Origin of the sequence: Allokutzneria oryzae (assembly GCF_042429765.1) — a bacterium.
Classification (GTDB): Bacteria; Actinomycetota; Actinomycetes; order Mycobacteriales; family Pseudonocardiaceae; genus Allokutzneria; species Allokutzneria oryzae.
The window spans coordinates 352819-467462 of record NZ_JBHLZU010000027.1 but is presented as its reverse complement, the minus strand read 5'-3'; the positions used below and the strand labels follow the sequence as shown (position 1 = coordinate 467462).

Below are 114644 nucleotides of genomic sequence, written 5' to 3'. Positions count from 1 at the left end.
CCCCGGTGTTGATCAGGACGCCGTCGTCGCAGGGCCGCGGCAGCCCGTGCCCGGTGCACATCACGCCGACCGGCAGGTCGCGCACGTAGGCGAAGCGCACCGCGGCCGCCACGTCCTGCTCGGTGCGCGCGGTCACCGCGAACGCGGGCCGCTGGTGCATCGCGAGGTTCCAGGACCGGCAGTCCGCCTCATAACCCGGATCGCCGGGGATGCGCACGGCCCCGGTCAGACACATGCGCAGCAGGCCGAGTTCGATGCGCATCCTCGACCTCCTGGCTTCAGCCGCAGTCCTCACGCGATCCAGACTGCCGCCGACGCCCACCCCCGAGCATCGGGGAAACCCCCACATCCGCCGGGCAGGGTGCGGGGTGACCGCCCCATCACACGCCAGGTGACGTGCACGCCATGTAGTCCGTCCCGCACTCGAACCCGCAGACGGGAGTGCTCCCCTCCCCGAGCCATCGAGCCAACCCGCCCCCGCACCCCGTGCACACGCGAACCAGCGGGCGCGGTCGAGGTTTTCGCGTTTTTCCACCTAAATGCGTAAAAGAGCGCTCCCAAAACGCATCAAGACTACAAAACGCGACACGAGGGGCACGCGAGAGAGAGCGCCAGGGGGCGGCGGAGTGGTGCTACCACCTGCAGGACACGACCTAGCGCCTACCCTGCAAGTCGTCCCGATACCCCGAGCTGGCGCCGCCCCCGCACCCCGTGCACGCGCGGACCAGCTGACGCGGTTGAGGTTTTCGCGTTTTTCCACCTAAATGCGCAAAAGAGCGCTCCCAAAACGCATTAAGACTACAAAACGCGACACGAGGGGCACGCGGGAGAGGACGCCAGGGGGCGGTGGAGTGGTGTTACCACTTGCCGGGTGCGGCCTAGTCGCGGGCGCTGCGGGCGGCGAAGACCACGGCGGTCAGACCGGACCGGCTGGAGACGTTGAGCTTGTTGAAGATGCGCGAGACGTGCGCCTCGACGGTCTTGGGGCTGACGAACAGGTGCTCGGCGACCTGCTTGTTCGTCCGCCCCTGGCTGATCAGCTCGGCGACCTCGCGCTCCCTCGCGGTCAGCGCCATCAACCCGTCCTGCGCGGCGCCACCGCGCCGCCGCGGCATCTTCGCCCCGAGCTGCCGCTGCGCGGTGACCACGTCCTCGTGCAGCCGCTTGGCGCCCCGCGCGGCGAACAGGTCCTTCGCCGCCCCGAACTCCACCCGGGCCTCGTCGTGCTTGCCCAGCTCACCGAGCGCGATCCCGGCCACCAGCCGACACCGCCCCTCGTAGAGCCGCATGCCAACGCTCGCGCACAGCCGTGCGCCCTCCGCCGCCAGAGCGGCGGCTTCGTCGACGCGGTTCCTGGCGAGCAGCACCTGCGCGTGCGCCAGGTGCCGCATCCCCCACCGGCCGGGCAGGACCTCGCCGACCTGCGGGTCGATCCTGCGCGCCCACGCCTCAGCGGCGTCGATGTCGTCCAGGGCGAGCTCGATGCGAACCAGGATCTCCAGCACGGGAGGGCGCATGAGCACCGCGACCGAGGCCATGCTCTCGTCACCGATGGCGGCCATCATCCGCCTGCGCGCCTCGGCCGGTTCTCCCTTCACCAGCAGCGCCCACGCCGTGTAGTACCCGGCTGCGCGGCTGCGGCCGCTGGTCGCGGAGTCCTCTCCGCCCAGAGCCATCCTGCTGAAGCGCAGCGCCTCCTCGATGTCACCGCGCCACATCGCGACCGCGGACAGCGCGGTCCAGGCGATCAGGCACTGCTCCTCGTTGTCGGTGAGCATCGCGGCTTCCAGCGCGTCCTCCGCCGCGGCCTCACTCTCGTCGAGGGCGCCCTGCCAGGAGTGCGCCTCGGCGCTGGCGAGGATGACGGCCATGATCGAGTCACGGTGGGTGCTCTGCCGGGCGAGGTTCATCGCGCGGGTGTAGTGCCGGACAGAGTCGTCGATGCGCTCGACCCACATGACGGTCGTGATCGCGGAGACGACGAGGCTGAAGTGCCTGCCGATCTCCTCGTCGGAGGCGGCGTCGATCGCCGGGACCGCGGCCAGGACCTGGTCGACCAGCGGGGGCGTCGCCCGGCCAGGGGCGGTCGCCATGATCATCGCGGCGGCGACGGCGGAGTTGAGCCGGTCCACCAGGTCGGTGCCCGAGGAGAGCGCCAACGCGTCCTCCGCCCAGTGGCACGCCTCCGGCACGTCCCCCTCGGCGAGGTTGATGATGGCGATCTCCAGCAGCGCGCCCGCACGGCCGGAACGGTTGCCCTCCCCCGCGTTCTCCAGCTCACGCACGACCAGCGCGCGTGCCTCGTTGGCCCGCCCCAGCCCACGCTCCACTTTGGACAGACGAAGGACGATGTCCAGCCGCTGCTCGCTGTCCTTGGGCAGCAGGTCGAGCACCTCGTGCATGAGGTCTCTGCTGCGAGTGGTCTGACCGATCGCGGAGAACGCCGTGGCGAGGCTGGTCAGCATCTCGATGCGGTGCGCGTGGTGCGACCCCCCGATGGGCAGCAGCCGCAGCGCCGTCTGCAACCAGCCCGCCGCGGTGTCCGGTGCGGTGGAGAGCACGCTGCGGGCCGCGTCGGCGAGGACGCCCGCCGCGTCGTGGTCCCCGGGCTGCGCCGACCGTTCGAGGTGGTGCGCGTAGAGCAGGACGGGGCTGCGACGAGCTCGCAGCGCCTCGGCGGCCCGCCGGTGGGCGGCGAAGCGCCACACCGACTCCGTGTCCTGGTAGGTGACACTGCGCACGAGCGGATGGCGGAAACCGAACTGACTGCCACCAGCGGAGACCCGCACGACGTCCTGGCGGACCAGTTCGTCCAACGCGGCGACGGCGGTCGGCACGTCCAGCTCCGCGACCTCGGCGACCAGGTCCGGCGTGAACGGGTCGCCCAGCACCGCGGCCGCCCCCGCCGCCCTGCGAACGATGTCGGACAGGCGGTAGAGCTCCGAGCGCAACGCGGCGAGGACAGCAGGCGGCGCGCTGCCCTCGGTGAAGACGCCGGGCAGGTAACGCGCCTCGGTGGCGACCTCCGACAGCGCCTCCGCGTAGAACGGGTTGCCCCTGCTCGCCTCGAACAGCCCGGCCAGGCGCGGGTCGTCGGAGTCGATCTCCAGCAGGGCGGCGGTCTCGGCTCGGGTGAGCGGGGCGACCTCGACGACCTCGAAGTGCCACTGGGTGTTGGCCAGCAGCAGCGCGTTGGACAGCTGTGGGGCGAGCTGGCGCGGCCGGTAGGCGGCGGCGACGAGCACCCGGCCGCGCGGCGGGTGCCGGAGCAGGTGCTCCATCAGCTCGATGGACGCGCGGTCGGCCCAGTGCAGGTCGTCCAGGGCGAGCACCACGCTGCTGTCCTTGGCGAGGACGTCGAGCAGCTCCCGCATCGCGCGGTAGATCCGGAACCGCACCGAGGGCGACGAGGACTCCTGGTCCTGCGCCGGCGCGTGGTCGGCGAGCGAGGGGAACACGGCGGCGAGCTGGGCGACGTGCGCCCGGCCCAGCGCCTCCAGCTCTCCCGGCTGGAGGTCGGCGAGGTAGTCGTCGAGCGCGTCGACGAAGACCCCGAAGGGCAGGTCCCGCTCGAACTCGGCGGAGCGCCCGCTGACCACGGTCAGCCCGCGCATGGACGCGCGCCAGGTGAGGTCGGTCAGCAGCCGGCTCTTGCCGATGCCGGGGTCACCGGCGAGGAACAGGCCACCGCCCTCGCCCTCGGAGAGTCGGGTGATCGCGCGGGTGAGCGCGTCCTTCTCGGTCTCGCGTCCGACCAGCGGGCGCACCGCGCCGCCGACCCTCTTCTGCATTACGGCATCCACCCCTCGGGGCGCCCACGCCCCCGGGGCATGCTCGGAGAGCGCAGACCTGTACTCGCCTGCGTGCCAGCAATGATGCCGACCAGGGCAACTCCTCACCAATCCGGACGTTCACCTGCATGGACGCGTGGTGATCGCCGTCACCGCACGCGGGGTTCCCGTTCACCGGGCCGGACGACCTTACTCATGCCGCTTGGCCGCGGGCCGATCGGCGTAGGTCACGACCGACCAAAAATACGGGACCGCCGGCCGCACGCGGAAACGGACCACGACCGCGATCCCAGCAAACTCCTGAACGTGCCCACCTTCCGCAGGTGCCGGACGGGGCGGAACCACGGGCACCCGCGGCCACGTCACAGGAGCGCCTCACCGCACACGAACGGAGCATCGACCAGTGGCGATCGCTTTCGGTGATGCCCCGACTGCGGCACGTGACGTGCTACGCAGTAACGAAATGAGGGGTTTCCCCGATGCTCCGCCACCTGGGTGAGCGGCAGATTGCCTTCCGCAGCCGGAAGCCCACATGAAGGGGGCCAAACAGGTGACCATGATCGTCGCGTCCGCCGATCAGCCCACGCGCCGCACGGGCCGTCCCTCCTTCGTCGCGCTGGCCGAACGCGTCCTCGCCGAGCGCGGGGAGCAGGACCGGACCGTCCACCTGGGCGAGCAGTGGTGCTCCATCACGCCACCGGGGACCCGGATTCGCAGGCAAGGCTGGAAACTCCACCTCTCCGCGACGGTGACGCACTCCGAGCGCGTCCTCGAACGCGCGGTGCGGGTGCTCGCGGAGCACCGGGCCGCCTTCAAGTTCGCCGTGTCGCGCACGGTGCTGCGCGACCTCAACGGACCGCGCTGCACCCGAAGCGGCGCGGGCAAGTTCATCACCGTCTACCCCGAGGACGACGCGCAGCTGCGGGTGCTCGCCCAGCGGCTCGACCGCGCGACGGCGGGTCTGTGCGGACCGCGCATCCTCTCCGACCGCCCCTACCGCGCCGGCAGCCTGGTGCACTGCCGTTACGGCTGCTTCCTGGCGAACCCGACGCTGAGCGCAGACGGGGACTATCGGGACATGCTGCTCACTCCGGACGGCGGCACGGTGGAGGACCGTCGCGATCCGTGGTTCACCGTGCCGTCCTGGACCACGTGGCCGTTCCCGGAGTCGCGGAAAGCTTTGGTGGGCAAGAAGTCCGACTCGGCCGGCGTGCTGCTCGGCGACCGTTTCCTTGCGGTGGAGGCGATCCGGCACGCCAACAAGGGCGGCGTGTACCGCGCGGTCGACACCGAGACCGGTGAGACCGTTGTGGTCAAGCAGGCCCGCGCGCACGTCGGTGACGACGGAGCGGGCGGCGACGTCCGGGACATCCAGCGGCACGAGGCCGCGATGCTGCGCCGGTTCGAGCCGCTCGGCGTGACTCCCCGGTTCGTCGCGGAGTTCTCCCAGGACGGCGACGACTTCCTCGCTCAGCAGCTGATCGAGGGGCAGTCGCTGCGCCGGTGGCTCGCCGGGTCCGACGGGCCGGGCCTCGCCTGGCAACGGCTGGTCACGGTGGCGAAGGACCTGATGGCGCTGCTGGCCAAGGTGCACGCGGACGGACTGGTCCTCGGGGACCTGACGCCGGGCAACGTGGTGGTGCGGCCGGACGGCGGGCTGACGCTGATCGACATGGAGCTGGCCGCCGAGCAGGGCGCGACGATGTCCGCGTCCGGAACGCCCGGCTACGCCCCGCACGAGCAGTTCGCCGGGATGCCGAGGACCACCGCCGCCGACCGGTACGCGCTCGGCTCGGTGCTGGTGTTCCTGGCGACCGGCGCCGAACCAGTCCACAGTGGACAGATGGCGGAGCGGATCGCCCAGCGCAAGCGCTGGCTGGACCTGGTCTGCTCGGAACACGCGGTGCTGAGCCGTCTTCGCCCGCTGGTCGACGGCCTTCAGGATGCGGATCCGGACCGGCGGTGGACCCTGACCAGGGCCGGGCGGTTCCTCGACGCGCTGCCGGTGCGCCGCGAGGCCGTTGCGCGCTCCCCGCGCAGCGGTGACATCCCGGAGGTCGACACGGTGGTCTCCGACGGCCTCGACCACCTGATCTCCGCCATGCGGCCGGGAAACAGCCATCTTTGGTCCACTGTGGACTCCAGGCAGGACGTCTGCGCGGTGTCCTGCGGCGCGGCGGGCGGACTCGGCACGGTGGTCGCCGCCGCCGAGGCGACCGGGGACGCGGAGGTTCGCGAGGCCGTCCGGACGGGATCGGCCTGGCTGCTGGAGAAGATGCGCGCCGAGCCGTTGACCGCTCCCGGGCTGCTTCAGGGACGGGCCGGGGCGGTCATGGTGCTGCACCGAGCCGGTGTGGTGCTCGACGACGCCGGGCTGGCCGACGAGGCGCTGGGGTGGGCGCACCGGTTGCCGACGCGCTGGCCGAACCTCGACCTCGCCAGCGGGATCGCCGGTGCGGGTCTGGCGATGTGCGCGCTGACCGTCGCCTCGGGCGACCCCGGGCTGCTCGGCCGGATCGAGGCGGTCGCCGAGCACCTCGCGCACGAGGCGCGGCTGGACGACCACGGCCTGACCTGGGCGCCGTCAGCGGCATTCGCCGCGCGGTCCCAGGGCGGCTCCGCGTACGGGCTGGCGCACGGCACGGCCGGGATCGGGGCCTTCCTGCTCTCCGCGGCGGCGACGCTGGGCCGGGGCGACCTCCTGGAGCTGGCCGGGATCGCGGGCCGCGCCATGGCGAGCACCGCGGTGCAGGACGGCTCCGGGGTGCGCTGGCCCGAGCACACCGGCACGACCGCGCGAGCGGCCGACTCCTGGGCGGCGGGTACGGCCGGGATCGGCTCGTTCCTGGTCCGGTTGTGGCGCGCGACCGGGGAGCACACCTGGCTGGAGCTGGCCGAGCGGGCGGCGCTGTCGGTGTGGCAACGCCGCTGGGTGCCCACCCCGTCCTCGGCGCACGGGCTCGCGGGCGGCGGCGAGTTCCTGCTGGACCTGCACGAGGCCACCGGCGAGCGGCGATATCAGTTGTGGGCCGAGCGGATCGGCCAGATCATCAGCAGTCACGCCTACCAGAGGGACGGCCGGTGGCTCGTTCCGGGTGCGGGCTGGCGGCGTGACGACTTCTCACACGGCACCGGAGCCGCCGGGACGCTCGGCTTCCTGGTGCGGCTGCGACACGGGATCGGGGCCCCGTGGTCACCGCCGAGCGGACGTCCGCTCACCGCGGGTGCGCGTGCCTGCGAGCGGACCAGCTTCGTATGACACCGAGATAGGGAGAAGCACCATGGAACCGAACACCGACATCTCACGCCTCCAAGCGCTGCCAGAGACCGAGCCCGAGCCCGAGCACACCGGCCCCGGTGATCCGAACGTCGTTCGCCCGTACACGCAGCAGACGCTGCACATCGGCGACCGGGAGACGGACCTGGACGAGGAGTTCGTCGCGGAGTTCGGCGACGGCAAGACGGCCGAGGAGGCCGGAAAGGCCGCCAAGGCCTGACGGAGCGCCCGGCTCGGGGGCGGGCGGAGGGGATCCGCCAACGGGGAGCCGGGAACCTGATGGCCTCGGGGGGTGCGCGGGGGCTCGGGCGTTTCGCCCGGGCCCCCGCGCCCATGTCCACCGGGCACCGGTGGCGGAGTGGGTCAGGACAGGTCGGCCAGAGCCGTGGAGATCGCGCGGTGGAAGGTCGGGTAGGCGTAGATCATCGACTGGAGCCGCTCGACCGGGACCTCGCCGTGCACCGCGACGGCCAGGGCACCGAGGATCTCGCCGCCCGCCGGTCCCATCGCGGTCGCGCCGACGAGGACGCCGCGGTCGGCGTCCTCGACGACCTTGATCAGGCCCTCGTTGCCCGGTCCGTGGATCCAGCCCCTGCTGGAGGCGGACAGCTCGGTGCGGCCGGTGCGGACCGTGATGCCGCGCTCGCGTGCCTGCGCCTCGGTGATGCCCACCGCGCCGACCTCGGGGTCGGTGAAGGTCACCCTGGGCATCGCCCGGTAGTCGGCGGGCGGGCCGTCCTGGCCGAGCACGTCCCTGATCACCACGTCGGCCTGGTACATCGAGGTGTGGGTGAACGCGCCCTTGCCGGTGATGTCGCCGACCGCCCACACGCCGTCGGTGACCCGCAACCGCTCGTCGACATCGAGGGACCGCGCCCGCTCGTCGAGTCCGAGCGCGCCGACGCCCAGCCCGGCGAGGTCGGTGCGCCGTCCGGTGGCGACCAGCAGCTTGTCCGCGCCCACCGTGGAGCCGTCGAGATCGAGGACGAAGCCGTCCTTGTCGTTGTGCCGGACACCCGTCACCTTGGCGCCGGTGCGCACGGCCACGCCCTCGGTCTCCAGGACCTTGGCCAGCAGCTCGCCCGCCTCCGGCTCTTCCAGGGCCAGCAGCCTGGGGTGCGCCTCGACCACCGTGACCTCGACGCCGAAGCGGGCGAAGACCTGGGCGAACTCCACGCCGATCGCGCCGCCGCCGAGGATCGCCACCGAGGACGGCAGCAGCTCCAGCGCGACGGCGTCCCGGTTGGTCCAGTACGGGGTGCCCGCGAGGCCGGGGATGGGCGGCACGACGGGCTCGGTGCCGGTGTTCACCACGATGGCGCGCCGCGCGGTCAGCCGGTGCTCCGCGCCGTCCGGGCCGGTGACCAGCACCTCGTTCTTCCCGGTGAGCGTGGCCCGGCCCCGCAGGAAGGTGCCGCCGGTGTCGGTGAACCTGCGCACCGCGACCTTGTCGTCCCAGTTGTCGGTGGCCTGCTCGCGGATGCGCCGGGCCACCTCCCGCCAGTCGGCCTGCACCGAGGACTCCCCGGCCAGCCCGGGCACCCGTCTGCCCTCGGCGATCAGGCCGGCCGCCCGGACCATCATCTTCGTCGGCACGCAGCCGAAGTACGGGCACTCACCGCCGACCAGGCGCTGGTCCACGCCGACGACGCTCAGCCCGGCCTCGGCCAGCCTGCCCGCGACGTGCTCGCCACCCGGTCCCATCCCGATCACCACGACGTCGACCTGTTCGGCCGTCATCCCTCGCGCCTCCTCCGCATGCCCCGTGCCAGGACTCGTTGCCCTGCGAGCCCGTTCAAGCCTCCCGCAGACGCGCCGCCAAGCGCCGCTCCCACGCTAAGCCGGTCCCGGCGTTCCCGCTGGAGGGCGCGCCGCCATCGTTGCCGACAGTGTCGGGATGCGGTCGCCAATGGGGTGTGGTAATTGCCTGTGCGAAACTTTGGGATCGTTGATGCGAACTCGGCTAAACGCGAATCGAACGACTCGATAAATGCTGGGTACCAAGCACATGACCCGCGTTAATTTACGGTTACGGGGAATAGCGACACTCACTCGGCAGATGCCCACGACTCGGCTACCCGTCCCGAAGTTGATCACTGAGCGTGAGCCGGTGGTCGCATGAGTGGTCACGGTCACATCTCGATCGTGGCCCCCGCCTAACGCCTCGCGCGTCCTCAACGATGAGCAGAACGCGCCCCGAGGGACCGGGCGGAGCGCTTCCGGGCACTCCTGGTGTGAAAACCCCCGGTCGAGGGAATCAGGGGACTCCGGCGGAGGCCGAAGTTATGGGGTGACAGCCGCCGCCATACGGGACCGCACCGCTTGAGTCCCGCTTGAGAACGACTCAACTTCTGCTTGAGCCGACCTCAAGATGCTGTATCGCCCGTTGCACCAATTCGTTTTATGCAGATAGCTTCCCGCCTCGATTCAGCCATTCGGGTTGGACCTCGCATGTCCGCTCGAACTGCCAGGTGTGTTGATCGACGGAGGCTCAATGGTCGCGGAAACGGTTGGGCGCGAGCTGATCATCGGGGTGTCCCCCTTCGGTGAGCCCAACGCCCGCCTTGTCGCCGCGCTGTGCCGCGCCGGCGCGATCGGGGTCCTCGACCTCGGTCCCGGTGACCGGCGCGCGCGACGCGCTCTCGACCTGGCCACCCGCTGGACTCCCGGCACCTTCGGCGTCCGGGTCGCCCCTGGCTGCGTCCTCCGGCCGCGGGATCTGCCCACCCGCGTCGACACCGTGGTGCTGGGCGTCGGGTCGCCGTGGAGCCCCGCCGAGGCCGCCTTCGCCGAGGGCGTGCGGGTGCTGGCCGAGGTGACCTCGCCCGAGCAGGCCCGCGCCGCCGTGGCTGCGGGTGCGCACGGCCTGATCGCCCGGGGCCACGAGGCCGGTGGGCGGGTCGGCGAGCTCAGCTCCTTCGTCCTGCTGCAGAAGCTCGTCGCCGAGCTCGACGTGCCGGTGTGGGTCAACGGCGGCGTCGGGCCGCACACCGCGACCGCGGCGGTCATCGGCGGCGCGGCCGGTGTCGTCCTGGACAGCCAGCTCGCCCTGCTCGCCGAGTCCGACCTCCCCGAGGAGGTCACCGCCGCCGTCGCCACCATGGACGGCTCCGAGACCGTGCTGGTGGGCGGTCACCGCGTGCTGCTGCGCCGCGGCCCCGGCGCCCCGGCGACCGCGGACCTGACCGAGGACGAGGTCGCGGCCCGGCTCGGCGGGCGGGACCTGCGCGAGCAGCTGCTGCCGGTCGGCCAGGACGGCTTCCTCGCCAAGCAGTTCGCCGACCGCTTCCGCACCGCCGCCGACTGCGTGCGCGGGCTGCGCGAGGGCGTGCTGGAGTCGCTGCGCTCCGACAGCGCCGCCGACGCGCTCCGGCCTGGTGCCCCGCTGGCCGCCGCGCTCGGTGTCGAGCTGCCGATCGCGCAGGGCCCGATGACCCGCGTCAGCGACCAGGCCGCCTTCGCCAAGGCCGTCGCCGACGGCGGCGCGATGCCGTTCCTCGCGCTGGCCCTCGCGGGGGCGTCACAGACCCGCGCGCTGCTGGAGGAGACCCGCGAGCTGCTCGGTGAGCGCCCGTGGGGTGTCGGCGTGCTCGGCTTCGCCCCGGAGGACGTGCGCGCCGCGCAGCTGGAGATCATCCGGGAGATCAAGCCCGCCTGCGCGATCATCGCCGGTGGCCGTCCCGCCCAGGCGTCGGCGCTGGAAGAGGTCGGCATCGCCGCGCTGCTGCACGTGCCCTCCCCCGGGCTGCTCAAGCAGTTCCTGGACGCGGGCGCGCGCCGGTTCATCTTCGAGGGCTCCGAGTGCGGTGGCCACGTCGGCCCGAGGTCGAGCTTCCCGTTGTGGGAAGCCCAGATCTCGGTGCTGCTCGACCACCTGTCCACCAAGGACGGTTCGGGCATCCAGGTGTTCTTCGCCGGTGGCGTCCACGACGAGCGCTCCGCCGCGATGGTCACGGCCATGGCCACGCCGCTGACCGAGCGCGGTGTCGCCGTCGGTGTGCTGATGGGCACCGCGTACCTGTTCACCGAGGAGGCCGTGGCCGCGGGCGCCGTGCAGCCCGCCTTCCAGCGGCAGGTGATCGCCGCCGAGCGCACCGAGCTGCTGGAGACCGCGCCCGGCCACGCCACCCGCTGCGTCACCTCGCCGTTCGCCGAGGAGTTCCTGGCGATCAAGGAGGAGCTGCGCACCACCGGCGTCCCGGACCGCGAGGCGTGGGAGAAGCTGGAGCAGCTCAACGTCGGCCGCCTGCGCATCGCCAGCAAGGGCGTCACCCGCGACGGTGACGCGCTGGTCGAGGTCGCCGAGGCCGAGCAGCTCTCCGACGGCATGTTCATGGCCGGTCAGGTCGCCGTGCTGCGCTCCGCCGTCACCACGGTCGCCGAGCTGCACGCGTCGGTCAGCGCGGACGCCGCCGCCTTCCTGACCACCCGGCTCGACGAGCTGTCCGCGTTCAGCGGGCGGGAGCGGGCCGAGGCCGAGGCCCCGGAGCCGCTGGACGTGGCGATCGTGGGCATGGCGTGCATGTTCCCCGGCGCCGCCGACCTGCCGACCTACTGGGCCAACGTGCTCGGCGGCCTGGACTCGGTCACCGAGGTGCCGCTGAGCCGGTGGGACCACCAGACCTACTACTCGCCGGAGGCGGTGGGCCGCACCGCGGGGGAGAAGACCCCGTCGAAGTGGGGCGGCTTCCTGCCGGAGATCCCCTTCGACCCGCTCAGCTACGGCATTCCCCCGGCCTCGCTGGCCGCCATCGAGCCGGTGCAGCTGCTCGCGCTCGAAGCCGCTCAGCGCTCGCTGGCCGACGCGGGCTACGCCGACCGGGCCTTCGACCGCTCCCGCACCGGCGTGGTGTTCGGCGCCGAGGCGGGCAGCGACCTGTCCAACGCCGCGTCGCTGCGCGCGGTGCTGCCCTCCTACGTCGGCGAGATCCCGAAGGCGCTGGACGAGCAGCTGCCCAAGCTGACCGAGGACTCCTTCCCGGGCATGCTGGCCAACGTCATCTCGGGCCGCATCGCCAACCGCTTGGACCTCGGCGGCGCGAACTACACCGTGGACGCCGCGTGCGCGTCCTCCTTGGCCGCGTTGGACGTGGCGTGCAAGGAGCTCGTCAGCGGCACGGCGGACATGATGCTGTGCGGCGGCGCGGACCTGCACAACGGCATCAACGACTACCTGCTGTTCTCGTCGGTGCACGCGCTCTCGCCCACCGGGCAGTGCCGCACCTTCGACGGCAGCGCGGACGGCATCGCGCTCGGTGAGGGCGTCGCGTGCGTCGCGCTGAAGCGCCTCGCCGACGCCGAGCGCGACGGTGACCGGATCTACGGCGTGATCAAGGGCGTCGGCGCGGCCAGTGACGGCAAGTCGCTCGGGCTCACCGCCCCGCGCCCGGAGGGGCAGCGCAACGCGCTGGAGCGGGCCTACGCCAACGCGCGGATCTCCCCCGCCGAGGTCGGCCTGGTCGAGGCGCACGGCACCGGGACCGTCGTCGGTGACCGCACCGAGCTGAGCACGCTGACGAAGATGTTCGTCGAGCACGGCGCACAGCCCGCGGGCTGCACGGTCGGCTCGGTGAAGTCGCAGATCGGCCACACCAAGTGCGCCGCGGGTCTTGCCGGTCTGATCAAGGCAGCACTCGCGCTGCACACCGGGGTCAAGCCGCCGACGCTGCACGTGTCCGACCCGAACGCCGCGTGGCAGCCGGACAGCAGCCCGTTCACCTTCACCTCCACCGCGCTGCCGTGGGCCGCCGAGCCCGCCGAGCGCGTGGCCGGTGTGAGCGCGTTCGGCTTCGGTGGCACCAACTTCCACGTGGTGCTGCGCGGCTACGACGGCGGACCGGCTCCTCGTCACGCGGGCGACGCGTGGCCCGCGGAGCTGTTCACCTTCCGCGGCGTGGACGTGAAGGCCGCGGCCAAGCACGTCGAGCAAACCCTGGAACTGTTGCGGGTCAACGACTCCAGCGGTCGGCCGTGGCGGTTGCGGGACATCGCCCGCACCGTGGCCCGCCGCTCCGACGCGCGCACCGAGCCGGTCCAGATCGCCGTGGTCGCCACCGGCCTCGACGACCTGGCGCAGCTGCTGCGCAGCGCACTCGCCGGGGAGACCCCGCGCGGTGTGCACCTGGCCTCGGTCTCCCCCGATGCGGGCGGGAAGCTCGCCTTCCTGTTCCCGGGCCAGGGCAGCCAGAAGCCGGGCATGCTGGCCGACCTGTTCGTCGCCTTCCCCGAGGTGCACCACCTGCTGCACGAGGGCCGCAAGTGGGCCTCGACGATCTTCCCGCCCGCCGCCTTCGACGAGCAGCGGGCCAAGGAGCAGGACGCTCGGCTGCGGGACACCCGGGTCGCGCAGCCCGCGCTGGGTGTCGCGGGCCTGGCCGTGCACGAGCTGCTCAGCCGCTTGGACGTGCGGCCGGACATGGTCGCGGGGCACAGCTACGGCGAGCTGGTCGCGCTGTCCGCGGCCGGGGCCATGGACCCCGCGACGCTGCTGGCGCTGAGCGAGGCGCGCGCGGACTCGATCCTGGGCGCCGCCGGGGACGACCCGGGCGCGATGGCCGCGGTGAAGGCGGGCATCGAGCGGGTCACCGAGGTGCTGACCGGGGCGGGGCTGGCTGACACGATCGTCGCCGCCAACCACAACGCCCCCGACCAGCTGGTGATCTCCGGGCCGACCGCCGCGATCGACGAGGCGGTGGCGGCGCTCAAGGCGGCCAAGCTCGGCCCGAAGAAGCTGAACGTGGCGTGCGCCTTCCACAGCCCGCTGGTCAGCGGTGCCACCGAGACCTTCGCGGCCGTGCTCGCCGGCGCCGACGTGCGCGCGCCGGAGCTGCCGGTGTACGCGAACCGGACCGCCGCGACCTACGGTTCCGACGTCCGGGCCGAGCTGGCCGCGCAGGTCGGCGCCCCGGTCCGGTTCGTCGAGCAGATCGAGGCCATGTACGCCGACGGCGCGCGGATCTTCGTCGAAGCCGGTCCCGGCAAGGTGCTCACGAACCTGGTGAAGTCGATCCTGGGCGATCGGCCGCACCTGACCGTGGCCTGCGAAGGCCGCCCTGGGCACGGGCTGGCGGGACTGCTGAACGCGGTCGCCACGCTCGCGGTCGCCGGTGTCGGCGTGCGCACCGGCTGGCTGTTCGCCGGCCGCGACGCCAAGGACCTCACCAACGCCAAGCCGCCGAAGCGCGCGGGCTGGACCATCGACGGTCACGTCGTGCGCACCGCTTCCGGCGACTTCCTGCCCAACGGCCTCGCGCCCGCCCGACGTGTGGAGATCAGCACCATGACGACCCCAGGCGGCTCCGCCCCGCAGCCAGGCACGAACCGCGACGCGCTGGTCAACGAGTTCCTCCAGGCCAGCCGCGAGATGGTGCAGGCGCAGCGCGACGTGCTGCTGACCTACCTCGGCTCCGCGCCGGAGGTGCAGTACGCGGTCGCCCCGGTCGCGCCCGTTCAGCAGTACTCGGCGCCCGCGCCGGCTTCCGTCCCCGCTGTCGTGGAAGCCGCACCGGCACCGGCGGCGCCCGCCCCGACGCAGTCCACTGTGGACGTTCTGGGCACGGTGCTGGAGATCATCAGCGAGCGCACCGGCTACCCGCTGGACATGATCGAGCCCGACCTCGACCTCGAAGCCGACCTCTCCATCGACTCCATCAAGCGCACCGAGATCGCGGGCGAACTCGCCTCCCGCATCGGCGCGACGGACGCCGAACTGGCCGACGACCAGCTGGAGGAACTGGCCAAGGCACGCACCGCACAGGCCATCTCCGACTGGCTGAGCAGCCGCGTCGGCTCCACCGCCCCGGCACCCGCCGCTACCGCGGCCCCGGCCGCCACCGGCACGGCGCTGTCCGAGGCCGACGTCCTGGCCACGGTGCTGGAGATCATCAGCGAGCGCACCGGCTACCCGCTGGACATGATCGAGCCCGACCTCGACCTCGAAGCCGACCTCTCCATCGACTCCATCAAGCGCACCGAGATCGCGGGCGAACTCGCCTCCCGCATCGGCGCGACGGACGCCGAACTGGCCGACGACCAGCTGGAAGAGCTGGCCAAGGCCCGCACCGCACAGGCGATCACCTCGTGGCTGACCAGCCGCGACGACGCCCCCGCCGCGACCCCGACCGCCACCCCGGCCGCCGCCGTCGCGGAGCCGGCGAACCCGGGCATCGCGCCGAAGCGCCTCGTGCTCGCGCCGACCGCACTGTCCACTGTGCCCATTTCAGAGGCCGGGAAGGCGCTGGGCGACAGCACCTTCCTGCTCTTCGGCACCGGCGAGGTGAGCGCCGTGCTGGCCACCCTGCTCCGCCAGCACGGCGCCACCGTGTCCACTTCGGACGCTCCTCGCCCGCTCACCGAGGCCGACGGCAAGGTGGACGGCGTGCTGCACCTCGACGGGTGGGAGGCCACCGACGAGCCGGTGCTGCCGGAGACCTTCCCGGCGTTCAAGTCCGCGCTCGTGAGCGGCCTGCGCTGGCTCGTCTCGGTCAGCCCCACCGGTGGCGGCGCGGCCGTGCCTGAGCTGCCCCACGGCCGCAACGCCGGCCTGCGCGGCTTCTACCGCACCGTGCAGCGCGAGTACCCCGACACCGTCGCCCGCCTGGTCGAGGTGGACCACACCGCCGAGGCGGCCGTGGTCGCGGAGCTGGTGCTCGCCGAGCTGCTGTCCACTGAGGACGCTCCGGTGGTGCTCGCCGCCCCGGGCTCCCGGCACGGGCTGGTGATGAGCGAGCTGCCGCTGACCCTGGGCAGCACGGGCGCGGGCCCTGCCGGTGACGGGGCGGCCGAGGCGCAGGCCATCGGGCTGGACCGCGACTCCGTGGTGCTGCTGATCGGTGGGGCGCGCGGGATCACGGCCCAGTTCGCCGCGACGCTGGCCTCGGCGAGCGGCTGCCGCATCGAGCTGGTCGGGCGCACCGCGGCAGCGACCGAGGACGAGGACCCCAAGACCGCCGCGGCCACCGACAAGACCGCGCTGCGCAAGGCGCTGATCGAGCTGGGCCACCGCTCCCCCGCCGAGATCGAGAAGCTGAGCAGGAAGATCCTGGCGCAGCGCGAGGTCACCGCGACCGTGGAGCAGCTGCGCGAGCTGGGCAGCCAGGTCCGTTACCACAGCCTGGACGTCCGCGACCACGACGCGCTGCGCCAGCTGGTCAAGGAGATCCACACCGAGCACGGCCGCATCGACGGTGTCGTCTACGCGGCGGGTGTGATCGAGGACAAGCTGTTGGCGGAGAAGGACGTCGAGTCCTTCCAGCGGGTGTTCACCACCAAGGTCGGCGGCGCCCGCGCGCTGCTGGCCGCGCTGGAGGAGCTGCCGGTCGGACCGCGCTTCGTGACCCTGTTCGGCAGCATCGCCGCCGTGCTGGGCAACCGGGGCCAGTCGGACTACTCCTCGGCCAACGACGCCCTCGAGGCGATCGGCGCCGCGTGGGCCACCCGCACCGGCAACCGCGCCGTGACCGTCCACTGGGGACCGTGGGCGCCGAGCGCGCAGCACGGCGGCATGGTGACCGTGGAGCTCCAGCAGGAGTACGGCCGCCGAGGCATCTCCCTGATCGACCCGGAGGAGGGCACCATGTCCCTCCTGCGCGAGCTGGCCTTCGGCGCTCCCGACCTCCGCGCCGTCGTCTACACCGCTTCCGGTTGGTGACGCGGGTTGACGGCGAAGCGGAGGAGGTGAGCGAGTGAGCATCGCCATTGTCGGGATGTCCGTGCTGCTGCCGGGCGCTCCGGACCTGGAGAGCTACTGGCGCAACCTGGTCGACGGCGTCGACTCGATCACCGAGGTGCCGGAAGGCCGGTGGGACGCCGAGTACTACCGCCCGTCGGCGAGCAGCGGCAAGGCGGACGAGATCTACTGCCGCCGCGGCGGTTTCGTCGACGCCTTCGCCGAGGTGGACCCGACGCGGTTCGGCATCATGCCGAACTCCGTCGCGGGCACGGAGCCGGACCAGCTGATCGCGTTGCGGGTGGCGGCCTCCGCCATCGCCGACGCCGGTGGCGACGCCAAGCTTCCCGCCAGGGACCGGATCGGCGTCGTGCTCGGCAGGGGCGGCTACCTCACCCCCGGCCTGGTCCGGCTGGACCAGCGCGTGCGCACCGCGCACCAGCTCGTCCGCACGCTCGCCGAGCTGATGCCGGACCTGCCCGCCGAGCAGCTGGAGTCGGTGCGCGCCGCGTTCACCGAGCAGCTCGGCCCGCACCAGCCGGAGGCCGCGATCGGCCTGGTGCCCAACCTCGCGGCCTCCCGCATCGCCAACCGGCTCGACCTGCGCGGCCCGGCGTACACGGTGGACGCCGCGTGCGCCTCGTCGTTGATCGCGGTGGACCAGGCGGTCACCGAGCTGCTGGCCGGGCGTTGCGACGTGATGCTCGCCGGCGGTGTGCACCACTGCCACGACATCACGTTCTGGAGCGTCTTCTCGCAGCTGCGCGCGCTGTCCACGAGCCAGAACATCCGCCCGTTCAGCAAGAACGCCGACGGCATCCTGATCGGCGAGGGCACCGGCGTCGTGGTGCTCAAGCGCCTCGAGGACGCCGAGCGCGACGGGGACCGGGTCTACGCGGTCATCCGCGGCACCGGCGTCGCCAGCGACGGCAAGGCGGCCAGCCTGTTCAACCCCGAGCCGGACGGCCAGGTGCTCGCGCTGCGGCGGGCGTGGGCCGCCGCCGGGCTCGACCCGACCGCGCCGGACGCCATCGGCATGCTGGAGGCGCACGGCACCGCCACGCCCGCCGGTGACGCCGCCGAGCTGGACACGCTGCGCCGGATCTTCGGTCCGTCGACCGACGACGAGGACGCCCCGGTGATCGGCTCGGTGAAGTCGATGATCGGCCACACCATGCCCGCCGCCGGGATCGCCGGTCTGGTCAAGGCCGCGCTCGCCGTGCACCGCGGCGTGCTGCTGCCGACGCTGCACTGCGAGGAGCCGCACCCCGCGCTCGCCGAGACCCGGTTCCGCCCCATCTCCACCGCGCGCCCGTGGGAGACCGAGCAGGGCGCCCCGCGTCGCGCCGCCGTCAACGCCTTCGGCTTCGGCGGGATCAACGCGCACGTGGTCATCGAGCAGGGCCCGGCCACTACGTCCACTGTGGACTCCCACGTCGTGGTCAGCGAACCGGAGCAGGTGCTGCGGCTGAGCGCGTCCTCTCCCGCGGAGATGGCGAAGCTCCTCGAAGCCGATGACGCCGAGCTGCGCGCGATGTCCTTCGTCGAGGGATCGCCGTTGGACACCCGCCTCGGCATCGTCGGCCCGACCCCGCGCAAGCTCACGCTCGCCCGCAAGGTCGCGGCGAAGGCGGTGTCCTGGCGCGGCCGCAACGACGTGTGGTTCAGCCCGTCGCCGCTGCTGGGCGCGCCCAACGCGAAGATCGCCTTCGTCTTCCCCGGGCTCGAAGCCGACTTCGAGCCGCGCATGGATGACGTCGTCGCGCACTTCGGCCTGCCGAAGCGCGCGCTGTCCGGTGACACCGTTGGCGCGCATGGCGAAGCCGTGTTCAGCATGGGCCGGATGCTCGACACCGTGTTGCGCCGCAGCGGGATCACCCCGGACGGCGTCGCCGGGCACAGCGTCGGCGAGTGGACCGCGATGGTGGCGGCGGGCATCTACTCCGATGCCGAGATCGACAGCTTCCTGCACACCTACGACCCGGACGCGCTGAAGGTGCCCGGGGTGGCCTTCGCCGCACTGGGCTGCGGTGTCGAGCGGATCGCCGACGCGCTCGCCGCACGGCCGGGCCTCGTTCTCTCCCACGACAACGCGCCCAACCAGTGCATGGTGTGCGGGCCGGTGGACGAGGTGGAGGACCTGGTCCGCGAGATGCGCGGGCGCAACGTGCTCGGCCAGCTCCTGCCGTTCCAGTCCGGGTTCCACACGCCGATGCTGGAGCCCTTCCTCGGCCCGATCCGCACCTCGGTCACCGAGCTGACGTTCCACCGGGCGAGCCTGCCGATCTGGTCGGCGACCACGGCTTCGCCTTATCCGGGCGAGGAGTCCGCGATCCGCGAGCTGTTCGTCCGGCACCTGCTGGAGCCCGTCCGGTTCCGCCAGATGATCGAGACGATGTACGCCGACGGCTACCGGGTCTTCGTCCAGGCGGGCACCGGCCAGCTGGCCTCGCTGATCAGCGACACGCTGCGCGGCCAGGAACACCTCGCCGTGGTGGGCAACTCGGCCAACCGCGGCGGCATGGAGCAGCTGCGCCGCGTCGCCACCTCGTTGTGGGTGGAGGGCGGCACGCCGACCCCGGACCTCCTCGGCCGGCCCCGGAACGCCTCCCCCGAGCCGAAGCGCGCGAGCAGGCCGCCGATGCGCCTGGACCTCACCGGTTCCCTGGTCTCCCTCAACGGCACCGTCCCGCCGATCAGCAGGCCCGCCGCCCCCGCTGTGGAGGCGGGTGCCCTCGGCAAGCTGTCCGACCGGTTCCCCCTCGCGGCGCAACTGGAAGGGCTGCTGCGCGAGACCGCGGACACCGCAGCCGCGGTCATCGGCGCGGCCTCGTCCGCCCCCGTCGTGGCCCGGCCCCGCACGGTCGCGCCGCAGCAGCCGCGTGAGCTGCACGAGAAGCTGGCGGTCAACACCACGGCGATGCCGTACCTGTTGGACCACTGCTTCTTCCGGCAGCGGGCGGACTGGCCGGACGAGACCGACCGGTGGCCCATCGTGCCCGCGACCACGCTCGTCCAGCACATGATCGACGCCGCCGAGCGCAGTGCCCCCGGTCAGCGCGCGGTCGCGCTGCACGACGTGAAGTTCACCCGGTGGATGGTCTCCGCGCCGGGCATCGAGGTCGAGCTGAAGGTCGTTCCCGTTGCGCCACAACGGGTCGAGGTCTCCATCACCGGCTACTGCCAGGCGGTCGTCGAGCTGGCGCCGCAGTACCCGGCGCAGTCCCCGCCCGTGTGGCCGCCGGTGGCGGGCGAGGAGGTCCCCGAGCTGCTGGGCGAGGAGCTCTACACCAAGCGCTGGATGTTCCACGGCCCGCTGTTCCAGGGTGTGACCGAGCTGTCCGGCGTCAGCGGCAAGCACGTGCGCGGCACCATCACCACGCCGCCCGCGCCCGGCGCGCTGCTGGACAACGTCGGCCAGATCCTCGGCTACTGGATCATGTCGCGGTTCACCGAGAAGAAGGTCGTCTTCCCGGTGGGCATGCGCTCGATCCGGTTCTTCGGGCCGCACCCGGAGGCCGGTGTGCCGCTGGAGTGCGTCATCCGCATCCGCGAGGTCACCGACACGCTGCTGGAAGCCGACATGCAGCTGCTGCGTGACGGAAAGCCGTGGGCGCACATCGAGAGCTGGGTCGACCGGCGCTTCGACAGCAACCCCCGTACCGAACCGGTCGAGCGGTTCCCCGAGGTGAACACGATCTCGGAGCGGCAGGACGGCGGCTGGTACCTGCTGCACGAGCTGTGGCCGGACCTCGCCTCCCGCGACCTGATCATGCGCAACCACCTCTCCGCCGTGGAGCGGGACGCCTACGAGGCGCGCTCGCCCCGGACCCGGCGGCAGTGGCTGCTCGGCAGGATCGTGGCCAAGGACGCCGTGCGCCGGGAGCTGTGGGCCGCCGGTGGCGAGCCGTTGTTCCCCGGCGAGGTCCGGGTGGACAACGAGCCCAGCGGCAGGCCGTTCGTCACCGGACGGCACGGCGCGGAGTTCACCGACACCGACGTCTCGATCGCGCACTGCCGCGAGGTCGGCGTCGCCATCACCCGCCCGGTCGCCGGGCGGGAGGTCCCGGGCATCCCGGGCATCGGCATCGACGTGGAGGAGGTCGCCGAGCGCGACGAGCCCACCGTCGCCTACGCACTGTCCACAGTGGAACTCGATCTGCTCGACGCGCTCGTCGCGTCCACGGGCGAGCCGAGGGCGCTGTGGTTCACCCGGTTCTTCACCGCCAAGGAGGCAGTCTCCAAGGCGGAGGGGACCGGGCTGCAAGGAGCACCGAGGAACTTCGTCGTCGAGCAGGCCACCGGCGTCCGGCTCGTCGTCAGCGTCGGCGATCGGCGCTACCTGGTGCACAGCACCGCGGCGAGCAACGCCGAAGGACTACCGGAACGGCACTACGTAGTGGCCTGGACGACGGGCCTCGCGCACGAGGAGGAAACCAAGTGACGACGACCCCTGATCAGTCGGCACCTGCGCAGTCGGCCGTTGTGCTCGCGGACATCAGCGAGATGCTGCGCGAGGTGCTCGGCGAGTACGGCATGGACGACGCGGTGATCGAGATGAGCACCAAGTTCCACGACGACCTGGAGCTGGAGAGCATCGACCTGGTCGCGTTGTCCGGCCAGCTGGAGCAGCACTACGGCGGCCGGGTCAACTTCGCCGAGTTCATCGCCGACCTGGAGCTGGACGAGATCATCGAGCTCACCGTCGGACGGCTCGTCGACTACGTGGTCGCCTGCCTCGGCGCGAACACCCCGGTCGGGGGGAACTGACCCATGGCGATGATCGACGCGAACGGCATCCGGCTGCACGTGCAGCGCATGCCCGCCAAGAACACCGAAGGCCCGCTCGCGGGTGCGAGCATCGGCAGAGCCGCCGGCCGCGCGCCGACCGTGGTGTTCATCCACGGCCTCGGCACCGACAGCCTGGCGAGCTTCTACTTCACCCTCGCCGCCCCGGTCTCGGCCGCGGGCATGGAGGTGCTCGCCTTCGACCTGCGCGGGCACGGCCGCAGCTCCAGACCGGAGACCGGCTACCGGGTCAGCGACTTCGTCGGCGACCTGCACGCGATGCTCGACGAGATGGACGTGCGCGGCCCGGTGCACCTGGTGGGCAACAGCTTCGGCGGCACCGTGGCGTTCAGCTACGCCGTCGCGCACCCCGAGCGGGTGGCCAGCATCGTGATGATCGAGTCCGAGCCCGCGACCCCGGCGTGGTCGGAGAAGCTCGGCGGGCTGCTCGGCCGCGCGGCGGAGCAGCTGCGCTACGAGGAGGCCTTCGCCTGGATCACCGAGAACCAGGGCGCGCACACCTCGCGGCTGGCCAAGGCGGCCAGCAACGCGTTGTGCAACACCAGCATGGCCGTGGACATCCCCTCCGGTCCGGTGCACTCCGCCGAGGAGATCTCCTCGGTCACCTGCCCGGTGCTGGCGATCTTCGGCAGCGAGTCCGACCTCGCGGTGCAGGCGCAGCTGATGGAGGACCGCCTGGAGCGCTGCCGTTCCGTGGTCGTCGGCGGGCACGAGCACTCGGTGCTGGTCGAGGCGCCCAAGACCGTCCGCGACCTGTTACTGCCCTGGGTCGCCGAGCACGAGCAGGGTCGTGTCCTGGAGGGCACCCCCGCGTGACGTCGTCTCCGGCCACTGTTGTCTCGGAGGATTGTGCTAGATGAGCCGTTTCCTGTTCGTCGTGCCACCGCTGGTCGGCCACACCAACCCGACGGTCGGTGTGGCCGCACGGCTCGTCGAACGCGGCCACGAGGTGGCGTGGGCGGGACTTGAGGAGTTCCTCCGCCACCTCGTCGGCCCGCAGGCCACGGTGTTCCACTGCGATGGCCCCACTCTAGGGCCGGAGGGCGCGCACCGCCCGCCGGAGATGCGGGGGCCCGCCGCGCTGAAGTTCCTCTGGGAGAACTTCCTCGCTCCCCTGGCCCGCGGCATGGTTCCCGGTGTGCGCGCGGCCTGCGAGCGGTTCCGCCCGGACGTGCTCGTGGTCGACCAGCAGGCCGTGGCAGGCGGCATCGTCGCGAACTCGCTCGGCCTGCCGTGGGCGACCTCCGCGACCACCTCGGCGGAGTTCACCGACCCCCTCGCGGGCATGCCGAAGGTCGAGGAGTGGCTGCGGGATGTGTTGCGCGGCTTGCAGAAGGAGTTCGGTGACCCGCTGGAGCAGGTGGACCTGCGCTTCTCACCGCACCTCACCCTGGCGTTCACCACTCGCGCCCTGATCGGCGAGACCGGCCACGAGCACGTGCGCTTCGTCGGCCCGTCCATCGCGCCCCGGCCGGAGTCCGAGGACTTCCCCTACTCCACTTTGGACGATGCACGGGCCAAGGTGCTGCTGACGCTCGGGACCGCCAACACCGACGCCGGTGAACGGTTCCTGCGCGAGGCCGTCACGGCGCTGACCAGCCGCGCCGACCGGATCCAGGCGGTCATCGCCGACCCGGCGGGCGTGCTGACCGAACACCCCGGGGCCGGCGCGGTCGTCGCCCCCCGGATTCCCGTGCTGCGACTGCTCGACCGGCTCGACGCGGTGATCTGCCACGCCGGGCACAACACGGTCTGCGAGACGCTCTCGCACGGCCTCCCCCTGGTGGTCGCGCCGATCCGCGACGACCAGCCGATCGTCGCCCAGCAGGTCGTCGACTGCGGCGCGGGTGTCCGGTTGCGCTTCAACCGGGCCAACGCGGAGCAGATCGGCAAGGCCGTCGACACCGTTCTGTCCGAAGTGGACTACCGAGCGGCGGCCCAACGGGTGCAGGAATCCTTCCGCGCGGCCGGTGGGGCGGCGAGCGCGGCGAAGCACCTTGAGCTCCTGGCGCAGGACGCCACCGCCACCGCACTCGCGGGCACAGGAGGGACCAAACCGTGACCGCAGGAAAGTCTTCGCGCCGCCGTACCGGCAAGTGGGTACGGCGCGCAGTACAGGCCGGGCTCGTCGCGGGGCTCGTGCTCGACACCGCGCAGCTGCGCCGCAGGCTGGCGGGCCTGCGCACCCTGCCGGACCGCCCGGAACCCGGCCAGGACCGCTTCCGCGTCCTTGAGGCCGAGGACGTCAGGGTGGACCGGGCGACCCTGGCCGCGGCCCGCGCGCACGCCCAGGCCGAGGGACTGTCCACTTTGGACCTGGTCCCGCGCGACCTCCCGGTCGCCCAGGCTCTGGACCTGCTGCGCGCTGTCGACCCGGCCACCTACCGCACCGACCGCCAGGCCCCCGGCCGCGGTGCCCTGCACGCGACGCTCGCCGACGACGGCGTGCTGCGCGCGGCGGGCATCCCCACGGACCGGGGCAACCCGAGCGCTCCGGAGCTCGCCGAGGCCATCGCGCAGCTGAAGCTGCACGCGCCGGGCGGCACGGACCTCGTCGTGGCGCCGAGGCTCACCAGCGCGCCGGACGTGGCGGCCAAGGACCCCGAGGTGCTGGCGTCGATGCACGGCGACAACACCATGGGCGCGCTGCTGCCGCAGATCGCCTGGCTGGCGGCGCTCGCCGCGAGCAGCCTGTTCAATCCGGCGTGGGCGATCGCGGCGGTGGGCGCCTGGTCCGCGCAACCGCTGGTCGTCTTCTACGGCAGCAAGAACATGCGCCCGGCCGACCTGCTGTCCTACAGCGCGACGCGCGCGGCGAAAGAGCCCAAGCGCCTGTTCGCCGCGCTCGCCGCGGCCCAGTCCCGCACCGTCGAGCGCGTGGACCCGGTCGAGGAGCGCCGCGCGGGCTACCAGGCGGAGCTCGCCAAGGGCATCGAGCGCTTCTTCGGCCCGCGCCGCACCGACTGCCCGTGGTGCGCGTCGACCCGCCTCGAAGTCCGGCTGCGCACGCGCGACCTGTTCCAGCGCAAGCCCGGCAAGTTCGTGCTGGACCGCTGCCGCGACTGCGGCCACATCTTCCAGAACCCGCAGCTCACCCCGGCGGGCCTGGACTTCTACTACCGCGACTTCTACGACGGCATGGGCGAGAAGAAGCTCGACTCGCTGTTCAAGGCGCGCGGGGTGATGTACCGCCCGCGCGCGGAGTCGCTGAAGCGGTTCGCGCAGCCGGAGTCCTGGCTCGACGTGGGCACCGGCCACGGCCACTTCTGCAACGCGGCCCGCGAGGTGTGGCCGCAGACCACCTTCGACGGCCTGGACATCACCGACGGCATCAAGCTGGCCGAGCACCGCGGCTGGATCGACCGCGGCTACCGCGGCAGCTTCGTGGACCTGGCGCCGACGATGGCAGCCGCCTACGACGTGGTCAGCATGTTCCACTACCTGGAGCACAGCACGAACCCGAGGCTGGAGCTGGAAGCGGCGCAGACCGCGCTGCGGCCAGGCGGCCACCTGGTGATCGAGGTGCCGGACCCGGAGGCCCGCTGGGCGCACCTGCTCGGCAAGTGGTGGGTGCCGTGGCTCCAGCCGCAGCACCTGCACTTCGTCTCGATCGGCAACCTGCGCCGCCAGCTGGAGAAGATGGGCTTCACGGTGGTCCTCGAGCAGCGCGCCGAGGCCCACGAGCCCATCGACCTGCTGTCGGCGGCATGGACCCGGCTGAGCAACTTCGCGGCCGGCGGCGAGGACCTCCCGTGGTACCGCGCCAAGCCGGAACCCGCCCGCAAGGCGATCCGCGCGGCCACACTGGCGGCGGGCTCCCCCGTCCTCCTCGCGGCCACCCTCGCCGACGGAGCCCTCCGTCCGGTCGCCGAACGCCTCGGCCTCACCAACGCCTACCGCCTCATCGCACGCAAGGCCTGACACCCCGGACGTGACCCACAAGATCGGGTAATCGGGTCACCGCTGGTGAATGCCGATATCTCCGGGTATGCGCAGTCGGAGATGGTTCAAGGCGGGGCGGCTCCTTCCCCTGGTGGCGCTGCTGGTGACGGTGCTCGACGCGCTCGCGAAGCGGCGCAGGCTGGCCGCGCTGCCGGTGCTCCCGGTGGTGCCGCGGCAGCGGACGGCACGGTCCGAAGTGGACGGCTCAGTGGCGCCGATGCGGCTGGTGCGCGCCGAGGGCGTCGAGGTGGACCAGGTCACCGAGAGCGGCGCGCGTGCACTTGCCGAGCGCGAGGGGCTCTCGGTGGTGAACCTGGTTCCCCGGGACCTGCCGACGGCGCAGGCGCTCGACCTGTTGCACGACATCGACCCGCGCACGTACCGCCAGGACCGGCAGGCGAAGGGGCACGGCGGCGGGCACGCGGTGCTCGCCGAGGAGCGCCTGCTCGGTGCGGTCGGCCTCGCGCGGCGGGGCGTGCCCAGCGCGGTGGAGCTGGCGCGGGCGGAGAAGGAGCTCAAGCCGCACGCGGCCGCTCGGACGCAGGTGGTTCTCGCGCCCAGGTTGTGGTCATCGCCCTCGGTGCTCGCGCAGGACGCCGAGGTGTTGCGGGTGCGGCACGGCATGCAGCTCAACCCCGACCTCGCCACCGCGCTGACCATTCCCGGGCTGATCGTCGCAAGTGGACTGTTCAGCCCCGGCCTCGCGTTCGCCGCACTGGCCGCGTGGTCGGCGCACCCGGTGATGGTGTTCGCGGGCAACAAGAACCTCAAGCCAGCCGACCTGTGGGCCTACAGCCTCCAGCGGCTCGTCCGCGAGCCGAGGCGGCTGGTGGCCGCGCTGCGCGCCGACGCCGCGCACAAGGCCAACGGTGTCGATCCCGTCGAGCAGCGCCGCGCCCAGTACCGGGCCGACCTGGAAGGCGGGCTGGAGAGGTTCTTCGAACGCGAGCGGACCGACTGCCCGTGGTGCGGCGGAGGCGAGCTGAAGGTGCGGCTGCGCTCCGGGGACCTGAACCAGGGCAAGCCCGGCGAGTTCCGGGTGGACGAGTGCCTCGCGTGCGGCCACGTCTTCACCAACCCGCAGCCGACCGCCGAGGGGCTGGGCTTCTACTACCGCGACGCCTACGACGGCCTGAACGAGGACATGATCCAGGGCATCTTCGCCACCCGGCGCGGGTACTTCCAGCCGCAGGCGGAGACGGTGCGGCCCTACGTCACCCCGAGGACGTGGCTGGACGTGGGCACCGGGCACGGGCACTTCTGCAACGCCGCGAAGGAGATCTGGCCGCAGACCAGCTTCCACGGTCTGGACATGAGCGAGGGCGTCCCGATCGCCGAGCGCCGGGGGTGGATCGACCGGGGCTACCGGGGCATGTTCGTCGACCTCGCGCCGAGCATGCCGGACCGCTACGACGTGGTCAGCATGTTCCACTACCTGGAACACGCCAAGGACCCGCACCAGGAGCTGGAGGCGGCGACGAAGGTGCTGCGCCCCGGCGGGTACCTGCTGATCGACGTGCCCGATCCCGCCTGCCGCTGGGCCGGGCTGCTCGGCAAGTGGTGGTCGATCTGGCTCCAGCCGCAGCACCTGCACTTCTTCCCCGTGGAGAACCTGCGGAAGCGGCTGACCGAGCTGGGCTACACCGTGGTGCTCGAACAGCACGCCGAGGCGCACCAGCCCGCTGACCTGCTCACCTCGGCGTGGATGGCGGTCAGGGCGGTGGCCCCCGAGCGGGACGTGCCGTGGCGACCCGAACCGCCGTCGACGCTGCGACGGGTGGCACGGGGGGTGACCTTCGCCGCGGGCACGCCGCTGATGGCAGCCGGAGCGCTCGTGGACACCGCGCTGAGCGGCGTCGCGGAGAAGTACGGCCTGTGCAACTCCTACCGGCTGCTGGCCAGGAAAGACTGAGCGTCCTTTCCCCCGCCCCCGGCGCGACCGGGGGCGGGGAGCACCGCGTCTAGGGTGTGGATCACCGACACCGGCTCAGCAGGGAGGTGATCGTGGGCGACACCCGCCAGCGGCTCGTCGACGGCACGATCGAGACGATCCGCGCTCAGGGCATCGCCGCGGTCTCGGCCCGCGCCATCGCGGCCACCGCCGGGGTCAACCAGGCCCTGGTCTTCTACCACTTCGGCAGTGTCGACGACCTGCTCGCGCAGGCGTGCCAGGTGACGACCGAGTGCCAGGTGGCGCTCTTCCGCGAGCGCTTCGCCGAGGTGGACTCCTTCGCCGGGCTGCTGGCACTGGGCAGGCAGCTGCACGAGGAGGAGAGCGCGCAGGGCAACGTCACGGTGCTCGCGCAGATGCTCGCAGGGGCCCAGCGCGACGCGAAGCTGGCCGCCGCGACCGGGAGCGCCGTCCGGCTGTGGGTCACCGAGATCGAGCACACCCTGCGCCGCCTGCTCGCGGGCTCACCGCTGGCCGACGTGCTCGACCCCGCGGACCTGGCGCCGACCGTGGCCGCCGCGTTCGTCGGGATGGAGCTGTTCGAGCCCGTGGACCCGGAGGCGACCGGGTCGGCCCTCGCCGCGCTCGACCAGCTCGCGAAGATCGTCGAGGCGCTCGACGAGCTCGGTCCCCTCGCGCGCCGCCTGGTGCGCGCGAAGCTGCGCAACACCACCAAGAAGGAGCGCGCATGAGCGACGTCACCGCCTTCGGCCGGTCCGGCTGGTCCTGGCTCAACCCGCCCGCCGAGTGGTCCACAGTGGACGGACTTGAGGTGACGACGAAGGACGACAGCGACTTCTGGCGCACCACGCACTACGACTTCGTCCGCGACACCGGGCACGCGCTGCTGCGACCGGTGACCGGGGACTTCGCGCTGCGGCTGGCCTTCACCGGCGCCTACGCCGAGCAGTACGACCAGGCGGGCGCGCTGCTGCGGGTCGACGAGCGGACCTGGATCAAGACCGGGATCGAGTTCGTCGACGGCGAGCACTTCCTCAGCGCCGTGGTGACCAGGGACTTCTCCGACTGGTCGGTGGTGCCGATCCCCGGGCTGGACGGCCCGGTGTCCCTGGTGGTGGACCGCACCGGCGACACGGTGACCATCCGCTACGGCGTCGGCGAGGCGGCGCCGGAGACGATGCTGCGGCTGGCCTACCTGCCGCCGGGCGGCGAGGTGCTGGTCGGGCCGATGTGCGCCTCCCCGCAGGGCAGGGGCTTCCCGACCCGGTTCCACCACTTCGAGGTCACCACCCGACCTGCTGGATAGTCCGGCCCCTTCCCGGGTACCCGATGTCCTCTGTGGATCGGGGAGGTGCGCGATGGCCATCGGCACGGCGGCGGAGACCGCACGCGCGACGACCGTCCATGACGTGCTCGTCACCTCCTCGTTGCGGCGCCTGGTCATCATGAGCGCGCTCGGCATCCTGTTCCTGGTCACCGGTCACGAACCCTTCGGAGCCGCCGCCGCGCACGTCGCCGCACTCGGGCTGGCGATCAGCATGGTCATCCGCCCGCCGCGCGCGGACCGGCTGCGGGCGCGGCGGGAGCGCAAGCCGTGGCGGGTGGTCGTGCCCAGGTGGATCTGTTCCGGCCGCGACCGCCAGACGCACGCCCCGATCCTGCGCTACCACCGGCACGAGCGAGGTTGACCTCCGCGGCCCGGGGTAACCGACAGCGTCAGGGAAGGGAGCTGACGATGTCGAAGACTGCGAACGCGGAGCCGACGACAGGCGAACTGGTCGCGCAGTTGTCCGAGCAGGTGTCCCGCCTGGTCAAGGACGAGATGAGGCTCGCCCAGGCGGAGTTGAAGGAGAAGGGTAAACGGGCGGGAATCGGTGCCGGCGCCTTGGGGGCCAGCGGTGTTCTCGCCTTGTACGGGCTCGCCGCACTGATAGCCGGGCTCGTGTTGTTGCTGGCGCTTGGCCTGGCTCCCTGGCTGTCGGCGGTCATCGTCGGCGCGGGCTTGCTGCTCATTGCGGGAGTTCTCGCCCTGATCGGCAAGAGGCAGGTCGCCAAGGCTGTCCCCCCAGTGCCGGAACACGCGATGGCCAACGTCCGCGAGGACATCGCCACGCTGAAGGAGGGCGCGGCACGATGACCACCAAGAAGATCAACGACGCCGCGGAAACCAAGCAGGACAAGGACAACCTCGACGCTGACGAACTACGCGACGACATCCTGCACACTCGCGCGAAGCTGGCGGGCACAGTGGATGCCTTGTCCTACAAGCTCGACGTGAAGAACCGCGCGAGGGAGAAGGTACAGCTCGCTGTCGGGCAGGTCGTCGAATGGGCACGCACCCTCAACGGCAGACGCGCGGCCGCGATAGCGGCAGGAGTGGTCGCGGGCGTGCTGGCGCTGTGGTTGATGAGACGGAAGAAATGACCAAAGAAGAGCAGGGCCCCGCCATGTGCGGGGCCCTGCTCTTCTTTGCTAGGCAACAGCTGCTTCCAGCTCTCGGAGAGCCTTCTCCACGGCCGCCACGACCACCGGGTGCCCGAGCGGCAACGGAGCCCCGGCCTCGTTGCGGACGTCCTCGCTGTCCGCGACGACGCGCACCGGAACCGGAAGCTGGTCGAGCGACCGCCCATCGGTCATCGGATCCACCAGCAGCACGGAGCGCACGACGTCGGAGTGCAGCGCGGAGACGTGGAGCGCTGCCTCCGCCGCGCTTCCGTTCGCGAGCACGTACACGCGCTCGGCGTCCTGCGGCACGAAGGCGAAGGCATCACCGCGCTGCTCAAGGAAAACCGGCATCCGCACCCAACCGACGCGGGCGCGGTCGAGCAGCGGCTCCCAGGTCGGCGGCAGATCCCCGCGCTTGGCCTCACCCTCGGCGTCGAGCACGAGCAGCGCGGGTTCCCCGCACCTGCCCTCGAACACCACGGGCGGCCCCTGCGCGCGCGGGGAGCGCCGACGCGACAACTTCATGTGCGCCTCCTCCGACTCGACCACAGCTCCTCGCCGGATACCCGTTGACGGCGCGGTTATCCCTGCTCTGCGACCCAGGCGGCCACGACATCCGCCAGCACCGACAGCGGCAGCGACCCGCCACCGAGCACCAGGTCGTGGAACCCGCGGATGTCGAAGCGGTCGCCGAGCTCGCGTTCGGCCTCGGCGCGCAACCGCTGGATCTCCAGGCGCCCCACCATGTACGCCAGCGCCTGCCCCGGGTAGGAGATGTAGCGGTCGGTCTCGGAGGAGATCTCCACCAACGGCATCGGGGTGTTCTCGACCAGGTAGTCCACCGTCTGCTGACGACTCCACCCGAGCGCGTGCAAGCCGGTGTCGACCACCAGCCGCGCCGCCCGCATCGAGTCCATCGACAGCATGCCGAGCCGGGCGACGTCGTCGGAGTACAGCCCCATCTCCTCGGCGAGCCGCTCCGTGTAGAGGCCCCACCCCTCCGCGAAGGCGGTCACCACGCTGACCCGGCGCAGCATCGGCAGGTCGGTCAGCTGCTGGGAGACGGTCAGCTGGAAGTGGTGGCCCGGCACCGCCTCGTGGTAGGCCAGCGCCTCGCACGCGAACCGGAACCGCTCGGTCGCCTCGTAGGTGTTGAGGAAGTAGGTGCCCGGCCGCGAGCCGTCCAGCGACGGCCACATGTAGTAGGCGGCGGGAGCGGCGGGCGCCTCGGCGGCGGGCACCGCCAGCACCTGGCACGGCGTCTCCGGCAGGTGGCCGAACCACTGGGGTGCCGCGGCCTCCGCCTTCGCCACCGCGGCCTCGGCGGCGGCGATCATCTCCTCGCCGTCCCGCCACCGCAGCGCGGGATCGGTGCGCATCCGCCCGAAGATCTCCGCGAGGTCGGTGGTCCCCCACAGCCGCGAGCCGATCTCCTTGTACTCCTCGGCCAGCTCGGCGATCAGGTCCAGGCCGATGCGGTGCAGCTCGCGCGGCTCGTGGTCGGTGGTGGTGTGGACCCTGGCGAGCTTGGCGTAGCGGCTCTCGCCGTCGGGCAGCCAGCACAGGCCGGGCCGGTCCTCGGGGCGGCCGTGCGGGAGCACCTGCTCGGCCAGCAACCGGCGGTACTCGGCGTACGCGGGCCGGACCTGCTCGGTGAGCACCCGGTCGAGCTCGGGCAGGAACTCCTCGTCGCTGACCGGGCGGCGCAGCACGTCGCCCTCCGGGTCGGCGAGGTAGCGGTCGAGGTAGTCGATCGCGCCCCGGGTCAGGTGCGCGACCGGCAGCAGCCCGTCGGCGACGGCCAGGAGGTTGCGCTGCCCGAGCTCGTCGAGCACGCGCGGGATCTCCGCGAGCCGGGCCAGGTAGGCCCTGGTCTGCTCCGGCGTCTGGCAGACCACCATCGGCAGCGTGTTCAGCAGGTCCGCGTACGGCGCGACGAAGTCGTCGGTGACGGTGAAGTCGTCGGTGCGGACGTCGATCTGGTCCAGCGCCGACTCCGCGCTCTGCACGATGACCGCCCTGGTCACCGCGTCCTCGGCGCCGAGCTCGTCGGCGGGCAGCGCCCTGGCCCTCGCGGCGATGTCGGTGTAGCGGGCGGCGAACCGCTCGCGCACCTCGTCGGTGTGGCCGCCGAGCAGGTGGTCCCGCTCCCGGAGACCGGTGACCGTCGCGAAGACCGGGTTGTGGTCGCACATCACCTCGAACAGCTCGTCGGCGAGCTGGGCGACAGCGGACATCCGCACCCCCAAAGATTTGTTGTTCTGTCGGCATCCTACGGGCCTCGGCGCCGCGGCGGCAGGGTGCGGAGCGCACCCCGGCGACCGGGCACCTCGGGCACTGCCTACGCTGTTCGGGTCCCACCCGCGTCTGCACCTGGGGAGCCATGCCGTTCCTGGCCACGTCACCGCCCGAGGCCAACGGTGACCCGAGCCCCTCGGTCACCGAGCGCACGATCGCGCTCCCGAGATGGCTCCGGGTGCTCACCCCGGTCGTCCTGGTGCTCTGCCTCGCGGCGCACGCGGTCACGGTCCTCATCTGGACCGGCCACCAGATCATGATCGATGTGCTGGTCTACAGCGCGGGCGGCGACCTGGTGCTCGACGGGCGCCCGCTCTACGCGGGACCGGTGCTCAACGCGTTGGAGTTCACCTACACCCCGTTCGCGGCGCTGATCTTCACCCCGCTCGCGCTGTTCTCCGGCGGCGTGCTGAAGATCCTCTCGACGCTGGCCAACCTGGCACTGCTGGTCGCCGCGATCTGGATCTCGCTGCGCCGCCTGGGCTACCGCGCCAACCGCGACCTCGTGCTGCTCACCGCGCTGCTGACCGGCCCGCTGTTCTGGCTGGAGGCGGTGCGCACGACCTTCTGGCTCGGCCAGATCAACCTGCTGCTGCTGGTGATCCTGCTGTGGGACCTGACGAGCAGGGCGAGCAACCGCTGGAAGGGCGTCGGGGTCGGCATCGCAGCGGGCATCAAGCTGACCCCGGCGATCTTCATCGTCTACCTGCTGGTCACCCGCAGGTTCCGGGCGGCGGGCGTGGCGACGGCGAGCTTCCTCGGCACGGTCGGCGTCGGCTTCCTGCTCATCCCCTCGGACGCGGTCAAGTACTGGACCGGCACCTTCTTCACCTCCGGCCGGGTCGGCCCGACCATCTGGCCGAGCAACCAGTCGGTGCGCGGCATGCTGGCCAGGTTCTTCGGCACCAACGAGCCGCCGACGATCCTGTGGCTGCTCATCGCCGGGGTGCTCGGCCTCGCCGGGCTCGCGGTCGCGGCGTGGGCCGCCCGCCTCGGCAACGAGCTGCTCGGCGTCACCATGTGCGGGCTGACCGGCACGATGGTCTCGCCGTTCTCCTGGTGCCACCACTGGGTCTGGTTCGTGCCGCTGCTGGTGTTCCTGCTGCACGCCGCCCTGACCCGGCGCTCGCGCACGGCGGTCGCGCTGATCGCGGCGGTGTACCTGCTCGGCTTCGCGTGGCTGGTGAAGGTGCACACACCCACGCCGCCGTACACCCCGCCGCCGGACAGCGGCCTGTTCCTCTGGAACGCCCCGGAGTGGCTGGAGCCGCTGAGCCGCAACGTGTACCTGCTGGCATTCGTGCTCGCACTGGGCTATGCGGCCCAGTACCTGCGTCGCGTGCCGACACAGAATTTGTGATCTCCGTCACAACTTTGTGATCGCGCCACCACTTTTGCCGTGAGACACTGCTGACTTGTGTGATTTCCCCACAAGCAGCGCTTACTGCGCGTGATGTTCTCACCCACGCTTGGCCTAGTCATTGATTCTCTTCAGCGACAACAGGAGCACGAACCCGCACACATGCGCTACTCTGTGCGTATGAGTGTTGCGCTGGAGGATGTGCTGGCCCGTGCGGGGCTCCGCGTCACCGCCACCGAGTTCCTCTCGCTCGTCGAGGACGAGGCGCGCAAGCTGGCACCGCCGCATCCGGACCCCGCGGCCTACTTCTCCAGCGACCAGCGCGCGGCATTGGCCGAGGTGGGGGCCGATCTGAGCCCCCGAGCCGATGACGAACCCGACCCCAGGGCCAAGGCGGTCGCGGCCCAGGCCGTGCTGCGCGACTCCGCCCTGTCCGTGGCCGACGCGGCGCGCTGCCTGGACGTCGACACCAGCCGCGTCCGGCACCGGGTGAGCGCGGGCCGGTTGACGGGATGGAAGGATCGGGGTGGCTGGCGCCTGCCGGCATGGCAGTTCACCGACACCGGCGTGCTGCCGGGACTGGAGGTCGTCCTGACCTCGATCCCGGCCGACCAGCCGCCGCTGGTGGTGGCCGCCTTCATGACGACGCTCCAGGAGGACCTGATGCTCGGCGACCGCCCCGCAACGCCTCGGGACTGGCTGCTCGCCGGCGGGGACCCGCACCGGGTCGCCCAGCTCGCCTCGGTTCTGGGGACCCCGGCCTGACGTCACCTCATGTGAGGCGTCCCAGGACCGAGACGACAGGACACGAATGGCACGGCTCCCCCAGCCGCCCTCCGCAGCCGCCCTGCAGGCCCTGCTGCGCCGCACCGAAGACGTGGTGGCGGTGCACCGGGCCACTCGCCTGGTAAGGATCTTCGCCGCCGGTGGTACCCACCCCCAGCGCTGGAACTCCTTCCGTTACGCGGGGCCGCTGCCGCACGCGCGGTTCGACCCACACCCGCCCGCCGTCGGCGGCGTCTACCAGGAGACGCACGAGAACGGCGTCCTCTACTTCGGCCTGTCCGTGCGGACCAGCGTGGCCGAGGTCTTCCAGGCCACCTCCACGGTGGACCGCCGCACCCGCAGTCCGCACCTGGTGGTCATGCGGCCCCGGCGCACCCTGCGCCTGCTCGACCTGGCCGGGCTCTGGCCGACCAGAGCGGGCGCGTCGCAGGCGATGAGCAGCGGCCCGAAGAACCGCACCCAGGCGTGGGCCAGGGTGATCCGGGCGGCGTACCCGGAGCTGGACGGGCTCTGGTACCGCTCGTCGATGGACTCCGGCAACCCCGCGATCTGCCTGTGGGACCCGCCGGGCGGCAGCGGCATGCCGACGACGCCCGACGTGCTGCTGCCCCTGGACCACCCCGGCCTCGACCTGCCGCTGGGCCGGATCTGCCAGGAGCTGAACTACACGCTGTTGGGGTGACCGACGCGCAGCCGCACGGAGTACCTGCGCTCCGGCAGCCGCGCGCCGTTGAGCTCGAAGTCCTTGCGCACGTCGTCGTCCTGCCAGCCCTGGGAGCGGTAGAAGTTGCGGGCGAGCACGTTCTCGTCGAGGACCCACAGCACGGCCTTGTCGAACCCGCTCTCGGCGAGATGGCGCAGTGCGGCGCGATGCACCACGCCGCCGGCGCCGGTGCCCCACAGGTCGGGATCGGCGTAGATCGCGTAGAGCTCACCAGTGGGTTCGGGGTAGTCCTCGTCATCATCGGGCCGGGCGGCGCCGACCCCCGCGTAGGCGCCGATCCTGCCGGTGTCGTCCACCGCGACGAAGACCGAGGACGGTGCGGGGGCGGAGATCCAGCGTTCCCAGCCGGGCACGCGCTGTTCGGGGTTCATCGAGTTGAGGAAGGCGTCGTCGACGATTCCGCGGTACGCCCTCCGCCAGGAGTTCACGTTGATACGGGCGATCTCGGCCGCATCCGCGACGGCCGCCTGACGCACTGTCCACATCATGGTGGGAAGGGTGCGCCAAGCGGCCGCAAACAGCGAGTCGATTTTTCCGCGGTCCCACCACTCGGTTGGAGCTACCCCAGGTGCCTGCCCCACCACTCCAGCACCGCGTCGAAGCGCTGCTTGCGATGCAGTGGCTGGCCGCTGCGGGTGAGCTCGTGGCCCTCACCCGGGAAGAGCAGGAACTCGGCATCGACACCGTTGCGACGCAACGCGACGAACTGCCGCTGGGCCTGTTCGATCGGGCAGCGCCAGTCCTCCTCCGAGTGCACGACCGCGAACGGGATCGTCACCTTGTCGGCGTGGTAGAGCGGGCTCTGCCGCCGCTGCGCCTCGGGATCGGCGCCGCAGTACGCCTCGGCGAAGTACCAGCCGATGTCGGAGGAGCCGGTGAACGAGTCCCACGCGTTGACAGCGCGCTCGCTCCACGCGCCCTTGAACCGCTCGCCGTGGTGCGCGGCCAGCCAGCTCGCCATGAAACCGCCGTAGGAGCCGCCCATCACCCCGACCCGGTCGGCATCGCAGTCGGCGCGCTCCAGCGCGGCGTCCAGCAGCGCCATCACGTCGTCGGCGTCCACGGTGCCCATGGCACCGATGATCGCGCGGCCGTGCTTCTCGCCGTATCCGGCGGAACCGCGGGGGTTGGGCAGCACGACGGCGTACCCGGCCGCGGCGTAGACCTGGGCCTCGTCGAAGAAACCCCAGCCGTAGTAACGGAAAGGCCCGCCGTGGACGTTGAGCAGCACCGGGTGCGGCCCTTCGCCCTCCGGCAGCACGAGCCACCCGTGCACCGGGTAGCCGTCGGGGGCGGTGCCGGTGATCTCCACCGTCTCGCGCAGTCCCGCCGCACGCAGGTCGGCGGCGAAGTCGGTGCGCACCACCGGATTCTCCGCCTCAAGGGTGACGACCTCCCCCGGACTGTCCACAGTGGATACAACGGCGGCGATGCGGTCACCGTCGGCTGCGAAGGCGTTGACCGAGCCGCGCTCGCCGAGCAGCGGCTTGAGCTCGTCCAGCGTCGCGGCCTCGGCCCCGTCCGGCACCAGCCGCAGCTCGTTCGCGCCCCGCACCCGCACCACGACGAGTACGCCGCCCGCGACCGGGATCGGGGCGCCGGAGCCGGACTCGCAGTCGACCGTCTCGGCGTCGGTGAGCCTGCGCCCGGTGGTGGGCTCGCCACCGATGCGCAGCGGCGCGCGGAACAGGCCGGTGTTGCGGGCGACCGCGTGGACGCCCTCGAAGTCGAAGCCGTAGTAGAGGACGTCACCGTCGGGCAGCACGACCGGCGACTCGACCGCGCCACAGCTGCGCACGACGAGCGCGAGCTCCCCGCTGCCGTCAGCCGGGATCGAGTACAGGTCGTTGTGCAGCGTGTCCCAGCTGTCCAGGTCCCGGTCGGCGACGACTAAGAGGTGCGTGCCGTCCTGGGTCCACGCGGGCGAGGCGACGTCGACGGTGCCGTCGGTGAGCTGAACCGGCTCGGCGTCGAAGTCCAGCGCGTCGACCACGAACAGCCTGGTCCTGCGGTCGCTGGTGAACCCGACGTTGTCGATGCGGTAACGGAAGCCGGTGATGCGCCGCGGCGCCTCCTGCGCGGCGCTGACGCCCGCCGCGCTGCCGTAGCGGCCCTCGTCGGGGACCTTCGCCACGAAGGCGATGCGCCGAGAGTCCGGAGCCCACACCGGCACGTCCGCGCCGAGCGGCAGCTCGGCGACCAGCCGGGCCTCACCACCCGTGGTCGGCATCACGTGCAGCTGCGGCTTGCCACCGGCTCCCGCGACGCGCAGGAAGGCCACCCAGGCGCCGTCCGGGGAGACGCGGGGCGCGGAGTCCCGCTCACCGAAGGTCAGCCGCTGGGGCGCCTCAGGGGTGTCGGTGAGGGGGATGCGCCACAGTGCCGCGCGATAGGTGTTGGCCGCGAGGTCCAGTCGCGACACGTCGGTCAGGAGCAGATCCCCGTGCAGGGCCAACGTTCCGGGAGTGTGCAGCAGCGCAAGGTCATCCGGTCGCATGAACTCGGACCGTACCGGACTATTAGCAAGGCGTACGAAAAAAATCCGCCATCGTTGTACACCTCTCTACAGCAGCAGCGTGGCCAGCGACTGGGCCGCATGGCGTACCACGGGGGCGAAGGACTCGATCTGCTCACGGGTCACCAGGAAGGCGACCGTGGACACGCTGACCCCGCCGACCGGGCGGCCCGAGGGGTCCAGCAACGGCGCGGCGACGCAGCGGATCGTGGGCTCGTTCTCCTCGTCGTCCACGGCGTAGCCACGCCGCCGGACCTCGGCGAGCTCGGTGTCGAGCCGGTCGCGCTCGGTGATCGTGGCGGGGGTCCGCGCGGTCAGCTCGCCATGGCCGAGGACCTCGTCGAGCTCCTCCTGTCCGAGGTGCGCCAGCACGCACTTGCCGATCGCCGTGCTGTGCAGCGGCAGCCACATGCCCACTCGGGAGGACATCCGGAACGGTTGATCAGCTTCGACCTTGTGGGTGTAGACCGCCCGGTCTCCCGCGCGCAGTGCCAGGTGCACCGTATGGCCGACTTGACGCTGCAACTCGGCGAGCACCTGTTCGACCCCGCGGTCGTCGTCCCCGGCGACCTGGGCAGCCATCGCGCGCAGCCGCGGCCCCGGTGCGTACCGCCCACCGCCGTGACTGTGCACGAAGCCGCGCTCGGCGAAGGTGCCGAGGATGCGGTGCGCGCTGGGCTTGGGCACCCCGGCCGTCGCGGCGATGACGGCGAGCCGGTGCGGACCGCCCGGGGCGGACACGGCCTCCAGCACGCTCAACGCCTTCTCCACGGCGTTCCCGGCGGACGACGAACGACCGTTGCCCCCGGTCTCCGCTGCCATGACCAACTCCTCGCCGCGCTGGTGTGCGACAGACAATTCAAGCAGCGAGGACTTCGTTCCACAACGTGGAACAATTCGGGCATATTCCCCCGGACTGTCCCCAGTCGGCCGATCAGGACGAGTCGGACAGCGGTCGATCACTGAAGTGGGATCAGCTGCCGCGGGGAGGTGCCGGATGACCCAGTTCACCGAGCGCGAGTTCGCCGCCGTGCTGCACGGTCCGCGCGATGTCCGGCTGGAGGAGGTGGACCGGCCACGCCCCGGTCCTGGCCAGGTCCTCGTCCAGATCGAGCGGGTCGGCCTGTGCGGCTCGGATCTGCACTACTACGTCGACGGGCACAACGGCCCCACCGTCCTGGACACTCCGACGGTGCTGGGCCACGAGGCCTCGGGCATCGTCGTGGGGGTCGGCGACGGCACTCCCCCGAAGCTGCTGGGCCGCCAGGTGGCGCTCGAACCGGCGACCTCGTGCGGGGTGTGCGTGATCTGCCGGGGCGGCCGCTCCAACCTCTGCCCGAGCGGCACCTGCCTCGGCTCGCCGCCGACCAACGGCGCCCTGCGCGAGCACGTGGTGATCGAGCACCGCCTCGCCCACCCCCTGCCAGAACGGCTCAACCCCGAGGAGGGCGTGCTGATCGAGCCGCTCGCGGTGGGGTGCTGGGCGGTGCACCGCGCGCGGGTGGCGACGGGACACCGGGTCCTGGTGACCGGGGCCGGCCCGATCGGCCTGCTCACCGCGAAAGCGGCGCTGGCCGCGGGCGCGGTCGAGGTGACCGTCGCCGACGTGCACCCGCACCGCCTGGAGCTGGCCCGCCGCCTGCACCCGGGCCCGGTGGTGGACCTGAGCACCGACGAGCTCCCGCGCACGGGCTTCGACCGCATGCTGGAGTGCTCCGGCGCCCCGTCCGCCCTGGAGGCCGTGGAGACCCTCAAGCCCGGCGGGGTGATCGCGCTCGTCGGCGTCCCGCAACGCCGGTCCGTGGCGCCGCTGGGGTACGTGCAGCGGTGGGAGGTCGACCTGGTCGGTTGCTTCCGCTACGGGCCCGCGGCCTTCCGCAGCGCGATCGGCTGGTCGGGCACCGGCCGGGTCCGGCTGTCCGGGCTGGTCACGGCGCGGTTCTCCCTGGCGCACACCGGAGAGGCGATCGAGACGGCACTCACCGACCGCACCCAGCTGAAGGTCGTCGTCCAGCCCAACGCCGCCTGAGCACGAGAAAGGGCCGGTGCGGACACCTCGTCCGCACCGGCCCTTTCCGCTCACCCGTGCACACGTGGACCAGCTGGCGTGGTCGGGTTTTCGCGTTTTGTCACCTAATTGCGCAAAAGAGCGCTCCCATTTCGCGTTAAGGCTACAAAACGCGAAATGAGGGGCACGCACGCGCCTAGTCGAGCTGCTTGACCGCGGCCGGGTCCCTGCGGACCTTGATCAGGCTGGCGATCGTGGTGATCAGCAGGACCCCGACGATGACCGACAGCGAGAGCTCGATGCCGATGTGCGGCACGTCCAGCGGCTCGCCGCCGTTGATGAACGGCAGGCTGTTCTTGGCCAGCGCCTCCAGGATCAGCTTCACGCCGATGAAGCCGAGGATCACCGAGAGGCCGATGGAGAGGTAGACGAGCTTGTTGAGCAGCCCGCCGATGAGGAAGTACAGCTGCCGCAGGCCCATCAGCGCGAAGGCGTTGGCGGTGAAGACCAGATAGGTCTCCTGGGTGAGACCGAAGATCGCCGGGATCGAGTCGAGTGCGAAGAGCAGGTCGGTGGAGCCGATGGCCACCATCACCACGAACATCGGGGTGACCCAGCGCTTGCCGTCGATGCGCACGAAGGACTTGGCATCGTGGTAGTCCTTGGTGACCGGGAGGACCTTGCGCACCGTGCGCAGCAGCGCGTTCTCCTTGAACTCCTCGTCGTCGTGCCCGCTGAAGGCCAGCTTCCAGCCGGTGTAGATCAGGAACGCGCCGAAGATGAAGAAGACCCAGGTGAAGCGCTCGATGAGCTGGGCGCCGAGCGCGATGAAGATGCCGCGCATCACCAGCGCCATCAGGATGCCGATCAGCAGCACCTTGTGCTGGTGGATCGCGGGCACCGAGAAGGTCGACATGATGATGACGAAGATGAAGAGATTGTCGATCGACAGCGAGTACTCGGTGATATAGCCGGCGAAGAACTCACCCGCGAACTGCCATCCGGAAAAGAACCAGATTCCGAGCCCGAAGAGAACGGCGATGGCGACGTAGAAGACCACCCATCTGGACGCTTCGCCGATCGTCACCTCGTGCGGCTTTCGATCGACGATCACCAGATCGATCGCGATCAGCGCCAGCAGACCGACGATCGTCGCGATCCACAGCCAGACGGGGACGTTCACCATTCACCTCCGGTTCACAGGCATGCGCCATTGACCGGAGGTCTCTTCCGCCGGCTGTCCAGCCGACCGACGGCACCGGGAGCGGAAGTGCCTCCGTGATGACGATGCCGTCGCGAAGGAATACTCCCCTCCAACAACGGAGCAAGATTCTCATGCCGGACCACCTCGGCACCAGCCGGGGTGAGCGGACACACGCTGCCGTTCCCCACTCCGGCTGGGACGATGCGTTGCCATGATCCTGGAAGTCGCCGAGATCCTTGTCCAACCGGGACAGGAGGAGGAGTTCGAAGCCGCCCACCGCGGCGCGGTCGAGCACCTGCTCGGTAGCCCCGGATGCCGCTCCGCTCGCTTGACCAGGGGCGTTGAGAATCCGAGCCGGTTCGTGCTGTTCGTGGAGTGGGACAGCCTCGCCGCGCACACCGAGGACTTCCGCTCCTCGCCCGCTTTCACTCGTTGGAGGGACGGGATCGCCCCGTTCCTGGACGGGGCACCCCGCGTGGAGCACTTCGTCCCCGCCGGCGGGTGAGCCACGGGCCGCCCCCTGACAAAAGTCATGGTGGGACTTCGGTCACGACCGTGCGACGATCCGTGCGTGATCGTCACGATCGCTGAGATCACCATCCGTCCCGGCGACGAAGACGCGTTCATCGCCGCCTATCGCGAGGCGTCCAGGTATATCGCCGACTCGCCTGGCTGCCGGGCGTTGCGACTCGTTCGCGGCATCGAGTCGCCGAACCGTTTTCTGCTGTTGTCCGAGTGGGTCTCACTCGAATCTCACATCGAAGGCTTCTACGGCTCGGACGGTTTCCTGTCCTGGCGCGCGGGCGTCTGCGAATACTTCGCCGAACCGCCGTGCGTCGAACACACCGTTGACCTGCGGGACTGACCGCGAGCGCACTGTGCGTGCCGTGAACGGCACGGTGCGTTGGTCCCGGACCCATATCAATTCCACGGTCCGTGACGCCCCGTTCACCGGAGTTCGCATAACGTCGCGTCCGTGCCCGCGCTGCGCTCCCGAAACCGGGCGTTGACCCTGCTCGCCCTCGTCGTGCTCCTGGTCTGCGCCGGGGTCGTCCTGTGGTCGAACACCCCGGCGACGCCCCCGCCCATCGCCACCCGTGCCGTGCTGCTCGACGTCGTCGACGGTCCACAACGGACGGAACAGGTCCAGATCGACGCCACGCTGTACCTCCCCGAGACCACCCCGGCCCCCGCGGTGGTCGTCGCCCACGGGTTCGGCGGCAACAAGAACTCCGTGACCACCGAGGCCACCGAGCTGGCCCGCAGGGGCTTCGTGGTCCTCGCCTACTCCGCGCGGGGTTTCGGCCGGTCCACCGGCCAGATCGCGCTGAACTCCAGGGACTACGAGGTCGCCGACGCCGAGCAGCTGGTCAGCTGGCTCTCCCGGCAGCCGGAGGTGGCGCTCGATGCGCCGGGCGACCCGAAGGTCGGGGTCACCGGCGGCTCCTACGGCGGTGCGCTGTCGCTGATGCTGGCCGGGGTTGACCGGCGGGTGGACGCGATCGCCCCGGTGATCACCTGGAACGACCTCTCCCAGGCGCTGCTGCCCAACGCCGCGAGCCAGGACGGCGCGGCCGCCGCGACCCCGGCAGGCGGCGGCTCCGGGGGCAACGGCGTGTTCAAGCGCGCCTGGGCCGGCATGTTCTTCTCCTCGGGTCTGGGCCCCGCGAGCACCTCCGGCGACGGCGGTGGCCCCGAGGCACCGGAGCCCGGCGTGCCCGACCAGAGCAGGCCGACGGGGGCGGACACCTCCCTGGCCACGCCACCGGGGAGCGAGCGCGGGGTGCCCGGCTTCGGCGCGCCCGGCCAGGGGCCCGCGACGTGCGGCCGGTTCCTGCCGGAGGTCTGCGCCGCCTACACCGAGGTGGCCACCACGGGCCGGGCCAGCCAGCAGACCATCGACCTGCTGCGGCGGTCGTCGCCGGTCAGCGTCGCCGACCGGATCAAGGTGCCCTCGCTGATCGTGCAGGGCGAGCGGGACACGCTCTTCGGGCTCGACCAGTCCGACGCCAACGCCAGGCAGATCGCCGGGGCGGGCGGCAAGGTCAAGACCATCTGGTACGCGGGCGGCCACGACGGCGGCTCGCCGGGCCCGCTGCTGCGCGGGCAGATCGCCGACTGGTTCTCCTTCCACCTCGCGGGCACGGGCGAGGACCCGGGCACCGGCTTCTCCTACGCCGTCCAGGGCGCGTTCCGCAGCAACGGCACGGCGTCCGTGCGCGAGGTGGTCGCCCCCGGCTACCCCGGCCTGCACGGGCAGAACGCGGTGCAGCGGGAGCGGTTCGCGCTGACCGGCCCGGCGCAGCCGGTGATCAACCCGGCCGGGGGCAACCCGGCGGCGGTGAGCGGCTTCCCCGGCCTGTCCGGGCGGATCGGTGGCGGCTCCTCCGCGCTGGGCACCGGGCTGGCCATCGACATCCCCGGCCAGTCGGCGAGCTTCGCGACGCAGCCGCTGGAGCAGCAGGTGCTCCTCGCGGGCTCGGCGAGCGTGCGGCTGAAGGTGCGCTCGGTGCCGGGGCAGCCGGGCAACGGCGAGGCGGTGCTGTTCGGCAAGCTCTACGACGTCGGCCCGGACGGGCGGCGAACCCTGGCCGGTGGCGCCGTCGCGCCGGTGCGGGTGACCGGCCTGGCGCTCGACGGGTCACCGGTCGAGGTGACCGTCGCGCTGCCCGGTGTGGTCCGGCCGGTCGAGGCGGGACACCGGTTGCAGGTCGTCTTCGCCACCACCGACCAGTCCTTCGCGGGCGCGAGCGAACCCGCGACGCACCTGGTGGAGCTCGCCGAGCCCACGTTGTCGGTTCCGGTGGTGCCGGGCTCGCGCAGCACCAGCCCGGTGCCCACCGGCGCGCTGCTGGGCATCGGCGGGGTGCTGGCGGTGGCCGTGGTCGCCGCCATCGTCGCGCGCTTGCGCAGGCGGCACGCCGACGACGTCGATGAGTCCCTTGTGGACACTCCGCTGGTGATCAGCGGGCTGCGCAAGGAGTACAAGGGCGGGCTCACCGCGGTGGACGGGCTGTCCTTCACCGTGGCGCGCGGCCAGGTGCTCGGGCTGCTCGGCCCCAACGGCGCGGGCAAGACCACCACGCTGCGCATGCTGATGGGCCTGGTCCAGCCGACCGACGGGGAGATCAGGGTCTTCGGCCACCGGGTCCGGAGCGGGGCTCCGGTGCTGTCGCGGATCGGGTCCTTCGTGGAGGGCTCGGGCTTCCTGCCGCACCTGTCCGGCACCGCGAACCTGCGGCTGTACTGGGCGGCGACCGGCAGGCCCGCCGAGGAGGCGCGTTTCGACGAGGCACTGGAGATCGCCGGGCTCGGCAAGGCGGTGCGGCGCCGGGTCGGCACGTACAGCCAGGGCATGCGGCAGCGGCTGGCCATCGCCCAGGCCATGCTGGGGCTGCCGGACCTGCTGGTGCTCGACGAGCCCGCCAACGGGCTGGACCCGCCGCAGATCCACCAGATGCGCGACGTGCTGCGGCGCTACGCGGCGACCGGCCGGACCGTGGTGGTCTCCAGCCACCTGCTGGCCGAGGTCGAGCAGACGTGCAGCCACGTCGTGGTGATGCACCGGGGCAGGCTGGTCGCCGCCGGTGAGGTCGCCGAGATCGTCGCGGGTGGCGGCGCGGCCTCCTTCCGGGTGGACCGGCCGAGCACCGCGGTGAACGCGCTGCGTGCGCTGGAGGGCGTGACCTCGGTGACCGCGGAGGGCGACGTGGTCTCGGCGGAGCTGGGCGGGCTGCCCCGCGCGGTCGCGGTCGCGGCGCTGGTGCGGGCGGATGTCGCGGTGGAGCAGGCGGGGCCGCGGCGGCGGCTTGAAGACGCCTTCCTTCAGCTGGTCGGTGAGGAGTCGGTGCAGTGAGCGAGCAGGTCAGCGAACGGATCGTGGCCGAGGAGCCCGCGGAGCCCGCTCCGGCGCGCAGGCCCGAGGCACGCGCGGACGGCGCGACCGCCGGTTACCGGAAGCGGCGCACGTTGCCGTTGCGGGTCGAGCTGGCCCGGCAGTTCGGCAGGCGGCGCACCCAGGTGACGCTGGGCCTGCTCGCGGTGCTGCCGGTGGTGCTGCTGCTGGCCTTCGAGCTGGGGGCCAGCGGCAACGCGCGGCGGCAGGGCGGCCTCGTGGACCTCGCTACGGCGAGCGGGCAGAACTTCGTCACCTTCGCGCTGTTCGCCTCGGCGAACTTCCTGCTGGTGGTGGTCGTGGCGTTGTTCTTCGGCGACACCGTGGCCAGCGAGGCGTCCTGGTCGAGCCTGAAGTACCTGCTGGCGATCCCGGTGCCCCGAGGCCGGTTGCTGCGGCAGAAGGCGCTGGTCTCGGGGCTGCTGTCCGCGCTGGGCCTGCTCGTCCTGCCCGCGATGTCGTTGCTGGTCGGGCTGATCTGGTACGGCGCGGGGGACATGGTGACCCCGACCGGGGAGTCGGTTCCGCTCGCCGACGGCCTCGTCGCGCTGGCACTGGCGCTGTGCTACATCGCGGTGCACCTGTTCTGGGTCGCGGGGCTGGCGCTGCTGCTGTCGGTGTCCACCGACGCCCCGCTGAGCGCGGTGGGCGGCGCCGCACTGGTGTCGATCGTGTCGCAGATCCTGGACCAGATCACCGATCTCGGTTCCCTGCGCGAGTTCCTGCCGACGCACTACGCGTACGCGTGGTCGGACCTGCTGAGCACGGACATCGACTGGTCGAACATGGCCAGCGGCGCGTTCGCCTCGCTGGCCTACGGAACCCTGTTCGTGCTGCTGGCCGCGCGGCGCTTCGCTCACAAGGACATCACCAGCTAGCACCGCACCCGCGAGTCCCCGCGTGGCGGCACCGGGTCGTCCGGCCGCCTCGCGGGGTCGCGGGACGAACCGCGGAGCCGCCCTAGAACCAGAGCAGCCCCACCGCTCCGCTCGGCAGCAGCACGGCGGCTGCGATCACGAGGAGCGGGAAGGCGATGGCGGCGACGATGCGTCCGGGGCTGACCCCGTCGCGACGCGGCTCACCGGTCATCGCCAGCACGATCACGATCGCCACGGTGATCGCCAGGAAGGTGATCAACCGGTCGGCGAAGGCGTTGGCGGGGGCCGCGAGGGAAGCGGTGACGGGGGCTGCTGCGGAGGCGAGAGTACCCATGCCCCCAGCATGGCACCCCCGGCTCCCCCAAGGTCAACTCCTCCCCGGCAGCCGCAGGAGGCTCCGCGCGGGTGACCGGGAATCCGCCCACGCCCCCGCACCGCATTGACGCACCCAAGCAAATGCCGAAATAATGGAAATAGGGGGATCCCGAAAACGTGCGAAAGCCACCCTCGCCCACCTCTTCCACGTCGTCGCGCTTTTGCCACCGTGGCAATCAATAACGCGTTGGAGTGATTCCCCGGACCGGACCCCGGTCGACGCCCTTTTTCGTCAGTGCCCCGCGTCACGATTGCGCCGAAATCGTCCACGACGCAGGAGGGCACACATGACCGATCCCGATCCGACGCTGCGCGGGCAGGAACTGGGCGAGGAGCTGCGCAGGCTGCGCGTGGCCGCCGGCCTGACCCTGGCGGAGGCCGGGGAGCGGATCGACGCGTCCAGCAGCAAGCTCAGCAGGATCGAGTCCGGCAAGCGCTACGCGCGGCTGGAGGACGTCGCCGCCCTGCTGGCCCTCTACGACGTCACCGGGGAGCGCCGCGGCAGGCTGCTGGCGCTGGCCCGCGAGACCGGCCGCAGGGGCTGGTGGCAGCCCTACCACCCCGACCACGACGAACGGCTGCGCACGCTGCTGAAACTGGAGTCCGAGGCGTGCGGCATCGTGGACTTCCAGGCCACCCACGTGCCGGACCTGCTGCAGACCACCGAGTACGCGCGGGCGCTGCTCACCGAGAGCGACATGCTCACCGACCAGGAGATCCGCCAGCTGGTGACCACGCGCAAGCGACGGCGGGCGCGGCTGCGCCACGAGGGCTCGCCCACCCTGCTGGCGATCACCACGGAGCCGGCGCTGCGCTACACCGTCGGCGGCGTGCCGGTGCAGCGCAGGCAGCTCGACCACCTGCTGAGGATGTCCACGCGGCGCGGGATAACCCTGCTCGTGGTGCCGAACTCCGGACGCGCGAACGTGGGCTGGACGGGTTCCTTCTCCATGTTCGCGCGCACCCGGCCGCCCTCGGTGATATTCGTCGACCACCTCACGTCGAAACTGTTCCTGGAGGACGACAGCGATATCCAGACCTACGAACGCGCGATCGACCGGCTGATCGGCGCCGCGCTCGACACCGGTGAATCCGCAGCGCTCATTGCGCGGGTGGCACGCGAATTGTCCTGAGCACGGGCGGGGTCACTGCACACAGAACTCGTCGCCCTCCGGAGCCAGCAGCACGACCCACCGCTCACCGTGCCTCTGCGCCGCCTCGCCTTCGGGAACTCGCTGGAGGAACAAGCGCGGACCGCGCCCAGTTCTCCCGGCCGTCGCGGCCGACAGGGAACCTGTCCTCCGCGTACCCCAACGCCAAGGCTCAGAACTGGCCGAGCGCCCGCGGAGCCGCCGCGTCGAAGGACACCTGAACGCTGATCGCCACGGGCCGGGACACCACACCGGACCCCTGACGGTTACCGGTCGATCATGGTCGGCGACCGCCTGTCTAGGATCTTGGGCTTCCCTGCCGACTTCCCCAACGGAGGAGACAGACATGGCAACCCCCGTCCACTTCGAGATCCACGCCGGCGACCCCGCCCGGGCGCAGGCGTTCTACACGGCGGTGCTCGACTGGAAGTTCAGCCAGTTCGGCGAGATGCCGTACTGGGGGATCGAGACCGGAGAGGACGCCACCATCAACGGCGGTCTGCTGCCGCGCACCGGCGACGCCCCGGCCGACGGCCAGACCGCGAACTCCTTCGTGCTCACCGTGCTGGTCGAGGACTGCCAGGCCACCGTGGACGCCGCTGTCGCCAACGGCGGCTCGGTCGCGGTGCCGAAGACCGCGGTGCCCGGCATCGGCTGGACCGCCTACATCAAGGACACCGAGGGCAACGTCTTCGGCGCGATGCAGCACGACCCCGCCGCCGCCTGACACGGCGCGGACCGCTCAACAGCCCCGCCGGGCCGGTCGGCGCGACACCGACCGGCCCCACCGGCGCCGTAGACCCTGCGGCGGTGCCATTGGACGCCCGCGGCAGTGCCTACCTGGCGCCTGCGGCAGAGCTACCTGGCGCCTGCGACAGTGTTATTTGACGCCTGCGGCGTCCATGCCGCGCAGCTCCTTCTTCAGGTCGTGGATCTCATCGCGCAGCCGCCCGGCCAGCTCGAACTGCAGCTCCCGCGCCGCGTTCATCATCTGGTCGGTCAGCTGCTGCACCAGATCCGCGAGCTCGGCCCTGGCCATCGTCTTGACGTCGCGGTCGCCGAGCACGCCCGCGGTGGTGCGGCCGCCGCTGCCCGGCTCGCCCGCGGGCTTCTTGCCGCGTGAGGCGTTGCGGCCGGAACCGCCGACCGCCACCTGGTCGGTGTCCTCCGCCTCCGCGTAGACCACGTCGAGGATGTCGGCGATCTTCTTCCGCAGCGGCTTCGGGTCGATGCCCTGCTCGGTGTTGTAGGCGATCTGCTTCGCCCGCCTCCGGTTGGTCTCGTCGATGGCGTACTGCATCGAGTCGGTGATCTTGTCCGCGTACATGTGCACCTGACCGGAGACATTGCGCGCCGCGCGGCCGATGGTCTGGATGAGGCTGGTTCCCGAACGCAGGAAGCCCTCCTTGTCAGCGTCCAAAATGGACACCAGGGAGACCTCGGGCAGGTCGAGTCCCTCACGCAGCAGGTTGATGCCGATCAGCACGTCGTACTCGCCGAGCCGCAGCTGGCGCAGCAGCTCCACCCGGCGCAGCGTGTCCACCTCGGAGTGCAGGTAGCGCACCCGGATGCCCAGCTCCAGCAGGTAGTCGGTGAGGTCCTCGGCCATCTTCTTGGTCAACGTGGTTACCAGGACGCGCTCGTCGCGCTCCGCGCGGACGCGGATCTCGTGCACCAGGTCGTCGATCTGCCCCTCGGTCGGCTTGATCACCACTTCCGGGTCGACGAGACCGGTGGGCCGGATGACCTGCTCGACGAACTCGCCGCCGGCCTGGCCCATCTCGTACGAACCCGGCGTCGCGGACAGGTAGACCGTCTGACCGATGCGGTCGGTGAACTCCTCCCAGGTCAGCGGCCGGTTGTCCAGCGCGCTCGGCAACCGGAACCCGTGGTCGACCAGGGTCCGCTTGCGGGAGGCGTCGCCCTCGTACATGCCGCCGACCTGCGGCACCGTCACGTGCGACTCGTCGATGACGAGCAGGAAGTCCTCGGGGAAGTAGTCGAGCAGCGTCGCGGGCGCGGTGCCCGCCTCACGGCCGTCGATGTGCCGCGAGTAGTTCTCGATGCCCGAGCAGAAGCCGACCTGGCGCATCATCTCGATGTCGTAGTTGGTGCGCATCCGCAGCCGCTGCGCCTCCAGCAGCTTGCCCTGCTTCTCCATCTTCGCCAGCGTCGCTTCGAGCTCCTGCTCGATGTCCCGGATCGCCCGCTCCAGCCGCTCCGGACCGGCCACGTAGTGGGTCGCTGGGAAGATCCGCAGCTCCTCGACCTCCCTGACGACGTCACCGGTCAACGGGTGCAGGTAGTACAGCCGCTCGATCTCGTCGCCGAAGAACTCCACGCGCACGGCCAGTTCCTCGTAGGCCGGGATCACCTCGACCGTGTCGCCCCGCACGCGGAAGGTGCCGCGCGCGAAGGCGATGTCGTTGCGGGTGTACTGCACATCGACCAGGGCGCGCAGCAGCGTCTCGCGCTCGACCTCCTGGCCGACCTTCAACGACACCGAGCGGTCCAGGTACTCCTGCGGCGTGCCGAGACCGTAGATGCAGGACACCGAGGCGACGACGATCGTGTCCCTCCGGGTGAGCAGGCTCATCGTCGCGGAGTGGCGCAGTCGCTCCACCTCGGCGTTGGTCGAGGAGTCCTTCTCGATGTAGGTGTCGGTCTGCGGGACGTACGCCTCGGGTTGGTAGTAGTCGTAGTAGCTGACGAAGTACTCGACCGCGTTGTTCGGGAAGAGCTCGCGCAGCTCGTTGGCCAGCTGGGCGGCCAGGGTCTTGTTCGGCGCCATCACCAGGGTGGGCCGTTGCAGCCGCTCCACCAGCCACGCGGTGGTCGCGGACTTGCCGGTGCCGGTGGCGCCGAGCAGCACGACGTCCGGCTCGCCCGCCCTGATCCGGCGTTCGAGCTCGTCGATGGCCGCGGGCTGGTCACCCGCGGGCTGGTAGTCGCTGACCACCTCGAAGCGGCCCGACGTGCGTGGGATCTCCCCCACCGGGCGGTGTTCGGAGATCGGGCCGGTCGAGGGGTAGTAGTGCGGTTCCTGTGCCACGCCGTCGAGGGTATGCCGGACCCCCGACAATCGCCGGTTCCGCCGGTCAGCAGTCGCAGCCGCAGCAGTCGCACCCGTCGCAGCACTTGGTGCAGCAGCAGTCCGAACAGCCGCAGTCCCCGCAGTCGCAGTTCGAGCACCACGCCTCGCGCGGCTCGCGCGACCAGGGGCCCGGGTAGGGATCACGGCAGCAGATCTGGCCGGTGCAGAACATGAAGGCCGCGACCCCGCAGCCCGCGGCCCAGTTGCGGCGCGGCTTCTCCGGAGCCTGCTGCTCCTCCGGGGCCGCGTGCCGGGCGAAGGTGCGCGTCACCGCGGCCTCCAGCTCGTGCACGAGCAAGGCGTGCGCGAGGCGCTGGTCGGTGAACTCGACCTCCTTCAGCGCCAGCCGCACGCCGAGGACCGCGTCGTCGCAGAGCCGCCTGGCCTCCTCCAGGTCCGTTCCCGTTGCCAGCAAAGGGTTCCACGAGCCCGATGCGCGGTCAGCCGCCAGGTCCTCCACCGCGTCGAGCAGGTGCGCCACGCGGCCGAAGAGGCGCCCGGCCTCGGCGAGCGCGTCGGCGTTGCCGGGGCGGCCGACCAGGACAGCGGTGTGGGAGAAGGCGGCGGCGGTCGCGGTCTCAGTGGGCTCGGTGGCCAGCAGCGGCGAGTCGCCGGAGCCGATGCCGCGCTCCAGATCTCCTTGGCGCAGCACGGCTTCGGTGAGCACGGCGGTGTCGAAGCCCAGGCTCTCGCCGGTGCGCGCGCCCTGCCGGGCCCAGCGGGTGGCGACGCGGCGGCCGACCCCGGCGAGCCGCCGGTTGGCGAAGGCCCCGTCCCCGTCCTCGGCGTGGTCGCGGACCTTGGCCGAGGCCAGCACCAGGGAGACGGCCGCGGCGAGCTGGGCGCCGGAGCCGATGCTGATCTGCGCGGGCAGCATCGCGCGCAGCGGACAGGGGCCGGCCTTGCGGCGCGCGGTCTTCGCCGACTGCGCCTCGACCAATACGGAGATCACCAGGCCGTCGTAGTTGGTCACCACGCGGGCGAACTGGCCGTGCTGGTCGCGCAGCGCGTGGCAGAGCCCGCACAGGTGCGCCAGCCATGCCTCGCGCAGCTGCTGGTTCAGCCGGTTGCGGCAGGGCCGGATGATGCCGAACATGAATCCCCCTTGGATCCGGCCTCCCCGGGCCGAGCCGCAAGATCGTACGACGCGACCAGGCGTGTGAACCGCCTGGACGAATCACTTTTCCGTCGCGATCGTGGAGTGCGTGACGCTCAGCGCCGCCCACCAGGGCCCAGACCACATCCACCCGCCCAAGGTGGAGGTGTTCGATGTCGACGCCGGGACGAACACCGACCCCAAGGGGTTCGTGCGCCAGGTCGACGAGTACCGGACCGAGCCCTTCGGGCTGTACATGGCGCGGCCGACGCCCGGCCATCCGCGCCTGGCCTACTTCCGGAGCTGGCTGCTGCCCGATCTCGGGCTGCGCGTGGGCCGCTGGTCGTGGCACCCGGGCTGCGAGGAGAGCTTCGACTATTACCTCGATGTAGTGAATATCAGCCGCGTCGGAAACGTCTGGCGGACGAAGGACCTCTATCTCGATCTTCTGGTGACCACCGGTTCCGCGATCGAGGTGCTCGACATCGACGAGCTGCTGACCGCGCTCGGCTCCGGCCTGATCGCCGCCGAGGAGGCCGAGCGAGCACTCGCGGTGACGCACAGCACCGTCGACGGAGTCAGCCGGAACGGCTATGACCTGGAGAAATGGCTCACCGAACGCGGTATCGCCCTGTCGTGGAAACCGTGACCGTGCGTGAGGGCCGCCAGGCGTGACCCGGCGATCGGCGTGGGCGAGCCGTGACAAGTGGCGTAGCCGGATCGATACCCAGGCACTGACCAGACGTGATGTAACAAATCGACCCAGGCGGTAACGCCCCGCGCCGTCCCCGCTACTCTCCGATTTGTGAGCGCGGTCATCACACCGCAGCTGGTCGACGTGGTTGACACGTTTACCTCGGTGCGAAACTACTCGTCAGGAACTGCCCGGCAGCTGACTACGTGCCGGGTCGAGCAGTGGGGTCTCCGGACGGAGTGCCCCACCCCAGAGGATCCGTTCTCCGAGTGCGAGGTCACCTGGCTGTTGCCGGACCTCGGGCTGCGGTTGACGTACCACCGGCCGAGATCACGGCACGCCCGCAGCGCGCCGAGCGTGCTGACCGCGGTGCGCGTCCAGCGGGACACCCGCTCCTGGCGCACCACGGACCTGCTGCTCGGGCTCGCTGTGCCCGGCGGGACCACGGCGCGGATCGTGCGCTCCGAGGAGTTCGCCGCGGCCGTCGCGGGCCGCGTCCTGCGGGCGCCGGACGCCGACCTCGCGCTGCGGATCGTGCACCGGACGCTGGAGGAGATCAGCTACCAGCGCCACGACATCAGCAGCTGGCTGTCGTCGATGGGCATCTACGAGGCCTGGCCCCCGCTGTAGCGACCGGACGCGCCGACCGGGTCACCGGACGCGGTCGGCGTGGCTGTCGGCCCACTCGACGGCACGCGCCAGGGCCGCGGTCATCCACGGTGACTTGGCCTCGGCGTAGCGGGTGGCCCCGGAGTCCTGCGCGAACCGGGGAGCGAGGTCCCGCTTGAGCGCCGCATACGCCGCGACCTCGTCAGGGTGCGCACGCATCCAGTCGCGGAAGACCAGGGCGTAGCGCCACGCGGGCCACTCACGGACGCGGACGTGCAGGTTGACCGGGCGGCCGGGGTCGGCGGAGCAGTGCACCCGCTTGCGCCACAGCTCCGGATCGGGGTGCGAGGGCATGACCGTGTCGGTCAGCGGCTCCGGATAGCGCGGGAACCCCGCCTCGGCGAGCACGTGCGCCAGCTTGTCGGCCTCCTCCAGGGACTCGACCCCGACCTGGAGGTCGATCACGTCCTTGGCCGCTAGGCCGGGGATCGAGGTCGAGCCGATGTGCTCCACCGGCTTGCCGCCGGTGGCGGTCTCGATCCGCTTGACCAACCGCGCGGCCTGCGCGGGCCAGGACGGGTCGTGGTCGACGACCGCGGGAGCGCCGACGCGGTGCACCCGCTGCTCCCGCAGGTTCTTCTCGAAGGGCACCAGTCGCCCGGCCCACAGTCTGTCCACTTCGGACAGAACGGCGTCCCTCGGGCCGCTGTTGTCAAGCCACACGTCGGCGGTGGCCCTGCGCTGCTCGTCACTGGCCTGCGAGGCGATCCGCGAGCGGGCGTCGGTCTCCGGCATGCCGCGCGCGGAGACCAGCCGCCGTACCCGCTCCTCCACCGGCGCGTCCACGACCAGCACCAGGTGGTAGGCCGGGGCCATGCCGTTCTCCACCAGAAGCGGCACGTCGTGCACGACGACCGACTCCGGCGGCGCCGCCGCCATCATCTCGCCGGTGCGGGCGGCGACCCGGGGGTGCACGATCCCGTTGAGCGTGCGGCGGGCGGCGTCGTCGGTGAAGACGATCCCGGCGAGCGCGGCGCGGTCCAGCGAGCCGTCCGGCGCGAGGACCCCTTCGCCGAAGGACTCCACGATCTCGCGCAGCCCGTCCGTTCCGGGCGCGACGACCTCCCTGGCCAGCAGGTCGGAGTCGATCACCACCGCGCCGTGCTCGGCGAGCCGCGCCGACACCGTCGACTTGCCGGACCCGATCCCACCCGTCAGCCCCACACGCAACATGAACGGGATTGTCTCAGCTGCGTTCGGCCTTGTGCGCGTGGTTCCCGACCGGGCGGCCCAGCCTGGCGGTCTCCTCCTCGTAGCGGTCGATGAAGCCGCCCATCGCCTTGCGCATGACGAGGTCGGCGACGTGGCTGGTGATCAGGCTGCGCGCCCAGTAGGCGACCGCGACCGAACCGGGCACGTAGACCCGCCGCGACCGGCGCTCGATGCCGCGCACCACCGCGCGGGCGCAGTCGGTGACCTCGGTCGTGGAGTTGGCGGGCCAGGGCAGCCGGGACCGCATCCTGGCGAAGCTGGGCAGCTCCGCGTCGGCGTCGCGGACCATGTCGGTGTTGATCCAGCCGAAGTGCGCGGAGCCGACGGTCACGCCGAGGTGAGCGACCTCGTTGCGCAGCGAGCACGTCATCGCGTCCACCCCGGCCTTGCTCGCCGCGTAGGCCGCCATGCCCGCAACGGGCGTGAACGAGGCGAGCGAGGCGATGGTCAGCACGTGCCCCCGGCTGGCGATGATCCACGGAAGTGCCGCGCGCACCGTGTTGAAGACGCCGTTCACGTTGACGTCGATGGTCCGCGCGAAGTCGGCGGGCTCGGTGGTGCGCACCGTGCCGTAGTTGACGATGCCCGCGTTGGCGACCACGACGTCGAGCCTGCCGAAGCTGGCAACCGTGGCGTCAACGGCGGTGCGCAGCGACACGGGATCGGTGACGTCGACGGGATGCCACAGGTGTCCCGGGCCGAGCTCGTCGGTGAGGGCCGCGAGGCGCTCCGGCTCCAGCCCGACCACCGCGACCCGGGTTCCCCGTGCGGCGAGTGCCCTCGCGGTCGCCGCGCCGATGCCCCTGGCGGCTCCGGTGATCAGCGCGGTCCTCATCGGGCGGCCGCCGCCAGCTCGGAGCGCACCGCGAGCGGACGGACCAGCGCACGGTAGGAGTCGGGGTCGAACTTCCTGGTGGCCATGCGAAGAGTGAAGCTGAAGCTCGGCCACAACGCGATGTTTCGGCCCTGCTCGTCCAGGTACCAGCTGGAGCAGCCGCCGCGCGACCACACCGTCCGCCGCATCCGGCGCTGGATGCGCTTGTTGAAGCGGATTTGCGGCTCCCGCAACGGTTCCACGGCCGTGACGTCGGTGCGGCGCAGGTGGTCCACGGCGTCGAGCACGTAGGCGAGCTGGCTTTCGATGATGAACACCATCGAGGTGTGCCCGAGACCGGTGTTCGGGCCGATGAGCATGAACAGGTTGGGGAACCCGGCGATCGTGGTGCCGCGGTACGCGCCGGGATCGTCCTGCCACCGCCCCGTCAGGGACGCGCCCTCGCCGTTGAAGATCCGCCTGCCGATCGGGAAGTCGGTGGCGTGGAAGCCGGTGCCGAAGATCAGGGTGTCCACGGGGCGCTCGGTGCCGTCAGCGGTGACGATGGAGCTCGGCCGGATCTCGGCGATGCCGTCGGTGACCAGCTCGACGTTCGGCTTGGTCAGCGTCGGGTACCAGTCGCTGGTGACCACGACCCGCTTGCAGCCGAAGGCGTAGTTCGGGGTCAGCTTCTCCCGCAGCACCGGGTCCTCGACCTGCCGCCGGAGGTTGCGCAACGAGACCTTGCGCGCAACGCCCAGGATCTTGGGCTGCACGGTGAACCCCAGCGCGAAGCTCTCCCGGCCCCAGTAGACGGCGTAGCGCGCCAAGCGTTGCACGGCGGGTAAGCGCCCGTAGAGCCACCGCTCGATCCTGCTGACCTTGCGGTCCCACCTCGGCATCGTCCAGTGCGCCGTCCGCTGGAACACGTGCAGCTTCGCCGTCTTGGGCTGGATCTTCGGCACGAACTGCACGGCGGAGGAGCCGGTGCCGATCACCGCGACGTTCTTGCCGGTGAGGTCGTGCTCGTGGTTCCACCGCGCGGAGTGGAACATCACGCCCTCGAAGGACTCCAGTCCGGGGATCTCCGGGATCGACGGCTCGGACAGCGGCCCGGCGCCGAGGATGAGGATGTCGCCGGTGAACTCCCCGCGCGCGGTGCGGACGTGCCAGCGCAGCTCTTCCGGGTCCCAGCGCGACTCCAGCATCTCGTGGCCGAAGCGGCAGCGCGGGTAGATGTCGTTGTCGCGGGCGAAGCGGCGCAGGTACTCCAGGATCTCCGGCTGCGAGGAGAAGGACCGGGACCAGTCGCTGTTCTGCGCGAAGGAGAAGGAGTAGAGCAGCGAGGGCACGTCGCAGGCCGCGCCGGGATAGGTGTTGTCGCGCCAGGTCCCGCCCACGTCGTCGGCCCGCTCCAGCAACAGCACGTCGGTGACGCCGCGCTGCCGGAGCCGGTAGGCGGCACCCAGCCCGGAGAAGCCGGTACCGATGATCAACACGTGCGCGTGCTCGGTCATGTCCCGCACCCTCCGCCGCTTACTGAGTAGTACTCAACAACACGGTAGGGTGACTGTTGAGAGGAAGTCAATAGTGGCGACGGGTCCTTACACTGGGCCCATGTCGTCGATCACCGAGCCCGTACCCGGGCGCACCCGCGGCCGGATGACCCGGGACGCGCGCAGGGCCCAGCTGCTGGAGCTGGCCACGGAGCTGATCATCGAACGCGGCGTCGACGGCTTCTCCACCAACGAGCTGGCCAGGCGCGCGGGCATCTCCAACCCTCTGCTGTTCCACTACTTCCCCACCAGGGGCGACATCGTGCTGGAGGTGGTCAGCGCGACCATCGAGGACCTGGTGGAGCGCGTCCGCCCGGACCCGGCGCTCTCCCCGATCGACCAGCTGACCGAGGGCCTGCGCAGCTACGTGACCTACGTGGAGCGCACCCGCAACGGCTACCTGTCCCTGGTGCGCGGGGCCGCGGCGGCCGACGAGGACCTGCGGGCGGTGGTGGACTCCAGCCGGACCCGCATCGCCCAGTACTTCGCCGACAGCCTGGGTGCGGCGGGGATCGAGGTCGACGCCGCGCTGTCCCTGCTGGTGCGCGGCGCGGTCGCGTTCGTGGAGGAGATCGCCTTGCACTGGGTGGAGAGTCCCCAGCTCGGCCGAGAGGACCTGGTCGAGCTGCTGCGCCAGTCCCTCCTGCGCGCGCTGCCCTTCTCCCCCGAACAGCTCGAAGCCCTCACCGGCTGAGAACCCCGGGCCGGCGGGTCAGGGCAGGAAGCTGCGGTCCGGCAGGCCTTCGGGAAAGCGTTCCAACGCGTCACCGCTGCGGGAGGCGAGCTCTTCGAGGGCTGCGATCTCCTGCCGGGTCGCGATGTGCCGCACGGCCCAGTAGATGCCGATCGCGCCGATCGGTTCGGGCCGCAGGATGGGCGCCATCAGCAGACTGCGCACGAAGGTGGGTCTGTAAGCCGCCTGCGGGACCCGTTCATCGACGCGGATGTCGGGAATGGCCACGGTTTCGCGGTGCCGCATCGCCCATCCGCTGATGCACTTGGCCGCCGGGAACCGTTGCCCCTTCCACAACGGGCTCATGGCGTCCTCGTCGGCGTAGTAGCACCTGTCGCCGTCCAGCAGCACAACGGTCGCACCATGTGCCCGCAACCGGGCCCGTGCCGTGGTGCGCACGATCCGGTAGACGTCTTCCAGCGACTGGACCTGCTCGAAGATCTCTAAAGAGGGCGTCATACCGTGACCGTAACGAGCCCTCCCGCACCCGGTCATAGGCCGAACAGGTCGGCTTCCGTTACTCCGGATGCCGTGTCGGCGGCGACGTGTGCCGAGCAGACGAAGGGCCCCGCACCACGGGAAGTGGTGCGGGGCCCTCGTCGTGAAGCTGGGGTACCGGTCCGATCAGGTGATCAGGACTGGCCGCCGGAGAGCTTCTCGCGCAGAGCCGCGAGCTGCTCGTCGCTGGCCAGCGAGCCGGAGGACTCGCCGCCCGAGGAGTAGTTGCCACCCGACGCGGCGCCACCGGCGGAGCCGGCACCCGCGGCCGCGGCCTCGGCGCCACCGCCCGCAGCGGCCTCCGCCTCGGCCTCGGAGGCCTTGACGACCTGCTTGATGTGGGCGTCGTAGCGCTGGCGGGCCTCGGCGTACTGCCGCTCCCACTCCTCACGCTGCTTGTCGTAGCCCTCGAGCCAGTCCTGGGTCTCCGGGTCGAAGCCCTCGGGGTAGATGTAGTTGCCCTCGGCGTCGTACTCGGCGGCCATGCCGTACTGGGTCGGGTCGAACTCCGAGTCCGCGGTGAAGCCCTCGTTGGCCTGCTTCAGCGACAGCGAGATGCGGCGACGGTCCAGGTCGATGTCGATGACCTTGACCATGACCTCGTCGCCGACCTGGACGACCTGCTCCGGGATCTCGACGTGGCGCTCGGCCAGCTCGGAGATGTGGACCAGGCCCTCGATGCCCTCGTCCACGCGGACGAACGCACCGAACGGAACCAGCTTGGTGACCTTGCCCGGCACGATCTGGCCGATCGCGTGGGTGCGGGCGAACTGACGCCACGGGTCTTCCTGCGTCGCCTTGAGCGAGAGCGACACGCGCTCGCGCTCCATGTCGACGTCGAGGACCTCGACGGTGACCTCCTGGCCGACCTCGACGACCTCGCTCGGGTGGTCGATGTGCTTCCAGGACAGCTCGGAGACGTGCACCAGGCCGTCGACGCCACCCAGGTCCACGAAGGCACCGAAGTTGACGATGGAGGACACGACGCCCTTGCGGACCTGGCCCTTCTGCAGCTGGTTGAGGAACTCGCTGCGGACCTCGGACTGGGTCTGCTCCAGCCAGGCGCGGCGGGACAGGACCACGTTGTTGCGGTTCTTGTCCAGCTCGATGATCTTCGCCTCGAGCTCGCGGCCGACGTAGGGCTGCAGGTCGCGGACGCGGCGCATCTCCACCAGCGAGGCGGGAAGGAAGCCACGGAGGCCGATGTCCAGGATGAGCCCACCCTTGACGACCTCGATGACAGTGCCCTTGACGGGCTCGTCCTTCTCCTTGAGGGCCTCGATCGTGCCCCAGGCGCGCTCGTACTGGGCGCGCTTCTTGGACAGGATCAGGCGGCCTTCCTTGTCCTCCTTCTGGAGAACCAGGGCCTCGACGTGGTCACCGACTGAGACGACCTCGGCCGGGTCGACGTCGTGCTTGATCGACAGCTCGCGCGAGGGGATGACGCCCTCGGTCTTGTAGCCGATGTCGAGCAGCACCTCGTCACGGTCGACCTTGACGATGGTGCCCTCGACGATGTCGCCATCGTTGAAGTACTTGATGGTCTTGTCGATGGCGGCGAGGAAGTCCTCTTCCGTCCCGATGTCGTTGACCGCGACCTGGGTCTTGGCAGGCGCGGGACCGGTGTAGGAAGGGATGGTGACGGTGTCGGTGGACATTAGGTGGGGTGCTCCGGTACGGATAGGTGTAGTTGGCCTCTGCACGTTCTTTCGCTGCGGGCTTTGTCTAGCCGGCGCAAGTCATAGTGCTACAAGGCCAACAACGAGCGACGAGCGCCCCCTGTTCCGAGCTTCTGCTTCGTGAGAGAGATGCCGGTAGCAGGCAGCGCGCACCCACCGCGCGACCGGTATCGTACGCGCCTGCTCGACAGCCGGGCAAACCGGTTACCCCGATCTCGCCCCATTAGGAGCAGTGTGTCCGACCAGCACCAGCACGCCAGCGCGGAACGGGCCCTGGGAACCATCGGGATCGTCAAACGCGCGGCCGGGGTGGTGGAGTCGCGGCTGGCGAGTATGGCCTGGTGGGACGCGGACGCCGACGACTACCGCGCCGAGCACGGGGCGTTCCTGGGCGACGCGGACTTCGTGTGGTGCCCGGAGCGGCTGCGTGAGGCGGATGCCCACCTCCTTGGAGACGTCGCCGGGCTGGACGTGCTGGAGCTCGGGTGCGGCATGGCCGCCTGCGCCCGCTGGCTGGCCGCGCAGGGCGCGCGCGCGACCGCGCTGGACGTCTCGGCGGGGATGCTGCGGCACGCGGCGCGGGACAACGCCACGACGGGCATCCACGTGCCGCTGGTTCAGGCCAGCGGCGACGCGCTGCCGTTCGCCGCGGAGTCCTTCGACATCGTCTGCTCCGCGTTCGGCGGCGTGCCCTTCGTCGCGGACGTGGGCCTGCTGATGCGCGAGGTCGCCAGGACGCTGCGGCCGGGCGGCCGCTGGGTGTTCGCGGTGACCCACCCGATGCGCTGGTGCTTCCCGGACGACCCCGGCCCCGACGGGCTGACGGTGATCCAGTCCTACTTCGACCGCTCCCCCTACGTGGAGGTCGACGAGCTCGGCAGGGCGACCTACGTGGAGCACCACCGCACCCTCGGCGACTTCGTGCGCGCGATCACCGGCGCGGGCATGGCGCTGAAGGACATGGTGGAGCCGGAGTGGCCGGACGGGCTCACCGCGACCTGGGGCCAGTGGAGCCCGCTGCGCGGCGCGCTGTTCCCCGGCACCGCCATCTTCCTGTGCGAGAAGCTGTAGGGCATGGCGCACGGCGAGGACGCGGACCTGCTGGCTGCCCAGCGGAGCAGGTTCGCGGCGCTGGACCCCGCGCTGCCCGCGGCCGCTCCCCTGCCGAGCTCCTCGCACGACACCCGGGTGGAGGCGCTGACCGCCGCGCTGCCGGACGGCCGCCGGGTCACGGGCGGCCTGGTGCACGCTTCCCACCCGGCGGGCTCGGCGCACCGGCTGTGGTCGGCCGCCGAGGTCTGGGAGCTGCTGCCGCTCGTCGGTGACACCGGGGGCGCGGGCATGGACGCGCTGCTGCGGGTGTGGGCGGAGCGGATGCGGGCGATCGGCCCGCCGACGACGGACTCCGCGTGCCTGGTCAGCTGGCCGAGCCGGGACGCCGAGGCGACGAGGGCGCTGCTCGACCACGGGTTCGCGCCGCTGACCACGCTCGCGGTGCGGCGCGCGGCCCCTCAGCCGGTGCCGAGGGTGGAGCCGCTGGTGGTGCGGCGGGCGCGGACGGCGGACATGGACGCGATGCTCCAGCTGACGCTCGCGGAGCTGCGGTACTCGGCGCTGGTCGGCGCCGCGTCGTTGCGGGAGAACGCCGTGCCGCTCAAGCGGGACGCGCTCCGCAAGCGACTGCTCGACGGCGACCCGGTGTGGGTGGCCGAGCGGGACGGGATGACCTTGGGGCTCGCCGACTGCGCGTGGACACCGGTGACCGAGGGCAGCTGGGCGGGAAGCCGGTTGCGGCCGGGGCGTTGGGGCTACATCAACTGCGCGTCGGTGCTGCCGGGCGCGCGGGGCAACGGCATCGGGCGGCGGCTGATGGACGTGGTGCACGCGGAGTTCGCGCGGGCGGGCGCGTTCGGGACCTACCTCTACTACAACCCGCCGAACCCGCTGTCGTCGGTGTTCTGGCCACGCCAGGGGTATCGTCCACTGTGGACTCTCTGGGAGGCGCGCCCGGCGACGGCGCTGCGCTGAGACCCACCTCACCCGTCCTGGTGACCGTTTCGCGTAGTCCGGACGGAGATCACAACCGATCGAGTTGCCCCGACCGACCCCGCGCGCCACTATTTGAACTGACCAGTCAGTTCAAGCAGGAGGCGTTCGTGGAGATCCAGGCCAAGGCGGTGGGCGTCACCGGCCCGCACGGACCGCTGCTGCGCCCCACCTCGCTGCGGGTCGCCCCCGGTCAGGTCGCCCTGGTCACCGGCGAGCCGGGCGCCGGGCACACGGTGCTCGCGCTGACCCTCGCCGGGCGGATGCGACCGCACGAGGGCGCGGTCCTGCTCGACGGTCGCACGAACGAGTCGGGACTGCGCGCCGGAGTCGCCGTGGTCGACGCCCCTGGCGTGACCGAGCCGGAGGGCTCCCTGCGGCTGCGCGACGTCATCGGTGAGGAGCTGGCCATGGCGGGCGCGCCCGCGAACCGCAGGGCCGTGCGCGAGTGGCTTGCCGAGCGCGGCTGCGAGCAGCACGCCGACTCGCGCTTCGAGACCGTGCCGTCGACCGCGCGGACCCGGCTGCTCGTGGAGTCCGCGGCCACGCGGCCCGGGGTCGGAGTGCTCGTCATGGACTGCCCCGACCGGCACACCGACGATCCGCACGCGTGGTGGGCGCTGGCCCGGCAGCAGGCCGAACTCGGCCTCGCCGTCGTCGCGTTGTGCACCGAGACGTCCTCGCGGCTGCTGGGGATACCCGCCGCACGGCTCGGCAGCCAGGAGCAACCACCCCCGTTGGCCGTGCACGTCCGGCACGGCAAGCACGAAGCTCAGGAGATGGCACAGTGACCCCGTTCCGCCTCGCCGCGAACGAGCTGCGACGGTTGACCTCGGGGAAGCTCCCCCGGCTCGCCGTGCTGGCGATCACCCTGGTCCCCCTGCTCTACGGGGCGCTCTACCTCTACGCGAACTGGGACCCGTACGGGAAGCTCAGCGAGGTGCCCGCCGCGCTCGTGGTCGAGGACACCGGCGCGACGCGGTCGGACGGCACCGAGCTGAAGGCCGGGCAGAAGATCGCCGACAAGCTCGACGACTCGGGCACGTTCGCGTGGACCAAGACCGACTCGAAGGACGCCGACGCGGGCGTGCGCGACGGTCGGTACACCTTCTCGATCACGCTGCCGTCGGACTTCTCGCAGGCGCTGCTGTCCCCCGCCGAGTACAAGCCGCGGCAGGGCATCATCGTGATGACCACCAACGACGCCAACAACTACCTGGTCAGCACCATCGCGGACAAGGTGGTCGGCGAGGTGCGGCGCGCGGTGTCCTCCGAGGTCGGCACCGAGGCCGCCGACAAGCTGCTGGTGGGTTTCTCCACGATGCGGGAGAAGACGCAGCAGGCCGCCGAGGGCGCCGGCAAGCTCGCCGACGGGTCGGCGAAGGTGCGCGACGGTGTCGGCACCGCGCGGGAGAAGATCAACGAGCTCGGCACGGGCCTGACCAAGCTCGCCGACGGCGCGCAGAAGCTCAACGACGGGGTGGGCAAGCTCTCCACCGGGCTCGGCGAGCTGCGCACGAAGACCGCGGAGCTGCCCACGAAGTCCAAGCAGCTCGCCGACGGCGCGAAGCAGGTGGCCGAGGGCAACAAGCAGCTGGCGGACAAGGGCGAGGCGGTCGCGGACGGCGCACAGCACCTGATCGACACCCTCGACGGCAAGCGCGACGACCTCGCCAAGAAGCTGCGGGCGCTCGGGCTGCCCGAGGACCAGGTGCAGAAGGTGCTCGGGCTGGTCAACGAGGCAGGCAAGCCGCTGCACCAGGCCAACGACAAGGTGCAGGGCCTGTCCGGGCAGCTGCGGACGCTGGCCAACGGCGCCAAGCAGGTCTCCGACGGCGCGGCCACGCTCGCCGCGCAGACCCCTCAGCTGAGCTCGGGGATCAAGCAGCTCGCCGACGGCGCCGGGCAGCTGGCGGACAAGACCCCCGAGCTGCGCGACGGGCTGAAGAAGGCCAGCAGCGGCTCCGGGCAGCTCTACGACGGCACGAAGCAGCTCTCCGACGGCGCGGTCCAGGTCGCCGACGGCAACAAGGAGCTGGCGACCAAGCTCAACGACGGTGTGGAGACCATCCCCGACCTCGACGAGCAGACCCGCAAGGACACCGCGAAGACCATCGGCGACCCGATCTCGGTGCGCGCCATCGGGGAGAACAAGGCGGGCAGCTACGGTGCCGGTCTCGCCCCGTTCTTCCTCGGCCTGGCCAGCTGGATCGGCGCGTTCGTGCTGTTCCTGTTGGTGCGCCCGCTCTCCCGCAGGGCACTGACCTCCGGTGCCGCGCCCTGGCGGGTCGCGGTCGGCGGCTGGCTGCCCGCAGCGCTGCTCGGCAGCATCCAGGTGTCCCTGCTGTTCCTCGTGGTGACGACCGCGATCGGGGTCAGCCCGGCGAACCCGTTGGGCACGCTCGGGTTCATGGTGCTGACGTCGCTGGCGTTCACCTCGGTGCTGCACGGCCTGAACGCGCTGCTCGGACCGAGCGGGAAGTTCGTCGCGCTGGTGCTGCTGGTGCTCCAGCTGACCACGGCGGGCGGCACGTTCCCGTGGCAGACGACGCCGGAGCCGCTGCACGTGCTGCACCTGGTGCTCCCACTGTCCTATGTGGTCGATGGGCTGCGGCACCTGATCTACGGCGGCGGCTGGGCCAACATGGGCACCGACATCGGGGTGTTGGCTGGCTATCTGGCGATCGGCTTGCTGTTGTCGGTGGTGGCCGCGTACAAGCAGAAGGTGTGGACACCCAACCGCCTCAAGCCGGAACTCGTGCTGTGACCCCCCGCCCCGCGCGCACCGCGCTGACCAAGCAGAAGCTCTTCGACGCCGCGCTCCGGCTGCTCGGCGAGCGCGGGGCCGCCGAGGTGACCGTGGACGAGATCGCCGCGGCGGCCGGGGTGGCCAAGGGCACCGTCTACTACAACTTCGGCAGCAAGGACGCGTTGATCGACGCGTTGCTGCGGCACGGCGTGGACCTGCTCGCCCAGCGGCTCCGGCCGGACGGCGACGACAACGCGGTGGAGCACCTGGTGGGCGCGTCGCTGGAGTTCTTCCGCGACTACCCCGCCTTCGGCCAGCTGCTGGTGAGCGAGATGTGGCGCAGCCCTGGGCAGTGGCACGGCACGCTGAGCCTGCTGCGGGACGACATCGTGGCCATCTTCAAGGAGGTCGTGCAGCGTTCCGCCGACGCCGGGAAGCTGCCGGAGGGCGTGCAGGCGGGAACCGCGTCGGCCGCCCTGTTCGGCACGCTGCTGGTCGTGGCCCTGGACTGGCAGGTCTTCCAGCCGGACCGGAGCCTCGACCAGGTGCGCGACTCGGTGATGTTGCTCGTGCGCGGGGTCATTCCCGCCGCGTGACCCACTCCGCAACGCGGCACGGAACGTGGTCGCGCTCGGCTGCGCTCTCGTCGGGTGCCGCCCAGCCCCGCCGCCCCTCACTTCGCGTTTTGTAGGCTTGATGCGAAATGGGAGCGCTCCATCCCGCATCAAGGTGACAAAACGCGAAAACCCGGTCACGCCAGCCAGCCGACGCGCACACGTTGCGAGCACGGGGACGGCTCGACGCCTAGGGGCCCCGAGGCGTCGAGCCGACTTGCAGGACAGGCGCTAGCCGCCGCCCGTGACGACGCCACACGACACGAAGGTCGTGGCAACCGCTTGATCGGCCGCTGTCAGGACATGCACGAGCTGCGACCACAATGGACAGTGCTGCCGCTCGCCGCCGCGTTCCGCGAACATGGTTTCGCTGACATCGCCGTCCACGCCTCGGAGCCCGGCAGCGGCGTCATGGCGCGCTGAGGCAGGCCTCCAGAGCGACGAGCTGGGACTCGGTGCCCTGCCGCCGCCACTCCGGCTCCTCGTGGCCGTCAAGGTAGGCGCCCTGTTCGGTGAGGACCAGCCGCGCGCCCCGCTCCGTCGGCTCGAACTGCACGGAGGTCAGCGACGCCGTCGCGACGGTCTTTCCCGCGCGCAGCACGGAGCTGTAGACGATGCGGCTGCCGGTGACGATCTCGCGGTAGACGGTCTCGAAGCTCAGTTCGACGCCGTCACGGACCCCACGAGCCGTCTCCGCGCCACCTTCCCGGAAGTCGAGCTCGTGCTCGGAGCCTGGACCGGCGAACCACCGGGCCTTGCTCGCCGGGTCGGCCCACAGGGCGAAGACCTTGGCGGGCGGGGCCGAGTAGTCGCGCTCCAGCGTGAAGGTCGCGTGTTTGATCATGGTTTGCTCCTCAGTCCTCGGACGGTTGTTCAGCCAGCAGCTCGCCGAGCCGGTCCAGATGGCCCTCCCAGGCGGTGCGCTGCCGGGTGGTCCACTCCTCGACCAGCCGCAGCCCCTGCGGCTGGAGGGCGCAGGTGCGAACCCGGCCCACCTTCTCCGTGCGCACCAGCCCGCAGGCTTCGAGCACCCGCAGGTGCTGCATGACGGCCTGCAACGACATGGAGCGCGACGCGGCCAGCTCGCTCACCGAGGCGGGGCCCCGGACGAGCCGCTCGACCATGTCGCGTCGCGTGCCGTCGGCCAGCGCCTGGAAGAGCCGGTCCAACCCGGCCTGATGGTCAAGCATGCACTTGAGTATTGACAGGAGCACGCCAACAGTCAAGTAGCTGCTTGAGTATTCGTGCGGAAAAATCCCCTCCCAGCTGGGACGGCAGCTGGGAGGGGATCGTCGGTCGGCCCGGACTACCGGCCCGGCCAGCTGCTCGGGGCGTCGGCCCAGCCCGCGTTGCCCGCGGTGCTCAGGATCTCGATCTTCGAGCTCTTCTGGCCGGTGCTGACGGCCGTGCCGTTGCCCAGCGACACCACCACGTGGCCGTACGTGGAGTTCATGTACATGAAGACCAGGGCGCCTGCGGGCGCGTTGCCCGACTTGAGCCGCCCGTTGGACTTCTGCCAGTTGTAGTGCGACTTCGCCGAGGCGAACCGGCCGCTGGTGCCGTACGCCAGCTCGACGAACAGCTCGCAGTAGTGGTGGTACTGGCTCTTGCCGACCATCGACTTCGCCCAGGACACCGCGCGGGCGGCGGCCGGGTGGGCTGCGGCGATGGCGTCGAGCTCGGCCGCGGAGACAGCCTGGCCCGCTGGGGCGGCCGTTGCCGCGGGTGCGGCGACGCCGACGGTCGCGAGGGTGAGCGCGCAGGCGGTGCCGAGCTTGGCGAAAGCAGACAGACGCATCACAAACCTCCGTTGTGAATGGGGGCAGGGGACCCGCTTCCGAAGATCCGACAAGCCGCTTGTCTCCCGCTGGTCCCGAATCGTCCGCATTGCCCCTTGAGCCCTCGTTGCCGCAGGTCAGAGGCTTTGAGCATTCGGTTGTTCGAAGGCGACTGGAGCTGGCGACCGGGCTGCGGTGAAGATTGGGGCCACGACGAGGGGAGGCGCTGAGATGGAATTCCGGCTCCTCGGCCCGCTCGAAGTGGTGGCCAACAACGAGATCGTGCGCATTCCCGCCGCCAAGCACCGCGCCCTGCTCGCCGCGTTGTTGTTGCGCGCCAACCAGGTCGTGCCCTCGACCGAGCTGATCACGCAGCTGTGGGGCGAGAACCCGCCGTCGAGCGCGCGCACCACCCTGCAGGGCTACGTGCTGCGGCTGCGGCGCTCGCTCGGCCCGCTGATCGTGACCCGCAACTCCGGCTACCTCATCGAGATCGATGAGGAGTCCCTTGACCTGCACCGGTTCGAGCGGCTCGTGGAGCGCTCGCGCACGGCCGAGCACAACGGCGAGATCGCCGAGGCGGCCGAGCTGCTGCGCTCCGCGCTCGCACTCTGGCGCGGCCCCGCGCTGGCCGACGTCGGCTCGGACTGGATGCACCGCGTCGAGGCGCCGCGCCTCGCGGAGCTGCGCGGCCGGACCCTGCACCGCAGGGCCGAGCTCGACCTGCGGCTGGGCCGGCACGCCGAGGTCGTCGGCGAGCTGACCGTGCTGGTGGCGGAGAACCCGCTCGACGAGGGGTTCAGCGCGCAGCTGATGCTCGCGCTGCACCGGTGCGGGCGTCGCGCCGAGGCGCTGGAGGTCTACCGGCAGGCGCGCCGGATGCTCGTCGAGGAGCTCGGCGTTGAGCCGGGAACCCAGCTGCGCCAACGAGAGCAGGAGGTGCTGCGCGCCGATCCGGAGCCGGTTCGGCGCCGCCCGGTCGAGACCCAGCGGGCGCCCCACGTGCTGCCGCCGGACATCGCGGACTTCATCGGCCGCGCCGAGGTGGTCGAGTCGCTGCGCGCCGCCCTGTCACCGGCGGAGGGCACGTGCAGCAAGGTGGTCACCGTGGTCGGCATGGCAGGAGTAGGCAAGACCGCGCTCGCCGTGCACGTGGCGCACTCGCTGCGCGAGCAGTTCCCCGACGGCCAGCTCTTCGCGCGGCTGCGCACCGCGAGCGGTCCGGCCAGCCCCGCCGAGGTGCTCGGCCGGTTCCTGCGTCTGCTGGGCATGCTCGGCAGCCACCTGCCCGACGACGTCGAGCAGCTGTCCGAGCTGTTCCGCGACCGGCTCTCCGGCCGCCGGGTGCTGCTGGTGCTCGACGACGCGGTCGACGCGGCCCAGGTGCGGCCGCTGCTGCCCGGCGACGGCGGCTGCGTGGTGCTGGTGACCGGGCGCAACCGGCTCACCGGCATGACCGGCCGCTCGGTCGACCTCGACGTGCTGACCGAGGAGCAGGCGATCGAGCTGCTCGGCGAGATCACCGGCGTTGACCGGATCTCCGCGGAGCCGGAGGCCGCGCGGGTGCTGGTGCGGCGGTGCGGGCTGCTGCCGCTCGCGCTGCGCATCGCGGCGGCCAGGCTCCGCTCGCGTCCACAAAGGACGGTCTCGTGGCTGGCGGAGGAGCTGGCCGACGAGCGCAGGCGGCTGGACCGGCTGGCCACCGGGGACCTCGCGGTGCGCGCCAGCATCGGGCTCAGCGAACAGGGGCTGGACTCCGAGCGCAGGCGGGCGCTGCGGTTGCTGAGCGCGGTGAAGGTGCCGCACTACCCGTCCTGGCTGAGCGCGGCGGTGTTGGACCGCTCCCCCAGGGAGACCGAGCAGATCATCGACGACCTGCTGGACGCGCAGCTGCTGGAGGACGCCAGGGGCGCGGGCGGGACGGCCCGGGTCCGGTTCCACGAGCTGGTGCGGATCTACGCGGAGGAACAGCGCGAGGACCCGCGGGAGCCGGTGCTGGAGCGGGCGCTGTCCGCCGTGGTGCACGCGGCCGAGGAGGTCAGCGACCGGCTGCCCAGCCGCGCCTGGAACGCCGGTGTGACGACGGAGAAGCCCTCGGTCGGCCTGGACTGGTTCACCGCGGAGCAGCCGGTCCTGGTCGGCGCCGTGCGGCAGGCGGCAACGGTGGGCGACGCCGAGTCGGCGTGGCGGGTGACCGCGGCGATGACCGGCTACCTCGACCTGCGCGGCGACTGGGACGACTGGCAGCGCACCCACTGCTGGGCGCTGTCGGTGTGCCGGGCCACCGGTGACTGGTACGGCGCGGCCAGGATGTCCTACGGGCTCGGGCTGCTCGCGGCGGCACGGGATCGCTACCCGCAGGCCATGCGGTGGTTCGCGCGGGCGTTGGGGACGTGGCGGCCGTTGGGCGCCCGCACCGAGCAGGCGTACGCGTGGATCGGGCTCGGCGACAACCACCACCAGCTCAGCGATCTCCGCAACGCGGCGCGGTGTTTCCGCAGGGCCGCGGTCATGTTCGAGGAGACCGGCGACGAACGCGGGCTGGCGTGGGTGCGGATGAGCATGGCGTTGGTGCACCGCGACCGAGGCGAACGCGAGCTGACGCTGGAGTCGCTGCTGCGCACGATCGAGGACTTCGACCGCCTCGGCGACTGGTACTCCGCGACCGAGGCGCGGTTCTTCCTCGCCTTGACCTACAACCGTTGGGAGGAGCCGGAAGCGGCCCGGCGCTACGCAGAGCCCGCGTTGGCGGCGTTCGCCGAGATGGGCGCGCGGCTGAAGGAGCTGCGCTGCCAGCGGCTGCTGGGACACGTGCTGTCGTCCTCCGGTGACGCGGCTGCCGCGCGACCGCTGCTGGAGGAGTGCGTGCGGACCTTCCGCGAGCAGGGCGACACGTTCAGCGAGGCCATCAGCCTGTGGAGCCTTGGCGAGCTGATCCGCAGGCACGACCGGCCTGCCGACGCGGTGGAGACGCTGACCAAGGCGTGCGCCCTGTTCACCAAGGCCGGGGTCCGCACCTGGCGGATGCGGGCGGCGGCGAGCCTGGACGCCGCGTTGCGCGGGGTCTGAGACACGACGAAGCGCCCCCGGGACGTGCCCGGGGGCGCTTCGGTTTCCTGCTGCCGGGCCGGGAATCCCCCGCCAACCCCGTGCGGGGGCCCGGCCGCGCGCCGGTCAGCCGGGCAGACCCGGACGGCCGACGCCGGTCTCGAACTGGAAGAGCTCGCCGGTGGCGCGCCACATCTCGCAGCGGTTCATCCAGGTCTTGCTGTAGGAGATCTGCCTGCCGCGGTAGGTGCCGACGGCCGTGGTGGTGACCGGGTTGTAGTCGTCGGTGCAGGCGCCCTTGCGGTAGTTCATCGCGGGGATCTCGCCCTGCACCTCGCGCAGCCGGTCGCAGGCCTGGTGGGTGCGGGAGTGCGTGCCGCCGAGCGGCTCGCAGGCCAGCAGCGCGGTGTGCCCGGCGGGCAGCGCGCGCTCCCCGGTGGCGACCGTGAGGACCAGCGCGATCGGCCCGGCGCCCTGCACCCCCGACGTGCCCGCTGCCGCGGGAACCGCGAGCACACCCGCCAGCGCCGCGCTCGCCAGCACGGCCTTGACGGCCAAACGACCCGACCTCATCCGTGGACCTCCTCGTTCACCGGCGCCGAGCGCCGGCTCTCCGCCACCTGCCGGGGATATCCGATCACGGTCGAAGGGACGTACTTGACCATGTCCGAGGAGTCCACCGCATCGTGGGAGAAGGAGAACCCGGTCGATGGCGCCGGCCTCACACAGCGTTGATCATGAATCCGGGACGCGCCCGGCAAGCGCCTGAAGCGGCCCCCGGATCCCCGCACCGACCTGTCGCTGTCCGTGCGGGGCGTCCGGGCCGAGCAACGGCACCGGACGCCCCCGGCCAGCGGGCGCCTAGTGTGCCGCGTCGTCCCAGGACCGGCCGTAGCCGACCGAGACCTCCAGCGGGACGGACAGCTCGTACGCGCCGCCCATCTCGGCCCGGACCAGCTTCTCGACCTGTTCGTGCTCGCCGTCCGCGATCTCCAGCACGAGCTCGTCGTGCACCTGCAGCAGCACCCGGGAACGCAGCTCGGCGGAGGTCAGCGCCCTCTGCACGCCGAGCATCGCGACCTTGATGATGTCCGCGGCACTGCCCTGGATCGGGGCGTTGAGCGCCATCCGCTCGGCCATCTCGCGGCGCTGCCGGTTGTCGCTGTTGAGGTCGGGCAGGTACCGGCGGCGGCCGAGGATGGTCTCGGTGTAGCCGTCCTTGCGCGCCTGCTCCACGATGCGGTGCAGGTAGTCGCGGACGCCGCCGAAGCGCGAGAAGTACGCCTCCATCTGCGCCCGCGCCTCCTCGGCGGAGATCTTGAGCTGCTGCGCCAACCCGTAGGCGGACAACCCGTAGGCCAGGCCGTAGGACATCGCCTTGACCCGGCGGCGCAGCTCGCCGTTGACCTCCTCCACCGGCACGTCGAACGCCTTGGACGCCACGTAGGTGTGCAGGTCCTCGCCGGTGTTGAAGGCCTCGACGAGGCCCTCGTCGCCGGAGAGGTGCGCCATGATCCGCATCTCGATCTGGCTGTAGTCGGCGGTCATCAGCTCCGCGTAGCCGGAGCCGACCACGAACGCCTGCCGGATGGTGCGGCCGTCGTCGGTGCGGATCGGGATGTTCTGCAGGTTCGGGTCGGTCGAGGACAGCCGCCCGGTCGCCGCGATGGTCTGGTTGAACGTGGTGTGGATCCGGCCGTCGGGGGCGACGGACTTGAGCAGCCCCTCGACGGTCACCTTGAGCCGGGTGGCGTCGCGGTGGGCGAGCAGGTGCGCCAGGAACGGGTGCTGGGTGTCCTCGTAGAGCTTCTGCAGCGCCTCGGCGTCGGTGGTGTAGCCGGTCTTGGTGCGCTTGGTCTTGGGCATGTTGAGCTCGTCGAAGAGCACCACCTGGAGCTGCTTGGGCGAGCCCAGGTTGATCTCCTTGCCGATCTCGGCGTAGGCGTCCTGCGCGGCCTGCTTGACCTTCGCGGCGAAGGCGGCCTCCAGCTCCGTGAGCCGGTCGTGGTCGACGGCGATGCCCGCGGCCTCCAGCCGCGCCAGCTCGATCAGCAGCGGCAGCTCCAGCTCGGCGAGCAGCTTGGCGCCTCCGAACCGGACGAGCTCGGCGTCCAGCGCGTCGGCCAGCTCGGCGACCGCGCGGGCCCGCAGGATCTCCGCGGTCGCGGTCCGCTCGGCGTCCTCGTCCTCTGTGGACAGCAGCGAGAGCTGGCCGTCACCGCCGTCCTCCTCGACGCGCAGCTCGCGCTGGAGGTAGCGCAGCACCAGGTCACCGAGCTCGAAGGACCGCTGCCCCGGCCGCACCAGGTACGCGGCCAGCGCGGTGTCGGTGGTCAGCCCGGCCAGGGTCCAGCCGCGGTCCCGGATGGCGTGCAGCCCGCCCTTGACGTCGTGCGCGGCCTTGGGCACCGAGGCGTCGGCCAGCCACGCGGCCAGCGCGCGCTCGTCGTCCTCGGTCAGCGTCGCCGAGGCGAGGTAGCCGCCCTCGCCCCGCGCCCCGGCCAGCGCGAGCCCTTCGAGGTCGCCACTGCCCCTGCCCCAGGTCCCCCGCAGCGCCAGGCCGATCCGCTCGCCGCCGCGGGCGTGGCTGTCCAGCCAGGCCGCGACGGAACCGGGCTCGATCAGCCCGCCGGTGACCTCGAACCCGTCCTCGGCCTCCGGCTCGCTGGTGGACAGCGTGGCGAACAGCCGCTCGCGCAGGACGCGGAACTCCAGCTCGTCGAAGAGCTTGTGCACCCCGTCGCGGTCCCAGTCCCGCGCGGCCAGGTCGGCGACGCCGACGGGCAGCTCGACGTCGCGGACGAGCTCGGTGAGCTGGCGGTTGAGCAGCACGGAGGACAGGTTGTCGCGCAGCGCCTGGCCCGCCTTGCCCTTGACCTCGTCCGCGCGGTCGACCAGGGCTGCGAGCGAGCCGAACTCGGTGATCCACTTGACGATCGTCTTCGGCCCGACGCCGGGGATGTTCGGCAGGTTGTCCGAGGGGTCCCCGCGCAGCGCGGCGAAGTCGGCGTACTGGTCGGGCCGCACACCGTACTTCTCGGCCACCGCGGGCGGGGTGAGCCGCGCCAGCTCCGAGACGCCCTTGACCGGGTACAGCACGGTGATCTTGTCGTTGACCAGCTGGAGCGCGTCGCGGTCACCGGTGCAGATGAAGACCTCCAAGCCCTGCCCCTCGGCCTGGGTGGCGAGGGTGGCGATGAGGTCGTCGGCCTCGTAGCCCTCCTTCTCCAGCGTGGTCACCCCGAGCACGCCGAGCACGTCCTTGATCAGGCCGACCTGGCCGCGGAACTCGTCCGGAGTGGACTCGCGGTTGGCCTTGTACTCGGGGAACTGCTCGGTGCGGAACGTCCGGCGCGAGACGTCGAAGGCGACCGCGATGTGGCCCGGCGCCTCGTCGCGCAACAGGTTGATCAGCATCGAGGTGAAGCCGTAGACCGCGTTGGTGGTCTGCCCGGTACCGGTCTGGAAGTTCTCCTTCGGCAGGGCGTAGAAGGCGCGGTAGGCCATCGAGTGGCCATCGATGAGCAGCAGCTTGCGGTCTCCGGGAGCACTCACGCCGGCGAGTTTAGGCGGCCCCACCGACACTCCGATCGGGCTATACCTCGCTGAAGCTCAGCCTGAGCACCACCGCCCCGTCCTTGCCGTCCCCCGAGGCGAAGACGATCTGGTTGCGGCCGCCGTCGTTCGCGGGACTGCTGATGCTGCCGAGCTCCCCGCCGCCGATCGCCCCGCCCAAGGAGCTCGACCCGCCTCGGCCCATGGCGACGAAGAGGCTGAAGCCCGTGTCGGTCACGTCGGTGACCGTGAGGGAGACGAGCCCGGTCGCGGTGGCGTCGAACCGGATCCGGTCACCCTTCTTGACGATGACCTCGCAGGTGCCCTTCGCGCACGCCTTCAGGTTGGTGCCGTCGGTGGCGCTCAACGGTCCCGCCGGGGGCGTGTACGGGGGCCGGGTGGTCGTCGTCGGCCGCGGCGGAACCGTCGTTGTCGTGCTCGCCGCAGTGGCCTGGGCGGGCGGCGGCGCGGCGACGGGCTCCCGGCCACAGGACACGCCGAACAGGGCCACAGCGGCGATGAGAAGGACACGCACGGTAGTCATGGTCGGACCGTATGACCGGCCGTCGGGACCGGTCCCGGTCCATGTGCTTGGTTGTGGGATGAGAAGCGCGGACAGCTCAATTCCGAACCCAGCGGGTTCCGTTTACGCTGTCGGCCAGCGCACACACCGCCGCCCACGAGGAGAAGACCGTGAACCAGCCGAGCACCGAGTTCCTGGTCGGCACCGAACAGCTCACCGAGAAGCTGGGCATCGAGATCACCTCGTGGGACCCGGCGCGCCTGGTCGGCACGATGCCCGTCGCGGGCAACCGCCAGCCCTACGGCCTGCTGCACGGCGGTGCGAGCGCGGCGCTCGCGGAGACGTTGGGCTCGGTCGCGGCCGTGATGAACGCGGGCGAGGGCCGGGTAGCGGTGGGGCTGGAGCTGTCCTGCACCCACCACCGCGCCGCGCGCGAGGGCCTGGTGACCGGCGTGTGCCAGCCGCTGCACGTCGGGCGCAGCACCTCGACCTTCGAGATCGTGATCACCGACGAGTCCGGCAAGCGCACCTGCACCGCCCGCCTCACCTGCGTCGTCCGCGACGCCCCTCCCGGAGCCAAGTCGGCCGGATGACCGAGCGGCCCGGATGACCGAGAGGCTGAGCCCCTCCGACTGGCCGGTGCGCCTGGACACGCCGACCGAGGACCGGGGCGGGGCCGTGTGGGTGGCGGCCGACGAGTCCGGGTGGACGGGTGGGGCACTGCTCGAACAACGCGTCATGACGCACGCGACCGTGCGCATCGACGACCACCTCGCCGGTTCCGTGCTGGAGGAGCTCCGCGCCAGCACCGGTCTGCGCCAGAGCAGGGAGGTGAAGTTCTGGCAGTTCAGCAGGGACAAACCCCTTGCGGCACTGGCGGATCTGCTGCGTCCCGGGGGTGAGCTGCACGGCCGCGCCACCATCCTGGTCGCCGACAAGACCTATGTCGCGGTGTCGGGGATCGTGGACCTGCTCCTCGGCGAACACACGCCGCACGAACACCTTGCCCGGACTCTGGTCACCGACGGCGCGCGCGTGCTGGGCCCGCTGTGGGAACCGCTCGTCGCGGGACTCGCGGGCTTCAGCCGAGGAACTCGGCGCAGGGAGACGACGGTGGACCTCCCGTCGTTCTTCGGCCTGCTCCAGGCGGCACACCGACGAAGCCGGGGCCATCCCACCGAGGAGGTCCTCGCGCTCCTGTTGCGAAGCCGGCACCAAGCGGAGGACCTGCTCAGTGCGGAGCGTCCCGCGCTTGACCCGTTCCCCCACATGCTGGCAACGCACATCGAGCACCGGCACGCCGAGCTCACCGAGCTCCGGCTGCTGCACGACCAGCACAAGATGCTGACGCCCGAGCTGGTTCTCCGCTGCACACGAGGGAAGAGCGTCCGGACGTTCGCGGTCGGGACCTCGTCGGAGCACCCGTCGATCCAGTTGGCGGACCTCATCAGCGGCGCGGGACGCGTGGTGTTCGACGCCCACCAGGGCCGCCCGGGCAAGCAGGCATCGGTGCTGCACGACGTCGTCCGCCCGCTGATCACCTGGGCGATGCAGGCCGACGACACCTTCTGATCCCCCTGCGGCGCGAAACAGAACGGGCACCCTCCACTGTGGAGGGTGCCCGTCGTCGTTGCCGGGTCAGGCGACGCCGAGGTAGGCCTCCTTGACCGACGGGTCGGCGAGCAGCTCCGCGCCGGTCCCGGACTTCACCACGCGCCCGGTCTCCAGGACGTAGCCGCGGTGGGCGCGGCTGAGTGCCTGCTGGGCGTTCTGCTCGACCAGCAGCACCGTGGTGCCCTGCTCGTTGATCTCCTTGATGATGCGGAAGATCTGCTGGATGAACTGCGGCGCGAGGCCCATGGACGGCTCGTCGAGCAGCAGCAGCCTCGGCCGGGCCATCAGTGCCCGCCCGATCGCGACCATCTGCTGCTCTCCGCCGGACATGGTGCCGCCCACCTGCGACTTCCGCTCGGCCAGGCGGGGGAACAGGTCGAAGACCCGCTCGAAGTCCTCCTCGATGGCCTTGCGGTCCTTGCGGGTGTAGCACCCCATCTCCAGGTTCTCCAGCACCGTCATGCCGGGGAACACGCCCCGGCCCTCGGGCGACTGGGAGATCCCGCGCACCACGCGCAGGTCGGCCCGCATCTTGCTGATGTCCTGGCCGTCGAAGACCACCGACCCGCCCGACAGCGGGCGGATGCCCGAGATCGCGCGCATCGTGGTGGTCTTGCCCGCGCCGTTGGCACCGATCAACGAGACGATCTCGCCCTCATCCACGTGCAGCGTGATGTCGGTCAGCGCCTGGATCCGTCCGTAGTGGACGCACATGCCGTTGAGCTCAAGCAGCGCCATCGTCGGGCACCCCCAGGTAGGCCGCGATCACCGCGGGGTTGTCCCTGATCTCCGCGGGCAGCCCCTCGGCGATCTTCTTCCCGAACTCCAGCACGACGATCCGGTCGGTCACACCCATGACGAGCTTCATGTCGTGCTCGATGAGCAGGACCGTGTAGCCGTCGTCGCGGATCTTGCGGATGAGCCCCATGAGCTCTTCCTTCTCCGCCGGGTTGAAGCCGGCCGCCGGCTCGTCGAGGCACAGCAGCTTCGGTTCGGTCGCCAGCGCGCGGGCGATCTCCAGCCGCCGCTGGTAGCCGTAGGGCAGGTTGCGCGCCTTGTCCGCGGCGCGGTCGGCGATGCCGACGAACTCCAGCAGCGCCATGGCCTTGTCCACCGCCGCCTGCTCCTCCCGGTGGTGCCGGGGCAGCCGGAGCAGGGCGCCGATCACGCTGGTCTTGTGCCGCGCGTCGGTGCCGACCACGACGTTCTCCAGCGCGGTCATCTCGCCGAAGAGCCGGATGTTCTGGAAGGTCCGCGCGATGCCGAGGCGGGTGATCGCGTTGCGCTTGGCCCGCCCGAGCGGCTTGCCCTCCAGCAGCACCCGCCCCTTCGTCGGCCGGTAGACACCGGTCATCACGTTGAAGCAGGTGGTCTTGCCCGCGCCGTTGGGGCCGATCAGGCCGAGGATCTCCCCGCGCCGGATCTGGAAGCTCACCGAGTCCATGGCGGTCAGGCCGCCGAAGGCCATGGTGACGTCGTCCAGCTCCAGCAGGGTGTCGCCGACCTCGACGGCGATCTCCCTGTCGGGGGCGACGGCCTCGGCCACCTCGGCCTCGTGCGCCGCCCGCTCCTGCGGGGTCATCCGCTCCAGTTCCGCGACCAGGCCGCCCTCGGCGGGGACCTCGGGCTCGGGCGTGGTGTCCGCCGCGTGGCTCACGACTGCACCCCCTTGGCCGAATCGATCATGGAACTCTCCTTGGCGATCTGCTCCGGTCTGCCCAGCAGCTTCCGGTACGCCTGCCGCCCCTTGGCCAGCAGTCGCTGGCGCGAGCCGAGCAGGCCCTGCGGGCGGAAGATCATCAGCACGATCAGCGCCAGGCCGAAGATCAGGTACTTGTACTCGGCGATGGCCTGGAAGCGGTCCGGGATGTAGGAGATCACGAACGCGCCCAGGATGACACCGACCTTGTTGCCGGAGCCGCCGAGCACCACCGCCGCCAGGAACAGCACGGAGGTGACCACGTCGAACTTCTGGTTGTTCACGAAGCCGATCTGGCCGGCGTAGATCGCGCCGGAGAGGCCGCCGATCGCCGCGCCCATGGTGAACGCCCAGATCTTGAACTTGAACGTGGGCACGCCCATGATCTCGGCAGCGTCCTCGTCCTCCCTGATGGCCACCCACGCGCGCCCGACGCGGCTGCGCTCCAGGTTCCCGACCAGGATCAGGACCACGATGATCACCGTGACGACCAGCCAGTACCACGGCGTGCCGTCGGAGGAGTTGAAGATCGCCGTGCCGTCGGCGTTGAGGCCCTCCGGCCGCCCGACGTCCTGGAACCCGCGCTGACCGCGCAGCGGGGCCACGTTGTCGGCGAGCAGCCGGACGATCTCGCCGAAGCCCAGCGTCACGATCGCGAGGTAGTCACCGCGCAACCGCAGCGTCGGTGCTCCGAGGATGACCCCGGTGACCATCGTGACCACCACAGCGACCGGGATGATCGCGATCCACGGGTAGTCCCACCGCAGCGCGGAGTCCGGGCTGGTCAGGATCGCCGCGACGTAGGCGCCGACGGCGAAGAAGCCGACGTAGCCGAGGTCGAGCAGACCCGCCTGGCCGACCACCACGTTGAGCCCGATCGCGATCAGCGCGAACCGGGCCGCGTTGAACAGGGCGATCTGGAAGTCGGTTCCCGGCTCGGTGGTCAGCAGCGGCGGGTTGAGGATCGGCAGCGCGTAGATCAGCACCACCACCGGGATGAGCACGCCCCACTGCTGGAACCGGTTCAGCCCGTTCCACCAGTCGCGCACGCGCTGCCCGAAGGGCGCCTTCTCGCTCTTCTGGGTCTGAAGGTGTGCGCTCATACCCGTGCCTTCCCAAGGGACTCGCCGAGGATGCCCGTCGGCCGGAACATCAGGATCACGATCAGCAGCACGAAGGCGACGATGTCGCGCCACTCCCCGCCCAGCAGCGACTGGCCGTAGTTCTCCACGACACCGAGCAGCAGGCCGCCGAGCAGCGCGCCGCGGAGGTTGCCGATACCGCCGAGCACCGCGGCGGTGAACGCCTTGATGCCCAGCAGGAACCCGCCGTTGTAGACCACGCCCTGCGGGATCTGCAGGATGTAGAACACGGCGGCCGCACCGGCGAGCACACCGCCGATGAGGAAGGTCAGCATGATCACGCGTTCCCGGTTGACGCCCATCAGCGTGGCGGTGACCGGGTCCTGCGCCACCGCGCGCACGCCCCGGCCGAGCCGGGAGCGGTTGATGAACATGTCCGCGACCACCATCAGGACCAGCGCGGCGACGAACACCAGGAGCTGGATGTTGGTCACCCGGGCGCCGAAGATCGTGAAGACCTCGGTCGGCCGGATCAGCCGCAGGGCCGGTTCCGGGTTCGCTCCCCTGGAGACGAAGAACAGCTGCTGGATGACGAACGAGGCGCCCACCGCGGTGATCAAGAAAACCAGCGTCGGCGCGTTGCGCTTGCGCAGCGGCCGATAGGCGATTCGTTCCAGTACGACGGCGGAGACCCCGGAAATGATCATGGCGACCGCCATCATCAACAACAGGAAGCCGATGATCTCGACTATGCCGAGTTTGGCAGTCGGACCGGGCTTGAGGCCGAGCGCCTCCATGGCGAAGTAAGCGCCGAAGGCGCCGGTGATGAAGATTTCGGAGTGTGCGAAGTTGATGAGACGGAGGACGCCGTAGACGAGCGTGTAGCCCAGCGCGATGAGGGCGTAGATGCTGCCGTAGGCGAGGCCGTCGACCGTGTTGCTCCAGAACTGGTCGAGGAAGAGGCCGACGTTGAAGTCGATCCAGCTGTCCTCGGCCTGCGCGAGCATGGCCGTAGCTTGAACAATCACTGATCTGCCCGTTCCCGTGCAAAGCGCTGGGGCGCGGCCCGGCAGGCGTTACCCGCCGTGACCGCGCCCCAGTGCGACAACCGTTGCGTCTAGCTCTGCAGGTGTTACGAGCCGATCGGCTTGTTCTTGACGATCTTGCCGCCCTCGACCTTGTAGGACCACACCGGAGTCTCGGTGAGCTCACCGGTGGCGTCCCACTTGAACTTCTTGGTCAGTCCCTGACCCTCGTAGGTCCGGACGAACTCCAGCACGCCCGCGCGGTCCTTCTTGCCGCTGTCGATCGCCTTGAGCAGGATCGTCGCGGCGTCGTAGCCCTCGGCCGAGTAGGTCGACGGTTCGGTGTTGGCGAGCTTCTTGTACTCGTCGGTGAACTCCTTGAACTCGTCGGCGGGCACGCACGGGCACGTGAAGTAGGCGCCCTCGGCGGCGTCGCCGGAGTTCTTGACGAACTGGTCGTCCTTGGTGCCGTCCGGGGCGACCAGCTTGGCGGTCACGCCCTTGTTGAACAGCTGGTCGGCCAGCGGGGCGGCCTCGGTGTAGTAGCCCGAGTAGAAGATCGCGTCCGGCTTGGCGGCCTCGACCTTGCTGACCGTGGCCGCGAACTCCTTCTGCTTGCTCTTGACCTGGTCCTCGCAGACGATCTTGCTGCCCAGCGCCTCCTTGACGGCGGCGGCGAGACCACTGCCGTACTCGGAGTCGTCCCGGATCACGCAGACCTTGGACGCCTTCAGGTCGTCGGTGATGAACTTGGCCGCGGCCGGGCCCTGCACGCTGTCGTTGCCCAGCGCGCGGAAGAAGGTCTTCCAGCCGTTCTTGCTCAGACCCGGGTTGGTGGCCGAGGGGCTGATGGTGACCAGGCCGGCGTCGCTGAAGGTCTTGCCGACCGCCTTGGACTCACCGGAGAACGGCAGGCCGACGACGCCGAGGATGTCCGGCGTGTTCACCGCCTGCGCGACGACGCCGGGAGCCTTGTCCGGCGAGCCCTCGGAGTCGAACTCCCGCAGGTTGACCACGCAGCCGGGGTTGGCCGCGTTGTGCTGCTTCACGGCGAGGCGAGCGCCGTTGAGAATGGCGAGTCCGAGCGCGGCGTTGTCACCGGCGATGGTGCCGATGTAGGCCAGCGAGGCGTTGCTGCACTGCGCCTTGCCGTCGCCACGCGGGTCGGCGGCGTTGGCCGCCTTCGTCGGAGCGGCCGCGCCGCCCGACGTCCCACCGGTCGATGAGGAATTGTCGTTGCCCCCGCACCCTGCGATCGCCAGCGCCACCGCGGCCGTCGTCGCCAGGGCCCGTACGAGTCGTGTCCCAGACACCCGTACCTCCGTAAACCCAATTCACCACAATGCACGCTTGCCCAGTGGTGAGCCCCGTTCCATCAGGGGCGTGGTCAGGGCAGGAAGCTAACTGTCGAAATGGGACATTGCCCAGGACCCGTCTACGCTCGTAGCCACATCGTGACGGTAGAGAGCAACCGGACTCGTCCATTAGTTTGACAGAAATGGACATTCGTCACCGACGGGTGACGCGGCCGTTACTTCTGGTCAACTAATATTCTCGACCACGGCTTCCGCGACCGCCTTCATGGTGGTCCGCCGGTCCATGGCGGTGCGCTGGATCCAGCGGAAGGCCTCGGACTCCGACAGGCCCTGCTTGTTCATCAGCAACCCCTTGGCACGCTCGACCACCTTGCGGGTCTCCAGCCGCTCGGTGAGCCCGGCGACCTCGCTCTCCAGCGCCTGCAGCTCCGCGAACCGGGAGACGGCCAGCTCGATGGCGGGCACCAGGTCGCGCTTGGCGAAGGGCTTGACCAGGTAGGCCATCGCACCCGCGTCGCGGGCGCGCTCGACGAGGTCGCGCTGGCTGAACGCGGTGAGGATGACGACGGGGGCGATGCGCTCGCCCGCGATGGCGGCCGCGGCCTCGATGCCGTCCTTGCGCGGCATCTTGACGTCGAGGATCACCAGGTCCGGCCGCAGCCGGGTGGCGAGCTCGACCGCCTCCACCCCGTCGGCGGCCTCGCCGACGACCTCGTAGCCCTCCTCGCGCAGCATCTCCACCAGGTCCAGGCGGATCAGGGCCTCGTCCTCGGCGACCAGGACGCGACGCTGGACGGGCTTGGCCTCGGGGGCCTCGGTAGCCGGCTGGGTCACCGGGGTCCTCCTCTGTCGGATGTGCCGGAGCCGGGCCGCTCGCGCGGCTCCGGGCCCGGACACGGGTGGTCATGGCCGAGTCCGCAGTTTACTCGCGCGCACCGGCCGCGACCGGGACCGAACGCTGTGACGTTGCGCCGAAAAGCGCCGGGCACCCGGCAGCGGCACGGGCACCGGACGTCCACAGTGGACGATAACGGCACCGTCCGAGGTGGACGGTGCGGTCACCGCGTCATGACCGCGGTCGGCACGCGTCGCACTGGCGGACGACCGCCGAGGACGAGGACCGCCACCGCCCGCCGCCCCGGACGCGGACCCGGCTGACAACGCCGGGACCCTCGGCTATAGAGGAGGTAGGGCCGCACGGCCCGGGACGGAGGACCACCATGAGCGAGAGCACCAGCAGGAGGAGATCAGTCGTCGGCACGATCGTCGGCGTCTGCGCCGCCGTCGCCGTCCCCGTCGCCACCACGCTCGGCGCGCTCGGCGCCGCGCTGTTCGTCGCCGCCAAGCACAGCGGCCCCGAGCCGGCCCCCGGCTTCGGCCCGAACCCGGTCGCGGAGGAAACGATCGAGGGCTCCGGAACGACAGACAGGGCAGCGGGCGCCGAACTCCCACGCTGAACCAGCAAACGGGCGAACCGGCCAGAAAACGGGCGGCGCCTCGCGTGAGAATGGCCCGGGAAGGGCGTCGGCGGTTTGACCGCCGCGCCGCCAGGTAATCCCGGCCGGTACCCGGAGCGTTGACGCTCCGCAGGAGGGAGGACTATCCGATGGCCGATGGGCGCAAAAAGAGGTCGGCGATCGTCGTGGCGCTGACGCTGGGTGTCTCCGTGGTCGTCCCCCTCGCGGTGACCACACTCGGCGCGGTGGGCGCCGCGTTGTTCGTCGCGGCGAAGTACAACACCTCCGAGACCACCGTCCCGCCCGCGCGGGCGACGGCCGAGAACGCACCGGGAAACTCCGGTGACCAAGAAGCGATCTCGACCACAGCCGGTTGATCCCTGTTCACTCGCCCGATGACCGTCGACCGCAGGTCGGCGGTCATCGGCGTACCGGCTTCGGACCGGGCGGCACGGCGAGCGACCACATGCCACCCGGTCGGGTGGCCCACCATCCCTACTCAGCCAAGGTTTCCGCTGATAGGGTGACGCGTTTACGCATTCCGGTGAAAACGAAGACGTTTCGGCATCCGCCAGGGCGCCGACACTCTAGGGTGTACTCCCTCGATCACCCTGTGCTATCGTTCGCGTCATTTCGACGGCCTGTTCGCACTGGAAGGGTTATCTCCAGCTGAACATATTGGAGAATACGACGGTGGCAATCCCACGAAGTAGAGCGCACAATCGCCACCGCGCGGAGCAGGCATTTCTACTGCAATCACCGCTATCCCGCACGGCGGCATTCCTCTCACCTGCGAAAAGTCCCCGGGATAGTTCAAGACTTTGTGGAGCGTCGTGAAGACGGACAACGGTATCAACAAGAGCCACAAGTCGATCAGGACGCGGCTCACCGGCACCGTTCTGATCCCCAGTGTGGCGCTGCTGGTGATGTGGCTGGCGGGCTCGTCGTTCTTCCTCTTCGACAGCGTGTACGTGCGTGCGGTGCTCAGCGGCGTGCAGGACGTCTCCATCCCCGCCGTCACCGCGCTCGCCTCGGCCGAGAAGGAACGCCAGCTGAGCATGGCCTACCTCGGCAGGCCCGAGAACGGGCTCACCGAGCTGCACTCCCGGCAGCAGCAGACCGACCGCTCGCTCACCACGATGCAGGCGGCGGCCAACGAGCTGGCGAAGAACGCCCCGCCGGAGATCGTCGACCGGCTCCAGCGGATCAACGGGTTGATCGCCCAGCTGCCCAAGATGCGGGCCAGGGTGGACTCCCGGGAGATCACCAAGACCGAGACCTACAAGTTCTACAACGACATACTCGACGCGGGCACCGACCTCTTCGAGACGCAGGCCCGCGTCCTGCCCGACGTGACGGTGGCCCTCGGCGGCCTCACGTCCTCGTCGTTGTTCCGCGCCACCGACCTCATGTCCCGGGAGACCGCGCTGATCTCCAGCGCGTTCGTCTCCTCGACCCTGAGCGCGGATGAGCACTACGAGCTGACCAAGCTCGTCGGCGTCTACCACACCGAGCTCACCACGAAGATCGCCTTTACCCGGCCAGGCGTGCAGGAGGGCTACCAGCGGCTGATCGAGAGCACGGCCTGGAAGCAGCTGGAGCAGGCCGAGCAGGCGCTGATCAACTACGGGCCGTGGCCGTCGAGCGGCTCCCGCAACCGGGCCGATCCCCCTGTCACCGAACGGCAGTGGACCGACATCACCAACCAGGTCGGCAACGAGCTGCTCCGGCTGACGATCCAGAACGCCCAGGAGGTCTCCTCGATCGGCCTCGCCGAGGCCGACACGGCGCTGCTGAACGTGGCCATCGGCACCGTGCTGGCGCTGATCGCGGCGATCGCGGCGATCGTCATCGCGCTGCGGATGTCCCGCAAGCTCGTCGACAAGGCCCTCGTCGTCCGCCTGGCCAGCCTGCGCAACGAGGCGCTCGAACTGGCGCACCGCAAGCTGCCCAACATCGTCAACCGACTACGCCAGGGCGAGACGGTCAAGGTCTCCGCCGAGATCCCCGAGCTCGACTACGGCAAGGACGAGATCGGGCAGGTGGCCAGCGCCTTCAACGCAGCGCAGCTCACCGCCGTCGCCGCCGCGGTCAAGGAGGCCCAGGCGCGCGAGGGCATCAACAACGTCTTCCTCGGTATCGCCCACCGCAACCAGGGCCTGGTGCACCGCCAGCTGAAGATCCTGGACAAGATGGAGCGGCACGAGGAGGACCCCGAGCAGCTCGAAGGCCTGTTCCAGCTGGACCACCTCGCCACCCGCGCCCGCCGCAACGCCGAGAACCTGATCATCCTCGGCGGCGAGCAGCCGGGACGGCGCTGGCGCAACCCGATCCGCCTGGTCGACGTGCTGCGCGCGGCGATCTCCGAGACCGAGCACTACGTCCGGGTCCGGCTGCAGCGGGTGCCCGAGGCCGCGGTCGTCGGTTCCGCTGTCGCCGACACCATCCACCTCGTCGCCGAGCTTGTCGACAACGCGACCTCGTTCTCCCCGCCCCGCTCCCAGGTCCAGGTGCACGGCTCGCTGGCGGCCAAGGGCGTCGTCGTCGAGGTCGAGGACCACGGCCTCGGCATGAGCGAGGAGGACCAGGCGGCGGCCAACGCGATGCTCAACGACCCGCCCGAGTTCGACGCGATGGCGCTCAAGGGCGACTCGCGGCTCGGCCTGTTCGTCGTCGCCCGCCTCGCCTCGCGCCTCGGCATCAAGGTGGAGCTGCGGACCTCGCCCTACGGCGGCACCCGGGCGATCATCCTGATCCCCAACGAGGTGCTGGCCTCCAAGGCCGCGCCCGAGACCACCTCCGACGGCCGCCCGCGCCTCGGCGGCCAGGACACCCCGCCCAACGGCACCCCGTTCCCACCGCAGAGCCGGACCGAGCAGACCGGGGTGGACCAGATGGCCACCCAGCAGCTCCAGGACACCGGTCCACGGCTGGGCGCGGATCTGGAAAGCTTCTGGTCCGACCCGCTCAACGGCGACGACGACAGCGGCAGCCAGCTGAACCTGCTCGGCGGGCTGAGCTTCGGCGCGGTGCGCGAGGAGCGGGGACAGGACCCCACCGGGTACACCCCGGATGGGCCGGGAACGGACCGGAGCGGACATGACAGAGCGGGACACGACACCGGGGGTGGCCACCCGATGGAGACGCCCAGGTACAGCCACACCGGGCCGATCCCGATCCATACCGGCAACAGCCTGACAGAGCAATCCGTTCCGGAGAGCTCGTCGGTGACGCCGCCGGATAACGTCGGTCAACGGCCGGCGTTGCCCCGGCGCAGACCACAGGAGAACCTCGCCCCCCAGCTCAGGGAGGAACCCGCACCGGTCCCCCAGATCATCGAGGACGCGAGTGAGAACCACCGCTCCCCAGAAGAGATCCGCAACACCATGTCGGCCTTCCAGCGGGGCACCCGTGAAGGCCGCAACGCGGACAGTCCGTTCGAATCATGAGCCACGTGGAAGACGGAGAAGGTCACTCCCACATGAGCGAGAAGGCTAACCAGCACACCGACCTGAACTGGCTGCTCGACGAGCTGGTCAGTCGGACTGTCGGGGTCCAGCACGCGGTGGTGCTCTCCGCTGACGGACTGCTGATCGGGCGCTCCAAGGCGCTGTCCAAGGACGACTCCGAGCACCTGTCGGCGATGGCCTCGGCGTTCCAGAGCCTGGCGCGAGGCACCGGCCGTCACTTCGGTGGCGGGGCCGTCCGGCAGACCGTGGTGGAGATGGAGCACGCCTTCCTCTTCGTCACAGCGGCCGGCCGGGGCGCCTGTCTCGCGGTGCTCGCCGAGGAGAACGCCGACGCGGGCATGATCGCGTACGAGATGAACCTGCTCGTCAAGCAGGTCGGTGTCTACCTGAGCTCCGCTCCCCGGTCCGAACAGGCTGCGGCCAACGGCGCGTCGAGGGCGTGATGTGATGTCCGAACCAGACGACCGATGGTTCGACGAGGCAGCAGGTCCCCTGGTCCGCCCCTACGCCATGACCAGGGGACGCACCCGCCCCGGAAACACCGAGCTCGACCTGGCCACCCAGGTCGTCGCGGTGTGGACCGAGAACGACTCGGGCTCACTGAGCACCGAGCACCAGTCCATCATCGAGCTGTGCCGCACGCCGTTATCGGTCGCGGAGGTCGCTGCCTACATCGACGTGCCGTTGGTCGTGGTCAAGGTGCTGCTCAGCGACCTCATCGAACGTGGTGACGTGGTGGCGAGGGCGCCTCGGATGGCGAACAACCTGCCGGACCGGAATCTACTTCAGGCGGTGCTTGATGGTGTCCGTAGAATCTGAGGCCCAGGGAGCCGCGATGGCGATCCCCACCTCGGTCAAGGTCCTCGTCGCGGGCGGTTTCGGCGCCGGCAAGACGACGATGGTCGGCTCGGTCAGCGAGATACCCCCGCTGAGCACCGAGGAGCTGCTCACCGAGGCCAGTGCCGATGTCGACGACCTCGTCGGTATCGAGGAGAAGACGACGACCACGGTCGCGTTGGACTTCGGTCGTATCACCATCAACGCGGAGATCGTGCTGTACCTGTTCGGCACGCCCGGCCAGAACCGTTTCTGGTTCATGTGGGACGAGCTGGCCAACGGCGCGATCGGCGCGATCGTTCTTGTGGATACGCGCAGACTCGACAGCTCATTCCCGTCGGTGGACTTCTTCGAAAGACGGAAGATCCCGTTCATCATCGCGGTGAATTGCTTCGACGACGCCCACCACTATCAGGTCGAGGAAGTTCGGCAGGCTTTAGCTCTCAACGCCGAGATTCCCATTCTGATGTGCGACGCGCGGGAACGGGAATCGAGCAAGCAGGCTCTGGTGTGCCTCGTGGAGCACGCGTTGAGCAAGGTTCCGGCAACGGCGGACGGTGGCCGGTAACCGGAAGCGCACGCAAGCGCACATGCTCCGGGTACGGAGTGAGCCACGCGAACGGCGGCGGTGCCGGAGCCCTCAGCAAGCCCCACCGGGTGACGAGGGTCCCGGCGCCGCTTCGCTTCGGCCTCAGTACTTGCGACCTGGAGAAGTACCTGGTTACGATCTTGCGCGACCATCCAGGGCGAACGCGAAATGATCTCAATTGATTGTGGTCACTTTGTGTAGCACGAGACGACAAAGCGTAACCCGCTTAGTGACAGGCCGTGACCAGCCCGCCACTATGTAGTGATAGGGCAGTCACTGAATGAGCGGTATTGGCACCAAGATCATTTCGCGTAGCATTGTTCAATAGTTGACAGTTCAATTTCTCTGCAAGAATATCGTCGGCCTTTACGAGTCGCCGACCACTTCGGCGAGCTGTTCGTTCTGGCAGGAGGACCCATTCATGGACTTGTCTGCTATTTCGCTACGCGAATACGCCAGCGAGCAGCTACAGGGCCTGCACAGGGCTGTCGGTTTCATGGATGCACCCCGTGACACGATGGATCTGCTCAGCAACCTGTTGGGCCCCGGTGGGGTGCACCTACTCTCTGAACCACCATTATGGTCGTCTGATCTGTCCGACGACAAGACTCCAATCGAGTTCTCGGTCGCCTTTGAGGGGGACGGTACGCCTACGGTCCGCTTATGCGTTGAGCCGACCGCGGAGAGGCCGAGTCACGCCGCGAACGTGCAAGTCTCCAAAGAAATACTGCAATTTTACTCCGAACGGTTCAATTTCTCGCTCGAACAGTTCCACCGAGTGAGCGAACTGTTCCTCTCCCCGGGACTGCGCGGACGATTCGCCATCTGGGTGGCGGTGGTGCTCAAACGGAACGACCGGCCGTCGTTCAAGGTGTACTTCACCCCGGACGAGCGGGCGCTCGCCGAGGCGCCCGCGCTGATCGAGGAGGCACTGCACCGGCTCGGCTTCCGGGACGCGTTCGGCCCGCTGTGCCGGCACGCGTTGCGCCCGGGGCTGGGCCTGGACCACTTCACCTTCTTCTCGCTGGACCTCGGCGAACGCTCGCGGTCCAGGGTGAAGGTCTACGCCTCGCACTTCTCCGCCGACGTCACCGACATCGAGCGGGCCGCGAGGCTGGCAAGGGGCGTGGAGCCGGGCAGGCTGCGCGACTTCTGCTACCTGGTCGGCGGCGGCCCCGGCCCGTTCGCGGCCCGGCCGCTGATCTCCAGCTACGCCTTCGTTGAGGGGGACACCGACCGGCCGAGCGGATACACGCTGCACCTGCCGATCCGGGACTACGTGACCGACGACGCGTTGTCCCGGGCCAGGGTGAACGCGCTGCTGTCGCAGCAGGGCTTCGACTCGGCGCCCTTCGAGGACGCGCTGGGCGTGGTCGCCCGGCGGCCGCTCGACCAGGGTGTCGGGATGATTCCCTACGCCTCGCTCCGCCTGGGGCTGGTGCGGCCCGGCGTGACGGTGTACCTCTCCTCGGAGCTGTACCAGGTCGTGCCGCCGCGCTCGTGGCACTCCTTGGCGGAGAACTTCTCCGTCCCGGCAGTCCCCGCCAGCCGAGCGGGCGACCTGTCGCTCAACTCCGCGCAGTAGCTCAGCGAGAAAGGAGCACCTGGCGTCATGCCGATCATGGAGCCGTACCGGATCAAGGTCGTCGAGCCTATTCCGATCACTACTCCCGAAGACCGGCGACGGTGGCTGGCCGCCACCGGGTACAACCAGTTCAGTCTCCGAAGCGAGCAGGTCACCATCGACCTGCTCACCGACTCGGGCACCGGCGCGCTCTCCGCGGCGCAGCAGGCCGCGGCGGCGTCGGCGGACGAGACGTACGCGGGCGCCAGGTCGTTCTACCGGTTCCGTGAGGTGGTCAGCGACCTGACGGGCTACCGGCACATCCTCCCGGTGCACCAGGGCCGGGCCGCCGAGCGCATCCTGTTCTCCGCCGTGCTGCGGCAGGGGATGATCTCGGTCAGCAACACCCACTTCGACACCACCAGGGCCAACGTGGAGCTGCTGGGCTGCCAGGCGCTGGACCTCCCCTGCGCGGAGGCCGCCGACCTGGACAGCGCCGAGCCGTTCAAGGGCAACATCGACCTGGCGCGGCTGCACGCGGTGCTCAGCGGGCCGGAGCGGTCCCGGGTGGGCCAGGTGCTCATGACGATCACCAACAACGGTGGCGGCGGGCAGCCGGTGTCGATGGCCAACATCGAGGCGGCCAGCAGGCTCTGCAGGCAGTACGGCGTGCCGTTCTTCCTGGACGCCGCCCGCTTCGCCGAGAACGCGTGGTGGGTCACCCAGCGCGAGCCCGGCTACGCGGAGATGACACCGCGCCAGGTGGCGCAGCGGGCCTTCGCGCTGGCGGACGGGTGCGTGGCCAGCCTGAAGAAGGACGGCATCGTGCACATGGGCGGCCTGGTCGCGGTCAACGACCCGGTCCTGGCCGAGCACTGCGAGATGCTGTGCACCGCGACGGAGGGCTTCCGCACCTACGGCGGCCTCGCCGGGCGGGACCTGGAGATGCTGGCGCAGGGGCTGATCGAGGTCACCGACGAGCGGTACCTGCGGTCGCGGGCGGACGCCACCGGCTACCTCGGCGAGCTGGCCAAGTCCGCCGGTGTGTCCATTGTGGAGCCCGCGGGCATCCACGCGATCTACCTCAACGCCAAGCGGCTGCTGCCGCACCTGACACCGGGGCAGTTCCCCGGCCACGCGCTGGCGTGCGAGCTCTACCTCCAGGGCGGCATCCGCTGCGTCGAGCTGGGATCGCTCTACCTCGGCACGCTCGACGACCGCGGTGAGCTGCTCAGCGGGCCGCCGTTCGAGCTGGTGCGGCTGGCGGTGCCGAGACGGGTCTACACCCAGAGCCACCTGGAGTACGTCGGCGAGGTGCTGGAGTCGATCGCGAAGCACCCCGAGCGGGTTCCGGGCTACCGGATGACACACGTTCCGAAGCTGTTGCGGCACTTCAACTGCCGGCTCGAACAAATGACATGACTGTCCGTTTTGCACTCTTTATTCCGATTTTCGGGGCGTGGTCGCTCGCCGGATAGGGTGAAGATCCCCAACCGTCCCGGAACCGGAGGAGAGTGCGCATGCCCAGCACTTCGACACTGCCGGTGGGTCAGCCCTGCTGGGCGGAACTGCCGACCCCCGACCTCGGGTCCACACAGGACTTCTACCGATCGGTGCTCGGCTGGGACTTCGAGACCCGGCGCGACGACAAGGGCGCCGAGTACACCGTGGCGACGCTGTTCGGCGAGACCGTCGCGGGCCTGCGCGCGCACGACGGCCAGGTCCGCGACTGGACTCTCTACCTCGCTGTCGCGGACCTGGCCCGCAGCGCACACCAGGTGCGGCGCTTCGGCGGCTCGGTCCTGGAGGAGCCGCAGGTGCTGCCGGGGCTGGGCGCGAAGGTGCTCATCGACGATCCCAGCGGCGCGACGGTCGGCCTGTGCCAGCCCGCGCGGGACTGGTCGTTCACCGTGGGCCTGCCGGGCTCCCTGGTGTGGGCGGAGCTTGTCACGCCGCGGCCGACGCTGGCAGACAGGTTCTTCGGCGCGCTGTTCGGCTACGAACAGCAGCAGATCGCCGACGGGACCCGGGTCGACCACGTCATCTGGTACGTCGAGGGCGAGTCAGTGCTGGCCCGGGTGCGGATGAACCTGGACAGCGCGGAACCGGTGCCGCCGAGGTGGATCGCGCACTTCGCCATCGACCCGGACGTGGGCTTCGACGAGACCCTGGAACGGGCACGGGCAGCCGGGGCGCGGTTGCGGTTCAAGCCCTACGGCTCCTCGATCGGCAAGGTCGTGGTGCTCTCCGACCCGCTGGGCACCCGGTTCGCGCTGATCGACCCGAGCCAGGTCGTGAACGAGTACGACTCGCCGCCCGAGGACCCTTACGACGACTAGGCCCCGCACTGTCCACTGTGGATCGTCTCGGCGTACAGCCGCTTCGGGACGACCATCCGCCACGCCTGCACGACGATCGCCTCCAGCTCCCGCTCGTCCACGGCGCCGAGGCGGAGGTTCAGCCAGTTGAAGCGCTCGTCGGCGGGCTCCGGCGGGAGGAACGTGCCGGGTTCCGCGGCCAGCTGGGCCGCGCGTTCCTCCCGGGGGAAGGCGAAGCCCATCGTCGTCTCGTCACGGGACAAGGCGAGGTAGACGATGCGGCCGACCCGGAACTTCACCCGGTCGCGGATGAGGTGCTCGGTCGTCCTCGGCAGTGCCAAGGCGATACGGCGGACGTGCTCGACGGTGACCATGGCCGCACCGTAGCTCCGAGGTCTGACTGTCAGGGGTCTGTCCTACCTTCGCGAACATGACGGATCAGGTAGTCGAACTTCGGCAGTACACGCTGCGGCCGGGCACCAGGGACACCCTCATCGAGCTCTTCGACCGGGAGTTCGTGGAGACCCAGGAAGCCACCGGCATGCGGATCATCGGTCAGTTCCGCGACGCCGGGAACCCGGACCGGTTCGTGTGGCTGCGGTCCTTCGCGGACATGGAAACCCGTGAGCGGGCGCTGACCGCCTTCTACGGCGGGCCGGTGTGGGCGCGGCACCGCGACGCCGCGCGGGCGACCATGGTGGACACCGACAACGCGCTGTTGTTACGGCCCGTCAGCAACGGCTTTCCCTTATGCGACAGGCCAGTTCCTGGGGCGACCGCCCTGCCGGAGAGCAGGTTCCTCGCGACGGTCCACTACCAGGATGCGCCGTTCGACGACTCGTTCGCCGACAAGCTCGGCTACGCGCCGATCGCGTGCTTCCGCTCGGAGTACGCCGCGAACACCTACCCCGCGCTGCCCGTGCGCGAGGGCGAGCACGTGTTCGTGACCTTCGAACGGTTCTCCGGGGCTCTCCGCGGTGGCTCTGGTAAGGAGGAGCTGGTGCTGCGGCCGACGTCGCGGTCCGCGCTGCGGTAACCGATCAGCCGAGCAACGACATCCAGTGGTCCCAGAACGCCTGGCCGACCAGCAGCAGGATCATCACCAGCCAGGTGGTCACCACGGTGCTGTGGTAGCGCACCAGCAGTGGCGCGCGCACCCCCAGGTATCCGCGGTCCAGGTTGTGCGCGGTGGTGTACCAGAAGACCGGGATCGTCGCCGCCCACACGACCATGCAGTACGGGCAGAGGGCGCGGATGTCGTACAGGCTCTGGATGATGAGCCAGTGGACGAAGACCACGCCGAGGGTCGCGCCCACCTGGAGGCCGAGCCACACCCAGCGCGGCAGCCGCGCTCCGGTCAGCAGGACCACGCCGAGGGTGGTCACCACCGGGAACGCGATCACGCCGAGCACCGGGTTGGGGAAGCCGAACAGCTCCGCCTGCGGTGAGCGCATCACCGAGCCACAGCTGAGCACCGCGTCCACGGTGCACGAGGGGATGTGGAACGGGTTGGCGAGGAGGAGGAACTTCTCCACCACCAACGCGAAGGACGCGGCGGTGCCGAGCGCGCCGCCGACGGTCAGCACGAGCGCGACGACGCGCGTCAGGAAGGAGGTGGTGTCCCGGTTCTCGACGGACTCCCCCGTGCCGGCGGTCATCGGCCGGCCAGGGCGTTGTCCACGGCGTCGCGCAGGTCCTGGAGCGACCGGGGGCTGAGCTTCACGCCGTTGACGTAGAAGCTCGGCGTGCCCTCGACACCGGCGGTCTCGCCGTCGGCCTGGTCCTTGGCGATCCGCGCGGCCGTGGCGGGGTCGGCGACGGCGGCCTTGAACCGGGCCACGTCCAGGCCCAGTTCGGCCGCGTAGCCCTCGAAGGTGCTCGCGCGGGACTCGGTGCTGTGGCCCCACTTCTCCTGGTTCTCGAACAGCTTCAGGTACATCTGCTCGAACTTGCCCTGCTGCGCGGCGGCCTCGGCGGCCAGCGCGGCGTTCTGGGCGTTGGGGTGGCTGGCGATCGGGAAGTAGCGCACCACGTAGGTGATCTTTCCGGCGTAGTCCTTGCGCAGCTGCTCCACCGCAGGGAAGGCGCCCGCGCAGGCCTCGCACTCGAAGTCGAGGAACTCGACCATGGTGACCTTGCCGTCGGGCGCGGTGGAGATCTTGTGGCTGTCCGGGCGCACCAGCACCTCCGCGGGCACCCGCTTCACGGTGGTCGTGGCCGGCGCGTCGCCGGGGGTGTTCGCCGCCTGCGGAGAGCCACCGCCCCGGAGGAACACGAACGCGGCCACGATGATCACCACCGCCGCGACGATGCCGACGGTGATCTTGGCGTTCTTCGTCATCCTGGGGCTTCTCCATGTGCGGGGGTCGTCCGGGACCTGTGTAACCGGACGGCCGTCAAGCTGAGGTGATATGCCCAGATTCGACCACGGTGCCCGGGTGGGTCGTTCTTCGGGGCGATGGGGTGGTCGGCGTCGATGACGTTGCTCTGTCGTTTCGGGGCCGTGTTGCCGAAGGGCGTTGCTGTTCAGGGCTGTGCTGCCGCGCTTGTCGTGCTGTTGAGGGCTGTGGCGGAGTTGACGCCGTGGCGGAGTTGAGGGCTGTGCTGCCGCGCTTGTCGTGCTGTTGAGGGCTGTGGCGGAGTTGACGCCGTGGCGGAGTTGAGGGCTGTGCTGCCGCGCTTGTCGTGCTGTTGAGGGATGTGGTGGCGTTGACGCCGTGGCGGAGTTGAGGGCTGTGGCGGCGTTGAGGGCTGTGGCGGCGTTGAGGGCTGTGGCGGCGTTGACGCCGTGGTGGCGTTTACGGCCGGGCTGCCGCCCCGACTCCGTCGGGTTGCCCTCGGATAATTCTCCCGGACTCGGGCGCGCATTTCCTTGACCACCCACTACCGCTAGCCCGCTCACCTCTAGTGGTGGCGGGCTAGCCGGGGTCGGGTTTTAAAACGGTGGAGCAGGATCCGCTATCGGCTCCGGTTCCCGCACATACGTTCTTCCCATCGGGGTGGTCCAGATATGGATACCACCCGGGAGCTGGGTTCGTTTCCACCGCGTGTGGTGTTTCATTACGTGATGCCGTCGACATTTCGCACCCAGATCATCCGCGACCGTGTTCGTCCCGTCGAACGGCTCGCAATGATCCAGATCGCACCGGTGCGCCGGTTGCCGACAGCCGATCGCCACACACGTGACATCCCGCGCCCGGACCAGGTCCGCGAGAGCCGCTGACGGGCGGTAGTTGGTGCGCCCCACATCCACCGCTACCCCAGTCACCGGGTCGGTGAGAATCCGCTTCCAGGTGCCGCCCGCGGCGATGTCACGGGCCACGTCTGCGGGAATCGGGCCATAGCCCGCGAGCATCCCCGGCTCCTGGTCCATCCCCATCAGCGTGGTGGCGGGGAGGGTCACCAGGACCTTCACCTCACCCTGCGGGGCTCCGGTCTCCTTGCCCATCAACAGGTCAAAGGCGACATCGGCGCGGCGCTGGTCCATGGTGCGCTCATCGTCCAGGCCTCGGGCGATCCGGTCCCACACCAGGGCTCCCTGGAGGGCGGTGAACTGGAACCGCAGCGCGCACATCGCGTCGTCGAGGTTGAGCTTCTCCACCCGCCGGGTGCGCTTCTTCTCCTCATGCCGCCGGGCGGCTGCTTCCGGGTCGATCTTGGCGATCAGGCGTTGGGCGTGTTGGCGGATCCGGCTGTAGTGATGGGTGCGGGCGTACTCCACCAGTACCGCTTCCACGATCTCGGCGTGCACAGCGGTCAACGGTTCCAGTTGGTTGACGATCAGCAGGGCTTTGCCTTGGTCGATCCGACCCTCCTCCAGGGCGGCGAGGACGGCGGGGCGGGAGGCGAGGTTCTCGGCGTGGTTGATCAGGGTGCTGGCCTTGCGTGAGGAAATCGAGAGCAACGCGCCGACCTCATCGCCGAGGTAGGGGTATTCCGCGAAATCCGTGCTGACCACCAATTCGGCGAGACAGCGTGCCAGGACCGCGTGCGCGTGATTCACGGCGCGGTAGGCGTCCTCGATTGCGTCGAGGGTCTCATCCGGGGCCATATCCCTATTCTATCGCGCCAAAAATGGTGATCATGGCTCTACAGGGTGAAATTGGGTGCTACTTTTCGTAGCGAAATGTGCGACCTCACGAAAGGGGGCTCTCGTAATCCTGGTGAAGGTCTGGGGGTATCTGTAGGCGATCATGGTCGGGTGCGGGTTATCACGGCATCGCGGTCGGAGTGGATTGCCCCGTTCACCAGGTTGGAGCCGGGCCAGTTCCAGCAAGCTGGTGCGACTGGTGGCCCGGTGGGGTGGCGAGGAGATCGTGGACGGCACGCTGGTGCTGCCCCGGGATCATCGGCTGGTCATCGCCGCCGGCGACCCGCCACCGGGTAACCGCAACGACTGCACCGTCCACTGCGGCATCCGCGCTCGGGTCGAGCGCGCCCTGGCCACCATGAAGTGCTGGAAGAACCGCCGCGAGCACCCTGACCGACGCGGTATCCGGGATCGCCCACCTGCACAACATCGTCCGCACCGGCTGACCGGAAACCCGCCAGCACCAACAACAAGATCAGTTACGGGAGGTCCCTCAGCGAGCGACCACGGGCAGCTCCACGGGGTCGTGGAGCTGCCCCGTCACGAGGTCAGCGGGGTGCCGCTGGGCCTTCCTCCAGGTCGCCCTCGGCGCTGAGGTAGATCTCCTGGAGCGCTTCGAGGGTCTGCGGCTCCGGGTGCTGCCACATGCCCCGGTTCGCCGCCTCCAGCAGGCGCTCGGCGATGCCGTGCAGCGCCCAGGGGTTGGACTCGGTGAGGAACTTGCGGTTCTCCTCGTCCAGCACGTAGGTCTCGGTCAGCTTCTCGTACATCCAGTCCGCGACCACGCCCGTTGTGGCGTCGTAGCCGAAGAGGTAGTCCACGGTCGCCGCGAGCTCGAAGGCCCCCTTGTAGCCGTGCTTGCGCATCGCGGCCAGCCAGCGCGGGTTCACCACGCGGGCGCGGAAGATCCTCGTGGTCTCCTCGCTCAACGTCCTGGTGCGCACCGCGTCCGGCCTGGTGCTGTCGCCGATGTAGGCGGCAGGTGCCTTGCCGGTGAGCGCGCGGACCGTGGCGATCATGCCGCCGTGGTACTGGAAGTAGTCGTCGGAGTCGGCGATGTCGTGCTCGCGGGTGTCGATGTTCTTGGCCGCCACCGCGATCCGCTTGTAGGCGGTCTCCATGTCCGGCCGCGCCTGCACGCCGTCCAGCTCGCGACCGTAGGCGTAACCGCCCCAGACCGCGTAGACCTCCGCGAGGTCGGCGTCGTCGCGCCAGTTGCGGCTGTCGATCAGCGGCAGCAGTCCCGCTCCGTACGCGCCCGGCTTCGAGCCGAAGATGCGCATCGTGGCCCTGCGCTCGTCGCCGTGCGCGGCCTTGTCGGCCAGCACGTGGGCGCGGACGAAGTTCTGGTCCGCGGGCTCGTCGAGCTCCGCGACCATCCGGACCGCGTCGTCGAGCAGGCCCACCACGTGCGGGAAGGCGTCGCGGAAGAAGCCGCTGATGCGCATGGTGACGTCCACGCGCGGGCGGCCCAGCTCCTCCAGCGGGACGACTTCGAGGCCGGTGACGCGGCGGGACTGGTCGTCCCACACCGGGCGGACTCCCAGCAGCGCGAGGACCTCGGCGATGTCGTCGCCCGCGGTGCGCATCGCGCTGGTGCCCCAGATCGACAGCCCCACCGACGGCGGCCATTCGCCGGTGTCGGCGCGGTAGCGGGCCAGCAGCGAGTCCGCCATCGCCTGGCCGGTCTCCCAGGCGAGGCGGCTCGGCACCGCCTTGGGGTCCACCGAGTAGAAGTTGCGGCCCGTCGGCAGCACGTTCACCAGGCCGCGCAACGGAGATCCGCTCGGGCCCGCCGGCACGTAGCCGCCGTCGAGGGCGTGCAGCACCATGTCCAGCTCGTCGGTCGTGCGCGCGAGCCGGGGCACCACCTCGACCGCCGCGAAGGTCAGGATCTCGGTGATCTGCTCGTCGGCGCGGCCGAGCACCTCGTGCGCGACACCGGCCGCGGCGGCGGCGTCCCACAGGGCGTTCTCCATGCCCAGCACCAGCTTCCGCGCGGTCTCCTCGACCGCGTCGGTGCCGGTCCTGGACGCCGTGCCGTCCTCGACCAGCCCCAGCGCCTCGCGCAGTCCCGGCAGCGCCGCGACCTTGCCGCCCCACATCTGGCGGGCCTGGAGCATCGCCAGCACCAGGTTCACCCTGGCCTCGCCGGTCGGGGCCAGGCCGAGCACGTGCAGGCCGTCGCGGATCTGGACGTCCTTGACCTCGCACAGCCAGCCGTCGACGTGCAGCAGGAATTCGTCGAACTCCGCGTCGTGCGGGCGGTCGGCCATCCCGAGGTCGTGGTCCAGCTTGGCCGCCTGGATCAGCGTCCAGATCTGGGCGCGGATCGCGGGCAGCTTGGCCGGGTCCATCGCGGCGATGTTGCCGTACTCGTCGAGCAGCTGCTCCAGCCGCGCGATGTCGCCGTAGCTGTCGGCGCGGGACATCGGCGGCACCAGGTGGTCGACCAGGGTGGCGTGCGTGCGGCGCTTGGCCTGCGTGCCCTCGCCGGGGTCGTTGACCAGGAACGGGTAGATCAGCGGCAGGTCGCCGAGCGCGGCGTCCGGGCCGCAGGCCGCCGACATGCCGACCGTCTTGCCCGGCAGCCACTCCAGGTTGCCGTGCTTGCCGACGTGCACCACCGCGTGCGCGCCGAAGTCCTCGGCCAGCCAGCGGTATGCGGCCAGGTAGTGGTGGCTCGGCGGCAGGTCGGGGTCGTGGTAGATCGCGATGGGGTTCTCGCCGAAGCCGCGCGGCGGCTGCACCATCACCACCACGTTGCCGGTGCGCAGCGCGGCGAGCACGATCTCGCCGTCCGGATCGCTTGAGCGGTCGACGAACAGCTCACCTGGCGCCTCGCCCCAGTGCTGCTCCATCTCCTCGCGCATGTCCTCCGGCAGCGTGGAGTACCAGGCGCGGTAGCGGGCGGCTGGCATCCGCACCGGGTTGCTGGTGATCTGCTCCTCGGTGAGCCAGTCCGCGTCCTGGCCGCCCGCCGCGATCAGCGCGTGGATCAGCGCGTCACCGTCGAGCGCGGCCAGTCCTGGCAGCGCGTCGGGGCCGTCGAGCGGGCCGACGTCGTAGCCGCGCTCCCGCATCGCGGTGAGCAGCCGCACCACGCTGGCCGGGGTGTCGAGCCCGACCGCGTTGCCGATGCGGGAGTGCTTGGTGGGGTAGGCCGAAAGCATGATCACGATGCGCCGTTCGGCCGGTGGGATGTGCCGCAGCACGGCGTGCCGGTAGGCGATTCCCGCCACCCGCCGGGCCCGCTCGGGGTCGGCGACGTAGACAGTCAGGCCGTCGGCGTCGATCTCCTTGAAGGAGAACGGGACCGTGATGATCCGCCCGTCGAACTCGGGGATGGCCACCTGCGTCGCGGTGTCCAAAGGGGACAGTCCGTCGTCGTTGTCGTCCCACGCGGCGCGGCTGCTGGTGAGGCAGAGTGCTTGCAGGATCGGCACGTCCAGCGCCGCGAGCGCGCCGACGTCCCACGCTTCCTCGTCGCCACCGGCGGAGGCGGCAGCGGGTTTGGTGCCCCCGGCCGCGAGCACTGTGACGACCAGTGCGTCGGCGGTGCGCAGGGTTTCCAGCAGCTCCGGCTCCGCGGTGCGCAGCGAGGAGCAGTAGATCGGCAGCGCCCGCGCCCCCGACTCCTCGACGGCGTCGCAGAGCGTGTGGATGAACGCGGTGTTCCCGGCGACGTGGTGTGCGCGGTAGTACAGGATCGCGACCGTCGGGCCGTCGTCGCGACGTGCCGTGCGCTCCAGCGGACCCCATGTCGGTGTCGGAGCCGGTGGGGCGAAGCCGAAACCGGTCAGCAGCACGGTGTCGGAGAGGAACTTGTGCAGCTCGGCGAGGTTGGCGGGGCCGCCGTGCGCGAGGTAGGCGTGCGCCTCCGCGCACACCCCGCCGGGCACCGTGGACAGCTCCATCAGCTCGGCGTCGGGGGCCTGCTCACCGCCGAGGACCACCACCGGGCGCTCGCCCGCGAGCAGCGCGTCCAGGCCCTCCTCCCAGGCGCGGCGGCCGCCGAGGATGCGCACCACCACCAGGTCGACGCCCTCGGTCAGCTCGGGCAGGTCCTCGGCGCCGAGGCGGGCGGGGTTGCTCAGCCGGTAGTCCGCGCCGCTGGCGCGGGCGGACATCAGGTCGGTGTCAGAGGTCGACAACAGCAGGATCACTCGGCACGCTCCGCTCCCCCGGGGTCCTCGCCCCGGCTCGTGTGGGCACGGCGGTGCCGGAGTTCCTGGCTCCCCCTCGCGGGGTGACAGTGGCGGGACCGCGCCGGACTCACACCGGCTTCCTCCCTGCATCGCCGTTCGCGGTGACCATACTGACAGTCCTCGGCTTCCTCCCCCACCTGCAAGTAGCATCCGCCGCGTGCCAGCCGACGCCACAGCCGACCGCTCGCGCCGGGACGCCTGCCCCGGCGCGGTCACGGTGCACCGCGCGGCCGACGGCGGGCTGGCGCGGATCAGGGTGCCCGGGGGAACGCTGACGAAGGCCCAGTTCAAGGCGGTTCTGACGGCGTCGGCGGCGTTCGGCGACGGGCAGCTGGAGCTGACATCGCGGGCGAACATCCAGATCCGCGGGCTGCTGGCGGGGGCGGAGGCACGGCTCGCCGAGCGGCTGTGCGCGGCCGGGTTGCTGCCCTCGGTGAGCCACGAGCGTGTGCGCAACATCATCGCCTCGCCGCTCGGCGGGGACCAGCCGCTCGTCGACGAGCTCGACCGCGAGCTGTGCTCCTGGCCGGAGCTGGCCGACCTGCCGGGCCGGTTCCTGGTCACCATCGACAGCCGGGGCGACGTGAGCGGGCTGGGCGGGGACGTCGGGCTGGCTCGGGTCGGGCCCGTCGGCACCGACTGGGCCCTGCTGCTGGCCGGTCAGGACACCGGCGTGCGCGTCCCGGAGAGCCAGACCGTCACCACGGTGATCGCCGCCGCGCAGGCGTTCCTGGTCGAGCGCGCGCAGCAGGGTTGCGCGGCGTGGCGGCTCACCGAGCTGGTCGAGGGGCCGCAGCGGGTTCTGCGGCGACTGGCGCTGCCGATCACGCGCCACCGCGTGGAGGTCCGGCCGTCCCTGCCACTGGCGACCGGCTTCGCGGGCCCGAGGACGCTGGTCGTTGGCGCCCCGCTCGGCAGGCTCGACGCGGCGCAGGGCTCGGAGCTGTTACGCGTCGCGGGTTCCACGCTGCGACTGACGCCGTGGCGCAGCATCGTGCTCGGCGACGTCGCGCCCGGCACCGTAGTCGGCCGGGACCTGATCACCGATCCCCGCTCGCCGTGGCACGGGGTGACCTCGTGCGCGGGCATGCCCGGCTGCGTGAAGTCCCTCGCGGACGTGCGCGCGGACGCGGCCGCCTGGCTGCGCGCCGAGCCGGAGCCGAGCTCGCGGCGGGTGCACTGGGCGGGCTGCTCGCGGCGCTGCGGCCGTCCTCAGGGCGAGGTGGTCGACGTCGTGGCGACGGCGGGCGGCTACGAGGTCGACGACAAGTACACAGTGGACACGGCCGCCGCACTCGCGGTGGCCCGGAGGGACAAGTGACCGGGTACATCAAGGACGGGGCCGAGATCTACCGGCAGTCCTTCGCCACCATTCGTGCCGAGAGCGACCTGAGCGGGTTGCCGGAGGACATAGCGCGGGTGGCGGTGCGCATGATCCACGCGTGCGGGATGACGGACCTGGTGCGGGACATCGGGTTCTCACCGCGCGTGGTCGCCGACGCCCGCGCCGCGCTGCTGGCGGGGGCGCCGATCCTGTGTGATGCCAACATGGTCGCGGCCGGGGTGACCCGCAAGCGGCTGCCCGCCGACAACGAGGTCGTGTGCACGCTGCGCGATCCACGCGTCCCCGCGCTGGCGGCCGAGCTCGGCAACACCCGCAGCGCCGCCGCGCTGGAGCTGTGGCGAGACAGGCTCGGCGGCTCCGTCGTGGCGATCGGCAACGCGCCCACCGCGCTGTTCCACCTGCTCGACATGATCGCCGCCGGAGCGCCGCGCCCAGCGGCGGTGTTGGGTGTCCCGGTCGGCTTCATCGGTGCGGCGGAGTCCAAGGACGCCTTGGCGGACAACACTCTCGGACTGGAGTACCTGGTCGTGCGCGGGCGGCGCGGGGGAAGCGCCATCACCGCGGCGGCCGTCAACGCGATCGCGAGCGAGGAAGAATGAGCGGGCGGCTGTACGGCGTCGGGCTGGGTCCGGGGGACCCTGAGCTGGTCACGGTGAAGGCGGCCAGGCTGATCGGCGCGGCCGACGTGATCGCCTTCCACAGCGCGCGGCACGGCCGCAGCATCGCCCGCTCGATCGCCGAGCCCTACCTGCGCGGCGACCAGATCGAGGAGCAGCTGGTCTACCCGGTCACCACCGGGACCACCGACCATCCCGGCGGCTACCAGGGCGCCATCGACGAGTTCTACGCCTCCTGCGCGCAACGCCTCGCCGCGCACCTGGAAGCGGGTCGCGACGTCGTGGTGCTGGCCGAGGGCGATCCGTTCTTCTACGGCTCCTACATGCACATGCACAAGCGGCTCGCGCACCGCTTCCCCACTGAGGTCGTGCCGGGTGTGACCTCGGTCAGCGGCGCGTCGGCGGAGCTGGGCAGGCCGCTGGTGGAGCGCGACGAGACGCTGACCGTGCTGCCGGGAACCCTGCCGAGCGACGTGCTGGCGCAGCGCGTCGCCGCGACCGACTCCGCGGTGATCATGAAGCTGGGCCGCACCTTCGAGGGCGTCCGGTCCGCTCTGGACACGGCGGGACGGCTCGGCGAGGCATGGTACGTGGAGCGGGCGACCACGGAGAAGCAGCGCATCGAGCCGCTGGCCGATGTCGACCCCGCGACCGTGCCGTACTTCTCGGTGGCGGTGCTGCCGAGCCGGGTGCACACGGAGACCCGTCCATCCACTTCGGACAGTCCGCGCCAGGGCACCGGCGAGGTCGTGGTCGTCGGCCTCGGTCCCGCCGGGCGGGAGTGGACGACGCCAGAGGTCCAGGCGGCTCTCGAATCCGCCGACGACCTGGTCGGTTACGTCACCTACATCAACCGCGTGCCACCGAACCCGCGCCAGCGCAGGCACGCATCGGACAACAAGGTCGAGGCGGAGCGCGCCGCGTTCGCGCTGGACCTGGCCAAGCGCGGATCGCGCGTCGTCGTGGTGTCCTCCGGCGACCCCGGCGTGTTCGCCATGGCCAGCGCCGTTCTCGAAGTCGCGGGCGAGGAGCAGTTCGCCGACGTCCCGGTCAGGGTGCTGCCCGGCCTCACCGCGGCTCAGGCCGTCGCCAGCCGGGTCGGGGCGCCGCTGGGGCACGACTTCTGCGTGCTCTCGCTGTCGGACCGGCTGAAGCCGTGGGAGATCATCGCCACCCGGCTCGACGCCGCCGCGCGCGCCGACCTGGTGCTGGCGATCTACAACCCGGCATCGCGCAGCCGCACCTGGCAGGTGGAGAAGGCCAGGGACCTGTTGCTGGAGCACCGTTCCCCGGACACGCCCGTGGTCATCGGCCGCGACGTCGGCGGGCCGGAGGAGTCGGTCAGGGTGGTCCGGCTCGCCGACCTCGATCCCTCCACAGTGGACATGCGCTGCCTGCTGCTGGTCGGGTCGTCCGCCACCCAGTGGCGTGACGGCGTGGTGTTCACCCCGCGCCGCTACCCCGGATGAGCCACTCCACCGCCTCCGGCACGGACGCGACCTCGGTCACGGCCGGAGGCAGCGGCGGGCGGCGCAGAATGACGACGGGCAGGCCGAGATGACGGGCCGCGACGAGCTTCGCGGCGGTCATCCCGCCGCCGCTGTCCTTGGTGACGAGCACGTCCACGCGGTGCTCGCGCAGCAGCTCGATCTCACCGTCCACAGTGAACGGTCCGCGCCCGAGCACGACTCGCATCCGGCCCAGCGAGGTGTCCGGGGCGTCCACGGAGCGGACGAGGAAGAACTTGTCCAGCCTCGCGAACACGGGCAGGTCGCGACGGCCGGTCGTGAGGAAGACCCGGTCCCCCAGGGTTTCCAGGACCTCGGCGGCTTCGTCGAGCGAGTCCACCCAGTGCCAGCGGTCACCGGGCTCGGGGGCCCAGCCCGGCCTTCGCAGCACGAGGAAGGCGATGCCCAGCATCGCAGTGGCCCGCGCCGCCGAGGCGGTCATCGTGCTGGCGAAGGGATGCGTCGCGTCAACCACGGCATCCACCGCGTTGTCCTGAAGCCACGTGGTGAGTCCTTCGACGCCGCCGAACCCGCCGACGCGCACCTCACCTACCGGCAGCTTGGGGTCGCGCACGCGTCCGGCGAGCGAGGAGATGACCCGCAGGTCCTCCCCGGCGAGCTCCGCCGCGAGCTTCCTGGCCTCTCCGGTCCCACCCAGGACCAGCACCGTTGCCGTCACTGTTGCATCCTGTCCCCGTGAGCACGAATCTGCGCTATGGCTGGACGACGGGGGCGTGCGCCACAGCGGCGACCACCGCGGCCTACACGGCGCTGCTCACCGGCGAGTTCCCCGACCCGGTGGAAATCCTGCTGCCCAAGGGCCAACGGCCCGCTTTCGCACTGGCCCGGGAAGAGCTGCTGCCGGGCTCCGGCTACGCCACGGTGGTCAAGGACGCGGGCGACGACCCGGACGTCACGCACGGCGCACTGATCTCCTCGACAGTGCGGCACGGTGCGCCGGGCAGCGGCGTGGTGTTCCGCGCGGGCCCAGGAGTCGGCACGGTGACGAAGCCGGGGCTGCCGCTGGAGGTGGGCGAACCGGCGATCAACCCCGTGCCGCGGCAGATGATGCGCGAACACGTCGCGCGTGTCGCGGAGGCGCACGGTGGAACTGGTGACGTGGTCGTGGAGATCTCCGTGGACAACGGCGAGGAGATCGCCAAGCACACGTGGAACCCACGCCTGGGAATCCTGGGTGGACTGTCCATTTTGGGCACAACGGGAATCGTCGTGCCGTACTCGTGCTCCGCGTGGATCGACAGCATCCGGCGTGGTGTGGACGTGGCGCGCGCGGCGGGCTACCGCCATGTGGCGGGCTGCACGGGGAGCACATCGGAGAAGGTCGCGGCGAAGCTCTACGACCTGCCCGAGGACGCGTTGCTGGACATGGGCGACTTCGCGGGCGCGGTGCTGAAGTACGTCAAGCGGCATCCCGTGCCACGCCTGACGATCGCAGGCGGCATCGGCAAGATGTCCAAGCTCGCCGACGGCCACCTGGACCTGCATTCCGGTCGCTCTCAGGTGAACCACGACCTGCTGGCCGACCTCACCGCCCAGGCGGGCGGCGGCCCCGAGCTGGTCGAGCGGGTCCGTGCGGCGAACACCGCGCTCGGGGCGCTGCACCTGTGCCAGGAAGCCGGGCTGCCACTGGGAGATCTCGTCGCCGTGGGCGCGCTCGCCACCTGTCGTCAGGTCCTCGCCGAGTCCCCGGTCGCGGTTGATGTCGTGGTGATCGACCGTGCCGGGGTGATCGTCGGCCGGGCCTAGGTACGACACCGGGCCGTGGAGTACAGGTGGCTGTCGAGGAACCCGCTCGCGGTGAGCACCTTCCCGACCACGATCACCGCCGCGCTGCGGACGCCCGCCGCGTGCACCTGCGCTGCGATGTCGGCGAGGGTGCCGCGCAGGACGACCTCGTTCTCCCGGCTGGCCCACGCCACGACCGCGACCGGGCAGTCCTCACCGTAGTTCGGCACCAGCTCCGCGACGACCTCGTCAATCCGTTGCACAGCAAGGTGAACGACCATGGTGGAGCGGCTGCGGCCCAACGAGGTCAGGTCCTCGCCCTCCGGCATCGGCGTCGAGCGCGCGGAAGTCCGTGTCAGCACGACGGTCTGACCGACGCCGGGGACGGTGAACTCCCGCTTCAAGGTCGCCGCCGCGGCAGCGAAGGCCGGAACGCCTGGCACGACCTCGTAGGGCACCCCGGCATCGTCCAGGCGACGCATCTGCTCCGCCATCGCGCTGAACACCGACGGGTCGCCGGAGTGCAGCCGAGCCACGTCCTTGCCCTGCTCGTGCGCGGCGACCAGCTCGGCGAGGATCTGGTCCAGGTTGAGGTTCGCGGTGTCGATGACGCGCGCGTCCGACGGGCACAGCTCCAGCAGCTCGGTCGGCACGAACGCGCCCGCGTACAGGCAGACCGGCGCCGCCTCGATGAGCCGCTGACCGCGCACCGTGATCAGGTCGGCCGCGCCGGGTCCGGCTCCGATGAAGTACACGGTCACTGCTGTTCTCCCTTGACGACGTTCCAGATGGTCACGGGCATCAACGCCCGCCAGCCGGTGAAACCGCCGACCGGCGAACCCCTGCTGACCGCGAGCCGCACCAGCTCCCCGCCCAGCTCGCCGTGCCACCGCGCGAGCACGGCCTCGGACTCGACGGTGACCGCGTTGGCCACGAGCCGACCGCCCGGCGCGAGCGCGGCGAAACACCGCTCGACCACTCCAGGCACGGTGATGCCGCCGCCGATGAACACCGCGTCCGGCTGGTCAAGCCCTTCGAGTGCGGCGGGCACCGCGCCGCGCACGACCCGAACCGACGGCACGCCGAGGGCTCCGGCGTTCCGGACGATCCGGTCGGCGCGTTCGGGGTGCTTCTCGATCGCGACGGCGCGGCAGCTCGGGTGGGCTCGTGACCACTCGATCGCGATGCTGCCCGCGCCCGCTCCCACGTCCCACAGCAGCTGGCCGGGCACGGGCGCGAGGGTGGCGAGGGTGACCGCGCGGACCTCGCGCTTGGTGAGCTGGCCGTCGTGTTCGAAGGCGTCGTCGGGCAGGCCGGGCACCGATGAGAGCCGTGGGCCGTCGAGCGCGCATTCGACCGCGATCACGTTGAGCGCGGCGCACTTCTCGTTCCAGGTGGCGGCGCTCGCGCTGGTCCGGCGTTCGTCGGGACCGCCGAGCTGTTCGAGCACGGTGAGCGTGCTCGCGCCGTAGCCGCGCGCGGTGAGCAGGGCGGCGACCTCGGCGGGGGTCCCGCCGTCCGCGCTGAGCACCAGCACGCGGCGTCCGGGGTGCACCGCGACGTTCAGCGCCTCCACCGGGCGGCCGACCGCGGAGACCACCTCGACGTCGTCGAGCGGCCAGCCGAGCCGGGCGCAGGCCAGCGACACCGACGACGGGTGTGGCAGCACCCGCAGGCGCTCCGGCCCGACCAGCCGCGCGAGGGTGGAGCCGACCCCGAAGAACATCGGGTCACCGCTGGCCAGCACGCAGAGCGCCTTGCCGCGATGGGCTTCGAGCAGGCCGGGAAGGGCGGGCAGCATCGGTGACGGCCAGCTGACCCGCTCGCCGTCACCGGGGACGAGCGCGAGCTGCCTGGAGCTGCCGAAGAGCACGTCGGCAGCGAGCACCGCGCGCCGTGCGGGCGCCGAGAGGCCGTCCCAGCCGTCGGCGCCGATCCCGACGACGGAGACCAGGTCAGCTTCCACGCGACGACCTTATGTCAGCTGCGCGGCGATCCAGTCCCCATAGTGAGCAACACTGCTGCCGACCGTCGGGTAGCGCAGCTGGCCGCACGGGCCGACTCCCCATGAGATCACGCCGACGAGCTTGCCGTTGGCGTACATGGGGCCACCGTTGTCGAACTGGCAACCGCCCTTGCCCTCGACGCCGCCGACGCACATCATGCCCTCGTCGACGCGCTGGACACCCTCGTAGTTCGCGACGCAGGTGCTGTGCGCCACCGGCTTGACGGTCACCTTCCGCAGCGCGTACGGCGGCTTGCCCTCGCGGTCGTGGCCCCAGCCCGCGAGCACCACGTCACCGGTCGGCTGCTCGCCCGTGAGGGCGGCGGGCTGGATCCGCTTTGTCAGCGCGACCTTTTCGGACAACCGTATGACCGCGACGTTGTTCGCCAACGTGGAGCTGTCGTACTTCGGGTGCACCACGACCTTGTCGACGCCGACCGCGCGCTGACCGGGGGCCGCCACCCTCAGGGAATGCCCACCGAGCACCACCTTCAGCGTGGCGGGGTCCGGCCTGTTCACGCAGCTCGCGACCGTGAGCACGTGCCGCTCACCGACCAGGACGGCGCCACAGGCGAACTCGCCGAGCTCCTGCACGTACGCGGCGGAGGGGAACTCCCCCGTCCTGGCCGGACCGCCACCGGCGATGGCGTGCGCCGGAACAGAGGGGAGCAGTGCTGTCAAGGACAGCAAGGTGATTGCGAGGACCTTTCGGCGCACAGTGGCGAATTCCCTTCGGTCAGCACGATTACTGGCTCGCAGAGTATGGCGAACATCGGCCGGGATGGCATGCTCGGTCCCATGGGTATCTTCACGGTTGAGGAGGCGCGCGCCGAGCTGGAACGACTCCAGCCCGTGCTCCGGGAGATCGTCGCCGTGCGCGCCGACGCCGCCGAGCTCGCCGGGGCCGTCGCGCACGGCGGCCGGTCGCTGAAGCTGGGAGGGCTGCCGGAACTCAAGGCGGCGCAAGCGAAACTCGACGACCTGATGACGCGCGTACAGGAAACCGGCGCCGAGCTCAAGGGGTTCGCCCCGCTGCTGGTGGACTTCCCCTCGGACTTCGACGGCGTCCCGGTGCTGTTGTGCTGGCTGGAGGGTGAGGCCGAGCTCGGCTGGTACCACCGCGCCGACCTGGGCTTCGCGGCACGGCGCAGACTTCCGGACAGCGAGTAGGAGAGCGCTCCCCGCGCGTCCACTTGGGACGATCAGGTCAGGTGTTCGACCACGGCGTCCAGCCAGCGCTTCGGCTGGTCGACATGGGCCATGTGCCCGGCCTCGTCGAGGACCACGGCCCTGGCGGCGGGGATCAGCCTCAGCGCCTGGTCCACCAGCTCAGCGGGGAAGGTCGTGTCCTGCCGCCCGTGCAGGAGCAGCAACGGAATCCGCAGCGCGGCCAACCGCCGCGGGGCGTCGTCGACGCGCGGCGACGGCAGGATTCCTTTGCGGAGCGGGCGAAGCCACTCCTCGGAGAACCGGACGCCTTCGAGCCGCTGGAGGTACTCGGCGCGCGCCTGCGGCCGCCAGACATCGGTGGCCGCGCCCGCGACGGCCATGGACCTGGTATCGCCGTCCCACCGCTTTTCTTCCTTGCGCGATACGGGAAGCACGCTGCTGGACGCCACGATCAGCCTGCGCACCCTGCGCGGCGCGGTGATGGCGAGGCGCTGCGCGATCAGCCCACCGTAGGAGAAGCCCAGCACGTCGGCGTCGTCGACTTCGAGCGAGTCGAGCAGCGCGACGAGGTCGGAGACCACGGCGTCGGGGGTGTACTGGTCGTCGGCGAGACCGCTCGTGGAGCGCCCGCACCCGCGCAGGTCCGGCAGGACCACCCGGCACGTCCCGGCGAGCTCGTCGAGAGGCCGGCGCAGATACGTGTGGTCCCAGTCGGGTCCGCCGTGAATCACCAACAGCGTCCGCTCGGCGGGACCATCCGACCGCGCGACGAACAGTTTTACCTCTGGCTCAACGGAAACCGGGACAAGGCTCTCGACAAACACGATGACCAGTCTGCCCGATCCGACCGGCGGGAGGCGCCGAACGCGCCGCGGTGCGGTGGGCCGACCTGACCCCGCCTGCAGGTCGGCCCCACGGCTTCAGGAGACGCGGCTCCGGTCGCCCTCGCGGCTCTCGGTTCCGTTCACCGCGGCACTCTCCCCTGGTGCCACCGTGAACGGAGCCGTGATGACCTGTTCGGTCCCGCGGCGGACAGGTGCGCTCAGGCGCACCGGCCGCGCGCCCTGGCGCTGAGGCATGGCGATGGCCTGCGCCAGGATGTGGTCGGCGTCCATGCCCGGCAGGTGGATCCAGGCGAGATCCTGGTAGTTGGCGCTGTCGATGCGGATCGGCGCGCACCTGGCCGGCGGGACCTGCATGATCCGGAACGGCTCGACGACGTTCTGCCACACCCAGCGCGAGATGATCAGGGTGGCGCCCACCTTGTCGCCGCAGGGGTCGGTGGCCATGCACTGCGCCACCGCCGCGCGGAAGACCGGAGCCTCCAGCAGCCTGCTCGCCACGATGTACGGCCGGTGGTAGTGCCCCTCCTCGCGCATGGGTCCACAGTGGACGGCCATCCGGGCGCGGAGCGGGATGCGGTGCTCCCGGTTGCGCCAGCGGAGCAGGTGGTCGAGGTGGAACAGCATCTCGACCAGCCGGGGCGCCGCCTCCTCGGCGTAGGCGAGCAGGACCCCGTCGCCGGTGTGCCGCGGCTGCACCGCGTCCTCGCGTTCGAGGCCCACCGCGCGCAGGGCCTCGTCGAGATGGTCGTCCAGATCGGTCTTCATGTTGTCGAGCTGGTCGTCGGCGACCTGGGTCGAGCTGACGACGTCGACGGCGAGCACAGCGTGCGTCGCCGGTACCTCCACGGCCACAGTCGCTCCCTCCGCGCGTCTGCTTGCGCAATGCATGGAGGAAGTCTGTCCGGCGTTGTTCGGGCGGACTCCCGAAAAATGAGGAATTGGGGACGACTGCTCTTGCGCTATCGGGTGATCTCGTCAGGGCTGAGTAAATTCGCGCAGCGCCGACAGGTCAAGAATGACCATCGTGCGATAGCTGGTGTCCACCAGGTTCATCTCGCGCAGCCGCCGCAGCGCCAGGTCGACCGAGGTCTCCGAGGCGGGCAGGCTCTGCGCGAGATCGCGTTGCGCCCACGGGATGTCGATCTGCCAGCGGCCATCGCCGAGGGGTTTGCCGTTCTCGGTGACGAGGTCGAGCAACCGCCGCGCCAGCCGATAGGTGACATCGCCCTGGGTTTGTTCGAGCCGTTGCTCATTGGCATATGCCAGCCTGGCGAAGTTCATCATCAGTGTTTCGCGGCGGGCGTCGTCGTAGTCGACGAGAAACCGCCGGAACGCCTCGGCGCTGATCCTGCGGACCTCGACGTCCTCGACCGCGACCACGTCGGCCATCCTCGGGCGCTCGCCCAGCACGGCCATCTCGCCGTAGAGGTCACCCGGCTGGCCGAGCGCGAGCACCACCTCGGAACCGTTGCGCCCGCGCGCGACCACCTTGACCCGCCCGGCGAGCAGCAGAACTACGCTGTCGCCTTGCTCACCGGCGTGCAGCACGGGTGTGCCGCGCTTGTAGAACTGCACGGTGCCCAGCGTTCGCAGGTGCGCCGCTGTGCTGGCGCTGAGGCGTTTCGCGAACACCGCGGGCGTCGTCGTTCCCTCGTCCATGCCGCCTCCCGCGCCTTGACGAAGGGCCTTGCGCCCCACGCAAGCAACCACGCAGGGTACTGGAGCGGCTACACAACGCCCGCGAGGCGTCGGCGACTCAGGCCGCGGCCTGGTAGCACCGGGCGGAGAGGTAGCGCCGCACGATCACGTCGACCACCCGGGGGTGCGCTCCCAGCGGCGCCGCGACCACATCCGGCTCGGCCGCGGCCACGGCTCGGTGGAACAAGCCGGGGGCGAGCAACCAGGACGCCACCGCGATCCGCCTGCCCCGCGCCCGCAGACCGGCGACCACACGGGGCACGGAGGGCTGCGCGGTGGTCACGTACGCCTGGTGCACCGGGGCTCCGACCCGCAGCGCCAGCATGGTCGCCGCGCGTCTGACCTCGTTCAGCGCGTCCTGGTTCGACGAACCCGCGGCGACGAACACCACGGCGTCGCCCGAGCGCCATCCCGCGGCGAGCAGCCGGTCGTGCGCTGCCGCGACCACGCCCGGGTCGGCACCCAACGCGGGTGTCACCTTCACACCCGGGCGCCCGGACGCGGCGATCTCCGTCGGGAGGTCCACACGGACGTGGTAGCCCGAGGCCAGGAACGCGGGCATCACGACGCACGGCCCCGGCGGAGTCCCGCCCAGCACGGCGGACAGCCGGGGTTGGCACACGTCGGCGTAGGCGACGGAGACCGGAACCATGGGCAGCCGCGCGCGCACGGCGTCCGCGATCCTTTCGATCACCCGTGTTCCCGCCGGGTCCCGAGTCCCGTGGGCGACCAGGACGAGCGTCACCCCGCTCCTCCGATCGGCCCGGTCTCCACCGGTAATCGGTAGCCGCGTTTGACCACCGTCTGCACGAGCCCCGGCTCGCCCAGGGCCGTGCGCAGCCGCCCGATCGCGGTCTCCACGGCGTGCCCGTCGCCGGTTCCCGGTAATGCCTGGAGTAATCGGTCTCGTGGGACGACTCGGCCGGAGTAGTCGGCGAGCAGCCGCAACACGGCCATCTGCGCCGGGGCGACCGGGCGAAGCCGGCCGTCCACGAGCACGGCGCGACCGCGCAGCTCCAAGTCGCGACCCGCCACTCGGAGTCTGCGGGCGCGCGCGGGCAGCTCCTCGGAGAGCAACCGCACCAGTCCGCCGATCCGGGCCCGCTCCGGACGCGAGCTCGGCACGCCGACGGCCTCGAACGGCCCAGCGCACACCGGGCCGACGCAGGCCGCGAAGACGTCCTCGCGCAGCGCCTCGCACAGCTGCGCGTGCCGCCCGTTCGCCTCCGCCCTGGCCAGCATGCTGGCGACCGCCGGCGCGCTGGTGAAGGTCACCGCGTCCACGGCACCGCCGAGAACACCGTCGACGAGCCGGTCGAGAGGATCGGTGTCCGCAGGGGGAATCCAGCGGTACACCGGCACCTCGACGACCTCTGCGCCCGCGACCCGCAGAGTTTCCACGAATCCGGGCAACGGTTCGCCGTGCAGCTGAACGGCGATCCGCATCCCGCTCACCCCGCCGTCGACCAGGTGCTCCACCAGCTCGGCGTTGGACTCCGACGAGGGGGACCACGCCTCGACGAGTCCGGCCGCGCGCACGGCGCCCTTGGCCTTCGGCCCCCTGGCGAGCACTCTCGCCCGAGCCATCCGGTCGAGCAGCGCTCCCGCGAGCCCCCAGCCCTCGGCTGCTTCGAGCCAGCCGCGGAACCCGATGGCGGTGGTGACCACGACCGCGTGCACCGCGTCGGCGAGGACCTGTCTGGTCGCGGCGAGGAGCTCGGCGTCGTCGGGCAACGGCACGATCCGGATGGCCGGGGCGTGCACCACCGCCGCCCCGCGCCGCTCCAGCAACGCGATCAGCTCATCGGCGCGGCGGGCCGCCGTCACGCCGATGGTGAACCCCGCCAGCGGTGGCGTCGCGGTCGCGAGCGTCATCGCAGTCCCACCTCGACCACGCCGTCGGCGGTGCGCACCGGGTAGACGGGGACGGTGATCGTGGGGTCGTCTACACACTCCCCCGTGACCAGGTCGAACGCGTGCTTGAGCATCGGCGAGACCACCACCGGCCGGCCCGCCCGGTCGCCGACGATGCCCCGGGACAGCACGGCAGCGCCGGTGCAGGGGTCGATGTTGCCGACCGCGTGGACGGCGCCGTCCGCGGTGCGGAACAGCGCGACCTGGCCGCCGTCGGGGAGCAGCGCCGCTGCTCCGCGCTCCGGCCACAACCGCTCCGCCGGGCAGATCCGCAGCCAGGTCAGCAGTGGCGCCTCGCTCGTTGTCACCTTCGAACCTCCGGAACTCCCAGTGGGACGGGAACCTTCTGCCCGCGCTCGGCGCGGAAGGAGATGGTCGGGTCGGGGGTGCCGGGCGCGTTGACGAAGGAGGTGAACCTGGCCAGCTTCACCGGGTCCTCCAGCACACCGCGCCACTCGTCGGCGTAGGAGTCGACGTGCGCGGCCATCGCCAGTTCGAGCTCGGCGCAGATGCCTAGGCTGTCCTCGACGATCACCTCGCGGAGGTGGTCGAGCCCGCCGTCCATCGCCTCCACCCAGGCCGACGTGCGCTGCAACCGGTCGGCGGTGCGCACGTAGAACATCAGGAACCGGTCGATCAGCGCGAGCAGTGACCGTTTGTCCACATCGGACACAAGGAGATCGGCGTGCCGGGGGGTGAACCCGCCGTTGCCCCCGACGTAGAGGTTCCAGCCGTTCTCGGTGGCGATGACGCCGATGTCCTTGCTCCTGGCCTCTGCGCACTCCCTTGCGCAGCCGGACACCGCCGCCTTGATCTTGTGGGGCGCGCGCAGGCCCCGGTAGCGCAGCTCCAGCTCGATGGCCAGGCCGACCGAGTCCTGCACGCCGTAGCGGCACCACGCCTCGCCGACGCAGGACTTCACCGTGCGCAGCGCCTTGCCGTAGGCGTGACCGGACTCGAAGCCCGCGTCGACGAGCCTGCGCCAGATCTGCGGCAGCTGGTCCACCGTCGCGCCGAAGAGATCGATCCGCTGCCCGCCGGTGATCTTGGTGTAGAGCGCGAAGTCCCGCGCGACCTCGGCGATCACCAACAGCTTCTCCGGGGTGATCTCGCCGCCCGGGATGCGCGGCACCACCGAGTAGGTGCCGTTGCGCTGCAGGTTGGCCAGGAAGTGGTCGTTGGTGTCCTGCAACGCGGCCTGCTCGCCGTCGAGGACGTGCCCGGAGCCCAGCGACGCGAGGATGGACGCCACGGTGGGCTTGCAGATGTCGCAGCCGCGGCCCCGACCGTGCCGCGCGAGCAGGGCGCTGAAGGTGCGGATGCCGGTGGCGCGCAGGATCTCGAACAACTCCGCCCGCGAGTGGTCGAAGTGCTCGCACAGGGCTTTCGACTGCTCGACCCCGCACGAGACCAGCAGCTGCTTGAGCATGGGCACGCACGAGCCGCACCCGGTGCCCGCTTTGGTGCAGGTCTTGAGGGCGGGTACGTCGTGGCAGCCGTCGTGCACCGCCTTTTCGACCGTGACCTTGGTGACCGCGTGGCACGAGCAGACCTGGGCGTCGGCGGGCAGAGCGTCAAGGCCGAGGGCCGGTGCGCCACCTGGAGGGCCGATCAGCGAGCCCGGGTCGGCGGGCAGGGCGCGACCCACCAGCGGGCGCAGCGATCCGTAGGCGGAGGCGTCACCCACCAGCACCCCACCGAGCAACGTGGTGGCGTCGTCGGACACAACGAGCTTCTTGTAGACACCGGTGACAGGGTCGTTGTGCACGACCTCAAGCGCGCCCGCAGTGGTGGCGTGCGCGTCGCCGAAGCTCGCGACGTCCACACCGAGCAGCTTGAGCTTCGTGGACGTGTCCGGGGTGGAGAACGTGGCGTCCCCACCGAGCAAGCGGTCCGCGACGGTCTCGGCCATCGCGTAGCCGGGAGCGACCAACCCGTAGGCACGGCCGTCGAAGCTGGCGCACTCCCCCACCGCCCACACGTCCGGGTCACTGGTGCGGCAGGTGTCGTCGACCACGGCACCGCCGCGCTCGGCGACGTCCAGCCCGGCCGTGCGGAAGAGCTCGTCGCGCGGTCGGACACCGGCGGAGAAAACAACCAGTCCAGTGTGGACATTGCCGCCGTCGGACAGGTTGACGAGCAGGCCGTCGCCATGACGCCGGACCTCGCTCACCGATACTCCACAGTGGACTTCGAGGCCCATGTCCTCGACGGTTCTGCGCAGCAGCGCCCCGCCGCCCTCGTCGACCTGGAGCGGCATCAAGCGTGGCGCGAGCTCGATGACGTGACCGCCCAGTCCCAGTCCGCGCAGCACGTTCGCGGCTTCCAGGCCGAGCAGCCCACCGCCGACCACCACACCGGTGGTGTGCCCCTTGGCTGCCGAGCGGATCGCGTCCAGGTCCTCGATCGTCCGGTAGGTGAAGCAGCCGGGGAGGTCGTGCCCTGGCACGGGCGGCACGAACGGTGAAGAACCGGTCGCCAGCACGAGCGCGTCGTAACCGAGGACATGACCGGTCACCGTCCGCACCACCCGCGCCTCGCGTTCGATCTCCACCACAGGGGCACCAAGGCGAAGGTCGACGTGTGGATCACCGGCGAACCCGGCACCGTCGAGCTGGAGCCGCGCCGCGTCCCAGTCGTCCACATAGGACGACAGGGCGACCCGGTCGTATGCGGGCCGAGCCTCCTCGGCGAGCACGGTGATCCGCCACTCGCCCGCGGTGTCCCGAGCGCGCAGCGCTTGGACCAGCCGGTGACCGACCATGCCGTGCCCGATGACCACGAGGTGCTTCATCCTGTCCCTCCCGCCGTCCGGTCGGGGCCCACTGGCAATGGTGGTGGCCCCGGGTTTCGCGTTGTTCTCCCGCACGTGACGCCGCTGTTAACCGGCGCGCGTCACACTCGCGCGTATGCCAGGCTCGGCACCCTCCTCACCAGGACCCGGCTGCGCAGGTAGCACCACCAGGTGACGCCCACGCAGACCAGGTAGAAGGCCAGGAACCCGTACAGCGCGCCGGTGATGCCACCGGTGGTGACGATGGAGATCCGGAACCCCTGGCTGACGAAGAAGCCGCCGAAGGCCCCCACCGCCCCCGCGATGCCGATCGCGGCCGCCGCCTCACGCCTGGCCCG

97 protein-coding genes, 1 pseudogene and 1 riboswitch (2 of these 99 only partly in view) are annotated in these 114644 nt (G+C 70.8%); of the genes and pseudogenes, 51 read left to right on the top strand and 47 right to left on the bottom strand.

What is annotated here, in order from left to right; all coding sequences use genetic code 11:
• Nucleotides 1-262, bottom strand: partial view of an FAD-binding protein gene (locus tag ACFFQA_RS32490; RefSeq protein ID WP_377860597.1) — the start only. It extends 1112 nt beyond the left edge of the window; the window shows 262 of its 1374 coding nt (coding positions 1-262); its start codon is at nt 260-262; its stop codon lies beyond the left edge, outside the window.
• A 616-nt stretch (nt 263-878) separates the two neighbouring features.
• Nucleotides 879-3791: a helix-turn-helix transcriptional regulator gene (locus ACFFQA_RS32485; protein WP_377860595.1), complete on the bottom strand. Its 2913-nt coding sequence runs from the start codon at nt 3789-3791 to the stop codon at nt 879-881.
• Nucleotides 3792-4347: 556 nt separating this feature from the next.
• Here ACFFQA_RS32485 and lanL point away from each other — a divergent pair.
• Both lanL and ACFFQA_RS32475 read left to right on the top strand, forming a co-directional pair.
• Nucleotides 4348-7050: a class IV lanthionine synthetase LanL gene (lanL, locus tag ACFFQA_RS32480; protein ID WP_377860866.1), complete on the top strand. Its 2703-nt coding sequence runs from the start codon at nt 4348-4350 to the stop codon at nt 7048-7050.
• Between the two features lie 22 nt (nt 7051-7072).
• The gene (locus tag ACFFQA_RS32475; RefSeq protein WP_377860593.1) at nt 7073-7288 is read left to right on the top strand and encodes a hypothetical protein; all 216 of its coding nucleotides are present in this window, start codon (nt 7073-7075) and stop codon (nt 7286-7288) included.
• Between the two features lie 143 nt (nt 7289-7431).
• On the opposite strand, the gene ACFFQA_RS32470 is transcribed toward ACFFQA_RS32475, so the two are convergent.
• Nucleotides 7432-8808, bottom strand: coding sequence for a dihydrolipoyl dehydrogenase family protein (locus tag ACFFQA_RS32470; RefSeq protein WP_377860591.1), 1377 nt, complete (start codon nt 8806-8808; stop codon nt 7432-7434).
• Nucleotides 8809-9562: 754 nt separating this feature from the next.
• On the opposite strand from ACFFQA_RS32470, the gene ACFFQA_RS32465 reads away from it, so the two are divergent.
• From ACFFQA_RS32465 to ACFFQA_RS32410, 12 genes are all read left to right on the top strand, one after another.
• The gene (locus ACFFQA_RS32465; protein ID WP_377860589.1) at nt 9563-16717 is read left to right on the top strand and encodes an SDR family NAD(P)-dependent oxidoreductase; all 7155 of its coding nucleotides are present in this window, start codon (nt 9563-9565) and stop codon (nt 16715-16717) included.
• A 34-nt stretch (nt 16718-16751) separates the two neighbouring features.
• On the top strand, nt 16752-21179 hold the full coding sequence (locus ACFFQA_RS32460; RefSeq protein WP_446681697.1) for a beta-ketoacyl synthase N-terminal-like domain-containing protein: 4428 nt from the start codon (nt 16752-16754) through the stop codon (nt 21177-21179).
• A 62-nt stretch (nt 21180-21241) separates the two neighbouring features.
• On the top strand, nt 21242-21505 hold the full coding sequence (locus ACFFQA_RS32455) for an acyl carrier protein (RefSeq protein WP_377860862.1): 264 nt from the start codon (nt 21242-21244) through the stop codon (nt 21503-21505).
• Between the two features lie 3 nt (nt 21506-21508).
• Nucleotides 21509-22360, top strand: a complete 852-nt coding sequence (locus tag ACFFQA_RS32450; RefSeq protein ID WP_377860587.1) for an alpha/beta fold hydrolase — start codon at nt 21509-21511, stop codon at nt 22358-22360.
• Nucleotides 22361-22400: 40 nt separating this feature from the next.
• Entirely contained in the window at nt 22401-23606 is a 1206-nt protein-coding gene (locus ACFFQA_RS32445) for a glycosyltransferase (RefSeq protein WP_377860585.1), read from the top strand.
• Complete coding sequence (locus tag ACFFQA_RS32440; RefSeq protein ID WP_377860583.1) at nt 23603-25465, top strand: class I SAM-dependent methyltransferase; 1863 nt, start codon at nt 23603-23605, stop codon at nt 25463-25465. Before ACFFQA_RS32445 ends, ACFFQA_RS32440 begins: the two co-directional genes overlap by 4 nt.
• Before the next feature lie 67 nt (nt 25466-25532).
• Nucleotides 25533-27398 carry a class I SAM-dependent methyltransferase gene (locus ACFFQA_RS32435; protein WP_377860581.1) on the top strand — a complete coding sequence of 622 codons (1866 nt, stop codon included), beginning with the start codon at nt 25533-25535 and terminating at the stop codon, nt 27396-27398.
• Nucleotides 27399-27490: 92 nt separating this feature from the next.
• Nucleotides 27491-28129 carry a TetR family transcriptional regulator gene (locus tag ACFFQA_RS32430; protein ID WP_377860579.1) on the top strand — a complete coding sequence of 213 codons (639 nt, stop codon included), beginning with the start codon at nt 27491-27493 and terminating at the stop codon, nt 28127-28129.
• Nucleotides 28126-28704 (top strand): DUF1349 domain-containing protein, encoded by a 579-nt coding sequence (locus ACFFQA_RS32425; protein WP_377860578.1) that lies wholly within the window; start codon nt 28126-28128, stop codon nt 28702-28704. Before ACFFQA_RS32430 ends, ACFFQA_RS32425 begins: the two co-directional genes overlap by 4 nt.
• Before the next feature lie 52 nt (nt 28705-28756).
• On the top strand, nt 28757-29086 hold the full coding sequence (locus ACFFQA_RS32420) for a hypothetical protein (protein ID WP_377860576.1): 330 nt from the start codon (nt 28757-28759) through the stop codon (nt 29084-29086).
• Nucleotides 29087-29133: 47 nt separating this feature from the next.
• Nucleotides 29134-29535 (top strand): phage holin family protein, encoded by a 402-nt coding sequence (locus ACFFQA_RS32415; protein WP_377860574.1) that lies wholly within the window; start codon nt 29134-29136, stop codon nt 29533-29535.
• Nucleotides 29532-29822: a DUF3618 domain-containing protein gene (locus ACFFQA_RS32410; protein WP_377860572.1), complete on the top strand. Its 291-nt coding sequence runs from the start codon at nt 29532-29534 to the stop codon at nt 29820-29822. The genes ACFFQA_RS32415 and ACFFQA_RS32410 overlap by 4 nt, the downstream gene beginning before the upstream one ends.
• Before the next feature lie 48 nt (nt 29823-29870).
• Here the strand turns inward: ACFFQA_RS32410 and ACFFQA_RS32405 are convergent, their stop codons facing one another.
• Complete coding sequence (locus ACFFQA_RS32405; protein WP_377860570.1) at nt 29871-30368, bottom strand: hypothetical protein; 498 nt, start codon at nt 30366-30368, stop codon at nt 29871-29873.
• 56 nt (nt 30369-30424) lie between these two features.
• Nucleotides 30425-32080 carry a DUF885 domain-containing protein gene (locus ACFFQA_RS32400; protein ID WP_377860568.1) on the bottom strand — a complete coding sequence of 552 codons (1656 nt, stop codon included), beginning with the start codon at nt 32078-32080 and terminating at the stop codon, nt 30425-30427.
• A 146-nt stretch (nt 32081-32226) separates the two neighbouring features.
• On the opposite strand from ACFFQA_RS32400, the gene ACFFQA_RS32395 reads away from it, so the two are divergent.
• From ACFFQA_RS32395 to ACFFQA_RS32385, 3 genes are all read left to right on the top strand, one after another.
• Nucleotides 32227-33501 (top strand): glycosyltransferase 87 family protein, encoded by a 1275-nt coding sequence (locus ACFFQA_RS32395; RefSeq protein WP_377860566.1) that lies wholly within the window; start codon nt 32227-32229, stop codon nt 33499-33501.
• Between the two features lie 180 nt (nt 33502-33681).
• The gene (locus ACFFQA_RS32390) at nt 33682-34266 is read left to right on the top strand and encodes a DNA-binding protein (protein ID WP_377860564.1); all 585 of its coding nucleotides are present in this window, start codon (nt 33682-33684) and stop codon (nt 34264-34266) included.
• 46 nt (nt 34267-34312) lie between these two features.
• Nucleotides 34313-34969: an RES family NAD+ phosphorylase gene (locus tag ACFFQA_RS32385; RefSeq protein ID WP_377860563.1), complete on the top strand. Its 657-nt coding sequence runs from the start codon at nt 34313-34315 to the stop codon at nt 34967-34969.
• Here the strand turns inward: ACFFQA_RS32385 and ACFFQA_RS32380 are convergent.
• From ACFFQA_RS32380 to ACFFQA_RS32370, 3 genes are all read right to left on the bottom strand, one after another.
• Nucleotides 34951-35499 carry a GNAT family N-acetyltransferase gene (locus ACFFQA_RS32380; RefSeq protein ID WP_377860561.1) on the bottom strand — a complete coding sequence of 183 codons (549 nt, stop codon included), beginning with the start codon at nt 35497-35499 and terminating at the stop codon, nt 34951-34953. The two genes, ACFFQA_RS32385 and ACFFQA_RS32380, sit on opposite strands and share 19 nt — an antisense overlap.
• 71 nt (nt 35500-35570) lie before the next feature.
• Entirely contained in the window at nt 35571-37508 is a 1938-nt protein-coding gene (locus ACFFQA_RS32375; protein ID WP_377860559.1) for a S9 family peptidase, read from the bottom strand.
• A gap of 66 nt (nt 37509-37574) precedes the next feature.
• A complete protein-coding gene (locus ACFFQA_RS32370) occupies nt 37575-38348 on the bottom strand; it encodes an IclR family transcriptional regulator (protein WP_377860557.1) in 774 nt (257 codons plus the stop codon).
• Nucleotides 38349-38523: 175 nt separating this feature from the next.
• Between ACFFQA_RS32370 and ACFFQA_RS32365 the strand changes: the two genes are divergently transcribed.
• On the top strand, nt 38524-39555 hold the full coding sequence (locus ACFFQA_RS32365) for an alcohol dehydrogenase catalytic domain-containing protein (RefSeq protein WP_377860555.1): 1032 nt from the start codon (nt 38524-38526) through the stop codon (nt 39553-39555).
• Between the two features lie 175 nt (nt 39556-39730).
• On the opposite strand, the gene ACFFQA_RS32360 is transcribed toward ACFFQA_RS32365, so the two are convergent.
• The gene (locus ACFFQA_RS32360) at nt 39731-40717 is read right to left on the bottom strand and encodes a TerC family protein (RefSeq protein ID WP_377860553.1); all 987 of its coding nucleotides are present in this window, start codon (nt 40715-40717) and stop codon (nt 39731-39733) included.
• 232 nt (nt 40718-40949) lie between these two features.
• Here ACFFQA_RS32360 and ACFFQA_RS32355 point away from each other — a divergent pair, with 232 nt between their 5' ends.
• The 4 genes from ACFFQA_RS32355 to ACFFQA_RS32340 all read left to right on the top strand — a co-directional run bounded on the left by ACFFQA_RS32355 (nt 40950) and on the right by ACFFQA_RS32340 (nt 45511).
• The gene (locus ACFFQA_RS32355; protein WP_377860551.1) at nt 40950-41243 is read left to right on the top strand and encodes an antibiotic biosynthesis monooxygenase family protein; all 294 of its coding nucleotides are present in this window, start codon (nt 40950-40952) and stop codon (nt 41241-41243) included.
• 66 nt (nt 41244-41309) lie between these two features.
• Complete coding sequence (locus tag ACFFQA_RS32350) at nt 41310-41603, top strand: antibiotic biosynthesis monooxygenase family protein (protein WP_377860549.1); 294 nt, start codon at nt 41310-41312, stop codon at nt 41601-41603.
• A 111-nt stretch (nt 41604-41714) separates the two neighbouring features.
• A complete protein-coding gene (locus ACFFQA_RS32345) occupies nt 41715-44594 on the top strand; it encodes an alpha/beta fold hydrolase (protein ID WP_377860547.1) in 2880 nt (959 codons plus the stop codon).
• A gap of 20 nt (nt 44595-44614) precedes the next feature.
• Entirely contained in the window at nt 44615-45511 is an 897-nt protein-coding gene (locus tag ACFFQA_RS32340; RefSeq protein WP_377860860.1) for an ABC transporter permease, read from the top strand.
• An 82-nt stretch (nt 45512-45593) separates the two neighbouring features.
• Here the strand turns inward: ACFFQA_RS32340 and ACFFQA_RS32335 are convergent, their stop codons facing one another.
• Entirely contained in the window at nt 45594-45845 is a 252-nt protein-coding gene (locus tag ACFFQA_RS32335; protein ID WP_377860545.1) for a hypothetical protein, read from the bottom strand.
• A gap of 328 nt (nt 45846-46173) precedes the next feature.
• Here ACFFQA_RS32335 and ACFFQA_RS32330 point away from each other — a divergent pair, with 328 nt between their 5' ends.
• Nucleotides 46174-47019 carry a helix-turn-helix domain-containing protein gene (locus ACFFQA_RS32330; RefSeq protein ID WP_377860543.1) on the top strand — a complete coding sequence of 282 codons (846 nt, stop codon included), beginning with the start codon at nt 46174-46176 and terminating at the stop codon, nt 47017-47019.
• A gap of 364 nt (nt 47020-47383) precedes the next feature.
• Nucleotides 47384-47764 carry a VOC family protein gene (locus tag ACFFQA_RS32325; RefSeq protein WP_377860541.1) on the top strand — a complete coding sequence of 127 codons (381 nt, stop codon included), beginning with the start codon at nt 47384-47386 and terminating at the stop codon, nt 47762-47764.
• 153 nt (nt 47765-47917) lie between these two features.
• Here ACFFQA_RS32325 and uvrB read toward each other — a convergent pair whose 3' ends face one another.
• Complete coding sequence (gene uvrB, locus ACFFQA_RS32320) at nt 47918-50089, bottom strand: excinuclease ABC subunit UvrB (RefSeq protein WP_377860539.1); 2172 nt, start codon at nt 50087-50089, stop codon at nt 47918-47920.
• A 46-nt stretch (nt 50090-50135) separates the two neighbouring features.
• Nucleotides 50136-51227, bottom strand: a complete 1092-nt coding sequence (locus ACFFQA_RS32315) for a DUF5685 family protein (RefSeq protein WP_377860537.1) — start codon at nt 51225-51227, stop codon at nt 50136-50138.
• Nucleotides 51228-51336: 109 nt separating this feature from the next.
• Between ACFFQA_RS32315 and ACFFQA_RS32310 the strand changes: the two genes are divergently transcribed.
• Together ACFFQA_RS32310 and ACFFQA_RS32305 are read left to right on the top strand one after the other, a co-directional pair.
• Nucleotides 51337-51876, top strand: a complete 540-nt coding sequence (locus ACFFQA_RS32310) for a ribonuclease FAU-1 family protein (protein WP_377860535.1) — start codon at nt 51337-51339, stop codon at nt 51874-51876.
• A gap of 156 nt (nt 51877-52032) precedes the next feature.
• The gene (locus ACFFQA_RS32305; protein ID WP_377860533.1) at nt 52033-52551 is read left to right on the top strand and encodes a ribonuclease FAU-1 family protein; all 519 of its coding nucleotides are present in this window, start codon (nt 52033-52035) and stop codon (nt 52549-52551) included.
• Nucleotides 52552-52572: 21 nt separating this feature from the next.
• Here the strand turns inward: ACFFQA_RS32305 and coaE are convergent, their stop codons facing one another.
• The 3 genes from coaE to ACFFQA_RS32290 are packed head-to-tail and all read right to left on the bottom strand — an operon-like array spanning nt 52573 to nt 56133.
• Nucleotides 52573-53763, bottom strand: a complete 1191-nt coding sequence (gene coaE, locus ACFFQA_RS32300; RefSeq protein ID WP_377860531.1) for a dephospho-CoA kinase — start codon at nt 53761-53763, stop codon at nt 52573-52575.
• Between the two features lie 13 nt (nt 53764-53776).
• Complete coding sequence (locus ACFFQA_RS32295; RefSeq protein WP_377860530.1) at nt 53777-54637, bottom strand: SDR family oxidoreductase; 861 nt, start codon at nt 54635-54637, stop codon at nt 53777-53779.
• Nucleotides 54634-56133, bottom strand: coding sequence for a flavin-containing monooxygenase (locus tag ACFFQA_RS32290; protein ID WP_377860528.1), 1500 nt, complete (start codon nt 56131-56133; stop codon nt 54634-54636). The genes ACFFQA_RS32295 and ACFFQA_RS32290 overlap by 4 nt, the downstream gene beginning before the upstream one ends.
• 100 nt (nt 56134-56233) lie before the next feature.
• Between ACFFQA_RS32290 and ACFFQA_RS32285 the strand changes: the two genes are divergently transcribed.
• Nucleotides 56234-56866, top strand: a complete 633-nt coding sequence (locus tag ACFFQA_RS32285) for a TetR/AcrR family transcriptional regulator (RefSeq protein ID WP_377860526.1) — start codon at nt 56234-56236, stop codon at nt 56864-56866.
• A gap of 18 nt (nt 56867-56884) precedes the next feature.
• Here the strand turns inward: ACFFQA_RS32285 and ACFFQA_RS32280 are convergent, their stop codons facing one another.
• Together ACFFQA_RS32280 and rpsA are read right to left on the bottom strand one after the other, a co-directional pair.
• Complete coding sequence (locus ACFFQA_RS32280) at nt 56885-57364, bottom strand: GAF domain-containing protein (RefSeq protein WP_377860524.1); 480 nt, start codon at nt 57362-57364, stop codon at nt 56885-56887.
• A 173-nt stretch (nt 57365-57537) separates the two neighbouring features.
• Nucleotides 57538-59061, bottom strand: coding sequence for a 30S ribosomal protein S1 (rpsA, locus tag ACFFQA_RS32275; RefSeq protein WP_377860522.1), 1524 nt, complete (start codon nt 59059-59061; stop codon nt 57538-57540).
• A gap of 255 nt (nt 59062-59316) precedes the next feature.
• On the opposite strand from rpsA, the gene ACFFQA_RS32270 reads away from it, so the two are divergent.
• The 5 genes from ACFFQA_RS32270 (at nt 59317) to ACFFQA_RS32250 (ending at nt 64473) form a co-directional block, all read left to right on the top strand.
• Nucleotides 59317-60153 (top strand): class I SAM-dependent methyltransferase, encoded by an 837-nt coding sequence (locus tag ACFFQA_RS32270; RefSeq protein WP_377860520.1) that lies wholly within the window; start codon nt 59317-59319, stop codon nt 60151-60153.
• Nucleotides 60154-60156: 3 nt separating this feature from the next.
• On the top strand, nt 60157-61110 hold the full coding sequence (locus tag ACFFQA_RS32265; protein WP_377860518.1) for a GNAT family N-acetyltransferase: 954 nt from the start codon (nt 60157-60159) through the stop codon (nt 61108-61110).
• A gap of 128 nt (nt 61111-61238) precedes the next feature.
• Nucleotides 61239-61919, top strand: a complete 681-nt coding sequence (locus ACFFQA_RS32260) for an ATP-binding cassette domain-containing protein (protein WP_377860516.1) — start codon at nt 61239-61241, stop codon at nt 61917-61919.
• Nucleotides 61916-63895, top strand: coding sequence for a YhgE/Pip family protein (locus ACFFQA_RS32255; RefSeq protein WP_377860514.1), 1980 nt, complete (start codon nt 61916-61918; stop codon nt 63893-63895). Before ACFFQA_RS32260 ends, ACFFQA_RS32255 begins: the two co-directional genes overlap by 4 nt.
• On the top strand, nt 63892-64473 hold the full coding sequence (locus ACFFQA_RS32250) for a TetR/AcrR family transcriptional regulator (protein WP_377860513.1): 582 nt from the start codon (nt 63892-63894) through the stop codon (nt 64471-64473). Before ACFFQA_RS32255 ends, ACFFQA_RS32250 begins: the two co-directional genes overlap by 4 nt.
• Nucleotides 64474-64722: 249 nt before the next feature.
• Here ACFFQA_RS32250 and ACFFQA_RS32245 read toward each other — a convergent pair whose 3' ends face one another.
• From ACFFQA_RS32245 to ACFFQA_RS32230, 4 genes are all read right to left on the bottom strand, one after another.
• The gene (locus ACFFQA_RS32245) at nt 64723-64878 is read right to left on the bottom strand and encodes a hypothetical protein (protein WP_377860511.1); all 156 of its coding nucleotides are present in this window, start codon (nt 64876-64878) and stop codon (nt 64723-64725) included.
• Between the two features lie 22 nt (nt 64879-64900).
• Nucleotides 64901-65335, bottom strand: coding sequence for an SRPBCC family protein (locus ACFFQA_RS32240; RefSeq protein ID WP_377860509.1), 435 nt, complete (start codon nt 65333-65335; stop codon nt 64901-64903).
• Between the two features lie 10 nt (nt 65336-65345).
• Complete coding sequence (locus ACFFQA_RS32235; RefSeq protein WP_377860507.1) at nt 65346-65681, bottom strand: ArsR/SmtB family transcription factor; 336 nt, start codon at nt 65679-65681, stop codon at nt 65346-65348.
• A 116-nt stretch (nt 65682-65797) separates the two neighbouring features.
• A complete protein-coding gene (locus ACFFQA_RS32230) occupies nt 65798-66289 on the bottom strand; it encodes an NlpC/P60 family protein (RefSeq protein WP_377860505.1) in 492 nt (163 codons plus the stop codon).
• A gap of 211 nt (nt 66290-66500) precedes the next feature.
• Between ACFFQA_RS32230 and ACFFQA_RS32225 the strand changes: the two genes are divergently transcribed.
• Nucleotides 66501-69338 (top strand): AfsR/SARP family transcriptional regulator, encoded by a 2838-nt coding sequence (locus ACFFQA_RS32225; protein ID WP_377860503.1) that lies wholly within the window; start codon nt 66501-66503, stop codon nt 69336-69338.
• Between the two features lie 105 nt (nt 69339-69443).
• On the opposite strand, the gene ACFFQA_RS32220 is transcribed toward ACFFQA_RS32225, so the two are convergent.
• From ACFFQA_RS32220 to ACFFQA_RS32210, 3 genes are all read right to left on the bottom strand, one after another.
• Nucleotides 69444-69890 (bottom strand): SSI family serine proteinase inhibitor, encoded by a 447-nt coding sequence (locus ACFFQA_RS32220; protein ID WP_377860501.1) that lies wholly within the window; start codon nt 69888-69890, stop codon nt 69444-69446.
• A 288-nt stretch (nt 69891-70178) separates the two neighbouring features.
• Nucleotides 70179-72824, bottom strand: coding sequence for a DNA polymerase I (gene polA, locus ACFFQA_RS32215; protein WP_377860858.1), 2646 nt, complete (start codon nt 72822-72824; stop codon nt 70179-70181).
• 88 nt (nt 72825-72912) lie between these two features.
• Entirely contained in the window at nt 72913-73416 is a 504-nt protein-coding gene (locus ACFFQA_RS32210) for a hypothetical protein (protein ID WP_377860499.1), read from the bottom strand.
• Nucleotides 73417-73565: 149 nt separating this feature from the next.
• Here ACFFQA_RS32210 and ACFFQA_RS32205 point away from each other — a divergent pair, with 149 nt between their 5' ends.
• Nucleotides 73566-73988: a hotdog fold thioesterase gene (locus ACFFQA_RS32205; protein WP_377860497.1), complete on the top strand. Its 423-nt coding sequence runs from the start codon at nt 73566-73568 to the stop codon at nt 73986-73988.
• A gap of 13 nt (nt 73989-74001) precedes the next feature.
• Nucleotides 74002-74967, top strand: a complete 966-nt coding sequence (locus ACFFQA_RS32200) for a hypothetical protein (protein ID WP_377860495.1) — start codon at nt 74002-74004, stop codon at nt 74965-74967.
• Nucleotides 74968-75033: 66 nt separating this feature from the next.
• On the opposite strand, the gene ACFFQA_RS32195 is transcribed toward ACFFQA_RS32200, so the two are convergent.
• The 6 genes from ACFFQA_RS32195 to ACFFQA_RS32170 all read right to left on the bottom strand — a co-directional run bounded on the left by ACFFQA_RS32195 (nt 75034) and on the right by ACFFQA_RS32170 (nt 80965).
• On the bottom strand, nt 75034-75747 hold the full coding sequence (locus ACFFQA_RS32195; protein WP_377860493.1) for an ABC transporter ATP-binding protein: 714 nt from the start codon (nt 75745-75747) through the stop codon (nt 75034-75036).
• Nucleotides 75734-76591, bottom strand: coding sequence for an ABC transporter ATP-binding protein (locus tag ACFFQA_RS32190; protein WP_377860856.1), 858 nt, complete (start codon nt 76589-76591; stop codon nt 75734-75736). The genes ACFFQA_RS32195 and ACFFQA_RS32190 overlap by 14 nt, the downstream gene beginning before the upstream one ends.
• Before the next feature lie 71 nt (nt 76592-76662).
• Complete coding sequence (locus tag ACFFQA_RS32185; protein WP_377860491.1) at nt 76663-77811, bottom strand: branched-chain amino acid ABC transporter permease; 1149 nt, start codon at nt 77809-77811, stop codon at nt 76663-76665.
• Nucleotides 77808-78797, bottom strand: coding sequence for a branched-chain amino acid ABC transporter permease (locus tag ACFFQA_RS32180; protein ID WP_377860489.1), 990 nt, complete (start codon nt 78795-78797; stop codon nt 77808-77810). The genes ACFFQA_RS32185 and ACFFQA_RS32180 overlap by 4 nt, the downstream gene beginning before the upstream one ends.
• Nucleotides 78798-78922: 125 nt before the next feature.
• Nucleotides 78923-80128, bottom strand: coding sequence for a branched-chain amino acid ABC transporter substrate-binding protein (locus ACFFQA_RS32175; RefSeq protein WP_377860487.1), 1206 nt, complete (start codon nt 80126-80128; stop codon nt 78923-78925).
• A gap of 228 nt (nt 80129-80356) precedes the next feature.
• On the bottom strand, nt 80357-80965 hold the full coding sequence (locus ACFFQA_RS32170; protein ID WP_377860485.1) for an ANTAR domain-containing response regulator: 609 nt from the start codon (nt 80963-80965) through the stop codon (nt 80357-80359).
• Between the two features lie 386 nt (nt 80966-81351).
• Between ACFFQA_RS32170 and ACFFQA_RS32165 the strand changes: the two genes are divergently transcribed.
• From ACFFQA_RS32165 to ACFFQA_RS32125, 9 genes are all read left to right on the top strand, one after another.
• Nucleotides 81352-81588, top strand: a complete 237-nt coding sequence (locus ACFFQA_RS32165) for a hypothetical protein (protein ID WP_377860483.1) — start codon at nt 81352-81354, stop codon at nt 81586-81588.
• A 149-nt stretch (nt 81589-81737) separates the two neighbouring features.
• Nucleotides 81738-81965, top strand: a complete 228-nt coding sequence (locus ACFFQA_RS32160; protein ID WP_377860481.1) for a hypothetical protein — start codon at nt 81738-81740, stop codon at nt 81963-81965.
• 456 nt (nt 81966-82421) lie between these two features.
• Nucleotides 82422-85037 carry a sensor histidine kinase gene (locus ACFFQA_RS32155; protein WP_377860479.1) on the top strand — a complete coding sequence of 872 codons (2616 nt, stop codon included), beginning with the start codon at nt 82422-82424 and terminating at the stop codon, nt 85035-85037.
• Between the two features lie 32 nt (nt 85038-85069).
• A complete protein-coding gene (locus tag ACFFQA_RS32150) occupies nt 85070-85501 on the top strand; it encodes a roadblock/LC7 domain-containing protein (RefSeq protein ID WP_377860478.1) in 432 nt (143 codons plus the stop codon).
• Nucleotides 85502-85505: 4 nt separating this feature from the next.
• On the top strand, nt 85506-85877 hold the full coding sequence (locus ACFFQA_RS32145) for a DUF742 domain-containing protein (protein WP_377860477.1): 372 nt from the start codon (nt 85506-85508) through the stop codon (nt 85875-85877).
• Nucleotides 85858-86463: a GTP-binding protein gene (locus ACFFQA_RS32140; protein ID WP_377860475.1), complete on the top strand. Its 606-nt coding sequence runs from the start codon at nt 85858-85860 to the stop codon at nt 86461-86463. Before ACFFQA_RS32145 ends, ACFFQA_RS32140 begins: the two co-directional genes overlap by 20 nt.
• A 442-nt stretch (nt 86464-86905) precedes the next feature.
• The gene (locus ACFFQA_RS32135; RefSeq protein ID WP_377860473.1) at nt 86906-88069 is read left to right on the top strand and encodes a tryptophan dimethylallyltransferase family protein; all 1164 of its coding nucleotides are present in this window, start codon (nt 86906-86908) and stop codon (nt 88067-88069) included.
• A 27-nt stretch (nt 88070-88096) separates the two neighbouring features.
• Complete coding sequence (locus tag ACFFQA_RS32130; protein ID WP_377860471.1) at nt 88097-89470, top strand: tryptophanase; 1374 nt, start codon at nt 88097-88099, stop codon at nt 89468-89470.
• Between the two features lie 98 nt (nt 89471-89568).
• Entirely contained in the window at nt 89569-90387 is an 819-nt protein-coding gene (locus tag ACFFQA_RS32125; RefSeq protein WP_377860469.1) for a VOC family protein, read from the top strand.
• Here ACFFQA_RS32125 and ACFFQA_RS32120 read toward each other — a convergent pair.
• Entirely contained in the window at nt 90384-90740 is a 357-nt protein-coding gene (locus tag ACFFQA_RS32120) for an MmcQ/YjbR family DNA-binding protein (RefSeq protein ID WP_377860467.1), read from the bottom strand. The genes ACFFQA_RS32125 and ACFFQA_RS32120 overlap by 4 nt on opposite strands.
• A gap of 56 nt (nt 90741-90796) precedes the next feature.
• Here ACFFQA_RS32120 and ACFFQA_RS32115 point away from each other — a divergent pair, with 56 nt between their 5' ends.
• Nucleotides 90797-91402 carry an NIPSNAP family protein gene (locus tag ACFFQA_RS32115; protein ID WP_377860465.1) on the top strand — a complete coding sequence of 202 codons (606 nt, stop codon included), beginning with the start codon at nt 90797-90799 and terminating at the stop codon, nt 91400-91402.
• A gap of 4 nt (nt 91403-91406) precedes the next feature.
• On the opposite strand, the gene ACFFQA_RS32110 is transcribed toward ACFFQA_RS32115, so the two are convergent.
• The 3 genes from ACFFQA_RS32110 to ACFFQA_RS32100 form a co-directional block, all read right to left on the bottom strand.
• On the bottom strand, nt 91407-92024 hold the full coding sequence (locus tag ACFFQA_RS32110; protein WP_377860463.1) for a vitamin K epoxide reductase family protein: 618 nt from the start codon (nt 92022-92024) through the stop codon (nt 91407-91409).
• On the bottom strand, nt 92021-92707 hold the full coding sequence (locus ACFFQA_RS32105; RefSeq protein WP_377860461.1) for a DsbA family protein: 687 nt from the start codon (nt 92705-92707) through the stop codon (nt 92021-92023). Before ACFFQA_RS32105 ends, ACFFQA_RS32110 begins: the two co-directional genes overlap by 4 nt.
• Before the next feature lie 594 nt (nt 92708-93301).
• The gene (locus ACFFQA_RS32100) at nt 93302-94417 is read right to left on the bottom strand and encodes an HNH endonuclease signature motif containing protein (protein WP_377860459.1); all 1116 of its coding nucleotides are present in this window, start codon (nt 94415-94417) and stop codon (nt 93302-93304) included.
• Nucleotides 94418-94567: 150 nt separating this feature from the next.
• Here ACFFQA_RS32100 and ACFFQA_RS32095 point away from each other — a divergent pair.
• Nucleotides 94568-94902 (top strand): annotated as a pseudogene (locus ACFFQA_RS32095) (hypothetical protein).
• A 102-nt stretch (nt 94903-95004) separates the two neighbouring features.
• Here ACFFQA_RS32095 and cobN read toward each other — a convergent pair.
• Nucleotides 95005-98622, bottom strand: coding sequence for a cobaltochelatase subunit CobN (gene cobN, locus ACFFQA_RS32090; protein ID WP_377860457.1), 3618 nt, complete (start codon nt 98620-98622; stop codon nt 95005-95007).
• A gap of 59 nt (nt 98623-98681) precedes the next feature.
• Nucleotides 98682-98747: riboswitch (cobalamin riboswitch) on the bottom strand.
• A gap of 74 nt (nt 98748-98821) precedes the next feature.
• Here cobN and ACFFQA_RS32085 point away from each other — a divergent pair.
• Genes ACFFQA_RS32085 through ACFFQA_RS32075 form a run of 3 tightly spaced genes read left to right on the top strand, consistent with a single transcriptional unit; the run spans nt 98822 to nt 102095 of the window.
• On the top strand, nt 98822-99985 hold the full coding sequence (locus tag ACFFQA_RS32085; protein ID WP_377860455.1) for a ferredoxin-like domain-containing protein: 1164 nt from the start codon (nt 98822-98824) through the stop codon (nt 99983-99985).
• Nucleotides 99982-100608, top strand: a complete 627-nt coding sequence (locus tag ACFFQA_RS32080; protein WP_377860453.1) for a precorrin-8X methylmutase — start codon at nt 99982-99984, stop codon at nt 100606-100608. The genes ACFFQA_RS32085 and ACFFQA_RS32080 overlap by 4 nt, the downstream gene beginning before the upstream one ends.
• Nucleotides 100605-102095, top strand: coding sequence for a precorrin-2 C(20)-methyltransferase (locus tag ACFFQA_RS32075; protein WP_377860451.1), 1491 nt, complete (start codon nt 100605-100607; stop codon nt 102093-102095). The genes ACFFQA_RS32080 and ACFFQA_RS32075 overlap by 4 nt, the downstream gene beginning before the upstream one ends.
• On the opposite strand, the gene ACFFQA_RS32070 is transcribed toward ACFFQA_RS32075, so the two are convergent.
• Entirely contained in the window at nt 102070-102813 is a 744-nt protein-coding gene (locus tag ACFFQA_RS32070) for a cobalt-precorrin-6A reductase (protein ID WP_377860449.1), read from the bottom strand. The genes ACFFQA_RS32075 and ACFFQA_RS32070 overlap by 26 nt on opposite strands.
• Before the next feature lie 17 nt (nt 102814-102830).
• On the opposite strand from ACFFQA_RS32070, the gene ACFFQA_RS32065 reads away from it, so the two are divergent.
• Nucleotides 102831-103901, top strand: a complete 1071-nt coding sequence (locus ACFFQA_RS32065; RefSeq protein WP_377860447.1) for a cobalt-precorrin-5B (C(1))-methyltransferase — start codon at nt 102831-102833, stop codon at nt 103899-103901.
• On the opposite strand, the gene cobM is transcribed toward ACFFQA_RS32065, so the two are convergent.
• Genes cobM through ACFFQA_RS32050 form a run of 3 tightly spaced genes read right to left on the bottom strand, consistent with a single transcriptional unit; the run spans nt 103898 to nt 106566 of the window.
• A complete protein-coding gene (cobM, locus tag ACFFQA_RS32060; protein WP_377860445.1) occupies nt 103898-104641 on the bottom strand; it encodes a precorrin-4 C(11)-methyltransferase in 744 nt (247 codons plus the stop codon). The two genes, ACFFQA_RS32065 and cobM, sit on opposite strands and share 4 nt — an antisense overlap.
• Nucleotides 104638-105846: a precorrin-6y C5,15-methyltransferase (decarboxylating) subunit CbiE gene (cbiE, locus tag ACFFQA_RS32055; protein WP_377860443.1), complete on the bottom strand. Its 1209-nt coding sequence runs from the start codon at nt 105844-105846 to the stop codon at nt 104638-104640. Before cbiE ends, cobM begins: the two co-directional genes overlap by 4 nt.
• A gap of 9 nt (nt 105847-105855) precedes the next feature.
• Nucleotides 105856-106566 carry a serine protease gene (locus ACFFQA_RS32050; RefSeq protein WP_377860441.1) on the bottom strand — a complete coding sequence of 237 codons (711 nt, stop codon included), beginning with the start codon at nt 106564-106566 and terminating at the stop codon, nt 105856-105858.
• A 117-nt stretch (nt 106567-106683) separates the two neighbouring features.
• Here ACFFQA_RS32050 and ACFFQA_RS32045 point away from each other — a divergent pair, with 117 nt between their 5' ends.
• Nucleotides 106684-107055, top strand: a complete 372-nt coding sequence (locus ACFFQA_RS32045) for a DUF2203 domain-containing protein (RefSeq protein ID WP_377860439.1) — start codon at nt 106684-106686, stop codon at nt 107053-107055.
• 32 nt (nt 107056-107087) lie between these two features.
• Here ACFFQA_RS32045 and ACFFQA_RS32040 read toward each other — a convergent pair whose 3' ends face one another.
• The 8 genes from ACFFQA_RS32040 to ACFFQA_RS32005 all read right to left on the bottom strand — a co-directional run.
• On the bottom strand, nt 107088-107879 hold the full coding sequence (locus ACFFQA_RS32040) for an alpha/beta fold hydrolase (RefSeq protein ID WP_377860437.1): 792 nt from the start codon (nt 107877-107879) through the stop codon (nt 107088-107090).
• A gap of 96 nt (nt 107880-107975) precedes the next feature.
• Entirely contained in the window at nt 107976-108752 is a 777-nt protein-coding gene (locus tag ACFFQA_RS32035) for a hypothetical protein (protein WP_377860435.1), read from the bottom strand.
• Between the two features lie 123 nt (nt 108753-108875).
• On the bottom strand, nt 108876-109559 hold the full coding sequence (locus ACFFQA_RS32030; RefSeq protein ID WP_377860433.1) for a Crp/Fnr family transcriptional regulator: 684 nt from the start codon (nt 109557-109559) through the stop codon (nt 108876-108878).
• Nucleotides 109560-109656: 97 nt separating this feature from the next.
• Nucleotides 109657-110343 (bottom strand): sirohydrochlorin chelatase, encoded by a 687-nt coding sequence (locus ACFFQA_RS32025; RefSeq protein ID WP_377860431.1) that lies wholly within the window; start codon nt 110341-110343, stop codon nt 109657-109659.
• The gene (locus ACFFQA_RS32020; RefSeq protein ID WP_377860429.1) at nt 110340-111473 is read right to left on the bottom strand and encodes a uroporphyrinogen-III synthase; all 1134 of its coding nucleotides are present in this window, start codon (nt 111471-111473) and stop codon (nt 110340-110342) included. Before ACFFQA_RS32020 ends, ACFFQA_RS32025 begins: the two co-directional genes overlap by 4 nt.
• A complete protein-coding gene (gene nirD / locus ACFFQA_RS32015) occupies nt 111470-111820 on the bottom strand; it encodes a nitrite reductase small subunit NirD (protein ID WP_377860427.1) in 351 nt (116 codons plus the stop codon). Before nirD ends, ACFFQA_RS32020 begins: the two co-directional genes overlap by 4 nt.
• Complete coding sequence (nirB, locus tag ACFFQA_RS32010; protein WP_377860425.1) at nt 111817-114306, bottom strand: nitrite reductase large subunit NirB; 2490 nt, start codon at nt 114304-114306, stop codon at nt 111817-111819. Before nirB ends, nirD begins: the two co-directional genes overlap by 4 nt.
• A 101-nt stretch (nt 114307-114407) precedes the next feature.
• Nucleotides 114408-114644 carry the end of an MFS transporter gene (locus ACFFQA_RS32005; protein WP_377860423.1) on the bottom strand. The gene runs 1077 nt beyond the window's last position, so 237 of the gene's 1314 nt are visible here — the last part of the coding sequence; its start codon lies beyond the right edge, outside the window — the gene reads right to left on this strand; its stop codon occupies nt 114408-114410.

Coding starts and splice junctions, on each gene's coding strand:
- nirB (WP_377860425.1), bottom strand. CDS start 114,306: ATGAAGCACCTCGTGGTCATCGGGCACGGCATGGTCGGTCACCGGCTG.
- ACFFQA_RS32120 (WP_377860467.1), bottom strand. CDS start 90,740: ATGGTCACCGTCGAGCACGTCCGCCGTATCGCCTTGGCACTGCCGAGG.
- ACFFQA_RS32020 (WP_377860429.1), bottom strand. CDS start 111,473: ATGACGCTCGCGACCGCGACGCCACCGCTGGCGGGGTTCACCATCGGC.
- ACFFQA_RS32220 (WP_377860501.1), bottom strand. CDS start 69,890: ATGAGGTCGGGTCGTTTGGCCGTCAAGGCCGTGCTGGCGAGCGCGGCG.
- ACFFQA_RS32135 (WP_377860473.1), top strand. CDS start 86,906: ATGGACTTGTCTGCTATTTCGCTACGCGAATACGCCAGCGAGCAGCTA.
- ACFFQA_RS32290 (WP_377860528.1), bottom strand. CDS start 56,133: ATGACCGAGCACGCGCACGTGTTGATCATCGGTACCGGCTTCTCCGGG.
- ACFFQA_RS32130 (WP_377860471.1), top strand. CDS start 88,097: ATGCCGATCATGGAGCCGTACCGGATCAAGGTCGTCGAGCCTATTCCG.
- ACFFQA_RS32365 (WP_377860555.1), top strand. CDS start 38,524: ATGACCCAGTTCACCGAGCGCGAGTTCGCCGCCGTGCTGCACGGTCCG.
- ACFFQA_RS32225 (WP_377860503.1), top strand. CDS start 66,501: ATGGAATTCCGGCTCCTCGGCCCGCTCGAAGTGGTGGCCAACAACGAG.
- ACFFQA_RS32190 (WP_377860856.1), bottom strand. CDS start 76,591: ATGACCCCGCAGGAGCGGGCGGCGCACGAGGCCGAGGTGGCCGAGGCC.
- ACFFQA_RS32395 (WP_377860566.1), top strand. CDS start 32,227: ATGCCGTTCCTGGCCACGTCACCGCCCGAGGCCAACGGTGACCCGAGC.
- ACFFQA_RS32450 (WP_377860587.1), top strand. CDS start 21,509: ATGGCGATGATCGACGCGAACGGCATCCGGCTGCACGTGCAGCGCATG.
- ACFFQA_RS32405 (WP_377860570.1), bottom strand. CDS start 30,368: ATGAAGTTGTCGCGTCGGCGCTCCCCGCGCGCGCAGGGGCCGCCCGTG.
- ACFFQA_RS32195 (WP_377860493.1), bottom strand. CDS start 75,747: ATGGCGCTGCTTGAGCTCAACGGCATGTGCGTCCACTACGGACGGATC.
- rpsA (WP_377860522.1), bottom strand. CDS start 59,061: ATGTCCACCGACACCGTCACCATCCCTTCCTACACCGGTCCCGCGCCT.
- ACFFQA_RS32390 (WP_377860564.1), top strand. CDS start 33,682: ATGAGTGTTGCGCTGGAGGATGTGCTGGCCCGTGCGGGGCTCCGCGTC.
- ACFFQA_RS32455 (WP_377860862.1), top strand. CDS start 21,242: ATGCTGCGCGAGGTGCTCGGCGAGTACGGCATGGACGACGCGGTGATC.
- ACFFQA_RS32110 (WP_377860463.1), bottom strand. CDS start 92,024: ATGACCGCCGGCACGGGGGAGTCCGTCGAGAACCGGGACACCACCTCC.
- ACFFQA_RS32150 (WP_377860478.1), top strand. CDS start 85,070: ATGAGCGAGAAGGCTAACCAGCACACCGACCTGAACTGGCTGCTCGAC.
- ACFFQA_RS32295 (WP_377860530.1), bottom strand. CDS start 54,637: ATGAGGACCGCGCTGATCACCGGAGCCGCCAGGGGCATCGGCGCGGCG.
- ACFFQA_RS32375 (WP_377860559.1), bottom strand. CDS start 37,508: ATGCGACCGGATGACCTTGCGCTGCTGCACACTCCCGGAACGTTGGCC.
- ACFFQA_RS32100 (WP_377860459.1), bottom strand. CDS start 94,417: ATGGCCCCGGATGAGACCCTCGACGCAATCGAGGACGCCTACCGCGCC.
- ACFFQA_RS32330 (WP_377860543.1), top strand. CDS start 46,174: ATGACCGATCCCGATCCGACGCTGCGCGGGCAGGAACTGGGCGAGGAG.
- ACFFQA_RS32280 (WP_377860524.1), bottom strand. CDS start 57,364: ATGACGCCCTCTTTAGAGATCTTCGAGCAGGTCCAGTCGCTGGAAGAC.
- ACFFQA_RS32315 (WP_377860537.1), bottom strand. CDS start 51,227: ATGTTCGGCATCATCCGGCCCTGCCGCAACCGGCTGAACCAGCAGCTG.
- lanL (WP_377860866.1), top strand. CDS start 4,348: ATGATCGTCGCGTCCGCCGATCAGCCCACGCGCCGCACGGGCCGTCCC.
- ACFFQA_RS32335 (WP_377860545.1), bottom strand. CDS start 45,845: ATGGGTACTCTCGCCTCCGCAGCAGCCCCCGTCACCGCTTCCCTCGCG.
- ACFFQA_RS32160 (WP_377860481.1), top strand. CDS start 81,738: ATGGCCGATGGGCGCAAAAAGAGGTCGGCGATCGTCGTGGCGCTGACG.
- ACFFQA_RS32240 (WP_377860509.1), bottom strand. CDS start 65,335: ATGATCAAACACGCGACCTTCACGCTGGAGCGCGACTACTCGGCCCCG.
- ACFFQA_RS32400 (WP_377860568.1), bottom strand. CDS start 32,080: ATGTCCGCTGTCGCCCAGCTCGCCGACGAGCTGTTCGAGGTGATGTGC.
- ACFFQA_RS32325 (WP_377860541.1), top strand. CDS start 47,384: ATGGCAACCCCCGTCCACTTCGAGATCCACGCCGGCGACCCCGCCCGG.
- ACFFQA_RS32475 (WP_377860593.1), top strand. CDS start 7,073: ATGGAACCGAACACCGACATCTCACGCCTCCAAGCGCTGCCAGAGACC.
- ACFFQA_RS32235 (WP_377860507.1), bottom strand. CDS start 65,681: ATGCTTGACCATCAGGCCGGGTTGGACCGGCTCTTCCAGGCGCTGGCC.
- ACFFQA_RS32445 (WP_377860585.1), top strand. CDS start 22,401: ATGAGCCGTTTCCTGTTCGTCGTGCCACCGCTGGTCGGCCACACCAAC.
- polA (WP_377860858.1), bottom strand. CDS start 72,824: ATGGCCTACCGCGCCTTCTACGCCCTGCCGAAGGAGAACTTCCAGACC.
- ACFFQA_RS32465 (WP_377860589.1), top strand. CDS start 9,563: ATGGTCGCGGAAACGGTTGGGCGCGAGCTGATCATCGGGGTGTCCCCC.
- ACFFQA_RS32045 (WP_377860439.1), top strand. CDS start 106,684: ATGGGTATCTTCACGGTTGAGGAGGCGCGCGCCGAGCTGGAACGACTC.
- ACFFQA_RS32145 (WP_377860477.1), top strand. CDS start 85,506: ATGTCCGAACCAGACGACCGATGGTTCGACGAGGCAGCAGGTCCCCTG.
- ACFFQA_RS32125 (WP_377860469.1), top strand. CDS start 89,569: ATGCCCAGCACTTCGACACTGCCGGTGGGTCAGCCCTGCTGGGCGGAA.
- ACFFQA_RS32075 (WP_377860451.1), top strand. CDS start 100,605: ATGAGCGGGCGGCTGTACGGCGTCGGGCTGGGTCCGGGGGACCCTGAG.
- ACFFQA_RS32180 (WP_377860489.1), bottom strand. CDS start 78,797: ATGCTCGCGCAGGCCGAGGACAGCTGGATCGACTTCAACGTCGGCCTC.
- ACFFQA_RS32200 (WP_377860495.1), top strand. CDS start 74,002: ATGACCGAGAGGCTGAGCCCCTCCGACTGGCCGGTGCGCCTGGACACG.
- ACFFQA_RS32410 (WP_377860572.1), top strand. CDS start 29,532: ATGACCACCAAGAAGATCAACGACGCCGCGGAAACCAAGCAGGACAAG.
- ACFFQA_RS32380 (WP_377860561.1), bottom strand. CDS start 35,499: ATGATGTGGACAGTGCGTCAGGCGGCCGTCGCGGATGCGGCCGAGATC.
- ACFFQA_RS32285 (WP_377860526.1), top strand. CDS start 56,234: ATGTCGTCGATCACCGAGCCCGTACCCGGGCGCACCCGCGGCCGGATG.
- ACFFQA_RS32355 (WP_377860551.1), top strand. CDS start 40,950: ATGATCCTGGAAGTCGCCGAGATCCTTGTCCAACCGGGACAGGAGGAG.
- ACFFQA_RS32185 (WP_377860491.1), bottom strand. CDS start 77,811: ATGAGCGCACACCTTCAGACCCAGAAGAGCGAGAAGGCGCCCTTCGGG.
- ACFFQA_RS32265 (WP_377860518.1), top strand. CDS start 60,157: ATGGCGCACGGCGAGGACGCGGACCTGCTGGCTGCCCAGCGGAGCAGG.
- ACFFQA_RS32385 (WP_377860563.1), top strand. CDS start 34,313: ATGGCACGGCTCCCCCAGCCGCCCTCCGCAGCCGCCCTGCAGGCCCTG.
- ACFFQA_RS32415 (WP_377860574.1), top strand. CDS start 29,134: ATGTCGAAGACTGCGAACGCGGAGCCGACGACAGGCGAACTGGTCGCG.
- ACFFQA_RS32030 (WP_377860433.1), bottom strand. CDS start 109,559: ATGGACGAGGGAACGACGACGCCCGCGGTGTTCGCGAAACGCCTCAGC.
- ACFFQA_RS32115 (WP_377860465.1), top strand. CDS start 90,797: ATGACGGATCAGGTAGTCGAACTTCGGCAGTACACGCTGCGGCCGGGC.
- ACFFQA_RS32470 (WP_377860591.1), bottom strand. CDS start 8,808: ATGACGGCCGAACAGGTCGACGTCGTGGTGATCGGGATGGGACCGGGT.
- ACFFQA_RS32420 (WP_377860576.1), top strand. CDS start 28,757: ATGGCCATCGGCACGGCGGCGGAGACCGCACGCGCGACGACCGTCCAT.
- ACFFQA_RS32485 (WP_377860595.1), bottom strand. CDS start 3,791: ATGCAGAAGAGGGTCGGCGGCGCGGTGCGCCCGCTGGTCGGACGCGAG.
- ACFFQA_RS32210 (WP_377860499.1), bottom strand. CDS start 73,416: ATGACTACCGTGCGTGTCCTTCTCATCGCCGCTGTGGCCCTGTTCGGC.
- ACFFQA_RS32370 (WP_377860557.1), bottom strand. CDS start 38,348: ATGGCAGCGGAGACCGGGGGCAACGGTCGTTCGTCGTCCGCCGGGAAC.
- ACFFQA_RS32105 (WP_377860461.1), bottom strand. CDS start 92,707: ATGACGAAGAACGCCAAGATCACCGTCGGCATCGTCGCGGCGGTGGTG.
- ACFFQA_RS32435 (WP_377860581.1), top strand. CDS start 25,533: ATGCGCAGTCGGAGATGGTTCAAGGCGGGGCGGCTCCTTCCCCTGGTG.
- ACFFQA_RS32425 (WP_377860578.1), top strand. CDS start 28,126: ATGAGCGACGTCACCGCCTTCGGCCGGTCCGGCTGGTCCTGGCTCAAC.
- ACFFQA_RS32140 (WP_377860475.1), top strand. CDS start 85,858: ATGGTGTCCGTAGAATCTGAGGCCCAGGGAGCCGCGATGGCGATCCCC.
- coaE (WP_377860531.1), bottom strand. CDS start 53,763: ATGTTGCGTGTGGGGCTGACGGGTGGGATCGGGTCCGGCAAGTCGACG.
- ACFFQA_RS32230 (WP_377860505.1), bottom strand. CDS start 66,289: ATGCGTCTGTCTGCTTTCGCCAAGCTCGGCACCGCCTGCGCGCTCACC.
- ACFFQA_RS32165 (WP_377860483.1), top strand. CDS start 81,352: ATGAGCGAGAGCACCAGCAGGAGGAGATCAGTCGTCGGCACGATCGTC.